The organism is Sphingomonas sp. 2R-10, assembly GCF_030062225.1.
Lineage (GTDB): Bacteria > Pseudomonadota > Alphaproteobacteria > Sphingomonadales > Sphingomonadaceae > Sphingomonas.
The window spans coordinates 1-114,361 of sequence record NZ_JASCXF010000003.1 but is presented as its reverse complement, the minus strand read 5'-3'; the positions used below and the strand labels follow the sequence as shown (position 1 = coordinate 114,361).

The 114,361-nt window shown below is 68.2% G+C and carries 99 protein-coding genes and 2 pseudogenes (1 of these 101 cut by a window edge); 56 read left to right on the top strand and 45 right to left on the bottom strand.

Annotation, left to right across the window (positions count from 1 at the left end):
* Together QLH51_RS02390 and QLH51_RS02385 are read left to right on the top strand one after the other, a co-directional pair.
* Positions 1–1,176: the 3' portion of a tryptophan halogenase family protein gene (locus QLH51_RS02390; protein WP_125655205.1), read on the top strand. The gene continues 339 nt to the left of window position 1, outside the view; the window shows 1,176 of its 1,515 coding nt (coding positions 340–1,515); its start codon lies beyond the left edge, outside the window; it ends in the stop codon at positions 1,174–1,176.
* A 35-nt stretch (positions 1,177–1,211) separates the two neighbouring features.
* Entirely contained in the window at positions 1,212–2,687 is a 1,476-nt protein-coding gene (locus tag QLH51_RS02385; protein ID WP_125655207.1) for a glycoside hydrolase family 125 protein, read from the top strand.
* 35 nt (positions 2,688–2,722) lie between these two features.
* Here the strand turns inward: QLH51_RS02385 and QLH51_RS02380 are convergent, their stop codons facing one another.
* Positions 2,723–3,532 (bottom strand): glycoside hydrolase, encoded by an 810-nt coding sequence (locus QLH51_RS02380; protein ID WP_125655209.1) that lies wholly within the window; start codon positions 3,530–3,532, stop codon positions 2,723–2,725.
* A gap of 83 nt (positions 3,533–3,615) precedes the next feature.
* On the bottom strand, positions 3,616–6,339 hold the full coding sequence (locus QLH51_RS02375) for a DUF5695 domain-containing protein (RefSeq protein WP_125655211.1): 2,724 nt from the start codon (positions 6,337–6,339) through the stop codon (positions 3,616–3,618).
* Positions 6,340–6,811: 472 nt separating this feature from the next.
* Between QLH51_RS02375 and QLH51_RS02370 the strand changes: the two genes are divergently transcribed.
* Genes QLH51_RS02370 through QLH51_RS02360 form a run of 3 tightly spaced genes read left to right on the top strand, consistent with a single transcriptional unit; the run spans position 6,812 to position 11,918 of the window.
* Positions 6,812–9,175, top strand: a complete 2,364-nt coding sequence (locus QLH51_RS02370) for a glycoside hydrolase family 127 protein (RefSeq protein WP_125655214.1) — start codon at positions 6,812–6,814, stop codon at positions 9,173–9,175.
* Positions 9,172–10,185: an Ldh family oxidoreductase gene (locus QLH51_RS02365; protein WP_125655216.1), complete on the top strand. Its 1,014-nt coding sequence runs from the start codon at positions 9,172–9,174 to the stop codon at positions 10,183–10,185. The genes QLH51_RS02370 and QLH51_RS02365 overlap by 4 nt, the downstream gene beginning before the upstream one ends.
* Complete coding sequence (locus QLH51_RS02360) at positions 10,182–11,918, top strand: DUF885 domain-containing protein (protein WP_125655219.1); 1,737 nt, start codon at positions 10,182–10,184, stop codon at positions 11,916–11,918. The genes QLH51_RS02365 and QLH51_RS02360 overlap by 4 nt, the downstream gene beginning before the upstream one ends.
* A 239-nt stretch (positions 11,919–12,157) precedes the next feature.
* Here the strand turns inward: QLH51_RS02360 and QLH51_RS02355 are convergent, their stop codons facing one another.
* Entirely contained in the window at positions 12,158–13,354 is a 1,197-nt protein-coding gene (locus QLH51_RS02355) for an NAD(P)/FAD-dependent oxidoreductase (RefSeq protein ID WP_125655221.1), read from the bottom strand.
* Positions 13,355–13,423: 69 nt separating this feature from the next.
* On the opposite strand from QLH51_RS02355, the gene QLH51_RS02350 reads away from it, so the two are divergent.
* From QLH51_RS02350 to QLH51_RS02330, 5 genes are all read left to right on the top strand, one after another.
* Positions 13,424–14,344, top strand: coding sequence for a dihydrodipicolinate synthase family protein (locus QLH51_RS02350; protein WP_125655223.1), 921 nt, complete (start codon positions 13,424–13,426; stop codon positions 14,342–14,344).
* An 11-nt stretch (positions 14,345–14,355) separates the two neighbouring features.
* Complete coding sequence (locus tag QLH51_RS02345) at positions 14,356–15,354, top strand: 4-hydroxyproline epimerase (RefSeq protein WP_125655225.1); 999 nt, start codon at positions 14,356–14,358, stop codon at positions 15,352–15,354.
* A 31-nt stretch (positions 15,355–15,385) separates the two neighbouring features.
* Positions 15,386–16,042: a GntR family transcriptional regulator gene (locus QLH51_RS02340; protein WP_125655227.1), complete on the top strand. Its 657-nt coding sequence runs from the start codon at positions 15,386–15,388 to the stop codon at positions 16,040–16,042.
* 198 nt (positions 16,043–16,240) lie between these two features.
* Positions 16,241–18,124: a putative bifunctional diguanylate cyclase/phosphodiesterase gene (locus QLH51_RS02335; RefSeq protein ID WP_125655229.1), complete on the top strand. Its 1,884-nt coding sequence runs from the start codon at positions 16,241–16,243 to the stop codon at positions 18,122–18,124.
* 145 nt (positions 18,125–18,269) lie between these two features.
* Complete coding sequence (locus tag QLH51_RS02330; RefSeq protein ID WP_125655231.1) at positions 18,270–19,403, top strand: sensor histidine kinase; 1,134 nt, start codon at positions 18,270–18,272, stop codon at positions 19,401–19,403.
* A gap of 133 nt (positions 19,404–19,536) precedes the next feature.
* Here QLH51_RS02330 and QLH51_RS02325 read toward each other — a convergent pair whose 3' ends face one another.
* The 3 genes from QLH51_RS02325 to cysD form a co-directional block, all read right to left on the bottom strand.
* The gene (locus QLH51_RS02325; RefSeq protein WP_241217864.1) at positions 19,537–20,259 is read right to left on the bottom strand and encodes a 3'(2'),5'-bisphosphate nucleotidase CysQ; all 723 of its coding nucleotides are present in this window, start codon (positions 20,257–20,259) and stop codon (positions 19,537–19,539) included.
* Complete coding sequence (cysN, locus tag QLH51_RS02320; protein ID WP_125655235.1) at positions 20,256–22,175, bottom strand: sulfate adenylyltransferase subunit CysN; 1,920 nt, start codon at positions 22,173–22,175, stop codon at positions 20,256–20,258. The genes QLH51_RS02325 and cysN overlap by 4 nt, the downstream gene beginning before the upstream one ends.
* Before the next feature lie 118 nt (positions 22,176–22,293).
* Positions 22,294–23,211, bottom strand: a complete 918-nt coding sequence (gene cysD / locus QLH51_RS02315; RefSeq protein ID WP_241217865.1) for a sulfate adenylyltransferase subunit CysD — start codon at positions 23,209–23,211, stop codon at positions 22,294–22,296.
* Between the two features lie 455 nt (positions 23,212–23,666).
* Between cysD and QLH51_RS02310 the strand changes: the two genes are divergently transcribed.
* The 7 genes from QLH51_RS02310 (at position 23,667) to QLH51_RS02280 (ending at position 30,513) form a co-directional block, all read left to right on the top strand.
* A complete protein-coding gene (locus QLH51_RS02310) occupies positions 23,667–24,941 on the top strand; it encodes an EAL domain-containing protein (RefSeq protein ID WP_164516068.1) in 1,275 nt (424 codons plus the stop codon).
* A 347-nt stretch (positions 24,942–25,288) separates the two neighbouring features.
* The gene (locus QLH51_RS02305; protein WP_164516069.1) at positions 25,289–27,415 is read left to right on the top strand and encodes an ATP-binding protein; all 2,127 of its coding nucleotides are present in this window, start codon (positions 25,289–25,291) and stop codon (positions 27,413–27,415) included.
* A gap of 62 nt (positions 27,416–27,477) precedes the next feature.
* A complete protein-coding gene (locus QLH51_RS02300) occupies positions 27,478–27,867 on the top strand; it encodes a response regulator (RefSeq protein WP_125655246.1) in 390 nt (129 codons plus the stop codon).
* A gap of 122 nt (positions 27,868–27,989) precedes the next feature.
* The gene (gene rpsU, locus QLH51_RS02295; RefSeq protein ID WP_125655248.1) at positions 27,990–28,196 is read left to right on the top strand and encodes a 30S ribosomal protein S21; all 207 of its coding nucleotides are present in this window, start codon (positions 27,990–27,992) and stop codon (positions 28,194–28,196) included.
* 94 nt (positions 28,197–28,290) lie between these two features.
* A complete protein-coding gene (locus QLH51_RS02290; protein WP_125655250.1) occupies positions 28,291–28,914 on the top strand; it encodes an FKBP-type peptidyl-prolyl cis-trans isomerase in 624 nt (207 codons plus the stop codon).
* Between the two features lie 105 nt (positions 28,915–29,019).
* Complete coding sequence (locus QLH51_RS02285; RefSeq protein WP_125655252.1) at positions 29,020–30,057, top strand: M48 family metallopeptidase; 1,038 nt, start codon at positions 29,020–29,022, stop codon at positions 30,055–30,057.
* Positions 30,058–30,276: 219 nt separating this feature from the next.
* Positions 30,277–30,513 carry a hypothetical protein gene (locus QLH51_RS02280; protein WP_206428854.1) on the top strand — a complete coding sequence of 79 codons (237 nt, stop codon included), beginning with the start codon at positions 30,277–30,279 and terminating at the stop codon, positions 30,511–30,513.
* Between the two features lie 279 nt (positions 30,514–30,792).
* On the opposite strand, the gene QLH51_RS02275 is transcribed toward QLH51_RS02280, so the two are convergent.
* Entirely contained in the window at positions 30,793–31,575 is a 783-nt protein-coding gene (locus QLH51_RS02275; RefSeq protein ID WP_125655254.1) for a metallophosphoesterase, read from the bottom strand.
* Positions 31,576–31,738: 163 nt separating this feature from the next.
* On the opposite strand from QLH51_RS02275, the gene galU reads away from it, so the two are divergent.
* Positions 31,739–32,605: a UTP--glucose-1-phosphate uridylyltransferase GalU gene (gene galU / locus QLH51_RS02270; protein WP_125655256.1), complete on the top strand. Its 867-nt coding sequence runs from the start codon at positions 31,739–31,741 to the stop codon at positions 32,603–32,605.
* Positions 32,606–32,638: 33 nt separating this feature from the next.
* Here the strand turns inward: galU and QLH51_RS02265 are convergent, their stop codons facing one another.
* The 9 genes and pseudogenes from QLH51_RS02265 to QLH51_RS02225 all read right to left on the bottom strand — a co-directional run bounded on the left by QLH51_RS02265 (position 32,639) and on the right by QLH51_RS02225 (position 39,923).
* Positions 32,639–32,983: a DsrE family protein gene (locus QLH51_RS02265; RefSeq protein WP_125655258.1), complete on the bottom strand. Its 345-nt coding sequence runs from the start codon at positions 32,981–32,983 to the stop codon at positions 32,639–32,641.
* Entirely contained in the window at positions 32,965–33,714 is a 750-nt protein-coding gene (locus QLH51_RS02260; RefSeq protein WP_125655260.1) for a HesA/MoeB/ThiF family protein, read from the bottom strand. Before QLH51_RS02260 ends, QLH51_RS02265 begins: the two co-directional genes overlap by 19 nt.
* Positions 33,711–34,145 (bottom strand): hypothetical protein, encoded by a 435-nt coding sequence (locus QLH51_RS02255; protein ID WP_206428855.1) that lies wholly within the window; start codon positions 34,143–34,145, stop codon positions 33,711–33,713. The genes QLH51_RS02260 and QLH51_RS02255 overlap by 4 nt, the downstream gene beginning before the upstream one ends.
* Entirely contained in the window at positions 34,142–34,579 is a 438-nt protein-coding gene (gene dut, locus QLH51_RS02250) for a dUTP diphosphatase (protein WP_125655262.1), read from the bottom strand. Before dut ends, QLH51_RS02255 begins: the two co-directional genes overlap by 4 nt.
* The gene (locus tag QLH51_RS02245) at positions 34,576–35,382 is read right to left on the bottom strand and encodes an alpha/beta hydrolase (RefSeq protein ID WP_125655264.1); all 807 of its coding nucleotides are present in this window, start codon (positions 35,380–35,382) and stop codon (positions 34,576–34,578) included. The genes dut and QLH51_RS02245 overlap by 4 nt, the downstream gene beginning before the upstream one ends.
* Positions 35,369–36,547, bottom strand: a complete 1,179-nt coding sequence (coaBC, locus tag QLH51_RS02240; RefSeq protein WP_125655266.1) for a bifunctional phosphopantothenoylcysteine decarboxylase/phosphopantothenate--cysteine ligase CoaBC — start codon at positions 36,545–36,547, stop codon at positions 35,369–35,371. The genes QLH51_RS02245 and coaBC overlap by 14 nt, the downstream gene beginning before the upstream one ends.
* Entirely contained in the window at positions 36,544–37,638 is a 1,095-nt protein-coding gene (locus QLH51_RS02235; protein ID WP_125655268.1) for a hypothetical protein, read from the bottom strand. The genes coaBC and QLH51_RS02235 overlap by 4 nt, the downstream gene beginning before the upstream one ends.
* Positions 37,635–39,166 (bottom strand): annotated as a pseudogene (gene ubiB / locus QLH51_RS02230) (2-polyprenylphenol 6-hydroxylase). The gene QLH51_RS02235 and the pseudogene ubiB overlap by 4 nt, the downstream one beginning before the upstream one ends.
* A 25-nt stretch (positions 39,167–39,191) precedes the next feature.
* The gene (locus QLH51_RS02225; RefSeq protein WP_125655272.1) at positions 39,192–39,923 is read right to left on the bottom strand and encodes a class I SAM-dependent methyltransferase; all 732 of its coding nucleotides are present in this window, start codon (positions 39,921–39,923) and stop codon (positions 39,192–39,194) included.
* Between the two features lie 101 nt (positions 39,924–40,024).
* Between QLH51_RS02225 and mutM the strand changes: the two genes are divergently transcribed.
* The 3 genes from mutM to dnaA all read left to right on the top strand — a co-directional run bounded on the left by mutM (position 40,025) and on the right by dnaA (position 43,072).
* Positions 40,025–40,837, top strand: coding sequence for a bifunctional DNA-formamidopyrimidine glycosylase/DNA-(apurinic or apyrimidinic site) lyase (mutM, locus tag QLH51_RS02220; RefSeq protein WP_125655274.1), 813 nt, complete (start codon positions 40,025–40,027; stop codon positions 40,835–40,837).
* Between the two features lie 93 nt (positions 40,838–40,930).
* Positions 40,931–41,194 carry a 30S ribosomal protein S20 gene (rpsT, locus tag QLH51_RS02215; protein WP_125655276.1) on the top strand — a complete coding sequence of 88 codons (264 nt, stop codon included), beginning with the start codon at positions 40,931–40,933 and terminating at the stop codon, positions 41,192–41,194.
* 477 nt (positions 41,195–41,671) lie between these two features.
* The gene (gene dnaA, locus QLH51_RS02210) at positions 41,672–43,072 is read left to right on the top strand and encodes a chromosomal replication initiator protein DnaA (protein WP_125655420.1); all 1,401 of its coding nucleotides are present in this window, start codon (positions 41,672–41,674) and stop codon (positions 43,070–43,072) included.
* Positions 43,073–43,410: 338 nt separating this feature from the next.
* Here the strand turns inward: dnaA and QLH51_RS02205 are convergent, their stop codons facing one another.
* The 4 genes from QLH51_RS02205 to secB form a co-directional block, all read right to left on the bottom strand.
* Positions 43,411–45,042, bottom strand: coding sequence for an alpha-D-glucose phosphate-specific phosphoglucomutase (locus QLH51_RS02205; RefSeq protein ID WP_125655278.1), 1,632 nt, complete (start codon positions 45,040–45,042; stop codon positions 43,411–43,413).
* Positions 45,043–45,146: 104 nt separating this feature from the next.
* Positions 45,147–46,151, bottom strand: a complete 1,005-nt coding sequence (gene trpS, locus QLH51_RS02200; protein WP_125655280.1) for a tryptophan--tRNA ligase — start codon at positions 46,149–46,151, stop codon at positions 45,147–45,149.
* 14 nt (positions 46,152–46,165) lie between these two features.
* A complete protein-coding gene (murJ, locus tag QLH51_RS02195; RefSeq protein WP_125655282.1) occupies positions 46,166–47,746 on the bottom strand; it encodes a murein biosynthesis integral membrane protein MurJ in 1,581 nt (526 codons plus the stop codon).
* Positions 47,747–47,777: 31 nt separating this feature from the next.
* Positions 47,778–48,278, bottom strand: a complete 501-nt coding sequence (gene secB / locus QLH51_RS02190; protein WP_125655284.1) for a protein-export chaperone SecB — start codon at positions 48,276–48,278, stop codon at positions 47,778–47,780.
* Between the two features lie 179 nt (positions 48,279–48,457).
* Between secB and QLH51_RS02185 the strand changes: the two genes are divergently transcribed.
* From QLH51_RS02185 to QLH51_RS02170, 4 genes are all read left to right on the top strand, one after another.
* Positions 48,458–49,102: a Tim44/TimA family putative adaptor protein gene (locus tag QLH51_RS02185; protein WP_206428858.1), complete on the top strand. Its 645-nt coding sequence runs from the start codon at positions 48,458–48,460 to the stop codon at positions 49,100–49,102.
* 20 nt (positions 49,103–49,122) lie between these two features.
* Positions 49,123–50,394: a murein transglycosylase A gene (gene mltA / locus QLH51_RS02180; RefSeq protein WP_206428859.1), complete on the top strand. Its 1,272-nt coding sequence runs from the start codon at positions 49,123–49,125 to the stop codon at positions 50,392–50,394.
* On the top strand, positions 50,375–50,917 hold the full coding sequence (locus tag QLH51_RS02175) for a Smr/MutS family protein (protein ID WP_125655288.1): 543 nt from the start codon (positions 50,375–50,377) through the stop codon (positions 50,915–50,917). Before mltA ends, QLH51_RS02175 begins: the two co-directional genes overlap by 20 nt.
* Before the next feature lie 111 nt (positions 50,918–51,028).
* Positions 51,029–52,009: an SDR family NAD(P)-dependent oxidoreductase gene (locus QLH51_RS02170; RefSeq protein WP_125655290.1), complete on the top strand. Its 981-nt coding sequence runs from the start codon at positions 51,029–51,031 to the stop codon at positions 52,007–52,009.
* Here QLH51_RS02170 and QLH51_RS02165 read toward each other — a convergent pair.
* From QLH51_RS02165 to xrt, 3 genes are read right to left on the bottom strand one after another with little or no spacing between them, the layout of a single operon-like run.
* Entirely contained in the window at positions 51,997–52,785 is a 789-nt protein-coding gene (locus tag QLH51_RS02165) for a hypothetical protein (RefSeq protein WP_125655292.1), read from the bottom strand. The genes QLH51_RS02170 and QLH51_RS02165 overlap by 13 nt on opposite strands.
* Positions 52,782–53,462 carry an exosortase C-terminal domain/associated protein EpsI gene (locus tag QLH51_RS02160; protein ID WP_125655294.1) on the bottom strand — a complete coding sequence of 227 codons (681 nt, stop codon included), beginning with the start codon at positions 53,460–53,462 and terminating at the stop codon, positions 52,782–52,784. Before QLH51_RS02160 ends, QLH51_RS02165 begins: the two co-directional genes overlap by 4 nt.
* The gene (gene xrt, locus QLH51_RS02155; RefSeq protein ID WP_125655296.1) at positions 53,459–54,376 is read right to left on the bottom strand and encodes an exosortase; all 918 of its coding nucleotides are present in this window, start codon (positions 54,374–54,376) and stop codon (positions 53,459–53,461) included. Before xrt ends, QLH51_RS02160 begins: the two co-directional genes overlap by 4 nt.
* A gap of 96 nt (positions 54,377–54,472) precedes the next feature.
* Here xrt and QLH51_RS02150 point away from each other — a divergent pair, with 96 nt between their 5' ends.
* Positions 54,473–55,390 carry a hypothetical protein gene (locus tag QLH51_RS02150; RefSeq protein ID WP_125655299.1) on the top strand — a complete coding sequence of 306 codons (918 nt, stop codon included), beginning with the start codon at positions 54,473–54,475 and terminating at the stop codon, positions 55,388–55,390.
* A gap of 211 nt (positions 55,391–55,601) precedes the next feature.
* The gene (locus tag QLH51_RS02145) at positions 55,602–56,150 is read left to right on the top strand and encodes a retropepsin-like aspartic protease family protein (protein WP_125655301.1); all 549 of its coding nucleotides are present in this window, start codon (positions 55,602–55,604) and stop codon (positions 56,148–56,150) included.
* Positions 56,151–56,167: 17 nt separating this feature from the next.
* Here the strand turns inward: QLH51_RS02145 and QLH51_RS02140 are convergent, their stop codons facing one another.
* The gene (locus tag QLH51_RS02140) at positions 56,168–56,818 is read right to left on the bottom strand and encodes a PEPxxWA-CTERM sorting domain-containing protein (RefSeq protein ID WP_125655303.1); all 651 of its coding nucleotides are present in this window, start codon (positions 56,816–56,818) and stop codon (positions 56,168–56,170) included.
* 141 nt (positions 56,819–56,959) lie between these two features.
* Here QLH51_RS02140 and QLH51_RS02135 point away from each other — a divergent pair, with 141 nt between their 5' ends.
* Positions 56,960–57,592, top strand: a complete 633-nt coding sequence (locus QLH51_RS02135) for a hypothetical protein (RefSeq protein WP_125655305.1) — start codon at positions 56,960–56,962, stop codon at positions 57,590–57,592.
* Between the two features lie 27 nt (positions 57,593–57,619).
* On the opposite strand, the gene QLH51_RS02130 is transcribed toward QLH51_RS02135, so the two are convergent.
* Together QLH51_RS02130 and QLH51_RS02125 are read right to left on the bottom strand one after the other, a co-directional pair.
* The gene (locus QLH51_RS02130; RefSeq protein WP_125655306.1) at positions 57,620–57,859 is read right to left on the bottom strand and encodes an XrtV sorting system accessory protein; all 240 of its coding nucleotides are present in this window, start codon (positions 57,857–57,859) and stop codon (positions 57,620–57,622) included.
* A gap of 39 nt (positions 57,860–57,898) precedes the next feature.
* A complete protein-coding gene (locus QLH51_RS02125) occupies positions 57,899–59,362 on the bottom strand; it encodes an outer membrane beta-barrel protein (RefSeq protein ID WP_164516070.1) in 1,464 nt (487 codons plus the stop codon).
* Between the two features lie 200 nt (positions 59,363–59,562).
* Here QLH51_RS02125 and QLH51_RS02120 point away from each other — a divergent pair, with 200 nt between their 5' ends.
* On the top strand, positions 59,563–60,693 hold the full coding sequence (locus QLH51_RS02120; RefSeq protein ID WP_125655310.1) for a glycosyltransferase: 1,131 nt from the start codon (positions 59,563–59,565) through the stop codon (positions 60,691–60,693).
* Positions 60,694–60,731: 38 nt separating this feature from the next.
* On the opposite strand, the gene QLH51_RS02115 is transcribed toward QLH51_RS02120, so the two are convergent.
* Positions 60,732–61,019 (bottom strand): hypothetical protein, encoded by a 288-nt coding sequence (locus QLH51_RS02115; protein WP_125655312.1) that lies wholly within the window; start codon positions 61,017–61,019, stop codon positions 60,732–60,734.
* A 178-nt stretch (positions 61,020–61,197) separates the two neighbouring features.
* Here QLH51_RS02115 and QLH51_RS02110 point away from each other — a divergent pair, with 178 nt between their 5' ends.
* Positions 61,198–62,553 (top strand): O-antigen ligase family protein, encoded by a 1,356-nt coding sequence (locus QLH51_RS02110; RefSeq protein WP_125655314.1) that lies wholly within the window; start codon positions 61,198–61,200, stop codon positions 62,551–62,553.
* A gap of 67 nt (positions 62,554–62,620) precedes the next feature.
* Here QLH51_RS02110 and QLH51_RS02105 read toward each other — a convergent pair whose 3' ends face one another.
* Positions 62,621–63,754, bottom strand: a complete 1,134-nt coding sequence (locus tag QLH51_RS02105; RefSeq protein WP_125655316.1) for a glycosyltransferase family 4 protein — start codon at positions 63,752–63,754, stop codon at positions 62,621–62,623.
* Positions 63,755–63,982: 228 nt separating this feature from the next.
* On the opposite strand from QLH51_RS02105, the gene QLH51_RS02100 reads away from it, so the two are divergent.
* From QLH51_RS02100 to QLH51_RS02085, 4 genes are all read left to right on the top strand, one after another.
* Complete coding sequence (locus QLH51_RS02100; protein ID WP_164516071.1) at positions 63,983–65,098, top strand: glycosyltransferase family 4 protein; 1,116 nt, start codon at positions 63,983–63,985, stop codon at positions 65,096–65,098.
* On the top strand, positions 65,095–66,975 hold the full coding sequence (locus QLH51_RS02095; protein WP_125655320.1) for an acyltransferase family protein: 1,881 nt from the start codon (positions 65,095–65,097) through the stop codon (positions 66,973–66,975). Before QLH51_RS02100 ends, QLH51_RS02095 begins: the two co-directional genes overlap by 4 nt.
* A 236-nt stretch (positions 66,976–67,211) precedes the next feature.
* The gene (locus tag QLH51_RS02090) at positions 67,212–67,991 is read left to right on the top strand and encodes a metallophosphoesterase family protein (RefSeq protein ID WP_125655322.1); all 780 of its coding nucleotides are present in this window, start codon (positions 67,212–67,214) and stop codon (positions 67,989–67,991) included.
* Between the two features lie 334 nt (positions 67,992–68,325).
* Entirely contained in the window at positions 68,326–69,042 is a 717-nt protein-coding gene (locus QLH51_RS02085) for a class I SAM-dependent methyltransferase (protein WP_125655324.1), read from the top strand.
* A 264-nt stretch (positions 69,043–69,306) separates the two neighbouring features.
* Here the strand turns inward: QLH51_RS02085 and QLH51_RS02080 are convergent, their stop codons facing one another.
* Positions 69,307–70,782, bottom strand: coding sequence for a lipopolysaccharide biosynthesis protein (locus QLH51_RS02080; protein WP_283514209.1), 1,476 nt, complete (start codon positions 70,780–70,782; stop codon positions 69,307–69,309).
* Between the two features lie 109 nt (positions 70,783–70,891).
* Positions 70,892–71,851 (bottom strand): endonuclease/exonuclease/phosphatase family protein, encoded by a 960-nt coding sequence (locus tag QLH51_RS02075; protein ID WP_125655327.1) that lies wholly within the window; start codon positions 71,849–71,851, stop codon positions 70,892–70,894.
* Between the two features lie 210 nt (positions 71,852–72,061).
* Here QLH51_RS02075 and QLH51_RS02070 point away from each other — a divergent pair, with 210 nt between their 5' ends.
* Entirely contained in the window at positions 72,062–74,269 is a 2,208-nt protein-coding gene (locus tag QLH51_RS02070; protein WP_125655330.1) for a hypothetical protein, read from the top strand.
* A gap of 43 nt (positions 74,270–74,312) precedes the next feature.
* On the opposite strand, the gene QLH51_RS02065 is transcribed toward QLH51_RS02070, so the two are convergent.
* The 4 genes from QLH51_RS02065 to QLH51_RS02050 all read right to left on the bottom strand — a co-directional run bounded on the left by QLH51_RS02065 (position 74,313) and on the right by QLH51_RS02050 (position 77,319).
* Positions 74,313–74,657 carry a hypothetical protein gene (locus tag QLH51_RS02065; protein ID WP_125655332.1) on the bottom strand — a complete coding sequence of 115 codons (345 nt, stop codon included), beginning with the start codon at positions 74,655–74,657 and terminating at the stop codon, positions 74,313–74,315.
* Positions 74,658–74,773: 116 nt separating this feature from the next.
* Positions 74,774–75,994, bottom strand: coding sequence for an SGNH/GDSL hydrolase family protein (locus QLH51_RS02060; protein WP_164516072.1), 1,221 nt, complete (start codon positions 75,992–75,994; stop codon positions 74,774–74,776).
* A gap of 80 nt (positions 75,995–76,074) precedes the next feature.
* Entirely contained in the window at positions 76,075–76,341 is a 267-nt protein-coding gene (locus QLH51_RS02055) for a spike base protein, RCAP_Rcc01079 family (protein WP_125655336.1), read from the bottom strand.
* A 78-nt stretch (positions 76,342–76,419) separates the two neighbouring features.
* Positions 76,420–77,319 carry a right-handed parallel beta-helix repeat-containing protein gene (locus QLH51_RS02050; RefSeq protein ID WP_164516073.1) on the bottom strand — a complete coding sequence of 300 codons (900 nt, stop codon included), beginning with the start codon at positions 77,317–77,319 and terminating at the stop codon, positions 76,420–76,422.
* A 362-nt stretch (positions 77,320–77,681) separates the two neighbouring features.
* Between QLH51_RS02050 and QLH51_RS02045 the strand changes: the two genes are divergently transcribed.
* Together QLH51_RS02045 and QLH51_RS02040 are read left to right on the top strand one after the other, a co-directional pair.
* Positions 77,682–84,281, top strand: coding sequence for an Ig-like domain-containing protein (locus QLH51_RS02045; RefSeq protein ID WP_125655340.1), 6,600 nt, complete (start codon positions 77,682–77,684; stop codon positions 84,279–84,281).
* A gap of 84 nt (positions 84,282–84,365) precedes the next feature.
* Entirely contained in the window at positions 84,366–84,974 is a 609-nt protein-coding gene (locus tag QLH51_RS02040) for a polysaccharide biosynthesis/export family protein (protein ID WP_125655342.1), read from the top strand.
* A 55-nt stretch (positions 84,975–85,029) separates the two neighbouring features.
* Here the strand turns inward: QLH51_RS02040 and QLH51_RS02035 are convergent, their stop codons facing one another.
* Positions 85,030–85,200 (bottom strand): hypothetical protein, encoded by a 171-nt coding sequence (locus tag QLH51_RS02035; protein ID WP_164516074.1) that lies wholly within the window; start codon positions 85,198–85,200, stop codon positions 85,030–85,032.
* Between the two features lie 153 nt (positions 85,201–85,353).
* On the opposite strand from QLH51_RS02035, the gene QLH51_RS02030 reads away from it, so the two are divergent.
* The 5 genes from QLH51_RS02030 to QLH51_RS02010 all read left to right on the top strand — a co-directional run bounded on the left by QLH51_RS02030 (position 85,354) and on the right by QLH51_RS02010 (position 93,748).
* On the top strand, positions 85,354–87,243 hold the full coding sequence (locus tag QLH51_RS02030; protein WP_125655344.1) for a type I secretion system permease/ATPase: 1,890 nt from the start codon (positions 85,354–85,356) through the stop codon (positions 87,241–87,243).
* A complete protein-coding gene (locus QLH51_RS02025) occupies positions 87,243–88,616 on the top strand; it encodes an HlyD family type I secretion periplasmic adaptor subunit (RefSeq protein ID WP_125655346.1) in 1,374 nt (457 codons plus the stop codon). The genes QLH51_RS02030 and QLH51_RS02025 overlap by 1 nt, the downstream gene beginning before the upstream one ends.
* Before the next feature lie 99 nt (positions 88,617–88,715).
* Positions 88,716–90,851, top strand: coding sequence for a GumC family protein (locus QLH51_RS02020; protein WP_125655348.1), 2,136 nt, complete (start codon positions 88,716–88,718; stop codon positions 90,849–90,851).
* Complete coding sequence (locus tag QLH51_RS02015) at positions 90,844–91,986, top strand: glycosyltransferase family 4 protein (RefSeq protein WP_164516075.1); 1,143 nt, start codon at positions 90,844–90,846, stop codon at positions 91,984–91,986. Before QLH51_RS02020 ends, QLH51_RS02015 begins: the two co-directional genes overlap by 8 nt.
* Before the next feature lie 373 nt (positions 91,987–92,359).
* Positions 92,360–93,748 carry an exopolysaccharide biosynthesis polyprenyl glycosylphosphotransferase gene (locus QLH51_RS02010; RefSeq protein WP_164516076.1) on the top strand — a complete coding sequence of 463 codons (1,389 nt, stop codon included), beginning with the start codon at positions 92,360–92,362 and terminating at the stop codon, positions 93,746–93,748.
* A 43-nt stretch (positions 93,749–93,791) separates the two neighbouring features.
* Here the strand turns inward: QLH51_RS02010 and QLH51_RS02005 are convergent, their stop codons facing one another.
* Entirely contained in the window at positions 93,792–94,259 is a 468-nt protein-coding gene (locus QLH51_RS02005) for a PilZ domain-containing protein (RefSeq protein WP_125655354.1), read from the bottom strand.
* Positions 94,260–94,373: 114 nt separating this feature from the next.
* Positions 94,374–95,516, bottom strand: a complete 1,143-nt coding sequence (gene dapE / locus QLH51_RS02000) for a succinyl-diaminopimelate desuccinylase (protein ID WP_125655356.1) — start codon at positions 95,514–95,516, stop codon at positions 94,374–94,376.
* Positions 95,517–95,597: 81 nt separating this feature from the next.
* Here dapE and QLH51_RS01995 point away from each other — a divergent pair, with 81 nt between their 5' ends.
* Together QLH51_RS01995 and QLH51_RS01990 are read left to right on the top strand one after the other, a co-directional pair.
* On the top strand, positions 95,598–96,569 hold the full coding sequence (locus QLH51_RS01995; protein WP_125655358.1) for an esterase-like activity of phytase family protein: 972 nt from the start codon (positions 95,598–95,600) through the stop codon (positions 96,567–96,569).
* A 133-nt stretch (positions 96,570–96,702) separates the two neighbouring features.
* Positions 96,703–97,869, top strand: coding sequence for a nucleotide sugar dehydrogenase (locus QLH51_RS01990; protein WP_125655360.1), 1,167 nt, complete (start codon positions 96,703–96,705; stop codon positions 97,867–97,869).
* Between the two features lie 587 nt (positions 97,870–98,456).
* Here the strand turns inward: QLH51_RS01990 and rpmB are convergent.
* Positions 98,457–98,759 (bottom strand): 50S ribosomal protein L28, encoded by a 303-nt coding sequence (gene rpmB / locus QLH51_RS01985; protein ID WP_125655362.1) that lies wholly within the window; start codon positions 98,757–98,759, stop codon positions 98,457–98,459.
* A 165-nt stretch (positions 98,760–98,924) separates the two neighbouring features.
* On the opposite strand from rpmB, the gene QLH51_RS01980 reads away from it, so the two are divergent.
* From QLH51_RS01980 to map, 4 genes are read left to right on the top strand one after another with little or no spacing between them, the layout of a single operon-like run.
* On the top strand, positions 98,925–99,155 hold the full coding sequence (locus QLH51_RS01980) for a hypothetical protein (RefSeq protein ID WP_125655364.1): 231 nt from the start codon (positions 98,925–98,927) through the stop codon (positions 99,153–99,155).
* 58 nt (positions 99,156–99,213) lie between these two features.
* Positions 99,214–99,648 carry a nucleoside deaminase gene (locus QLH51_RS01975; RefSeq protein WP_125655424.1) on the top strand — a complete coding sequence of 145 codons (435 nt, stop codon included), beginning with the start codon at positions 99,214–99,216 and terminating at the stop codon, positions 99,646–99,648.
* Between the two features lie 49 nt (positions 99,649–99,697).
* Positions 99,698–99,904 (top strand): ParD-like family protein, encoded by a 207-nt coding sequence (locus QLH51_RS01970; protein WP_125655366.1) that lies wholly within the window; start codon positions 99,698–99,700, stop codon positions 99,902–99,904.
* A 1-nt stretch (position 99,905) separates the two neighbouring features.
* A complete protein-coding gene (gene map / locus QLH51_RS01965) occupies positions 99,906–100,676 on the top strand; it encodes a type I methionyl aminopeptidase (protein WP_125655426.1) in 771 nt (256 codons plus the stop codon).
* Between the two features lie 95 nt (positions 100,677–100,771).
* Here map and QLH51_RS01960 read toward each other — a convergent pair whose 3' ends face one another.
* Positions 100,772–101,446, bottom strand: a complete 675-nt coding sequence (locus QLH51_RS01960; protein WP_125655368.1) for an OmpA family protein — start codon at positions 101,444–101,446, stop codon at positions 100,772–100,774.
* Between the two features lie 178 nt (positions 101,447–101,624).
* On the opposite strand from QLH51_RS01960, the gene QLH51_RS01955 reads away from it, so the two are divergent.
* Positions 101,625–102,929 carry a hemolysin family protein gene (locus QLH51_RS01955; protein ID WP_125655370.1) on the top strand — a complete coding sequence of 435 codons (1,305 nt, stop codon included), beginning with the start codon at positions 101,625–101,627 and terminating at the stop codon, positions 102,927–102,929.
* Between the two features lie 14 nt (positions 102,930–102,943).
* On the opposite strand, the gene QLH51_RS01950 is transcribed toward QLH51_RS01955, so the two are convergent.
* The 3 genes from QLH51_RS01950 to purD are packed head-to-tail and all read right to left on the bottom strand — an operon-like array spanning position 102,944 to position 105,725.
* A complete protein-coding gene (locus tag QLH51_RS01950; RefSeq protein WP_125655372.1) occupies positions 102,944–103,771 on the bottom strand; it encodes an alpha/beta hydrolase in 828 nt (275 codons plus the stop codon).
* A 57-nt stretch (positions 103,772–103,828) separates the two neighbouring features.
* Positions 103,829–104,449: a hypothetical protein gene (locus QLH51_RS01945; RefSeq protein WP_125655374.1), complete on the bottom strand. Its 621-nt coding sequence runs from the start codon at positions 104,447–104,449 to the stop codon at positions 103,829–103,831.
* Positions 104,442–105,725 (bottom strand): phosphoribosylamine--glycine ligase, encoded by a 1,284-nt coding sequence (gene purD / locus QLH51_RS01940; protein ID WP_125655376.1) that lies wholly within the window; start codon positions 105,723–105,725, stop codon positions 104,442–104,444. The genes QLH51_RS01945 and purD overlap by 8 nt, the downstream gene beginning before the upstream one ends.
* Between purD and xseA the strand changes: the two genes are divergently transcribed.
* From xseA to QLH51_RS01915, 5 genes are read left to right on the top strand one after another with little or no spacing between them, the layout of a single operon-like run.
* Positions 105,724–107,211, top strand: coding sequence for an exodeoxyribonuclease VII large subunit (xseA, locus tag QLH51_RS01935; protein WP_125655378.1), 1,488 nt, complete (start codon positions 105,724–105,726; stop codon positions 107,209–107,211). The two genes, purD and xseA, sit on opposite strands and share 2 nt — an antisense overlap.
* Positions 107,212–107,223: 12 nt before the next feature.
* The gene (locus QLH51_RS01930) at positions 107,224–107,421 is read left to right on the top strand and encodes a DUF2093 domain-containing protein (RefSeq protein ID WP_125655380.1); all 198 of its coding nucleotides are present in this window, start codon (positions 107,224–107,226) and stop codon (positions 107,419–107,421) included.
* Entirely contained in the window at positions 107,418–108,209 is a 792-nt protein-coding gene (locus tag QLH51_RS01925) for a M23 family metallopeptidase (RefSeq protein WP_125655382.1), read from the top strand. Before QLH51_RS01930 ends, QLH51_RS01925 begins: the two co-directional genes overlap by 4 nt.
* 55 nt (positions 108,210–108,264) lie before the next feature.
* Positions 108,265–108,789: a superoxide dismutase family protein gene (locus tag QLH51_RS01920; RefSeq protein ID WP_125655384.1), complete on the top strand. Its 525-nt coding sequence runs from the start codon at positions 108,265–108,267 to the stop codon at positions 108,787–108,789.
* Between the two features lie 35 nt (positions 108,790–108,824).
* Complete coding sequence (locus tag QLH51_RS01915; RefSeq protein ID WP_125655386.1) at positions 108,825–109,898, top strand: lactonase family protein; 1,074 nt, start codon at positions 108,825–108,827, stop codon at positions 109,896–109,898.
* 9 nt (positions 109,899–109,907) lie between these two features.
* Here the strand turns inward: QLH51_RS01915 and QLH51_RS01910 are convergent, their stop codons facing one another.
* Both QLH51_RS01910 and QLH51_RS01905 read right to left on the bottom strand, forming a co-directional pair.
* Positions 109,908–110,456, bottom strand: a complete 549-nt coding sequence (locus tag QLH51_RS01910) for a 5'-methylthioadenosine/S-adenosylhomocysteine nucleosidase (protein WP_241217869.1) — start codon at positions 110,454–110,456, stop codon at positions 109,908–109,910.
* Positions 110,419–110,865, bottom strand: coding sequence for a hypothetical protein (locus tag QLH51_RS01905; protein ID WP_125655390.1), 447 nt, complete (start codon positions 110,863–110,865; stop codon positions 110,419–110,421). Before QLH51_RS01905 ends, QLH51_RS01910 begins: the two co-directional genes overlap by 38 nt.
* A 220-nt stretch (positions 110,866–111,085) precedes the next feature.
* Between QLH51_RS01905 and QLH51_RS01900 the strand changes: the two genes are divergently transcribed.
* The gene (locus QLH51_RS01900) at positions 111,086–111,388 is read left to right on the top strand and encodes a hypothetical protein (protein ID WP_125655392.1); all 303 of its coding nucleotides are present in this window, start codon (positions 111,086–111,088) and stop codon (positions 111,386–111,388) included.
* An 80-nt stretch (positions 111,389–111,468) separates the two neighbouring features.
* Entirely contained in the window at positions 111,469–114,144 is a 2,676-nt protein-coding gene (gene acnA / locus QLH51_RS01895; protein WP_125655395.1) for an aconitate hydratase AcnA, read from the top strand.
* 100 nt (positions 114,145–114,244) lie between these two features.
* Here acnA and QLH51_RS01890 read toward each other — a convergent pair.
* A pseudogene (locus QLH51_RS01890) lies at positions 114,245–114,361 on the bottom strand (IS5/IS1182 family transposase); the annotation flags it as partial.

The window sequence follows — 114,361 nt, the reverse complement described above, 5'->3', positions numbered from 1 at the left end:
CACCAGCTGTGGCTGAAACGCTTCCTCGCCGGACAGGCGGGGCCGCTCTGCGACTATTCGTTGCAGACGGTCGCGGCGCCGGCAGGGAAATTCCAGTGGAGCGGGCCGGCCGACACGCCGCTGGGCGACATCGCCTATGCCTATCACCTCGACGCGGTGCTCTATGCCCGGTTCCTGCGCGAACTGGCCGAACGGCGCGGGGTCGAGCGGATCGAGGGCAAGGTCGTCCGCGTCGAACAGGACGGCGAGAACGGTCATGTCCAGTCCATCGTTCTGGAGGACGGGCGGAGCGTCGCGGGCGAGTTCTTCATCGACTGTTCGGGGTTCCGGGGCGTGCTGATCGAACAGACGCTCGAGACCGGCTATCTCGACTGGCGCCACTGGCTGCCGTGCGACCGGGCGTTCGCGGTGCCCTCCGCATCGGTCGGGCCGCCCATGCCCTGTACCGAAGCGGCGGCGCGGGGCGCGGGGTGGCAGTGGCGCATCCCGCTCCAGCACCGGGTCGGCAACGGCCATGTCTATTCGAGCGCGCATATGGGCGACGACGAGGCGGCCGCGACGCTGCTGGCGACGCTCGACGGACCGGCGCTCGACACCCCGCGCCAGCTGCGCTTCACCGCCGGGCGGCGGGCAAAGGCGTGGAACGGCAATGTCGTCGCGCTGGGGCTGGCCGCCGGGTTCCTCGAACCGCTGGAATCGACCGGCATCTATCTGGCGCAGGCGGGCATCCGGCGGTTGCTGGGGCTGTTTCCGGGGCGCGATCTCGACCCGGCGCTGGCCGAGCGGTTCAACAGCGAGACGGCGTTCGAATATGAGCGCACGCGCGATTTCCTCGTGCTGCACTACCATGCCACCGCCCGCGACGACACGCCGTTCTGGAACGATTGCCGGACGATGGACGTGCCCGAACCGCTGAAGGAAGCCATGGCGCTGTTCCGCGCCGATGGCCGCTATTTCCGCAACGGCGAGGATTTCTTCGCGCTGCCCAGCTGGGTGCAGGTGATGATCGGGCAGGGGATCGTGCCCCGCGACTATCATCCGGTCGTCGATGCGATGCCCGACGGGCATCTCGACCAGTATCTGGATCGTATCCGGGGCGAGATCGCCACGGCGGTCGCCACGATGCCGCCGCATCACGCCTTCATCGACCGCCATTGCAAGGCGATGACCACCTGACCTACCCGAGCCCGAGATTATTGGAGACTGTCCCGATGCTTACCGACCGACGCAATCTGATGACGCAGGGCGCGCTGCTGGGTGCGGGCCTCGCGACGGGTGCGCTGGCGCCGATCGCCGTGGCGCAGACCCGGACCGCACCGGCCGGTGGCTATGTCAGCAAGCGTCCCGCCCCCGCCGACCGCCGCTTCGTCAGCCCCGCGGTCGAACGCGAGATCGCGCGCGTCAGCCGGATGATCGCCGACCCGGAGGTCGCGTGTCTGTTCGCCAACGCCTATCCCAACACGCTCGACACCACGGTCAAGATGGGGCGGGTCGACGGCAAGCCCGACAGCTTCGTCATCACCGGCGACATTCCCTGCCTGTGGCTGCGCGATTCGGCGGCGCAGGTGAAGTCGTATCTGCATCTGGCGAAACAGGACGCGAAGCTGCGCGAGCTGTTCCGGGGCCTGATCGCGCGCCATGCGCGCAGCGTGCTGATCGATCCGTACGCCAACGCCTTCATGGAGGATCCGACCGCCAAGACCAATCTCGAATGGTCGCAGGTCGACGAGACCGAGATGAAGCCGGGGGTCGCCGAGCGGAAGTGGGAGATCGATTCGCTGTGCTATTCGATGCGGCTGTCGCACGGCTACTGGGCCGCGACGCGCGATGCGACGCCGTTCGATGCGCAGTGGGCGGACGCGATGCGCGCGATCGTGCGCACCTTCCGCGAACAGCAGCGGAAAGATGGGCCCGGGCCGTACAAGTTCCAGCGCGCCAGCCGCCAGCCGACCGAGACGCTGCTGGCGGGCTATGGCGCGCCGACGCGCAAGGTCGGGATGATCCATTCGGGCTTCCGCCCGTCGGACGATGCCTGCCAGTATCCGCTGTTCGTGCCGGCCAACATGTTCGCGGTCACGACGCTGCGCGAAATGGCGCAGGTCGCGAACGAGGCGCGCAAGGACTCAGGCCTGGCGAACGACGCGACGGCGCTGGCGAACGAGGTCGCCGCGGCGGTCGCGCAGTACGGCACGATGAAGCTGCCCGACGGACGCGACGTATGGGCCTATGAGGTCGACGGGTTCGGCAATGCGATCTTCATGGACGATGCCAACGTGCCGTCGCTCTCCAGCCTCGCGTGGCTCGGCTGCGTGCCCGCCGGCGATGCGCGGTGGCAGCGGACGGCGGCGGCGGCGTGGAGCGACGCGAACCCGTGGTTCTTCAAGGGGACGGCGGGCGAGGGCATCGGCGGCCCGCATCAGGGCATGGACTATATCTGGCCGATGTCGCTGATCGTGCGCGGGCTGACCGCGACCGACGACGCGACGATCCTCAAATGCCTCGCGACGTTGAAGCGCACCCATGCCGGCACCGGCTTCATGCACGAGGCGTTCGAAAAGGACGATGCGAGCAAGTTCACCCGCAGCTGGTTCGCGTGGGCCAACGGGCTGTTCGGCGAATTCATCCTGCATCTGGCCGCGACGAAGCCGCAGCTGCTGAAGGCGCCGCTGGACGCGATCCGCGTCTGACGGGGCCGGGCGCCGCCGGACCCATGCCGGCGGCGTCAGCAGACTTCGGCGGTCGCCCGTGGCGGCCCGCCGGGCGGCACCCGCGCAGCGTGGCGATAAAAGGCATCGCCCGGCAGGCGGTGGCGCGTGCCATAGACCTGCGCCAGCGCGTTGTAGAGCGCGAGGTCGTAGCGGGCGAGGTCGTCGTCGTTCAGGATCGTCTGTCCGTCGACCACCGCGACCTTGTTCGAATTGAACCAGGTCTGCGTTCCCTCCGCCCAATATTCGTCGATGGTCACCGCGGCATATTCGCCCTTCCACATGCCGCGCGCCATCGCGGCGGCATAGGCGCGCTCGACCGCGGCCAGCAGCGCCGGGTCCTGATGGCGGATCGCGTCGAGGATGCCGTGCGAGAATTCGTGGACGAAGATGTTCTCGCCATAATAGCGCGTGTCCGGCACGCCGAGCAGGTTCTCGGTCGCGGCGCTGGTCAGCTGGCCGCCCATGCCGCGGGCGCGGCCGTTCCAGTATTCGCGGTCGCTCAGCCGCCCGATGCGGTCGGCATAATGCTTGCGCTCGCAGATCGTCAGCCGTCGGTCGTCGATCGCCGGCTTCTTCCAGTCGCGCTGTTCGGGCAGGTCGGTCGTCCCCTCGTCCGGGGCCATGATCGCGACGCGGAACCCCGACGCCGCCATCCACCGGCGCAGGTCGCCGCGTTCGGCCAGCATCGCCAGCGCGATGTCGCGGGCGAACAGCAGCGCGTCGTCGGGAACCCTGGCCGACGACACGATCGGGATGCCCCCGGCATCGATATGGCGCGCATAGAAGGGATCGAGCTTCAATGCGGGCGGCGGCGGCCCGATCATCGCCGCGACTTAGCGGTCGGGTGCCCCGGCGACTGCGGGGGCGGCCACCGCGACCGCCGCGGCCAGCGCCAGCAGACGCCGCCTCACCGGACCAGCCGCAGCGTCGTCGCCGCGCCGGTCAGCGCGACGCGATAGGCACCGCGTTCGATCGCCGCACCGGCGATCCGCAGCGGTTTCGTTCCCGGCGTCGTCGCCTCCACCCGGACCCGCGCTGCCGGGGTCGCGGGCGTCGCGGGATCGAGCGTCAGCGTGATGGCGCCGCTCGCGGGGGCATAGGTCGCCGCCGCGATCTTGCCGGCGTCCAGCGTGATCCACTGTCCGGCCGGCGCCACGAACAACCGGCTGCGCGCGCCGTCCCTCGGCACGATCCGCACGCCCTCGCCATCCTTCGTCACGTCGCCGCCGAACCCGACCCAGCCGAAGGTCGGATGATCGACCAGATAGGTCGCCGCCGTAAGGGCATGGCCGTAATATCCCATGCCGTAATCGCCGGTATAGGGGTCCCAGCGGACCATGTCGGGTTCGGAATGGAACGCGGCCGACGCGAACCCCTCGCGGTCGATATTGGTGATCCCGCCCATCATCCCGCCATAGGCGACGCGCAGCAGGTGCAGGTCGGCGGGATCGCGGCGATAGGCGTCGAACAGCGGCACCGCGTTCAGCGCCGATCCGTAATGGTGCAACTGCCGCTCGATCCGCGCAGTCTTGCCGCCATACAGGAAATCCCAATAGCGCCGGGCATTGCCGTTATAGCCCCAGTGCGGCACGGTCGGATCATAGCCCAGGATCACCTCGCGCGTGACGTCGGCCTGCGGCTGATAGCCGAAATGGCGCATCCACGCATGGACTTCGGGCTGGCCGGTCGAATCCCACGCCATTTCCGATCCGAACGGATAGGCGAGCGTGCGCCAGTGATCGGCGCGTTCCTTCATCAGCCGCTCCATCTCCGCTGCCTGCGCGGTCATCCCCTCGCGTTGCAGGTCGAGCAGGATGTCGAGGAACACGTCGCCCTCCATCTGCCCGAACTGCGCATAATGCGGCGCGTGGCGCATCATCGCCACGCTCGTGCGGTATGCCCAGTCGAGATAGAAGCGCCAGTCGTGCGTTTTCACCAGCCCCTGATGATTGCGGGCGAGGCGATAGAGCACCCAGTGGCCGACCGCGACGTGCGGATAGTTGTACGACCGGCCGAGATCGTCGGCCCCCTTCCTGTCCCACGACGTCCAGCTCTTCCACTGGTCGGCGGGCGGGGCGTAGTAACCGGGGAAGCGAGCCGGATCGTACCAGAACAGGCTCTTCTTCACCGCGCCCGCGCTCGGGCCGGTTTCGACCTGCAAATTGCCGAGCACGGTTTCGTCGACCACCCGTTCCAGTTTGGCGACCTCCGCCGGATCGGGATGGTCGAGCTGCTTCATCATCGCCGCGACCCATGCGCCGGCACCGCCCTCGTCGCTCATCCCCGCGATCCACACGCGCGGTTCCTGCGTCAGCAGCCGGTTCGCCTCGCGGTCGTAGCTCAGGATGGCGGGCGCGCGGGCGAACGGGTCGGCCCTGTCGTCATACCATTGCTTCGTCGTCGAGAAACGGCCGAGATCGGCCGCGACCTGTTCCAGCGGCTTGGTCAGGTAATAATGCACCGTCTGCACGCTGCCGTCGGCATAGGTGATCGACACCCGCGACCGGCCCCAGCCGCTGGCCTTCACGTCGTATCTCGCCCAGCCCCTGACCGATGCCGCCGGGGTCAGCGTCATCGATCCCGCCGGATGCACGTCGATCGACCGGACGGGCTGCGGCGCGTTCAGGAACAGCGCGGCGGTCTGGTCGGTCGGTACGACATAGCCCGGAATACCGACCGCGACCGGCCGCTTCGCCGCGACCAGCGTCGGTTCGATCGCGCGGATCGAGGGCACGGGGGCGAAGCGTACGCCGATGGTGCGGCTCTCGCCCGGCGCCAGCACGAAGCTGGTCGGCTGGTTCCACTGTTCCGCGCCCGCCCATTCCCTGTCGGCCATCGCCTTGCTGGCGACCATCCAGTCGTAGAAGCCCTCCGACGTCTGGCCGCGGTCCGACCGGTCGGTGAAGATGTCGCCCTTCGCCGCCCAGCGATCCTGTTTGATGATGCGATAGACTTCGAGCGGGGTCGCCGCTTCCGGCGTAACCAGCAGCGCCGGCCCCTTGCCGTTCAGCCGGGTGACCTGGAGATAGCCGGCGTCGCGGCCGATATAGGGGTCGACGAAGCTCGCCTGCGCATGCGCCTGTTCGAGGCTGCGGTCGGTGATGATGTTGTCGAACACCATTGGCATGCCCAGCGCGCCGACCTCGACCGCTCGCGCGGTGCGATTGGCCAGCGTGTAGCGCAGCGACAGCACGCCGGCATCGTTCACCCATTGCCGGGTGATGGTCAGCGGCACGCCATCGCCCATCGTCGCGGTGATGTCGGCGGCGGCGATCGTGCCGCCGGCGGCGGGCAGGATGCGCACCGGCTTGCGGTCGCGCGACGAGGCGAAGTCCGCCCATGGCCCGCCGCCGGAGCGGACGCGCAGGTGCAGGTCGCCGATATGGACATAGCCGTCGCCGGCGCGCTCCGCCTCCCGCGCGCCGGGCACGAAGTCGAACGCCGGTTCGGCGACAGGCGACAGCCGCGCCAGCGTCTGCGTATCACGGCGCAGTTCGACCACCATGTCGCCGACGCGGAAGCTGTCCTTCGCGATCGGGGGATGGGCCTTCTTCGCCGGTTCCTGCGGCGGCGGTGCGGCCGACAGGCTGGTCGCGGCGAGCAGCAGGACGAGGGACAGGCGACGGATCATGGCTGGTCTCGCTTCATGGAAAGGGCGGGGCCGGGGGGCGGGGGAACTTCGTCGGGTCGGTGCGATCCAGATGTCTGATCCATCGGCATGGAAACGTCACCCCGGCGAAGGCTGGGGTCTCGATCGGCTCCTGCTGCGCGCTACCACCGGGAGATCCCGGCCTTCGCCGGGATGACGCCCGTTTCAACAGGGATGGATCAAGCTCTGGCGGCCGGTTCTGTCGATCGCGAACAGGTTGGAAGCGCGCGCGATCACCCGGAAGCGGCGTCGCGGTCATCCGCCGCTGTCCAGCGCCAATCGAACAAGCCCTTCAAGCGCCATCCCATCCTGTAAGTATATCGTATATCTCGCACAGGGTATCGTTCGGTCGTTCGGCGAGTCAATACTCCCACAAATATCCGTCCGTAACCTGCCGCAAGATTGACACCGGGCTCTTGGAGATATCTTATACGATAATACATAGGAGAGCAGGATGAGGATCGCGCGCCGGGAATTGCTGATGGGCTCGGCCCTGCTGCCGCTGGTCGCGGTGCCGGGCTTCGCCGCCACCGCGCGTACGCTGCCCGCCACGGCGCGGCCGTTCCCGCTGGCGGCGGTGCGGCTGCGCCCGTCGGACTTCGCCCGCGCGGTCGAGGTCAACCGCGCCTATCTCAAGACGCTGAGCGCCGACCGCCTGCTCCACAATTACCGCAAGTTCGCCGGACTGGCGCCGAAGGCCGCGGTCTATGGCGGGTGGGAAAGCGATACGATCGCGGGCCATACGCTCGGCCATTATCTCTCCGCGCTGGCGCTGACCCATGGCCAGACCGGCGACGCCGAATGCGTCACCCGCGCCCGCTACATCCTCGGCGAACTGGCCGAATGCCAGGCGAAGAACGGCGACGGCTACGTCGCCGGCTTCAGCCGCAAGCGCAAGGACGGCAGCGTCGTCGACGGCAGAGAGATCTTCCCCGAGATCATGGCCGGCGACATCCGCTCGCAGGGTTTCGACCTCAACGGCTGCTGGGTGCCGTTCTACAACTGGCACAAGCTCTACACCGGGCTGTTCGACGTCGCCGATCATATCGGCGATCCCCGCGTCCTGCCGATCGCGACGGCGCTGGGCGGCTATATCGACACGGTGTTCGCCGCGCTGGACGACGAACAGGTGCAGCGGATGCTGGCCTGCGAATATGGCGGACTGAACGAGAGTTTCGCCGAACTCCATGCCCGGACGAAGGACCCGCGCTGGCTGCGGCTGGCGGAGCGGATCTACGACCGCCGCGTGCTCGATCCGCTGACGCAGCGCGTCGACAAGCTCGCCAACTTCCACGCCAATACCCAGGTGCCGAAACTGATCGGCCTCGCCCGCCTGCACGACCTGACCGGCAAGGAAGCGCAGGGCGTGGCACCGCGCTTCTTCTGGGAACGGGTGACGCGGCACCACAGCTACGTCATCGGTGGCAACGCCGACCGCGAATATTTCTCGGCACCCGACACCATTTCGCAGCATATAACCGAACAGACCTGCGAACACTGCAACACCTACAACATGCTGAAGCTGACGCGACAGCTGTTCGCGTGGGCGCCGCAGGGCGACCTGTTCGACTATTACGAACGCGCGCACCTGAACCACGTCATGGCGCAGCAGGAGCCGGTCAATGGCGGCTTCACCTACATGACCCCGCTGATGAGCGGGGCGAAGCGCGCCTATTCGCAACCGGGCGAGGACGGCTTCTGGTGCTGTGTCGGGACCGGCATGGAAAGCCATGCCAAGCACGGCGAATCGATCTTCTGGGAGGGCGGAGACACGCTGTTCGTCAACCTCTACATCCCCGCCGATGCGCGCTGGGCGGCGCGCGGCGCCACGCTGACGCTCGACACGCGCTATCCCTTCGAAGGGGAATCGCGGCTGACCTTCGCCACGCTGGCCCGCGGCGGGCGCTTCGCGGTGGCGTTGCGCGTGCCGGGTTGGGCCAAAAGCGCGGCGGTTTCTGTGAACGGCAAGCCGGTCGAGCCGCTGCGCGAGGGCGGCTATGCGATCGTCGAGCGCCGGTGGAAGGCGGGCGACACGGTGGCGATCGCGCTGCCGCTCGACCTGCGGATCGAGGCGACGCCGGGCGATGACAAGACGATCGCCATCGTGCGCGGGCCGATGGTGCTCGCCGCCGACCTCGGCCGGGCCGATGGCGAATGGGAAGGGCCCGATCCGGCGCTGGTCGGCAGCGACCTGCTCGGCCGGTTCACGCCGGTCGTGGCGGACGCCGGGCAATATGCGACGCACGGCATCGTCCGCCCCGCCGACCTGACCTTCGTCCCGTTCTACAGCCAGTATGACCGGCGGAGCGCAGTCTATTTCAAACGCTTCACCGACGCCGAATGGAAGGTCGCGGAAACCGCCTTCCTCGCCGAACAGGCAAGGGCGAAGGACATCGCCGCGCGGTCGGTCGACGTCATGCACCTGGGGCAGATGCAGGCGGAGCGCGATCACGACCTGACGTCGGACCAGTCCCATCCGCTCGAATATCGCGGGCGCAACGGGCGCGACGTGCGTTCGGGCGGGTTCATGGAATTCGCGATGAAGACCCGCGCCGGTCCGCTGGTGCTGCAGGCGACCTATTGGGGCGACGAACGCAACCGGACGTTCGACATTCTGGTCGACAATGTGAAGGTCGCCACGCAAAAGCTCGACGCCGACCGGCCCGGCAAGTTCTTCGACGTTGAATATCCGCTTCCGCTCGCCCTCACGAACGGCAAGGACCGCATCAAAGTCCGCATCGTGCCGGCCGACGGCAAAACCGCCGGGCCGGTGTTCGGCGTCCGCCTGTTCACCGCCGCCCCCGCCGCGACCGCATGAGCGACACGCGCACCCTGACGCTGGACGAGGTGCGCGATCTGGCGCGGGCCACGCTGCGCAAGGTGGGCTTGGGCGAGGAGCATGTCGTCGCGGTGGCCGAGACGATGGTGGCGGGCGAGCGCGACGGCTGCGCCAGCCACGGGCTGTACCGCCTGCTGGTCGCGGCGCGCAGCGTTTCGAGCGGGGTGGTGGTGCCTGATGCGGTGCCGGTGATGTCCGAACCGGCGCGCGCGCTGGTGCGGGTCGATGGCGGCGGCGGCTTCGTGCAGCTGGCGTTCGATCGCGGCCGGCCGGTGCTGGCGGACAAGGCGCGCGCGTTCGGCATCGCCGCGCTGGCGCTGACCGACGTCGTCCATTTCGCCGCGCTGTGGCCCGAGGTGGAGGCGCTGGCGAACGACGGCCTCGTGGCGCTGGCGATGACGCCCAGCCACGCGTGGGTCGCGCCGGCGGGCGGCACGAAGCCGGTGTTCGGCACCAATCCGATCGCGTTCGGCTGGCCGCGTCCCGGCGGGCACCCGTTCGTGTTCGATTTCGCGACCAGCGCGGTCGCGCGCGGCGAGATCGAACTGCACCGCCGCGCCGGACAGCCCGTTCCCGACGATTGGGGCTATGACGCCGAAGGCAACCCGTCGACCGATGCGCAGGCGGTGCTGGCCGGCGCAATGCGGACGTTCGGCGGGCACAAGGGGTCGGCACTGGCGGCGATGGTCGAACTGCTCGCCGGGCCGCTGATCGGCGAGCGGACCAGTGCCGCATCGATCGCCGCCGATGCCGGCCGGGGCGGATCGCCGATCGGCGGCGAGTTCATCGTCGCGATCGATCCCGCCGGCTTCCTCGGCGATGCCGTCGCCGACCAGCTTGCCCGCGCCGAAACCTTGTTCGCCGCGATTGAGGGGCAGGGAGCGCGACTCCCTTCTGCCCGCCGCTACGCCGCCCGCGCCATCGCCGGGCGCGACGGGGTGGCGGTGTCGTGCGCGCTGCTCGCCGACATCGCGCAGATCGCGGCATGAGCGTCGGCCTCGCCCTGCTGCTGGCGATCGGCGTCGCGGTGCCGGCGCAAGCCCCGGCTACCGCCGACGACCGGCTGCTCGCGCTGGCGGCGGACGAATATGCGTGGCGCCAGAGCCACTTGCCCGCGTCCGAGGACGTGCCGCAGGACCAGCGGATGCGCCTGCCCGATGTCGGCTCCACGGCACAGGCGGCGAAGCTGGCGCGGTGGGACGCCACGCTGCGCGCGCTGGCGGCGATCGATCCCGCTACGCTGTCGGCGGAGGGGCGTACCAACCTGATCGTCTATCGCGGACAGATCGCGGCGCTTCTGAACGAGCAACGCTATCGCGACTATGAAAAGCCGCTGACGTCGGACACCAGCTTCTGGGGCGACGTCGCCGAGACCGCGCGCGGCAGTTTCCGGACCGAAGGCGACTATCGCGCCTATCTGGCGATGCTGCGCGACCTGCCGCGCTATTACGGGCAACAGATCGCGAACATGCGCGCCGGGCTGCGCCGCGGCTTCACCCCGCCGGCGATCACGCTGAAGGGCCGCGACATCGGCGTGGCGCAGGTGGTCGCCACCGCCCCTACCGACTCGCGCTTCTACCAGCCGTTCCGCACCATGCCGGCGCAGATGCCCGCCGCGGTGCAGGCGGCGCTGCGGGCACAGGCGCAGGCGGTGATCGCCAGCGCGGTCGTGCCCGCGCACGCCACGCTGCTGGCGTTCCTGCGCATCGAATATCTGCCCGGCGCGCGCACGACGATCGCCGCCTACGACCTGCCCGACGGGCGCGCCTATTATGCGTCGAAGGTCGCGGAATTCACCACCCGCGACCTGACCGCCGAACAGGTCCATGCGATCGGCCTCGCCGAAGTCGCGGCGATCCGCGCGCGGATGCTGGACGTGATGCGCGAGGTGACGTTCGCCGGTGACCTGCCGGCCTTCCTCACCTTCCTGCGCACCGATCCGCGCTTCTATGCGAAGACGCCGCAGGAACTGCTCGACCGCGCGGCATGGATCGCCAAGACCTTCGACGGCAAGGCCGGCGACTGGTTCGGGCGGCTGCCGCGGCAGCGGTTCGCGATCCGCCCGGTGCCCGACGACCTCGCGCCCTTCTATACCGGCGGGCGCGGCGGCCCGGGCATCTACCTCGTCAACACCTACAACCTGCCCGCCCGCCCGCTTTATTCGCTTGTCGCCCTGACGTTGCACGAAAGCGCGCCGGGCCATGCGTTCCAGATGCCGCTGGCGGCCGAGCTGACCGGCCTGCCCGCGTTCCGCCGCGACGCCTATCTGTCGGCCTATGGCGAGGGCTGGGCGCTGTATTGCGAGGCGCTGGGCGAGGAGATGGGGATGTACAACACCCCGTACGACCGGTTCGGGATGCTCAGCTACCAGATGTGGCGCGCCGCGCGGCTGGTAGTCGATACCGGTATCCATGCGCAGGGATGGAGCCGCGCGCGGGCGCAGGCCTATCTGCGCGACCATACCGCGCTGTCCGAACACGAGATCGTGACCGAGGTCGATCGCTACATCGCATGGCCGGGACAGGCGCTCAGCTATCATATCGGCCAGATCGCGTTTCGCGACGCGCGGGCGAAGGCCGAACGCGCGCTGGGCGATCGCTTCGACATCCGCGCATTTCACGACGCCGTGCTGGCGCTCGGCTTCGTGCCGTTGCCGGTCATCGACCGGCGCGTCGACCAGTTCATCGCCGAAGGCGGCGAGGGACCCTCCGCCATGGACTGACCCTCGCGACGGCACCCGCAGCCGGCCGTGCCGCTGCCACGGGCGCTGTTCCGAGGGACAGGTCCTTTGACAGGGGGGAGCAGGGACATGCGAACGATCCGGGGGAGGGTTTCCTGACGGCCATGGTCGCCGAGATCCCGGCCGGCGCGCACGGCCCGTCGTGCGGGTTCAACGACGTCCGGTTCGCGGGGAACCCGGTGGCGCTGACCGTGCTGGTGCGGATGCGCGATGCACGACGATCACCGCCGCCGGTCGAACCGGTCGAGCGTGAACGGCGCGAGGTCGATCGCCGGCCGGCTGCCGTTCGCCAGCGCGGCGACCAGCGTGGCGGTGACCGGCGCGAGCGTCAGCCCCAGATACTGGTGGCCGAACGCATAGAGGAGGTTTGCCGCGCGGTCCGACCGGCCGATCGCCGGCAGGTAATCGGGCAGGGTCGGCCGCGATCCCATCCACCGGGTGAACGGCCCGGCGATCGGCAGGCCCAGTTCGGCGACGTGCCGTTCCAGCCGCCGCCACCGGCGCGGATCGGGCGGCGCGTCGGCGTCACCCGGCTCGACGAAGCCCGCCACCTGCACGCGGTCGGCATAGCGGGTGACGATGATCGAGCGGTCTTCGAACACGATCGGCGGCAGGTCGACGGGCCAGCGATCGGCGGCGGCGCGCACATGATAGCCGCGCTCGGCGACGATCGGCACGCGGTGTCCCGCGGCCCGCAGCAGCGCGCCCGACCGGACCCCGGCGGTGACGAGGACGAGGTCGGCATCCTGCCCAACGACGCGGGCGCGCCCGCCCTCGACCACCAGCGCGGCGGGCGCGCGGACGATCGCGACTCCGCCGGCCCGCGCCTCGCGTTCGAGCGCGCGCGCAAGGCGGTCGAGGTCGGACACCTGTGCCGTCCCGGCGAACCGGATCGCGGCGGCCGTCCCGAACGGCGCCTCGGTCGGGGCGAAGCATGTGGTGCCGATGTCCTGCGCCGCCCAGTGCGCCATTCCCCGCGTGGCGCTCTGCGCGCTCTCCCACGCTACGACATGGCCGCGCTCCGCGAGCAGCCCGCCACCCAGCCGGGTATCGAGCGTCCGCCACGTGGGCAGGGCGGCGTGCAGCAATGCCTTCAGCGCGGCCTGTCCGGCGGCGAAGCGACGGGGAGCGGCGGCGGCGATCAGCCCGGCGGCGAACGGCATCCATGCCGCGATCTGGCGCGGCGGCAGGCTGAGCGGACCGCCGAACAGCGACAGCCGCCGCGGCAACGACCGCAGCGACGCGAGCGACGCCAGCGGCGCGGTCTGTTCGGTGGCGATATGCCCGGCATTGCCCCACGACGCCGCCTCGCGTCCCGCCGACGCGTCGTACAGCGTGACGCCATGCCCCCGGTCGGCCAGCGCCACCGCGCAGGACAGGCCGACGACCCCGCCACCGACAATCACGATACGCGCCATGAGACATCCCCGTTGCGGGCAAGATCTAAGCAGGGTATACAGTATATGTAAATAACGCAGGACGATGTGATGACGATCGATTGGCAGGGTGTGTTCCCGGCGGTGACGACGCAGCTTCACGAAGACCTTTCGATCGACCTTGCCGATACGCAGCGCGTTGTCGACGACCTGATCCGCGACGGCGTGACCGGCGTGATCGCACTGGGCACGGTGGGAGAGAACAACTCGCTGACCCATGACGAGAAGGTCATGGTGCTGCGCGCCATCGTCGAGGTCGTCGCCGGCCGGGTTCCGGTCGTGACCGGCGTGTCCGAATACGACACCCGTCGCGCGGTCGGCTATGCGCAGGCGGCGGAGCGCGCCGGCGCCGACGGCCTGATGCTGCTGCCACCGATGGTCTATGTGCCCAAGGCGCACGAACTGGCCGCGCATTTCAAGGGCGTGGCCGCCGCCACCGCGCTGCCGATCATGCTCTACAACAACCCGCCAGCCTATCGCACGCAGATCGACGACGAGGTGCTGGCGATGGTCGCCGATGCCGCGAACATCGTCGCGATCAAGGAATCGGCGCCCGACACCCGCCGCTTCACCGATGTGAAGACCCGGTTCGGCGACCGTTACGTGTTGTTCGCCGGTCTCGACGACGTCGCGCTCGAAGGGCTGTATCTGGGCGCGCAGGGCTGGGTATCGGGGCTGACCAACGCCTTCCCGCGCGAATCGGTCGAGCTGGTCCGCGCGTTCCAGCGTGGCGACCATGCGAAGGCGATGGAGATCTATCGCTGGTTCATGCCGCTGCTCCACCTCGATGCCGAACATGATCTGGTCCAGTCGATCAAGCTGGCCGAACAGGTCATGGGCCGCGGGTCGGAACGCGTCCTGCCGCCGCGCCTGCCGCTGACCGGCGCGCGCCGTGCCGAAGTGATCGCGATGGTCGAACACGCCGCGGCGACGCGGCCGTCGCTCGACCGGTCCGTCGCCGCCGCCGCCTGATCGCAACGGCGATGCGGCACAGCTTCTTCTGCATCGACGGCCATACCGCGGGCAATCCGGTGCGGCTCGTCGTCGGCGGTGCGCCGCTGGTGAAGGGCGCGACCATGTCGGAGCGGCGACAGGATTTCCTGTCCCGCTTCGACTGGATCCGCACCGGGTTGTGCTTCGAACCGCGCGGCCATGCGATGATGTCGGGCGGGTTCCTCTACCCGCCGACGCGCGACGACAGCGACATCGGCATCCTGTTCATCGAAACCTCCGGCTGCCTGCCGATGTGCGGGCACGGCACGATCGGCATCGTCACCTTCGGCCTCGAACACGGCCTCATCCAGCCGGCGATACCGGGTCGGCTGCGGGTCGAGGTGCCGGCCGGCATCCTCGACATCGCCTATACGACGCAGGGCGACCGGGTGACGTCGGTGCGGATCACCAACGTCGCGTCCTATCTGGCGGCGCGGGGCATCGCGATCGAGGTGCCGGGGCTCGGGCCCTTGACGGTCGATGTCGCCTATGGCGGCAACTATTATGCGATCGTCGAGCCGCAGGGCGGCTATGCCGGGCTCGACGCGCTGGGGGCCGAGGCGCTGATCGCGCACAGCCGCGCGGTGCGCGCGGCGGTTCGCGCCGCCTTCGAACCGGTCCATCCGCTCGATCCGACCATCCGCGGCGTCAGCCACGTCCTGTGGGCCGATGCACCGCGCGGCGCCGATGCCGACGGGCGCAACGCGGTCTTCTACGGCGACGGCGCGATCGACCGATCCCCATGCGGCACCGGCACCTCGGCGCGGCTGGCGCAGCTCGCCGCGACCGGCCGTTTGCAGGTCGGCGATCGCTTCGTCCACGAAAGCTACATCGGCAGCCGCTTCATCGGCCAGGTCGAGGCGGCGACGACGCTGGGCGACGGCGCGGCGATCATCCCCTCGATCGAGGGATCGGCGATCGCGACCGGATTCAACACCATCTGGATCGATCGCGTCGATCCGTTCTGGCAGGGATTCGAAGTAAAATGACGACGCCCTGCCGCCACCGGGAGACACCGCGATGAGCATCCTCGTGCGAACCCTGTCCGAACGGGTGTTCGAAATCGTCCGCGACCGGATCATCACCGGCGTCCTGCCGCAGAACGCGCCGATCCGGCAGGACGCGCTGGCCGCCGAGCTGGGGATCAGCAAGATCCCGCTGCGCGAGGCGCTCGGCCGGCTCGAACAGGAAGGGCTGCTCGTCAGCCAGGCCAATCGCGGCTATTCGGTCCATCCGATGTCGCTGGGGCAGGTCGAGGAGATCTTCGCGCTGCGGATGACGATCGAACCGGCCGCCGCCGTGCGCGCGTCGCTCTATGCCGACGATGCCGAGCGGGACGAAGCGCTCGCGGCATTCCACTCCCTCGACGAAGCGGCGCGCTCCAACCTCGGCGAGGTCGCGGTGCGGAACCGCAATTTCCACGTGGCGCTGGTCCGGCCGGGCGGCGGCGCGCTGACGACGCAGCTGGTCGAGCGGCTGGCCTTCCTTGCCGAACGCTATGTCGTGAAGCATCTCGAGCCCGCGGGTCGCGAGGATCGCGCGCATCTCGAACACCGGCTGCTGATCGACGCGTGGTTGCAGCGCGATGAGGCCGAACTGCATCGCCTGCTGCATCGCCACATCGAATCGACACTCATCGACCTGCGGATGCAGCTTGGGTCGGCGAACGACCGCTGACCGGTCGGGCGCCGCGGAAGGCACGGCGCGAACCGGAATGTTCGGACCACGCAAGACGCTGCGACCCTGCCGCGTTCCGGCACCGCCCGACCCGCAAACATGCTTAACGCCTGCCCCCGGCCGGATCGAAACCGCGCGTCGCGCGCTGACCGGGCAATTCTCGCGACCCCCGTCGCAACAAGGCAGCGTGTACGGACCATGGAGACGGACGAAGTATCGGCGCGCATCCTGATCGTGGACGACGATCCGGCCGTCCATGAATCCTATCGCATGTCGTTCCGGCCCGCGCCCGATACCGATGCGCTGGCCGATCTGGCCGCCGAACTGTTCGCCGGGATGGATGGCCGCGACACCGATCGGCCCCATTTGGCGCTGATCCATGTCCATCAGGGCGAGGAGGCGATCGTCGCGGTCGAGCGCGCCGTCGCCGACGACAGGGGCTTCGCCGTCGCCTTCATCGACGTGCGCATGCCGCCGGGGATCGACGGGCGCGAGACCGCGCGGCGGATCCGCGCGGTCGATCCCGATATCCAGATCGTGATCGTCACCGGCTATTCCGACTTCTCGCCGGCGCAGATCGCGCGGGTCGCCGGGCCGCCCGACCGGCTGTTCTACATCGCCAAGCCGTTCGCCGCCGACGAAGTGTTGCAGACCGCGACCGCGCTGTCGCATCGCTGGCATGCCGACCGCGCGCTGGCCACGACCCGGGCCGCGCTCGCCGCCAAGATCGAGGAACTGGAGGAACAGGCGCGCGAACTCGCCGCGAACGAGAGCAAGGCGATCCGCCTCGCCAACCGCGATACGCTGACCGGCGCGCCCAATCGGCTCGCCTTCCTGCGCATCCTGTCCGAACATGCCCGGCGGCAGGGCGGCTTCGCGATGGCGATGATCGATCTCGACCGGTTCAAGCTCATCAACGACACGCTCGGCCATCTGGTCGGCGACGAACTGATCCGCACGATCTGCACGATCCTGACGGAAAAGGTTGGCGAGGACGGGTTCGTCGCGCGGCTGGGCGGCGACGAATTTGGCGTGCTGATCCCCGCCGACAGCGCCGACGATGCCGTGATGCGCTGCGAACGGCTGGTGCGCGCCTGTTCCACCAATCTGCAGGTGTTCGGCCATCCGATCCGCGGCGCGGCATCGTGCGGGGTGATGATGGTCGCCGCCGACGGCGGACGCGAATCGGTCGACATCATGCGCCGCGCCGACCTCGCTCTCAACGAGGCCAAGCGACAGGGGCGCGGCGTCGTGCGGCTGTTCGACGACAGCATGGACGAATCGATCCGGTTCCGCCGTCGCGTCGAACAGGGGCTGACCCACGCCATCGCCAACGACGAACTGGCGCTGCTGTATCAACCGATCGTGTCGCGCGACACGCTGGACGTGGTCGGGTTCGAAGGGTTGCTGCGCTGGCACAGCCCCGATCATGGCCAGATCGGCCCGGCGACCTTCGTGCCTATCGCCGAGGAATCGAACCTCATCCACGATCTCGGCGAATGGGTGCTCGACGAGGCGCTGGCGATGCTGGCGTCGTGGCCGGGGCAATATGTCTCTGTCAATTTCTCGCCGCGCCAGTTCCGCCGGCCGAGCTTCGTCGGGCATCTGATCGAGAAGGTGCAGCGCGCGGGGGTCGCGCCCGACCGGTTGCAGATCGAGATCACCGAGACCGCGATCTTCGACGATGCCGAACGCGCCGCCGATACGCTGTACCGGCTGCGCCAGATGGGGTTCCGCATCGCGCTCGACGATTTCGGCACCGGCTATTCCTCACTCTACAATATCCGCAAGTTCGCGCTCGATTGCCTGAAGATCGACCGCAGCTTCATCGACGGCATGGGCCGCGAGCGCGAAAGCGCGGCGATCGTCCATTCGATCATCCACCTCGCCCGCGCGCTGCGGCTGGAGGTGGTGGCGGAGGGGGTCGAGACCGAACAGCAGGTACAGGCGCTGCGGCTGGCAGGCTGTTCGCATCTGCAGGGCTATTATTTCGCGCGGCCGATCGACGGTACCGCGGCAACGGCGATGGCGTGTCGCGCGCGGGGCGGGGGACCGGCGATCGCACACGACCCGGGCGTATGACGCGACCTTCGCGACGATACGGGCGCCTCGCCCGGCATCGCGCCCCGGCGCAGGCGGGGGGTCGGGGCGACCTGCGCGAGCCATCGTTTCGTGCTGCTCCGGATCGCTATTGGCACGGGGCGACGCTGGCGTCGCGGCGCTTCGCATGACGCGGGTGCGACGCCGGCCGACGCTGGATGGCAGGCTGACGGCGATCGTCGCGGCGGCGGGGGTGGTCGCGTTGCTGGCGACGGCCGTGCCGCTGGTCCTGTTCGGGCTTGCGGACCTGTCGTCGGTCCTGACGGGCGGCGCCGTACTGGCGGTGGTATTGCTCGTGCTGCACGTCTCGGTCGCGCGCCTGTCCGCCCGGCTGCGGCGGATCGCGGGGCAACTGAACGAAGCGACCGGATCGATCGCGCGCGAGCGGCGCGACGACGATATCGGCGCGCTGGTCGTCGCGCTGAATACGGCGCTGTCCAGGCAGCAGGAACGCGCCGGCCAGCGCGAACTGCACGCCTTTCGCCTCGGCCGGTCGGAAAGCCGCGCCGGGCTGGTCCATAATGTCCGCAACGCGCTGTCGCCGATCAGCGCGATCCTGTCGCACGGCCTCGCCCGGCCGCCGATCGCCGAACGCGAGACGATCGAGCGCGCGGTCGGCGAACTGGCGCGGGGCGATGTGCCGCCCGAACGCCGGGCAAAGCTCGCCGCCTATGTCATGGCGGCGATCGATGCGGCGGCGCGGGCACGCCTCGAACGGCTGGCACAGCTGGAAACCGGGCGGACGGCGCTCGCCAACGTGCTGGAGATCGTCGGCCAGCCGCACGACGGCGCGGCCGAGCCGCCGCTGCTCGAACGCTGCGACGTGACCGACCTGATCGCGCGCAACGGGGCGATCGCGCGCTATGGCGACGGACAGTCGATCGCGGTGTCCTTTCCCGCGCAACCCGTCTGGGTCTGCGCCAACCGGGTGATCCTGGGGCAGGTGATCGGCAACCTGTTCTGCAACGCCGGCGAAGCGATCGCCGCGCGCCCGCTCGCGCCCGGACGGATCGACGTAACCGTGACGGCGGAGGCGGGGCGGGGGGTGAGCGTCGTCATCGCCGACGATGGCGATGGCTTCGACCCGGTAGCCGTGCCGATGCTGTTCCAGCGCGGCTATTCGACCAGGCGCGCGAAGTCGGGCGGGCTGGGGCTGCACTGGTCGGCGAACTGGATGGCGGCGATGGGCGGCAGCCTGCGCCTCGAAAGCGACGGCCCCGGCCACGGCGCGCGCGCCATCCTGACGCTTCCCGCGGCCTAGAGTCTGATCCATCGGCATGGATACGTCACCCGAGCGAAGGCTGAGGTCTCCATCGGCTCCTGCTGCGCGCTACCATCGGGCGATCCCGGCCTTCGCCGGGATGACGCCCGGTTCAAACAGGGTGGATCAGACTCTAGATCAGCGACAGGATCCGGTCCGCATCCTCACGCCGACAGATCAGCAGATCCGGCAACCACGTATCATGGCAGTTGTAATAGAGCGGCGTCCCATCGATCCGGGACGCATGCAGGCCGGCGGCGAGCGCGACGGCGACCGGCGCGCAACTGTCCCATTCGTACTGGCCGCCGGCATGCAGGTAGATGTCGGCCTCGCCGCGCACCACCGCCATCGCCTTCGCCCCTGCCGACCCCATCGAGATCAGTTCGGCGTCGATCGCCTGCGCGACCGCCAGCGCCTGGCGGGCGGGGCGGGTGCGGCTGACGACCATCCGCGGGCGCGCCGGGCGCGGCGGCACGACCGGCGCGGGACTGCTCGACAGCACGATGCCGAGCGCCGGTAGCGCCACCGCCCCCGCACTGGCCCGACCGTCGACTGCCAGCGCGATGTGGACTGCCCAGTCGTCCCGCCCCTCGGCATATTCGCGCGTACCGTCCAGCGGGTCGACGATCCAGGTCTGTGCCGCCGCGCAGCGTGCCTTGTCGTCCGCCGACTCCTCCGACAGCACGAACGCTTGCGGCCGCGCGGCACGCAGCCGCTCTAGGATCAGTGCGTTCGCTTCCGCATCCGCCCGGTCGCCCAGCGCCTTGCCGGTTTCGCGTCCCTCGCGCCGGATCGCGAGCAACAGCTTGCCCGCCTCCGCCGCGATCGCGGTCGCCAGCAGCGCGTCGTCGCTCACAGCACCGGCGCCCAGATGCCCAGCACATGCTCGACGATGCGTTCGGCGGCGGCCTCCGGCGTCTCGCGCGTGGTGTCGACATGGATGTCGGGTGCGATCGGGGGTTCGTACGGGCTGTCGATACCGGTGAAGTTGGCCAAGGCCCCGCTGCGCGCCTTGGCATAGAGACCCTTTACGTCACGCGCTTCGGCGACGCTTAGCGGGGTGTCGACGAACACCTCGACGAACTCGCCCGGCGGCAGCATCGATCGCGCCAGATCGCGCTCGGCCCGAAACGGCGAGATGAACGCGGTCAGCACGATCAGACCGGCATCAGCCATCAGCCTCGCGACCTCGCCAACGCGGCGCACATTCTCAACCCGGTCGGCGTCGGTGAAGCCCAGGTCGCGGTTCAGGCCGTGGCGGACATTGTCGCCGTCGAGCAGGAAGCTGTGCTTGCCCAGCGCGTGCAGCTTCTTTTCGACCAGATTGGCGATGGTCGACTTGCCCGATCCCGACAGGCCGGTGAACCACAGCACGCGCGGCGACTGGTTCTTCTGCGCGGCGTGCGCTTCGCGGGTGATGTCGATCGACTGCCAGTGGACGTTCTGGCTGCGGCGCAGGCAATAATCGATCATGCCGGCGGCGACGGTGGCGTTGGTGATCTTGTCGATGAGGATGAACCCGCCGAGGTCGCGATTCTCGGCATAGGGTTCGAAGGCGATGCCGCGATCGGTGAACACGTCGGCCACGCCGATGTCGTTCAGCGACAGCGTCTTGACCGACAGTTCGGCCAGCGTGTTGACGTCGATCGCGTGGCGCGGGCTCTGCACCGTCGCCGATACGGTGCCTGCGCCGGTCTTCAGCCAATAGGCGCGACCGGGCAGCAGCGGTTCGCCGTCCATCCACACGATCGTCGCGCGGAACTGGTCGGCGACCTGCGGCGGCGCATCGGCCGCCGCGATCACGTCGCCGCGCGAACAGTCGATCTCGTCGGTCAGCGTCAGCGTGACCGACTGGCCGGCGACGGCGTGGTCGCGGTCGCCGTCCATCGTGACGATGCGCGCGACCCGCGACGTCTTGCCCGACGGCAGCACCCGCACCGCATCCCCCGGCCGGATGGTGCCGCTGGCGATCAGGCCGGCGAAACCGCGAAAGTCGAGGTCGGGGCGGTTGACCCATTGCACCGGCAGCCGGAACGCCCGCGCCGTCGCCACCTCACCGTCCAGTGCGACGGTTTCAAGATGCTCGATCAGCGCCGGTCCGGCGTACCACGGCGTATTGGCGGACGCGGCGGCGATGTTGTCGCCCCTGAACCCCGACAGGGGGATAGCGGTAAAGCCGGCGATGCCGATCGATTCGGCGAATGCGGCGTAATCGGCGACGATTCGGTCGAACACCGCCCGATCGTAGCCGACCAGATCCATCTTGTTCACCGCCAGCACGATATGGCGAATACCGATCAGATGCGCGAGGTAGCTGTGCCGCCGCGTCTGGGTCAGCACGCCCTTGCGCGCGTCGATCAGGATCACGGCCAGGTCGGCGGTCGACGCACCGGTCACCATGTTGCGGGTATATTGTTCGTGGCCGGGCGTATCGGCGACGATGAACTTGCGCTTTTCGGTCGCGAAGAAGCGATAGGCGACGTCGATGGTGATGCCCTGTTCGCGCTCGGCGGCAAGGCCGTCGACCAGCAGCGCGAAGTCGATCTCCTGCCCCTGCGTGCCGACGCGTTTCGAATCGCTCTCCAGCGCGGCCAGTTGATCCTCGAAGATCATCTTCGAATCATAGAGCAGCCGCCCGATCAGCGTCGACTTGCCGTCGTCGACCGATCCGCAGGTGATGAAGCGCAGCAGCGACTTGGTCTGATGCTGCGCGAGATAGGCGTCGATGTCGCTCGCGATCAGCGCATCGGGCGTATAGGTGGGGGCGTTCATCGTGTCCGTCACCCCAGCGAAGGCTGGGGTCTCCCTGAAATAGAGGGGATGTTTGCGGCGGGGGGGCCCGGCCTGCGCCGGGGTTGACGCCTCGTCACGCTGCGCATGACGTGGCGCGTCAAAAATATCCCTCCTGCTTCTTCTTTTCCATGCTGGCCGATCCGGCGTCGCGATCGATCGCGCGCCCCTGCCGCTCGGACGTGGTGGTCAGCAGCATCTCCTTGATAACGTCCGACAGCGTCGTCGCCTCGCTTTCCACCGCACCGGTCAGCGGGTAGCAGCCGAGCGTGCGGAAGCGGATCGATCGGTCGACCGGCACCTCGCCGGGCAATAGCCGGAACCGGTCGTCGTCGACCATCAGCAACATGCTGTCGCGCTCGACGGTCGGGCGGGGTGCTGCGAAATAGAGCGGCACGATCTCGATCCGCTGCGCCAGGATATATTGCCAGATGTCGAGCTCGGTCCAGTTCGACAGCGGAAAGACGCGGATCGATTCGCCCCTGGCTTTCCGGGCGTTGTAGAGGTGCCACAATTCGGGCCGCTGCGCCTTGGGGTCCCAGCGGTGATTGGCCGAGCGGAACGAGAAGACGCGTTCCTTGGCCCGGCTCTTCTCCTCGTCGCGCCGCGCTCCGCCGAACGCCGCATCGAAGCCATACTGGTCGAGCGCCTGCTTCAGCCCTTCGGTCTTCCACAGATCGGTGTGCAGGCTGCCATGGTCGAACGGGTTGATGCCGCGCGCCATCGCATCGGGATTGCGATGCACAAGCAATTCCATGCCGGCATCGCGCGCCGCCTTGTCGCGCAGGTCGTACATCGCACGGAATTTCCACGTCGTGTCGACATGCAGCAGCGGGAAGGGCGGGGGCGCGGGAAAGAACGCCTTCCTGGCAAGGTGCAGCATCACCGCCGAATCCTTGCCGACCGAATAGAGCATCACCGGCCGTTCGGCCTCGGCCACCACCTCGCGCAGGATGTGGATGCTCTCGGCTTCGAGGCGTTCGAGATGGGTGAGACGATCGGTCGCGATATCGGTCATGTTGCGACCGCAGGTAGTGGTCGCAGGTGCCGCGACAAAACAACTATTCCTGCGGGGAGACGCCAGCTCAGCTTTCGTCGGCCGATGGCGGCGCGCGACGGCGGTCGGCGCGGGGAATGAGAAGTGCCTGGATCAGGCCGGTGCACCGGCGCGACCCAGGCACAGTTCCGTTTCAAACCGGACGAAGATCGTCGCCGTAGCTGTCACGGAACAGAGCGAAAAACGCCTGCATTTTCTTTCTCCCAGGTTGCGCCGGAGCGCGGCATCTTCTTAACGGAAAATTAACCTCAAGCCAAATCGAAATCATGGTTAACGCGCCTTTGCACCGGTCGGTGGCGTTAACCGATGCTTTGGAGTTTTCGCGCTAGTCCGGGCGCGCCATGTCCCGCATCCGATCGGATCACGCCCCGCTAGCGGGGATCGCGAGTCGCCAACGTCCCTTGCGGACGGTTCCGATGGCCGTTGACCGGCGATTGTTGCAGCGGCAATTGCCGTCCTGCCGCTTCATCCTGTTGTGCGAGCTGGAAGAATTCACGTCGCTGCGTCGCGGCGTCGGCGTCGCGCGTGCCCGGCTGTTGATCGACGATGTCGCCACACGGATTACGGCCGCCATTCCGGAACTGCGCGCATCGGCGGCCGGAGCGAACCTGCTCGAGCTGACGTTCGATTGCGCATCGTTCGCCGCCGGCACGGCGATCGTCGATCGCATCCGCGACACGATGACCGTGCCGTTCGACCTCGACGGCGAATCGTATCGGTTGTCGCTGCGAATCGGCGGCATCGGCGTGCCGGTGGCCGAAGCGGACGACGTCCGGATGATCGAGGCCGCCGAACAGGCGCTGGTGGACGCCCGGCACATCCAGGCCGATGTGGTACGCGACCTCGTCGATCCGGCGGCGGGCGACGATCCGATCCAGCTGATGCGCGAACTGCCCGGCGCGATCGCCAGCGGGCAAATCTTCCTGCAATACCAGCCCAAGGTCCGGGTGCGACAGCAACAGGTGGTCAGCGCCGAGGCGCTGGTCCGCTGGCGTCATCCGGAACGGGGGCTGATCCTGCCGGGCGCGTTCATCGAAGCGGCCGAGCGGTCGAACATCATCGGGGCGCTGACGCTGTGGATCATCCGCCGCGGGATCGCCGACCAGCGCATGTTGGCGGCACAAGGGCATGACATCCCGATCTTCATTAACATTTCGGGCATGCTGCTGTCGGATGCCGGCTTCGTCCGCGACGCATGTGCGCTGGTCGCCGCCGGCGGCGCCAGGATCGGGTTCGAGATCACCGAGACCGCGGTCATCCGCGATCCCGAAAGCGCGATCGCCAATCTGCGGACGTTCGCCGAGATCGGCGTGCCGCTGGCGATCGACGATTACGGCGCCGGACTGTCGTCGCTCGCCTATCTCAAGCGGCTGCCGGCCAGCGAACTGAAGATCGACAAGCTGTTCGTCACCCAGCTGACCAGCAGCAACCGCGACCCGTTGATCGTCCGCTCGACGATCGACCTGGCCCATGCGCTCGACATGGAAGTCACCGCCGAAGGGGTCGAAACGCCGGCCGCGCTGGCGCTGCTCGGGGTGATGGGGTGCGACATGGTGCAGGGGTTCCTGATCAGCCGCCCGGTCGAGTTCGCGGCGTTCCAGACCTATCTTGCCGAAGACCGTCATCTGGCGGCGATGGTCAGCCCGCGCATGACGTTTCTGCGCAACGAACGGCAGTGGAAGACGGCTTGACGGTTACAAGCCGTTAACCGTGACGGTCGTATTCCAGGGGCATGACCGCGCGATCCCTTAGCCTCTCCATTGCCGCGCTGCTGCTTGCAATGGCGACTGCGCCGGCTTTTGGTCAGGCAGGGACGCTGGAACAGCGCTTCGATGCCGCGCGAGGAAGGGTTGCGACGCAGCCGCAACTCGTTCTTCAGGAAGGCGTAAACATCGAACGCGAAGCGCGGGCTCAGCGCGGCGGCGAACCGCGACTGCGAGCGTCCGGCCTATGGTTGCAGGGCGAGGCGCACGCACGACTTGGTGATGCCGCAACGGCACGCGGCAAGATTTCTACCGCGTTATCAATCGTTCGGGCCATGCCCGCGCGGATCGCCCTTGAGGGCGACATCTTGCGGACCCGGGGCGATATCGCCTCGGACGACAGTGATGTCGCTTCGGCGCTGGCTGACTATCAGGCGGCGTTTCGGACCTATCAGGCTACCGGCGACCAGCGCGGTCAAGCCATGGCGCTGCTCAGTATCGGCTCCCTGTACCGGCAAGGCGCCGACTTCGCCGGTGCACTACGGTATTACGGACAGGCGATCGATACCTATGCCGCCGACCCGCTACTGCTGGTTTCGATGCTGAATAACCGCGGCAACGTCTTGACGGAGATAGGGCGGTATCGCGACGCGCTGGCCGATCAGAAGCGGGCGCTGGCATTGGCTCCCCGGCTCGACAGCCCTGCGTTCACCGCGCGCATTCTCGGCAATGTCGCACGGGCGCAGAGGGGGGCAGGAGACGAAGACGCCGCATGGCAGTCGATCGTGCAGGGCATGTCCATCGCGCGCCGGGCAAATGTGACGGCGGTCGCCAACCAGCTGGAAACGCTGGCCGGCCGGATCGCTGTTGCCCGCGGCGACCGCGCGCTGGGAATCCGGTTGGTAGACCGGGCATTCGCCGGGGTCGACCTGAAGAAGACACCGCTCGCGGCCCGCGACAACCATCGCAACGCCTATGCCGTATATTCCGCCGCCGGAGAGACGAGGAAGGCGCTCGCGCACCTCGAGGCGCTCGACCGGCTGAACGAGCAGGCGACGCAACTGACGACGTCGACCAAGACCGCGCTCATGTCGGCGCGGTTCGATTTCCAGAACCAGGAATTGCGGATCGCGCGGCTGAAGCAGGAGGAGTTGCGGCGCAACATCGCGTTCGAACGGGCCAGTGCCCGCTTCGAACGCATCCTGTTCGGCAGCATCGCCGCCGCGGTGCTGGTGCTGATCGTGCTGCTGGTCGTCGGGGTCGTGACGCTCCGCCGCAGTCGCGACGCCGTGCGCCGCGCCAACGTCGATCTGGCCGCCACCAATGTCGCGCTCGAAAAGGCGTTGAAGGCGAAGGGCGATTTCCTCGCCACGACCAGCCACGAGATCCGCACGCCGCTCAACGGCATCCTCGGCATGGCGCAGGTGATGCTGCGCGACGACCGGCTGGCGCCGGACATGCGCGACCGGCTGGATATCGTCCATGACGCCGGGATCGCGATGCGGGCGCTGGTCGACGACATTCTCGACGTTGCCAAGATGGAATCGGGGAATCTGTGCGTCGAGCGGGTGCCGACCGATCTGGTCGCGACCGTCGAGGACGTTGCCCGGCCCTGGCGGCGACAGGCGCAGGACCGCGGGATCGGCTTCACCCTCGACATGGCAGAGGTGCCGCGCTGGATCGAGGGGGATCCCGTGCGGTTGCGCCAGATCCTGTTCAACCTGTTGTCGAACGCCCTGAAGTTCACGCAGGACGGTGCGGTCGCGCTGTCGGTCGCGGTCTCGGCCGACCGGCTGCGGATCGCGGTGACGGACACCGGGATCGGCATCGCGCCCGACCGGCTGGAGGACGTGTTCGAATCGTTCCAACAGGCCGATACCAGCACGACCCGGCGCTTCGGCGGAACCGGGCTGGGGCTGACCATCTGCCGCAACCTGGTGCGGGCGATGGGCGGCGACATTACCGTCGTCAGCGACGAGGGGCGCGGTTCGACCTTCACGCTCGACCTGCCGTTGGTCCCGGTGACGGGCGAAGTGGCGGCGCCGGGCGTACCGGCAGGGACCGGGGGACGACTGGTCGTCCTCGAACGCAATCCGATCGCCCGCGGCATGATGCGGACGCTCTTCGCCGCACGGGTTGCCGCGATCGACTTCGTCGACGATCCGGCGACGCTGCACGAACGGCTGCGGCGGGACGACGTGCGCGCGGTGCTGGTCGATATGGCGTTGCTCGCGGGATCGTCGGAATTGCCGCAGCGTGCGCTGGCCGGGCTTGCGGACGCGGTTCGGCCGGGAAGCGTGCCGGTCGTCGTGATGCTGCGCCCGGGCGATCGGATCGATACGGACGCAAAGCCACTGACTTTGCTCACGAAACCTGTTTCGGCTACGCAACTAATATCCGCATTGTTCGTCCATGAGGATGACGGTGCACATGCGGTTCCCCTTGTGTCCAGTGCGGCATAGCGCGATAGCGGATGCAGCATGAGCAGCGTTGAGAACAACCCGGCCATCCAGGCCCATCGGCCATGAGGATCCTGTTCGTCGAGGATGACGCGATGAACCGTCGGGTCGTCCGCGACATGCTCGATGTGGCCGGGGCCACGATGGTCGAGGCCGATCTGGCCGAAGCCGGCTTGCAGCGTATTGACGAAGAGGATTTCGACCTCGTCCTGCTCGACCTGCGCATGCCTGGCATGGACGGGTTCGAGGTGATCCGCCGGGTGCGGGCGCGAGGCGATGCCAAGCGCGACCTGCCGATCATCGTCGTCACCGCCGACACCGCGGTCGACCTGACCGAGCGTTGCATCGCGCTGGGTGCCGACGAAGTGCTGTTTAAGCCGGTGGCGATGGACGCGCTGTTCGATGCGATCGGCCGCATCCTCGCCCGTCGCGCCGGCGGTGACCTGCTGTTCTGACGTCCGGGCGGGCTCGGTTGCGCGGGGGCGGTGCTGCTGATAGGGGGCAGTCGTCACGCCGCGGCCCTGCTCCGGCGAACCCTGTTCCATCGCGGCAAATGTTTTCCGGAGCCTCACGACTCATGCAGATCATCGTCCGCGACAATAATGTCGACCAGGCCTTGCGCGCGCTGAAGAAGAAGCTGCAGCGCGAGGGCGTGTACCGCGAGATGAAGCTGCGCCGCCATTATGAAAAGCCGTCGGAACGGCGCGCGCGCGAGCGCGCCGCCGCCATCGGCCGCGCGCGCAAGCTGGAACGCAAGCGACTGGAGCGCGACGGGGCCCGGTAGGGCGTTCCGCAGGTTGATGCCTTGCCGGTATGCGATCGGCAGGGCGGCTGGTACCAAGCGATGCGGCACGAGCGCCGCGGCATAAGGGGTTTCGATGTCGGTCACTGCTGTTCCGCTGCGTCCCGTCAAAGGGCGCCATATCACCTGGATCTGGGTCGGGATCGTGCTTGCGCTGCTGCTGGCGGTCGGGTTCGCCTGGGCCGGCACGCGCAGCGGCGCCGATTCGTTCCTGTCGGGCAACGCATCGCGCGCGGGCGTGGTGACGACCGCCAGCGGCCTGCAATATGAAGTGCTGGCCAAGGGCAGCGGCCCGACGCCGACCGATGCCGACGTCACGCTGATCAACTATACCGGAAAGCTGACCGACGGCACGACGTTCGACCAGAGCCAGCGTCCGACGCCGATGTCGCCCAAGAGTGTCGTGCCCGGGTTCGGCGAGGCGCTCAAGCTGATGCCGAAGGGCTCGCGCTATCGCTTCTGGCTGAAGCCGGAACTGGGCTATGGCGCACCGCGCCCGGCGGGCTCGCCGCCGATGCCGGCGGAGATGGAAAAGCTGGCGAAGCAGGTGCTGGTGTTCGATGTCGAGATGGTCGACTTCATTCCCGAAACCGTGCTCCAGCAGCTCCAGATGCAGCAGATGATGCAGCAGCAGGGTGGCGGCGGCCTGCCGCCTGGGGCGATGCCGCCGGGCGCGATGCCGCCGCCCGCCGGGCGCTGAACCGACACGGTTCGATCGAGACGACGGCGTCGGGGTTTCCCGGCGCCGTTTTCGTTTGCCCGGCCGGCATCGCGTTGCCTGCGTCGTTCATGCTATTGCGGCGGCATGTCGTTCGTTTTCCGTGCCCCCAATGTCATCGCAGGTCGATGGCGACGCCATCGCACCACGACGATTGTCGGCGCGCTGCTCGCAATCGGCGCGGCCCCGGCCCCGGTGCCACCTCCCCCCGCCGACGTCGCCACGCTCGAAGCGCTGCGCGCGGCCGATCTGCGCCTTGGGGCGATCGGGTATCGTCTGGCGACGGCGAACGCGCCGCTGTGTAGCGAGCAATCGCCGGTGACCGGCATGATCGTTCACGCGATCGATCAATATGCCGTGGACGAACAGCCGACCGCCCGCACCGTCTTCGGCTTCGCGACCGGGGTAGCGGTCGAGGCCGTCGTTCCGGGCAGCGCCGCCGCCCGCGCGGGGGTGCGCGCCGATGATTCGATCGTCAGCGTCAACGGCCGCCCTGTGCCGGTGGCGAAGGGGGGCGGGCATCTTGTCACGCGCGACGCCCTTGTCGCGCTGCTCGATTCGCAGCCGGCCGATCGCCCGCTGCCATTGGTGCTGCGCCGCGCGGGGCGCGATAGTGCGGTGACGATCCCGGCGTCGCCGGGGTGCAGGACGCTGTTCGAGCTGAAGGTCGGCGACGGGCTCGATGCGGTGGCCGATGGGCGGCTGGTCCAGATATCGAGCCGGTTCCTCGATCGTTTCGCCGATCCGCAACTGGCGGTGGTCGTCGCGCACGAACTGTCGCACAACATCCTGCGTCACCATGACCGGCTGGAAGCGGCGAAGGTCAGTCGCGGGCTGCTGCGTGAACTTGGCCGGAATGGACGCATCTTCCGCTCTACCGAGGACGATGCCGATCGCCTCGGCGTACACCTGTTGCGCAATGCGGGCTGGGAGCCGGCGCTGGCGGTGGCATTCTGGAAGGGGCCGGGCGCTCGCATCGACGGCGGGATCTTCCACAGCCGGACGCATTCGTCGGCCGGACGGCGGGCGGAATTGATCGCGGCGGAGATCGCTGCATTGCCACCGAATGCGCCGGTTCCATATCTTCCGCCGGTTCTGGCGACGCGCGATCGGCCGCTGGAATAGCCTCGCCTGTTGATATCCGTTTGCAACAGTCATCGTATACGCTATCGCTCGAGCGTCGGAACTAAGCGAAAGTTAACCGGTTTCCGGCCAAAGACCCGTCCGGTCGCTGCTCGTCCAACCCCCGCAACGGGTGGTCGCGAAGGGTCGGATTGAGCTTGCAGGCCGCCTGCCGCTGTGCAAAAGGCGGCGTGACGTAGAGTTTTACAAGGGAGTGTAGAAATGGGTTTTGCCAAGAAGATGCTGATCGCGGCCTCGGCCGTGTCGATGACCGTTGCTCCGACGATCGCCAACGCTGCGAACGCTTCGAAGCTGTCCGTTGCCCGCGCTTCGGCTTCGGCCGACAAGGGTGAGAAGCTGGCTGGCGGCGGCATCATCGTCGCTATCCTGGCAGCTGCTGCCGTCGTCGCCGGCATCGTCGTCGTCGCCGACTCGGACAGCGACTCGGACAGCAACTGATTGTTCGCGCGAGAAACCGCGCTGCGATTGGTAGAAAGGGCGCTCCTTCGGGGGCGCCCTTTTTCGTTGAGGTGGATGTGATTCGCGGATCATGATGGCGCGCGTGGTGCCGGACTGGCTTCAGCCGTCGCAGGCCCGCTCATGCACGTCGGATCGAACCTCATTTTGCGAACGTCGGCGTCGTCCAGCGACAGCGCGCGGCAAGAGGCGGTTCAGGCCCCAGCCTTCGCCGGAGCGACGTCTCCGCATCACACTATACGCGGCGGCGGGCTGGCCCGATCAGTCGATGCTTGCGCCGGCCTCTTCGGGAAGCGCAGTAGTCAGGAATCGCTGCACGTCCTCGTGCAGGACCAGCGCGGTCAGGCGGCCGCTACGATAGGCGCCGGTGTCGATCCCGATCCGGTTCGAACGGATATCGGGTTCGGCGGTGACGGTGTGGCCATGCACGACGAAGCGTTCGAACCGCCCGCCATGGTCGAGGAATGGCGCGCGGATCCAGCGCAGGTCCGACGCCTTCTGCTCGTCCAGCGCCACGCCCGGACGAATGCCGGCATGGACCAGCGCATAGTCGCCGATCACGACCTGATCGGGGAGCGTGCGCAGGAAGTTGAGATGCGCGGTCGGGACATGGTCACGCGTCAACTGTCCGACGCCCTTCAGGTCGGCATGTTCATAGGTCGCGGCATCGACGCCGTAGCTTAGCAGCGTTTCCCTACCGCCGGCGCGGGCAAAGATGCCGAGCGCCTGTCGCGCGCCCTCGGCAGCATGCAGCAGCAGTTCCTCATGATTGCCGCACAGGCATGTGACGTCCGCGCTGGCTGTGCACAGGGCCATGACCCGTTCCACGACGCCCCGCGAGTCCGGGCCGCGGTCGATCAGGTCGCCGAGAAACACCAGCCTGACCCGACGGTCGCCGCGATCGGGATCAGCGTCGATCTGCGTCAGCAAATCCTCGAGACAGTCCAGCCGCCCGTGCACGTCGCCGATCGCATAGACGATTTCGCCGTCGGGGATGCGCGGAGCGGATATTGCGGGTTTGCGGAAAAGCCGGGAAAAAACCATGGTGCGCGACCGCGTCTAGGCGAAAGGCGCTGCACGTTCAATGAACCGGGTCGGGGGATGCACCCGGCGCGGGTCGGCGGGCGTTTCGCGGCGGCGTAATGTCGGTTTGCCAATCCGCTACCGGCGCTCTATTGCAGCGCAGCAATTTTCAGGGATGCAAGCGATGACGATCAAGAAGGTTCGCAAGGCAGTCTTTCCGGTCGCCGGCCTAGGCACGCGGTTTCTTCCCGCGACCAAGTCGATGCCCAAGGAGATGCTGACCGTTGTTGACAAGCCGCTGATCCAGTATGCGGTCGAAGAGGCGCTGGAAGCGGGGATCGAGCAGATCATCTTCGTCACCGGCCGCGGCAAGGGCGCGCTGGAGGATCATTTCGACGTTTCCTACGAACTGGAAGCGACGATGAAGGCCCGTGGCAAGTCGATGGCCCTGATCGAGGGTATCCGGCAGAAGCCGGGCAGCCCGGTCTATGTCCGCCAGCAAGAGCCGCTGGGCCTCGGCCATGCCGTATGGTGCGCGCGCGAAATCGTGGGTGACGAGCCGTTCGCGGTGCTGCTGCCCGACGAGCTGATGGTTGGCGGATTCCTGAAGCAGATGGTCGAAGCCTATGAAAAGGTCGGCGGCAACGTCATCGGCGCGCTGGAAGTGCCCGACAGCGAGACCGACAAGTACGGCATCATCTCGCCCGGCAAGCAGGACGGCCCGCTGACCGAGGTCACCGCGCTGGTCGAAAAGCCCAAGGGCAAGGCGCCGTCGAATCTGATGATTCCCGGCCGCTACATCCTGCAGCCCGAGGTCATGCAGATCCTCGATTCGCAGGAGCCGGGTGCCGGCGGCGAGATCCAGCTGACCGACGCGATGGCCAAGCTGATCGGCAACCAGCCGTTCCACGGCTTCACCTTCGACGGCAAGCGCTACGACTGCGGTGACAAGGCCGGCTGGGTGCAGGCGAACATCGCGCTGGCGCTGGCACGGGCCGATATCGGTCCGGCAGTGCGTGCGTTCGCGCAGGACGCGCTGGCGCAGGGCTGAACGGGCAGGGCGGGGGCGTTCCGCTCCCGCCCGCTACAGCGTGACCAGCCGGTCGTCGCTGAGCGTAGCCAGCAGGTCGATCATGCCGCCGGCCTCGACCCCGGCGGCATCGGCCGACAGGCCGGCGAGCGCGAGACCGGTCTGGCACGCGATCAATGCGACGCCGCTGTCGATGGCGATGGCGCGCAATTCGCCGAGCATCGGCAGGCCGGCCGGAACCCGCATGTCTTGTGCCGAAAGCAGCGTCACGGCGCCTTCATGCAGATAAACCCGTGTCGGCGCGCCCAACGCGGCGGCGGCGGCGGCCATGGTCAAGGCGGTGCGGAAGCGGTTGGGGTCGGGGTTTGTGATGAGGATCGTCAACCCGCGCATCGGCATCCGGGATCCTTTGGCAGGGCCAGCGTGCGGAAGCGGAAGGCGAGCAGGTCGGCGACCAGCATCCGTCCTGCCGGATCGTCACCGAAACCGACGATGGCGCGCATCGCCTCCAGCGCCGCCATGCTGCCGATGATCCCGGTCAGCGCGCCCAGCACGCCCTGATCGGCGCAGCTGGCATCGGCACGCGCGGGATCGTCGCCGACGAAGCAGCGATAGCAGGGCAGATGCGCCTCCCACCCCCGGAACACGCCCAGCTGCCCCTCGAACTGGCCGACCGCCGCCGACACCAGCGGGACGCGCGCGGCGATCGCGGCATCGGCGACCGCCAGGCGCGTCGCGAAATTGTCGCAGCCGTCGACCACGACATCGGCACCGGCCAGCAGGTCGGCGGCGTTGCCGGCATCGATGCGCAGCGCATGCGGCTCGACGGTGACGAACGGGTTGATCCGCGCCAGCGCCGCTGCTGCTGCCGCGACCTTCGCCGTGCCGATATCGGTATCGGCGAACAAGGTCTGGCGTTGCAGGTTGCTGGCATCGACCCGGTCGTCGTCGATCACGACCAGCGTGCCCACCCCGGCCGCCGCCAGATATTGCAGCGCTGGCGATCCGATGCCGCCCGCGCCGATCACGACGACACGGGCCGCCTTGAGCGCGGCCTGGCCCGCCCCGCCGACCTCGCGCAGGACGAGGTGGCGGGCGTAGCGGTCGAGTTCGGCATCGGAGAAATTCATTCGACCCAGTCGAACAGCAGCACCGCGCGATACCAGTTGCCGGCATTGACGAAGCGCGGGACCAGGTTGCCGCGGGCATAGCTGACGACCAGCCCCGCGGCATATTGTTCGACCGTCGGACACCGGATCGCGCGCGGGATGGTGGCGCGCACGACATGGTCCTCGCCGATCAGCACGGCGACGTCGACGCGCAGCTGGTTGTTGCCGGCGACCGGGATCGGCCGGGGGCATCCCGCGCGCTTCATTTCGGCAAGGACGAACGCGGTCATCTGCGCGGTCGGGCGCGGGGTGCGGCGATAGGGGAGCGGCGGCAACGCGTCCCAGTCGATCGGCGATCGCACGACCGGGGCAGCCTGCGCATCGGCGGGCGGGGCCGGCGGCGTAACCTGCGACACCTGAAGGCCGAGTCCGAGCAGCACGAGCGCGGTCATCGTCCGGTCGACCCGAAGCCGCCCGCGCCGCGCGCGGTGTCGTCCAGCGCCTCGACCTCGTCCAGCGTCGCGCGCAGGACCGGGGCGGGGACGAGCTGCGCGATCCGTTCGCCGCGGACGACGCGGAACGGTTCCTGCCCGAGATTGGCGAGGATCACCTTCACCTCGCCGCGATAGTCGCTGTCGATGGTGCCGGGCGTGTTGAGACAGGTGATGCCGTGTTTGAGCGCCAGTCCCGAACGGGGGCGGACCTGCACCTCGTAGCCTTCGGGAATCGCCATGGCGAAGCCGGTGGCGACGGCGTGTCGTGCGCCGGGCGCCAGTTCGACATCCTCGGCCGCGACGACGTCCATCCCCGCCGCGCCGGGGGTGGCATAGACCGGGAGCGGCAGGCCGGCACCATGTGGCAGGCGGAGGAGGCGGAGCGCGATCACGGCGTCACCTTCGCAGTCTGCCGCGACATGCCTGCCGGATCGGCGGACATGCGTCGCACGGCATCGACGAGGTCGGGATCGCGCAGCAGGTCGTGGCCGCGCCCCGGCAGCACGCGATAGTCGGTGGCGATGCCGCGCAGCGCCAGCGCCTCGGCATAGGCGCGCGAGAAGCGCTGCGGCGTATCGGTATCGTTCGATCCGACCAGCAGCGCGACCCGGGTCGCGGGCGCCACGCCGCCGACCGTCATCAACGGGTCGAAGCTGGCGACCGGGGTCGCGAAGCCGCCATGCCCCTGCTTCGCGCGATATCTGCGCCATTCGGGCAGCATGCACGGGCACCCGGCCAGCACGACGCCGTCGACCAGTCCGGGGCGGAGGCCGGTCAGCGCCGCCGCCATCGCCGCGCCGCCCGACTGCCCGACGAGGATCGTGCGCGCCTGCGGATAGCGGGCGCGCCACCGGGCGATGGTGTCGGCGACCGCAGCGATCCGTTCGGGCGTGTAGCTGTCGCCGCCGATCCCGCCGCGCATTCCCGGCGAACTGTTGCCCGCCACATCGCGATAGCCCGGGCGCAGCAGCGCCACCGCCCGCGCATGGGGAATGGCATCGGCGATGCCGTGCGCCGCATCCGCGAACGCGGCGGGCACGTCGCCATCGCCATCGGCATGCAGCACCAGCACCAGCGTCCGCACGTCGCGTGCCGAATCGGGGCCGAAACTCTGCGCCGACAAGGAAGACGGCGACGATCCGTGCGTCGCGCAGCCGGCCGCGCCGAGGAGGAGCAGGACGCTAAGCCAGCGCATCGGCGATCCGATCGGCAAGGCGGGCGGCGACGTCCCCCTTGGGCGCATCGGCCCACGGTTCGATGCCGTCGGCGGTGACGAGGTGGACGGCGTTGCGATCACCGCCCATGACGTCGCCCGACACGTCGTTGGCGACGATCCAGTCGGCGTTCTTGGCGGTCCGCTTCGCGGTGGCATGGGCCAGCACGTCGTCGGTTTCGGCGGCGAAGCCGACCAGCAGCCGCGGGCGGCGCGGGGATCGGCCGAGCATCGCGAGGATGTCGGGATTGGGTTGCAGCGTCAGCACGGGCGGGCCGTCGCCCTTCTTCAGCTTGGACGCAGCCGCCTCGACATGCCAGTCGGCGACCGCGGCGACCATGATCGCGGCATCGGCCGGCAGCGCCTGCGCGACGGCATTGGCCATGTCGCGCGCCGATTCGACGTCGATGCGCGTGACCCCGGACGGCGTCGGCAGGTTTACCGGCCCGGCGACCAGCGTCACCCGTGCCCCGCGGGCGGCACAGGCCGCCGCGATCGCGAACCCCTGCTTCCCCGACGATCGGTTGGCGAGATAGCGCACCGGGTCGATCGGCTCATGCGTCGGCCCGGCGGTGACGAGGATGCGCCGTCCGGCCAGCGATTGCGGCGCGGCCGGGGCGGTCATCGCGCCGATCGCGGCGACGATCGCCACCGGTTCGGGCAGGCGGCCGGGGCCGAATTCGCCACACGCCATCGCGCCGTCGTCCGGTTCCATCACGGTCACGCCATCGCCGCGCAGCGTCGCCACGTTGCGGGTGGTGGCGGCATGCTGCCACATGCGCACGTTCATCGCCGGCACCGCCAGTACCGGCTTGTCGGTGGCGAGCAGCAGCGTGGTGGCAAGGTCGTCGGCGACACCCGCCGCCATGCGCGCCAGCAGGTCGGCGGTGGCGGGGGCGACGACGACCAGATCGGCCTGACGGCTGAGCTGGATATGGCCCATCTCCGCTTCGTCCTTCAGGTCCCACAGGCTGGTATGAACCGGCTGTTCGGACAGGGCGGCCAGCGTCATCGGCGTCACGAACTGCGCACCGCCATCGGTCAGGACGCAGCGGACGCTGTGCCCGGCCCCGCGCAGCAGGCGGATCAGCTCGCACGCCTTGTACGCGGCGATGCCCCCACCGACGATCAGCAAGATGCGTGTCATCGCGTGATCCTCTGCACCCGAACGCGCCGTCTGTCGAGCAACGTCCGCGTCAGGTCGCGGGCGGCATCGGGCAGGAAGGCGATGCCGACCAGATAGGCAGGGGCGGCGGCCAACACCCAGTAGAAGGTGTCGGTCCGTGCGAACAACGCGATCGCCGCGGCATAGCCGCCGAACACCAGCGCCGCGCGCAGCCCCAGTGGCCCCGGCGCCGCGCTCCAGCCGACCAGTGCCAGCATCGCCAGCGGCGCGCCGAGCCACCATGGCAGCAGCGTCAGCGCGGTCGAGCGCGCCATGGCGGAGGCGAACAGCCCCGGCCCGTGCAGGCCGCTCCATCCCGGCGACACCGCGTCGAGCGGCCCGGCGATCATCCCGACCGCGCGCGCATGGAGCGACAGCAGCGCGACGAACACCAGCAGCGCCGCGACCCATGCCAGCGCCTCGCGCCGCCGCCCCTCGACCAGCGCCATCGCCAGCATCGCCAGCGCAAAGAGCGCTGCGGTCTCGCGGATCAGCATCGCGCACAGTGCGATCGCCACCGCTTCGATCCAGCGGTCGTCGCGCCGGATCGCCAGCGACAGGGCGATCAGCAACCCGGCCCACAGGTCGTGGAAGTGCACCAGCGACGGCTGGACGAACGCGACCATGCCGCCCGCCAGCAGGAACAGCGCGGTGATGCGCGGGGCGCCCCGCGCGAACCATTCGCCGATCCGCCGGGTCCAGGCGAGGCCGGTGGCGATGGCGAGCAGCACCAGCGCGCCGATCGACACGGCGTCGGGCAACGCCGCCTGTACCACCGCCAGCGTCGGCAGGCGGACGGCGGGGAAGGGGCGCAGCGGATAGCCGCCCGCGCGCAACTCCTGTGCGGCAACACTGTAATAGTCGCCACCGGCGCGCAGGCCATCGACCACTGCGCCGTACAGCCCGAGATCGGTCTGCCCGCTGCCGCGCACGCCACTGTCCTCGCCCGGCTGGACCCATGCCGATCCCAGCAGCAGCGCGAACAGGATCGCGAGCGCGATGGCGATCGCCGGACGCAATGTCGCGAACCGGCTGGACGACGACAGCCATATCGGCGGCCGCGCGCGGATCATCCCAGCAGCTGCATCAGCGCGGCCCCGGCCGTTCCGCTCGCCAGCGCGACCAGACCGTAGCGCCAGCCGCCGCCGACCTTGACCACCGCGATATCGGGCAGCGGCGGGGAGGGGGGGCGCCGCCGGGGCCGGGATAGCGCGCCTCGATATTGCGCAGCAGGTCGGGCAGGCGCGCAAAGGTGCGCAGGTCGGTGATGATCCGGTCGGCGACCATCGCCTCCGGCCCCAGCTCGTCGCGGATCCACCCGCGCACGAACGGCGCCGCCGTTTCCCACAGATTGATGTCGGGATCGAGCGCGGTCGCGACCCCCTCCACCATCACCATCGTCTTTTGCAGCAGCAGCAGGTGCGGCTGGGTCTGCATGTCGAAGTCGCGGGTGATGTTGAACAGCGAATCGAGCATCATGCCGACCGACATGTCCTTGACCGCGAGGCCACGCATCGGCTCGCCGACCGCCCGCAGCGCGGTGGCGAATTCGGCGACATTGTGGTGGGCGGGGACATAGCCCGCCTCGAAATGGATCTCCGCCACGCGCTTGTAGTCGCCGGTAATCAGGCCGTAGAGGATTTCGGCCAGCCACACGCGTGCGCGCCGGTCGATCCGGCCCATGATGCCGAAATCGATCGCGGCGATGCGCCCGTCGGGCAGCGCGAACAGATTGCCCTGGTGCATGTCGGCATGGAAGAAGCCGTCGGCGATCGCCTGTCGCAGGAAGGCGCGCACCAGCCGCGTCGCCATCGCGGTCAGATCGTGCCCGGCGGCGATCAGCGCGGGGCGGTTCGACAGCTTGATGCCGTCGATCCACTGCGTCGTCAGCACCTTCGACGTGGTGCGCTGCCAATCGATGTCGGGAATGGTGAAGTCGGGCTCGGCCTCCATGCCGTCGGCCAGTTCCGACGCCGACGCCGCCTCGCGCCGCAGGTCGAGCTCGCGCGCGGTCCAGCGCTTCATCGTCTCGATCACGAGGCGCGGGCGCAGCCGCTTCAGTTCGCCGCCCATCGTCTCCAGCCGGGCGGCGGCCCATTCATAGGTGTCGATCGCGTCGAAGAACTGCGATTCGACGCCGGGGCGCAGCACCTTCACCGCGACCTGCCGGCCGTCGGTGGTGACCGCGCGGTGGACCTGCGCGATAGAGGCGGCGCCGACCGGCGTCTCCTCGATGGAGGCGAACAGCGCGTCGATCGGCTGGCCCAGCCCCGATTCGATCGCCGGGCGCACCACGCTCCACGGCAGCGGCGGCAGCGCGTCCTGTAACGAGAGCAGGTCCTGCGCCACCGCCTCACCCACCAGATCGGGGCGGGTGGCGAGCGTCTGGCCCAGCTTGATCGCTGCCGGGCCGAGCGCGGCGAACGCCTCGGCATAGCGTGGCGTCGCGGGCACGCGCGCGCCGAACCGGGCAAGGCGCACCACCCGGCGCAACCGCGGCGGGGTGCGCGGATTGCGCTCGATATCGATCAGTGCGCCGTGCCGCGCCAGCGTGCGCCCCCATTTCAGGATGCGCCAGCCATGGGTGAGCGTGGAGGTCATCGCGGCCGTCGCGTGGCGTGCGGCGTCAAATCTTCCACCCGCTATGGATCGCGACCAGCCCGCCCATGATCGGCTCGACGCGCGTCCGGATGAACCCGGCATCGGCGATCATCCGCTCGAACGTCGGCATGTCGGGAAAGCGCCGGATCGATTCGATCAGGTAGCGATAGCTGTCCTCGTCATTCGCCAGCAGCTTGCCGAGCTTGGGCACCAGCCTGTGCGAATACTGATCGTAGACGTCGGCGAACCCCGGCCACGTCACGGTCGAGAATTCGAGGCAGAAGAACCGCCCGCCGCGCCTGAGCACCCGATGCGCCTCGCGCAGCGCCTTTGGAATGTCGGTCACGTTGCGGATGCCGAACGCGATCGTATAGGCATCGAAGCTGTGATCGGCAAAATCCAGCGTCTCGGCATTCTGTTCGGACCAGACGAGGCCGTCGATCCCGCGCTTGGCGGCACGTTCCATGCCGACGCCCAGCATCGCCGGGTTGATGTCGGCAACGGTGATCGCCGCCCCCGCCTTCGCCATGCGGAACGCGATGTCGCCGGTGCCCCCGGCCATGTCGAGGATCGCGTCGTCCCTCTGCGGCTTTACCCGCGCGACGAACCGGTCCTTCCACAACCGGTGCATCCCCCCCGACATCGCGTCGTTCATCAGGTCGTAGCGGGCGGCGACGTTCGCAAAGACGTCGCCGACGCGCCGCGTCTTCTCGTCGGGGGCTACGTCTTCATAGCCGAAGGATACCGTGTCGTTCATGGCCACAGCCCTAGCCGCGCCTTGTGGCGGGAGCAAACCGAACCTAGCTTTCTTTGCGTATGGCCCCGGCTTCGGAACGGTCGCGGCGACAGAAGGATGGCATGCCCGAACTGCCCGAAGTCGAAACCACCGTGCGCGGGCTGACCCCGGTGCTGCACGGCCAGCGCCTGACCCGCGTCGTCGCGAATCGCGCCGACCTGCGCCGCGCCATGCCGGTGGACCTCGGGCAGCGGCTGACCGGGGCGACGGTCACCGGCCTGTCGCGGCGCGCGAAATACGGGGTGATCGACACCGATCGCGGCGACAGCTTCGTCTTCCACCTCGGCATGTCGGGGCGCTGGCGGGTCGATCCGGATGCGCCGCTGCCGCACGACCATCTCGTGATCGACACCGCGGGCGGGCGGCAGGTGGTGCTGAACGACCCGCGCCGTTTCGGTTCGGTCGACCTGATGCCGACGCCCGACCTTGCCGCATGGCCGCCGTTCGCCGCGCTCGGTCCCGAGCCGCTGGGACCGGACCTCACTGCAGAGCATCTCGAACGCCGGTTCGCCGGCCGGATCGCACCGGTCAAGCTGCTGCTGCTCGACCAGCGGATCGTGGCGGGGCTGGGCAACATCTATGTCTGCGAGGCGCTCAACGTCGCGCGAATCGCGCCGACGCGGCCGGCGGGGCAGATCGCGGTCGAGCGGCTGGCGTTGCTGGTCGATGCGATTCGCGGCGTGCTGCTCGCCGCGATCGAGGCGGGGGGATCGACGCTGCGCGACTATGCCCGGCCCGATGGCGAACTGGGCTATTTTTCCAAGCAATTCCGGGTGTATGGCCGCGAAGGCGAGGCGTGTCCGTGCGGCGGCGTCGTCGAGCGCCGGGTCGATGGCGGTCGCTCCACCTTCTGGTGCCGGACGTGCCAGCAATAGTTGACCGCACGTCCCCGACGGTTTAAGGGGCGCACCTTCTCCGGTCGGGTTCTGTCCGATCGGCACCAATCATTTGCGAGAGTCGAGGACGGCATGGCGAATACGCCACAGGCGAAGAAGCGTATCCGGCGCAATGCGCGTCGTGCGGAAATCAATGGTGCGCGCGTCGGCCGCATCCGGACCTTCGTGAAGAAGGTCGAGGCAGCGATCGTCGCCGGCGACCGCGAAGCAGCCACCACGGCGCTCGCCGGCGTCCAGCCCGAGCTGGCCCGTGGCGTCGCCAAGGGCGTGCTGCACAAGAACACCGCGAGCCGCAAGTTCGCACGTCTGACGAAGGCGGTCGGCGGGATCGCCTGATCCGCTGACGCAAGCGTTGACGAACAAGCTGCCCCGTCGACCCCAGGTCGGCGGGGTTTCTTGCGTCCGCCGTCATCGCGTTCCGGGGCGTTTCCGGTTTGTCCCGCGGCGGAAAACCGGTTCCGATCGCAAGGGTCGAATCAACGGTTTCGGGAAATGGCGGAAATCCTTGGATTCTGCCCGACCGGCTCCCGATTACGCCGCTAAGATACTGATAAATAACATCAAAAAAGAAATTCGACGCATTTCTGCGGCCCATGGCCTGTCAACCGTCTTTATTTCGGTTTGATGACTTGATCGACGGCGCTTCCCGTTCCTAAACAGCACTCCCCGGCACCGCTGCGGCGATCCGGGGCCCACGCGAATCTTCGTGTGCGATCCCCGTTTCGGCGGGATCGAGGGGGGATTTTTAGACGACGACGAAACGTGGCGGAGAACCCCGATTCTCCGCACGGGAGAGGTGTGCCTGACGTGACGATGCCGGTGGATCATGGACAGGTGGAGGTTGCGGCGGCATGGGCCCGCGTGCGCCAGAACCTGCGTGCGTCCGCCGGACAGCGGCTGTTCGACCGGTGGCTCAAGCCGATGGAACTGGTCGCCCCCGACGGCGACGGCGTCGTCCGCCTGACCCTGCCGTCCGCCTTCATGACCGATTGGGTCCGCAATCACTATGCCGAGCGCCTGACCCACGAATTCCGCGCACAGCTTCCCCAGGTCCGCGACGTCGTGGTCGAAACCGCCACCGCCCTGCAGGCGCGGATCGTGCCGCCAGCGCCGATGCCCGAAGCGTCCGCCGTGCCGGCCCCGCTCACCGCCGCACCGGCGCCGGCCGTGCCGCAGCGCGCGCCTGCCGAACGCCCGACGTTCGATCCGCGCTACCGCTTCGACCGGTTCGTCGTGTCGGCCTCCAATCGCGTGGCGTTCAATGCGGCGAAGGCAGTCGCCGAACCCGGCGTGCCGCGCTTCAGCCCGCTGTTCCTCCACAGCGGCACCGGCCTTGGCAAGACGCACCTGATGCATGCCATCGGCCATGCGTTTCTCGATGCCGATCCGGCGGCGAGCGCGGTGTACCTGCCCGCCGAGCGGTTCATGTTCGAATTCGTGGCCGCCATGCGCGCGCGCGACACGCACGGGTTCAAGGCGAAGCTGCGCGGCGTCGACCTGCTGATGATCGACGACCTCCAGTTCGTCGCCGGCAAGGACGCGACGCAGGAGGAATGCCTTCACACGATCAACGCCTTCATGGACGCGGGCAAGCGGGTGGTGATCGCCTGCGACCGCTCGCCAGCGTTGCTCGACGGGATCGACCCGCGGCTGCTGTCGCGCCTCGGCGGCGGTCTGGTCGCCGACATCAAGACGCCCGAGACCGACCTGCGCCACGCGATCCTCGCCGCCAAGCTGGCCGAGGTGCCCGGCATCGCGGTGCCCGGGGACGTCGTCGACCTGCTGGCCGGGCGGATTCGCGGCAGCGTGCGCGAGCTGGAAGGCGCGCTCAACCGCCTGATCGCCTATGCTTCGCTGACCGGCGACACGATCGACATGGCGTTCGCCCATGCGACGCTGGGCGAGATGCTGGCAGGGCCGGCGAGGCGCGTCACCATCGACGATATCCAGCGGGCGGTATCGGCGCATTTCGAGGTGAAGCAACTCGATCTCGTCTCGGCGCGCCGCGCACAGGTCATCGCCCGCCCGCGGCAGGTGGCGATGTATCTTGCCAAGCGGCTGACGACCCGCTCGCTGCCGGAAATCGGTCGCAAGTTCGGCAACCGCGACCATTCGACCGTGATCCATGCGGTACGCCGGATCGAGGAATTGCGTGGGGTGGACCGCGAGATCGACACCGCCGTCCGCACGCTGCTGCGCTCGCTCGAAGGCTGAGCGCCCTTTTTCAAGTCCCCCCGTTTGCTTCGAGCGCAGGTTCGAGCCTGTCGAGGACCGAAGTCGAGAAGGGCTTGCCCTGAGCAGCGCGTTCTCGACTGCCGCTTCTCGACAAGCTCGAAGCTGCTCGAACCGAACGGGCTGGAAGGTGGCCGAAGAAGAACTGGTTCACGCGAAGGCGCGGAGGCGCGGAGAGTTGCGCCTCGCAGAAGCGTCCTGCCGCGTCAGCGGCCTTCACACTTGCCCAGTCACAAGCGCAGCCGTCTCCCGATCGCGGAAGGGCTGCCAATATCGCAACCCCTCCGCGCCTCCGCGCCTCCGCGTGAACCAACTTCTTCTTACGTAATGACGTCCGGCTCGTTACGCCCGGTATGCTCCCGGATCGATGCCACGCGCTCCGCAGCCGCGACCAGCGGGGCCAGCGCATCGCCGGTTTCCTGCGCCAGATCGCCATCCGTGGGCGCATAGCGTTCGATATAGACGCGCAGCGTCGCGCCCTGCGTGCCGGTGCCCGACAGGCGGAACACGATGCGCGATCCGTCGGCGAACAGGATGCGGATGCCCTGGTTGCGGCTGACCGATCCGTCGGTGCTGTCGTGATAGGCGAAGTCGTCGGCCTCCGATACCGTCAGGTCGCCGATCGTCGTGCCGGGCAGCGTCGCCAGCCGTTCGCGCAGCGACGCCATCAGCGCATCCGCCCCGGCCTGTTCGACGCCCTCGTAATCGTGCCGTGCATAATAGTTGCGGCCATAGCGCGCCCAATGGTCGGCCATGATCTCCGCCACCGGCTGGCGCCGCACGGCGAGGATGTTGAGCCACAGCAGCACCGCCCACAGCCCGTCCTTCTCGCGGACATGGTTCGATCCCGTCCCCGCACTCTCCTCGCCACAGATGGTGACGAGTCCGGCGTCGAGCAGGTTGCCGAAGAACTTCCACCCCGTCGGCGTCTCGTACAGCGGCACGTTCAGCGCCTGCGCCACGCGATCGGCGGCGGCGGAGGTCGGCATCGAGCGCGCGATGCCGGCGATGCCGTCCTTGTAGGCGGGAGCGAGGTGCGCGTTCGCCGCGAGAACGGCGAGCGAATCGGACGGGGTGACGAAGATGCCGCGCCCGATGATGAGGTTGCGGTCGCCGTCGCCGTCCGATGCCGCGCCGAATTCGGGCGCGTCGTCGGCCATCATCCGGTCGTACAGCTCGTGCGCGTGGACGAGGTTGGGGTCGGGGTGGTGGCCGCCGAAGTCGGGCAGGGGAGTGCCGTTGACGACCGTGCCGGGCGCGGCACCGAGGCGGCGTTCGAGGATTTCGGTCGCATAGGGTCCGGTGACCGCGCTCATCGCGTCGAACGACAGGCGGAAGCCGCCGGCGATCAGGTCGCGGATCGCGGCGAAGTCGAACAGCCCCTCCATGCACTCGGCATAGGCGGCGACCGGGTCGATCACCTCGACGGTCAGCCCGTCGACGGACGTCTCGCCGGGCGCGTCGAGGTCGATGTCCGCGACGTCGCTGATGACATAGCGGTCGATCTCCAGCGTGCGGGCATAGAGCGCGTCGGTGAAGCTCTCGGGCGCGGGGCCGCCGTTCGACACGTTGTACTTGATGCCGAAATCCTCGTCGGGGCCGCCGGGATTGTGGCTGGCCGACAGGACGAGGCCGCCGATCGCACCGCGGGTGCGGATGACGTTCGAGGCGGCCGGGGTCGACAGGATGCCGCCCTGTCCGACGATGGCGCGGGCGAAGCCGTTGGCGGCGGCCATGCGGATCGCGGTCTGGATCACCTCGCGGTTCAGGTAGCGGCCGTCGCCACCGATCACCAGCGTCGCGCCGGCCTTGCCCTCGACGACGTCGAACACCGACTGGATGAAGTTTTCGGCATAATGCGGCTGCTGGAACACCCGCACCTTCTTGCGCAGGCCCGACGTGCCGGGCTTCTGGTCGGTGAAGGGCTTGGTCTGGATGGTGGTGCTGGTCACGAACGGCGTCCCCTGTGGTGGGTGTTGCCGAACGCATAAGGTGGCGAAGGTGTCGCGGCCAACATTAAATCGACCACGACACCCGCATTAAACAAAACAAAAGTTCAAACTTGCAGGCCGAGCGCCTGCTGCGCCGCCAGCAGCGTGGGCCGCGCCAATGCGTCGGCCCTTGCCGCCCCCCGGGCCAGCGTTGCGCCGACCGCCGTCCGGTCGTCGAGCAGCGCCACCAGCCGGTCGCGGATCGGCCCCAGCTTCGCCACCGCCAGATCGGCCAGCGCGGGCTTGAACGCGCCGAACCCCTGCCCGCCGAAGCTGGCGAGCACGTCCTGCGACGTCTCCCCCGACAGCGCGGCAAAGATGGTGACGAGGTTGCGTGCTTCCGGCCGTTCGGCCAGCCCGGCAACCTCCGACGGCAGGGGTTCGGGATCGGTCTTCGCCTTGCGGAACTTGGTCGCGATCTGATCGTCCGAATCGATCAGGTTGATGCGGCTCATGTCCGAGGGATCGGATTTCGACATCTTCGCCATGCCGTCGCGCAAGGACATGATCCGCGGTGTGTCTTCCGGGATCATCGGTTCGGGCAGCGGGAACAGCTCGACCCCGAAATCGAGGTTGAACTTGGTGGCGATATCGCGCGCCAGCTCCAGATGCTGCTTCTGGTCCTCGCCGACCGGCACATGGGTCGCCCGGTACGCAAGGATGTCGGCGGCCTGCAGCACCGGATAGGTGAACAGCCCGACGCTGGCGCCTTCGCGGTTCTTGCCCGCCTTGTCCTTCCACTGGGTCATGCGGTTGAGCCAGCCGACGCGCGCCGTGCCGCCCAGGATCCATGCCAGCTCGCTGTGCGCGGGCACGCGCGCCTGGTTGAACAGGATCGAGCGGTCGGGATCGATCCCGGCGGCGAGCAAGGTCGCCGCCATCTCGATCGTGTTCGACGCCATCTCCTTCGGGTCTTGCGTCACCGTCAGCGCATGGAGATCGGCGAGGAAGAACAGGCAGACATCGTCCGCGCCCATCCGGTCCTGCAACCGCACCCAGTTGCGGATCGCGCCCAGATAGTTGCCGAGGTGGAGATTGCCAGTGGTCTGGATGCCGGAGACGACACGCATGTTGGTTTCCTGTGTTACGCGGCCCGCCGCCGCAGCAGCGCGCGAAGATCGGCCAGCCGGAACGCCCCGGTGGCAAGGCAGGCGAGGCCATAGACGATCGCCCCCGCCCCGACGAGGGCGACCATGCCGATGACGCGGGTCACGACCGCGCCGGTCGTCCATGGCGCGACGAGCGTGTCGGCGAAGAACAGCGCCCCCCCCATCAGCAGCGCGGCGACGGCGAAGCGCGGCAGGCGATGGGTCAACTGCCGGTCGAGCGCGAAATGCCCGCGCCGCCGAAGCGTCCAGTACAGCATCGCGACATTGACCCATGCCGCGATGGCGGTCGCCAGCGGCGGGCCGATATGGGCGATGGTCGGGATCAGCATCAGGTTCAGGACGATGTTGATGGCGATCGACCACATCGCGAAGCGCACCGGCGTCCGCGTATCCTGCCGCGCATAGAAGCCGGGCGTCAGCACCTTGATGAGGACATAGGCCGGCAGCCCCAGCGAGAAGGCGGCGAGCGCCTGTGCGCAGCGGATCGTGTCCTCGGCGCCGAACGCGCCATGCTGGAACAGCGCGCGGATGATCGGTTCGGCGACGGTCAGGAAGGCGATGGTCGCGGGCAGCGTCAGCAACAGCGCCAGTTCGATCCCTCGGTTCTGGGTATCCATCGCCCCGGCATCGTCCTTGCGGTTGAGCTGGCGCGAGATGGTGGGGAGCAGGATGGTGCCGAGGCCGATGCCGATGAGGCCCAGCGGCAGCTGGTTCAGCCGGTCGGCGTAATAGATGTACGAGATCGAGCCGGCATCGAGCAGCTTGCCCGACAGCGCGGTCGAGACGACGAGGTTCACCTGCATCGCGCCGGCCCCGGCGGCGGCGGGCACGATCAGCCGCAGCATCCGGCGGACATCGGGGGTCAGGCGCGGCCGGCGGGGCCGCAGCGACACCCCGGCGCGGCGACAGGCGACCATCAGCCAGCCGAGTTGCAACGCGCCGCCGATCGTCACCGTCCACGCCTGCACCCGCGCCGTCGCATACGGGTCGGGCCCGTGGAAGAAGAGCAGCCCCGCGACCATCGCGACGTTCAGCAGGATCGGGGCGGCGGCATTGACCCAGAATTTGTCGAGCGAATTGAGGATCGCGCCGAGCAGCGACACGATCGAGATCAGCAGCAGATAGGGGATGGTGATCCGCGACAGCGTGACCGCATAGGCGAACTGGTCCGGCGTCGGATCGTTGAACCCGCCCGACAGCAGCCACGTCAGCGGCCATGCGGCGATCAGCATGACGATCGTCGCGGCGATCAGCACCGGCAGCAGCACCGACAGCACGTCGCGGGCAAAGGCGATGCCGGTCGGGAGGCCCTGTCCCTCGGTCGCCTCTTCGCCCTCGGCCACCTTCTGGCTGAACAGCGGCACGAACGCGGCGTTGAACGCGCCTTCGGCGAACAGCGCGCGGAACATGTTGGGCAGGCGGAAGGCGACGAGGAACGCGTCCGACGCGAAGCCAGCGCCGACGAACGTCGCCTGCAACGAGTCGCGGACCAGCGCCAGCACCCGGCTGGCCAGCGTCAGCCCGCCGACCGATCCCAGCGATTTCGCCAGCTTCACGGTGCTATTCCGCGACCTGCCCTAAAAATGTTCAGGCGTGGCCGGCGACTTCGCCCAGCGCACCCTGCTGGTCGGCCTGCTGGATATAGAGCTGCGCGAAGTCGATCGGTTCGAGCATCAGCGGTGGGAAGCCGCCGTCGCGCACCGCATCGGCCAGCACGCGGCGGGCGAAGGGGAACAGGATGCGCGGCGCTTCGCCCAGCAGGAACGGCTGGAGATGCTCGGCGGGAATGTTGCGCAGTCCGAACAGGCCGGCGAACGACAGGTCGACGAGGTACATCACCTGATCCTCGATCTCGGCGCGCGCCTCGATCTTCAGCACGACTTCGTGGACGTCGTCGCCGACCTGGTTGGCGCCGATGTTGAACTGCACGTCGAGCTTGGGCGTGCCCGCGACCTGATACACGCCCGGTGCGCCCGGATTCTCGAACGACAGGTCCTTGACGTACTGGGTGATGACGTTGACCGACGGCTGGCTGTCGTCCCCATTGGCAAAGGCGTCGATGCCGGTGGCGTCGTTCTGATCTTCCATGATAATCCCTGTCCGCAGAGCGGAAAGCTTTGGCGCTTGCCGCGTTGAGATGGCGCGGACTAGCAGCGGCACGACCGCGATTCAACGGGTCGACCGGCCCGGTGAACCAGATGGCCGTCGCACCGTTTGTATCCGCACCCGATCGGTCCTATGTCCGGTCGACGGAAGGAAGTTGAGGCATGGTGGTTTTTGTCGTCCTGCTCGCGATGGTCGCAGCGTTTCTGGCCATGCGGCTCTATGCCGTGCTGGGAAAGCGGACCGGCCATGAACCCTTGCCGCGTGCCGCCGAGGAACGCGTCGGTGCGCCGCCGCCGGCCCGCACCATCGAGGTGCCGCCGGAAACGCGCGTGCCGGGCCCGCGTCATGTCGAGAGCGGGGCGGAGAACGGCCTGCGCGCGCTGATCGCCGCCGACCCCGGCTTCGACGTCGCGCAGTTCATCGACGGCGCCAAGTCCGCCTATCGCATGATCCTCGAAGCCTTCTGGAAGGGGGACGAATCGACACTCGAATGGCTGACCGAGCGTGAGGTGCGCGATGCGTTCGTGCAGGCGATCGCCGAGCGCAACGCGGCGGGCCATGTCCTCGACAACCGGCTGGTGACGATCGAGCGTGCGGTCGTGACCGAGGCGTCGGTCGAGGGCGGCGTCGCCCGTATCGCCGTCCGCTTCGATGCCGATATCGCCGCGATCACCCGCGATGCCGATGGCACGATGATCGCCGGGTCGCTGTCGGACGCGGTCGAGACGCATGACGTGTGGACGTTCCTGCGGGTGCTCAAGAGCGGCGACCCGAACTGGAAGCTCGCCGACACCGACGAAGCCTGACGCCGATGCGACAGGGGGGGATGGCGGCCGTCGCCGCGCTGCTGCTGGCCGGCTGTTCGAACGCGATCGTGCCGCGCGGTGCCGAAAGCGCCGCGTCGCTGCCGGCACCCGCGCGGGCACAGCCGGTACGGACCACGCCGACCCGGCCGCTGCCGGTGCGCCAGCCGACCGCCGCCGTTCCGCTGCCGCCGATCACCGGGGTCGGTACTGCCGACGGCGCGACGACCGCGGCGGCGGCCGGCGTGGTTGCCGGACCGACAATATCCTCGCTGCCGATCACCGAGGACGTCGCCGCGCGTGCGCTGGCCGCGTTCCGGATCAGCTGTCCCTCTGTCGTGCGGCGCACCGACCCGACCGGGCTGACCCGCGGTTCCGATTGGCAGCCGGCGTGCGACGCGGCGCGCAGCGTGGCGTCGGGCGGGGCGCGGGCGTTCTTCGCGCGCTGGTTCGAAACCGCGCAGGTCGGCGACGGGAAGGCGTTCGCCACCGGCTATTACGAACCCGAAATCCATGGGTCGCGCACGCGGCGCAGCGGGTATGAAACGCCGATCTACGGCGTGCCCGGCGATCTGGTCGAGGTCGACCTCGGCCTGTTCTCGACCGACCTGAAGGGCAAGCGGATACGCGGCCGGGTGGATGGCACGGCCTTCGTCCCCTATTTCGATCGGACCGCGATCGAGGAAGGTGCATTGGCCGGGCGCGGGCTGGAAATCGCATGGGCGGCCGATCCGGTCGAGATGTTCTTCCTGCAGGTGCAGGGGTCGGGCCGCCTCCGCCTGCCCGATGGCGGAGTGATGCGGATCGGCTATGCCGGGCAGAACGGCCGCGACTATACCGGCATCGGCAAGCTGATGCGCGACCGCGGGCTGGTGCAGCCGGGGCAGGCGTCGATGCAGGGGCTGATGGCGTGGCTGCGCGCCAATCCCGAACAGGGGCGCGCGATCATGCGCGAGAACAAGAGCTTCGTGTTCTTCCGCGAGCTGACCGGGGCGGGGCCGCTGGGCGCGATGGGGCTGCCGGTGACCGGCAATGCCAGCGTCGCCGTCGACGTCCGCTTCGTGCCGCTCGGCGCGCCGGTGTTCCTGTCGATGGACCGGACCGACGCCAGCGGCCTGTGGGTCGCGCAGGATACCGGCGGCGCGATCAAGGGCACCAACCGCTTCGACACCTTCTGGGGCGCGGGCGACGAGGCGCGGGCGATCGCGGGCGGCATGAGCGCGCGCGGCACCGCCTTTCTGTTGCTGCCGATCGGCACCGTCCAGCGGATCGCGGGTGGCCGGGCGACGCCTTGATCCCGGTGAGGCGGCGCTGTGGGCGCGGGTGGTCTCGGCGGTAAGGCCGCTCCACCCCGCCCGTGCCGTTCCGGTCGCCCCGTCCGCGCTGGAGAAGCACGGCGCGCCCGCACCCAAGCCGGTGCGCGCGCGCCCGCATGCTGCACCGCCGGCCCCGGCCAGGGCGCGGACGCCCGGCCCGACGCTCGACGCCAGTTGGGACCGGCGGCTGTCGCGCGGGCTGGTTAGCCCTGAATCGACGATCGACCTTCACGGCCACACGCTGCAATCGGCGCATCTGCTGCTCGACCAGCGGCTGGGGCAGGCGATCCGGCAGGGCGATCGGGTGGTGCTGCTGGTGACCGGCAACCCGCCGCGTCCCGAGTCGGAACGGCCCCATGCCCGCGGCGCGATCCGCGCGGCGGTCGGCGACTGGATCGTGGCGGGGCGTCATGCCGACCGGATCGCCTCGATCCGTCCGGCGCATCCGCGCCATGGCGGGCAGGGGGCGCTGTACCTTATCCTGCGCCGTTCGGGTTCGTAGCGCCCGCGATTGCTGCATAGCAGCAAAATGTCATGGTTTTCAGGCGCTCCTTCCTGTAGGTGCGGCAGATCATCGCCTGTGTCGCGACCGTCGCTACTTGGAGAAACGTCGATGCCTGCTCCCATTCTCGTCACCGGGGTCGCCGGTTTCATCGGCCATGCCACCGCCCACCGCCTGCTGGCGCGGGGCGAGACCGTCATCGGCGTCGATATCGTCAACGACTATTACGACGTGGCGCTGAAGGAAGCGCGGCTGGCGACGTTCGACGGGCAGGCCGGTTTCACCTTCCACCGCGCCGACATCACCGACAGCGAAACGATGGCGCGTCTGGTCCGCGAGAACGGCGTCGACCGGGTCGTGCATCTCGCCGCGCAGGCCGGGGTGCGCTACAGCATCGACAATCCGTTCGCCTATGAACGCTCCAACCTTGCCGGCCATCTTTCGATCATGGAAGCCTGCCGTCACGCGCCGGACGGCTTCGCCCATCTGGTCTATGCGTCGTCCAGCTCGGTCTATGGCGACAAGCCGATCGGCACCGCCGGCTTTTCCGAGGACGAGCCGGCAGCGGCGCCGGTATCGCTCTATGCGGCGACTAAGCGCGCCTGCGAGCTGATGAGCCAGTCCTATGCCAAGCTGTACGGCTTTCCGCAGACCGGGCTGCGCTTCTTCACGGTCTACGGCCCGTGGGGGCGTCCCGACATGGCCTATTTCAGCTTCACGCAGAAGATCATGCGCGGCGATGCGATCGAGGTGTTCGGCGAGGGGCGCATGGCGCGCGACTTCACCTATATCGACGACATCGTCGACGGGATCGTCGGCGCGCTCGACCATCCGCCGGAGCGCGGCGTCAACCGCATCCTGAACATCGGCGACAGCCACCCGGTCGGGCTGATGGAGATGATCGAGACGCTGGAGGAGTCGATCGGGCGCAAGGCCGAGAAGATCATGCGTCCGATGCAGCCCGGCGACGTGACCGCGACCTATGCCGACGTGTCGCGGCTGAACGCGGTGTGCGGCTATCGTCCCAAGGTCATGCTGAAGGAAGGCCTGGGCAAGTTCGCCGACTGGTATCGCGACTTCTACGGCGCGTAGCCCGGCTGATATTCGATCCGCGCCCGCGCGCGGAGCCGGGCGATGCGCCGGGCATCGCTGCGTGCGCGGATCGCCCGTTCCAGTTCGTCGCGGGCGACGGCGGCGCGCCGGGCCGGCGGCACCGGTGCGGGCAGGGTGCCCACCACGTCCTCGAGGATGACTTCGCCCGCCCGGTCCGTGCGCAGCGGCGGGCCATCGACCGTGCGCGCCAGTGCCGCGTGCCGTGCGGCGGACAGGGTCAGGCTGTCTTCGGACACCCGCTCCCGCCGATAGCGGCGACCATCGGCGTCCAGCCGCGCCGCAACCGCATCGATCGAGCCCCGCAGGTCGATCGCGCCGTCGGTGCCGGCAAGGCGCAACCGATCGATCGTCAGCACCTGTCGGCCGGCATAGGCTCCATCGCGGCCGGCGGCGTGGCGGGCGATGGCCGCTGGCGTCGGCGACAGCCGGGCGGCGTCGCGGTTGCCAAGAAACTGCACCAGCCGCTGTTCGCGGTCGCGCCGGATCGCGGCCAGATATTCGGGCGTGGTGTCGATGCCCTCCTGCCGGGCGGCATGGGCCAACAGTTTGCGGGCGACCACCGCTTCGACCAGCGCCTTGCGGTAACGCCCGATATCGACCCCCGGCGGGAGGGCGCTGGATTGCAGTTCGATGAGGAGGTCGCGTCGGGTGATTTCCTCGCCCGCGACGCGGGCCACCACCTGACCGTCCGGCGGGCCGGGATCGCAACCCGCCGCCAGCAGCAGCAGGGCCGCAGCGACGCCGCGCCGGGTCACGCGGCATCCCCGACCAGCCGGGCGCGGGTCATGGGATCGACCGCCACGAGCAGCGTCGCCACGAATCGCCGTAACTGGTCCAGCGCGGTCGCCGGATCGTGATCCTCGACCGACACCCGGACCAGCATGCCATCGGGCCGTTCGCCCGACAGGTTGGCGCGCAGAATGTCCAGTTTCTCCGCCAACGCCGATGTCGGGAAGCGTTCGCCGATCCGGGTCCAGTACAGGACCTGTTCGATCCGGTCCTGCCGCGTGGCGGTCAGCAGCGTCGCCGGGACCGGGGCAACCGCGCCCGGACGCGCATCCACCTGTCGCGTCGCTGCGATATGGTAGCCGGCCGCTGGATAGCAGGCGTCGGGCCGGTGCAGCGCAAGGCCGGCATCCTGCGCCGCGCCATAGGCGACCACCAGCATGACCGCCGGCCGCCCGGCGGCGACATAGCTGCGGGTCAGCACCTGATCGTAGATCCGCTGGCTGGTCTCACCCGCATCGGGCAGGACGAGCGCGATCGCGCTGTCGTAGCGATAGGGGCCGAGCGCCAGCGGGATCGCGCGCAGCAGGTCGATCGTGGCGGCGGGCGCATTGCTCGGGCGCAGGGCGTTGGCGACCCCCGCCGTCGCGAGGAGGGCCGTCCCCAGGATCAGCTGTCGCCGGTCGGGACGCGGCACGACGCTCACGCCGGCGTGCCCCGGCGCTTCGTCAGCGCGGCGGCGGCGAGATCGAGCGCCACGAGGCTGCCGAGCATCGTCGCGAACATCACCATGCCGATCGCATCATGGAACACCCCCTGCGCCACCGCATCGCCCCAGTGGCGGGTGACCAGCATCAGCAGCACGACCCGTAACAGATTGGTGAAGACGGCGACGGGAGCGAGCATCACCGCGAGGAAGATCGCGCGGCGCAGATGGTCGCGGTGACGCAGATAGATATAGAAGCCGCCGATCGCGACGAGGCTGAACAGCGAGTTCATGCCGGCACAGGCATCGGCGATCAGCAGCTCGTACTGGTCGATGTACAGGGTCGTCCCGCCATAGGCGACATCGTATCCCGCCCAGGACAGCAGGTCGACCGCGCTGCCCGACAGCCATAATTTGCGGGCATGGGTCAGCGGACCGACGATCGCATAGGGAATGGGGACGAGGAACAGCAGGTAGAGCAGCGGGAACCACAGGCGGCGCACCGCCGCGCCCCCGGCCACCGCGTAGAGGATGACGGCCAGCGCCCCCAGGCTCCCCGCCCAGTCCACCCACAGATTGCCGGTCACCCGGCCGAAGACGACCGCAAGTGCCGCCGGCAGCAGGGCTGCCGCCACGATACCGGGTCGTCCCGGCATGGTTCGCAGGCCGCGTGCCTCGTGCGCGAGGAGCCACGCCCCGCTCGCCAGGATCAGGGGCCCCTGCGCGCCCTGCTCGGTCGACCAGCTTTCGCGGACCATCGCCACCGCCACCGGCAGCAGGAACAGGACGATGGCGATCGCGAGGAACCAGTATGTCGCGGACACGCGCCAGCCCCGCCATCCGTTGCGCCGGGCCGCGGCGGCGGCATCGTCGGGGATCGCCGGAACGCGAACGGGGAAAAGCGCGTTGGTCATTGTCAGCGTGGTAGACTTTGCGGACGGTAAGCGCAAAGCTCCGTCCCTGCCCGGCGGATCGTCGGGCCGGGATCAGGCGACACAGGGGGGATTGCGATGCGTGGCTGGTTGAAATCGCGGATGCCACGCGTCGATCGTCCCGTCCTCGCCCGGATCATGACGTTGTGGGTCCTGGTGGTACTGCTCTATTTCCTCTGGGAGATGCTGCACTATGCCGGCCTGTATGCCACGCTGGCCGAATGGCAGTTCGACCAGTTCGGCCAGTTCGCGCCGACCCTGACCTTCGTGCTGCCGGTTTTGCTGTTCGGATCACCGGCGTTGCTGTTGCTGCGGGACCGCCACCAGCGCGACGATCCGCGATACGCCGACCGGTCCCCTGTCGCCGCCGCGCGGATCAGCGCGATCCGGTTTCGCCAGTTCCTGTTCGTGTTGGCCAGCGCCTTGCTCAGCGCCGCGCTCGTCATCGCGCTGATCGCCCTGACGCGGACGGCGGATCGTCGGTCGGACCGGGTCGTCACTCCCGATCCGGTGAGCGTGAGCCGGGTCGACAGCGGGGCCGCGACGTTGCGCGGGACGATCCTGTACGACCGAACCGCCGCCTATGCGCAGAACCTGCTGGTAACGCGGCGGGGCGTGCGGTTCGCGCCGATCGTCGCGGCCGGAACGGACCCCGCGACGCCGCAGATCGCCTATTTCGTCGAGTTGGAGCCGCGCGACCAGGCGCGCATGTTGCCGAACGCGCAGGTGGAGGACCGGACCGGCACGCTGGTCCGCAACAACCTGCCGGGATCGATCGAGCGGCTGTATCGCTATGCCGGGTTGCAGGTCACGCGACCCTATTATGTCCTGTACAACTCGACCCGGACGATGCGCGCACCCTATTGGGTGGTCGCGGTACAATTGACGCTCGCCGGGCTGGTGATCCTGATCGCCGGATTGTTGCAGACCGTGCACCTGCGTCGCACCTTCGGTTCCGCCGCTCCGGTCGGAAGCACGGCACCGGCGAGTTCCTGATCCGACAGGGCCGACCGGCATCAAGCCACTAACGGAGATGGCGCAGGCCATCGCCTCTGCCATCCCGGACTACGGACACTGTCGATCGACGCTCGAACCGCATCGATTGGCCTTGGCATCGTGGCCGATGCCGCCAGCGCGAAGCTGGTTAACCGGTCCTGCACCAGTTCCGCAAACGGTCGCGTAAGCCGTAGCTGCGATACCGGTCGGCATGTTCGCCAATGCCATCCTTCGTGCAGCGGTGCTTTCCGGCATCGCCACCGCCAGCATCGCCACCCTCGGCGAATCGGACCGGCTGGGCTTCGTCCCGGCAGCCGAGGGGATCGCCGCCGCGGCGGTTCCGATCATCGCGACCCAGCCGTCGTCGCCATCGCCGCCGCTGCCGATGACCGAACCGGCCAGCCTGCGGACCGATCGGCATAGCGACGGATTATTCTATGTTCAGGCGAAGGTGAACGGAAAGCCGATCCGCTTTCTGGTCGATACCGGCGCGTCCTATATGGTCCTGACCGATGCCGATGCGCGATCCGCCGGCATCGTGATGGATCGTGACAAGTTCGTCGGGCGGGTCAGCACCGTCGGCGGCGATGCGGCGATGGCATGGACCAGACTGGAGCGGATCGAGCTGGCCGGGCATGACGTCCGGGGGTTGAGCGCGGTGGTCGTCCGCGACGGGCTGGGCGTATCGCTGCTTGGCCAGAACATGCTGGCCAAGCTGGATTCCGTCACGCTCACCGCAGGCAAGCTGCACCTGCGGTAAGCGGGACGCGCGCCGGATCAAGCCGTCGCGGTACGCCCGGTCACAGCGCGCGACGACCCGTTGCGCTGTCGCCGCAGGATACCGCCGATAAAGGCGAAACCGAGAATCATCATGGCCCAGCTGGCCGGTTCGGGAACGGCGCTGACCGGCGGCGTTACCGGACCGCCCGGCGTGGTGCCGCCCGGGGTGGCGCCGCCACCGCCCGGCAACGATCCGCCCGGGCCGGGCAGGGTGCCGCCCGGTCCGGCGCCGGCCCCGCCGGGGGCGCCCGCGCCGCCGGGGATCGAGTCGCTGGGAAGATTGCCGACACCCTGCGGCGCCGGGCCAGCGCCGGTCGCGCCATCGGGAATGCCGCCCGGCGCGCCGCCGGTCGCCGCCGGATCACCGGGCTGCGGGATCGCACCGAACGCCTGCGGAAACGGATCATTCCCGCCGGTGCGGCGCAATCCGCCCTGGCCACCGGGACCGCCAGGGCCGCCGGTCGGCGTCAGCATCGCATAGGCGGTCGGCGCGAATCCGGCAAAGGCGGGATCGTCGGCGAGGGGGCTGAACAGCGCGCGTTCGGAAATGACGGTGCCGCTCGACAGGGTCAGCACGCTGACGACCCCGACCATCATCCAGCGGCGCCACCGATCCTCGGTGCGCAGGGTTACAATTTGTTCGCTCACGGCAAATTCCTTTACAAACCACTAATCGCACAAGGCCGAAACGTTTCCAACGGGTAACGCGCGCGAATTCGGCGGCGTCCCGTTCCGGGGCATGTCGTTGTGCCGTTTACTTTCCGGCGAGGGTCGCCGATGGTCGCGGTGATGGAGCCACGCCACATCCCGTCCCCACGCCCGCGGCGTTTCATCGCCGGGATCGTCGCGCTCCTGCTCGCCGGATGCGCCGGTGGCGGCGGCGATGGACGAATCGACGACGATGAAGCGATGGTGCGGTCCGTGCTGATGCTGATGGTCGCCCGCAACGGCCCGGTCTGTACCGACCGGACCACCGATGGCGACTCGCTGAGCGTGTTTCGCGAGATGGCGCGCGCGCCGCGTGGCTCGCGCGCCGATCTGCGCTGGTTTCCGCCGACCGGGCTGAAGGTGCCGATCGGCGAACCGACCCCGCCGGCCGTGCGAAACCGGTCGGACGCCTTGCCGCCGATGGTGCAGCAGACGCTGAACGGCGCGGCGACCCGGATGGCGCGGCCATGGGCGGATATCCGTCGCCGGCTGACGCTGACCGCAGACGCGCTGCCGCCGGGCGTCACCGCGCGTTGGTGGGTCATCAACCGCCTGCGCCGCTGTACGCCGCGTTTCGGCGTGCGCGATCCGGTTCGCTATGGCGATATCGGATTCGTGACGGTCGAGGCGAATCACCACGGCGCGCTATATGCGCTGCAACGGCGGCAGGGCCGGTGGACTCCGGTCGCCGAATGGTCGAACTGGCTGTATTAGCAGCGCGGGACCGGTCGCCGGATCGCGTCAGTCCCGGCCGAACGGGCGCAGGACGATCGCCACATAGGCGATCACGGCCCCCACAAGCAGCGTCGCCCATCCGGGCTGGTCGTGGTTGCCCAGATAGTTGGCCAGCGCGCAGCCAAGCGCGGGCGGCAGATAGTGCAGCATCGTATCGCGTGCCACCGGTGCCCCCGAGCGTTGCAGGAACAGGATCACGATCGCCGCGAAGACGGCCATCGTGATCCAGTCGAACGGGGTCGTCATCCGCGTTCCGGTCCCGGTGTGCGCCGGACCGTCACCGCGTCAGAAGGCGTAGGATGCACCGACCGTCGCCACGAAATCGTTGAAGTTCGGCCGGATCGAACCGCTGCTGGTCCGTTTCGACGCGGTCAGCCGCAACGTGCTGCGGATGTTGCGGCTGATGAAATAATCGGCCCCGCTGCCGATCGAATAGAGTTCGTCGACCCGCGTCGACGAGCGATAGTCGGCGGTGGCGTAGCGCGCCTGTGCCAGGAGCAGCAGGTTGCGCAGCAGTTCGTGATCGACGCGCAGGTCGAAGCTGGTGATGATGTAGTTGAGGTCGTCGCGCAGGGCGCTGGTCTGGAGCGAACGCTCGCCCGACACCGTGACGGTCGTCAGTTCGGTCGGCAGCCATTCCACCCGGCTGCTGAGCGCGAGGCCGGTCACGTCGCGGACCAGCGGGCTGCGGAAATTCTGGTGCAGCACGCCGGCGGCCAGTTGTCCGCGAATGAGCGGCGACAATTCGCCGCGCACGCCGACCAGGATCTGCGCGCCGTCGCTGTCGACGGTCGGCAGGCCCGCGACCGGCGCGCTGCCGCGCCGCCGGTCGAGGGTGACCGACGAGAACACGGTCTGCGCCGCCCGCAGCTGATAGCCGACATCGGCACGCAGTTCCCAGCGATCGGCATCGCGGAACCCCAGCGCCAGCGGGGTGCCGTCGATCAGCGCATTGTCTTCATAGCTGCGCCGGGTGTAGGTCGCGCCGACCCGGCCGAGCAGCCGTCCTTCGCCGACGATGCCGGTCAGCGACCCGATCGTCTCGTCATAGCGCAGCGGACGTTCGGTGTTCGGAATTTCGCCGATATTGGCGCGGTCGACGATCACCCGCTGGCGTACCGCCACCGCTTCGAGCGCGTTGCGCCCGACGATGTCGAGCCGTCCGGACCCGGCGAGGCGATATTCGGTGCCGCCCTCGGTGCCGTAGGTCGCATATTCGCTCTGCGACAGGCGCGCATCGAGGCCGAGCTGGTGCCGGTTCCAGTCCGACCGGGCACGCACGGTCCCGGTGACGGTGCCGAACGCATCGCCGAGCGCATTGCTGGTCGCGAACACATTGGCATCATAGCCAAGGTCCAGCCCGACCGTCGGATAGATGCGGAAGCTCCCCGCGCGCAGCCCCGGCGCGGTGAATTCGGGACGCGACCGGCCGCGTACGGTGGTGCCGAGGAACCGCGTCGAGTCGATCGGGATCAGGCCGGTCTGGATCGGTTCGGCCTCGCGCTGTTCGGCCAGCGCGCGATTGACGTCGTTCAGGCCGGGCGCGGTCCCGTCGGCGGTCGTTTCGGTGCTGACGCCGGCCTGCCCCTCCTGCGCGGTCGGTGGCGCGGGTTCGGGGGTGCGGCCCGGCACCACTACTTGCGGATCGGACGGCGGCGTCTGCGTCGTCTGCGCGTCGGCGACGCCGGCCATCAGCCCTGCGGCCACGACCGACAATCCGGCCCATCGCGTCTGCCCGAACTTACCCATGGTTCCCCCGATACGCTGATTCATATTCTTTTCCCTGTCGATGCTCTGCCCGCATCGTCGCGACAACGCAACGCGCGAAGCGGCATTGGGTGGCCACGCTCCGGTCGGGAGGATGCAGGACCGGCGTGGACATCGCGCGCGCCTTGGGCGAATAGGCGGTCGCCGTGTCGATCGGGGCTGGTGCCTCGCGGGGGAAAGCCATGCGTCCAAAAATCTCGTTCGTCATCAATTCCCTTGCCGGCGGCGGGGCGGAACGCGTCATGACGACGCTGCTCACCCATTCGCGATCGCGGATGGCGACGCACGACATCGAACTGGTCCTGCTCGACGACGAGGCGGAGGCCTATGCCCTGCCGGACTGGTTGCCGGTGGTGCGGCTGCGCGGCGGGGGCGGGCTGGCGGCGAGCCTGAACGGGCTGACCCGGCATCTGCTGCGCCGGCGGCCCGACGTCACGCTCAGCTTCCTTACCCGCGCCAATATCTGCAACGCCGTGGCGATGGGCATCCTGCGCCGCCCGTTCCTCGTCAGCGAGCGGGTCCATACCTCCGCCCATCTGAGCGACGGTGGCGGCGCGCGGGTCATCAAGGCGATGGTCCGCCTCGCCTATGGCCGCGCTTCGCGGGTGATAGCGGTGTCGCAGGGTGTCGGCGACCATCTGGTCGAGGCATATGGCGTCCGCGCGGACCGGGTCCTGGCGATCGACAATCCGTTCGACCTGTCGCGGATCGCGCGGATGGCGGCGGAGCCACCGGCGTGGCGGCCCGATGCGCCCTATCTGCTGGGCGTCGGGCGTCTCGCGCCCAACAAGAATTTCGCGTTGCTGATCCGGGCCTATGCCGCGGCGCGCCCGCAACAGGATCTGGTGATCGCCGGTGAAGGCGGCGAGCGTGACTCGCTGCTGGCGCTGGCAGCCGAACTGGGCGTGGCCGACCGGGTGCACCTGCCCGGCTTCACCGCCAATCCCTATGCGCTGATGGCGGGGGCCGATTTCTATGTCCTGCCGTCGAACGCGGAGGGATTTCCGAACGGCCTGGTCGAGGCGATGGCGGTCGGCCTGCCGGTCCTGTCGACCGATTGTCCGTCGGGTCCCTCGCACATCCTGCGCGCGCAGGCGACCGACGGCCTGGTGGTCGCGCCGCACGGGCTGCTGGTGCCGTGCAACGACGTGGCGGCGATGGTCGCGGGCATCCGCCATATGGGCGATGCGGCGGAGCGTACGCGGCTGGGCACGCTGGCATCGGCGCGCGCTGCCGATTTCGACGTCGCGGCCGTCGCGGATCGTTACTGGGCGATCATCGACGAAACCCTGCCGGATGCGCGCGGGCGCTGATCGGCGGTTTCGTCCGGCAGATTGCGTGGCCGGCCGGTTCAGAATTCCAGAAACTGCGACGCCGCGGCGATGAACGCGCCACCCGCACCGGCGGCGGCGATCGTGATGAGCGACGCGCGCGTCCAGCCCCGCATCCCATAGGCCGGGGTCGGCGCGACGGTATCGGCGAAGAAGCTGCGAATCACGTCCTCATCCTGCCGGAACGGCAGGATCTGGGCAGAGCGGCCGCGCCGTCGCTTCGACGGTTCGGCAGCGACTGGCGCGACGGGGGTGTCGACCGCCGGCGGTGCGGACGGGGGCACCTCCATTTCGGGCAGTGCGGACATGGCGACTAAACTCCTGATACATGGCCCGGCGGTCGGCCTTCGATTTCGCGAGCGACTATATCGCAATCGCGCGTAAATAATATGTTGCGTATCGTAAGGGCGGCGACGAAACGCGAAGCGAATTTCGTGGCCGGCATGTGCCTGCCGGCGGTAATGAGGGAATCGCATGGACCCGTCGATGCTTAAGCCGGAACGGGCGATTCCGCTCTACGGCCTGATACCCACGACCCTGTTGCTGCTGGTGCCGCTCGTCATCGCGCTCGTCCGCGTCCGCTCGACGCCCGGGCGGTTCGTGATCGGCGCGGTATGGCTGCGGCTGGTGATGGACGCCTATGCGCCCTACACCACGCCGAAGATCGCCGCGGGGCTGAGCATCAATGCCGTGGTGTCGATCCTGGTGGTCGTGGTCGGGCTGTTCATGGTCGGGGTCCGCTATCTGCGGCTGGTGTGGATGGTGCCGATCTACGCCCTGGTCGCGATCATCGCCCTCAGCGCCTTCGTCAATCGCGTGCCGATGGAGATGGTCGAGCAGGTAACGAAGTTCGCCTATCTGGTGCTCATCATCCTCGGCACGATGCGCGGTGCGCAGGACATCACCCCGCCACGCATGGCGGGGGCGCTGATGGTGGCCTATCTGCCGCCGCTGTTCTTCCTCGTCACCTCGATCGCGCTCGGCATCACCAAGCAGGGGGAAAGCGACGGGTCGGTGTCCTATGTCGGCGGCTATACCCACGAATCGGTCTTTTCGATCGCCCTTGCCGGCGGGCTGATCGCGATCGCGCTGGCGACGACGGTACGCGGGTGGATCCGCGTGGCGATGACGGTGGCGATCATCGTCGGTATCGGCCTTGCCAATTACCGCACGACCGCGGTCGCGATGCTGCCGCTGATCCTGTGGCTGGCGCTGGTGGCGCCGCTGCGCACGCTCAGCCCACGCAGCCGCCCGCTGGCGGTGACGGCCGGCGGTCTCGCCGCGCTGCTGGCCATCATGTCGGTGAACGTCGATCTGGGCGCGCGCGTGCAGTCCGTGGTCGATTTCGCGTCCAACCCGACCGACTTCATGCGCCCGGTATCGACCTTCACCCGGCAGGAACGCAGTACCAATTCGGGACGCGCCTATGTCTGGGCGCAATATGCCGAGGCGTATGCCGAAAGCTCGCCGGTGGCCAAGACGATCGGCCACGGGCCGGACAGCTGGGAACTGGTGTTCAGCGTCTATGCGCAGAATACCATATTGTCCTACCTCTTCGAATTCGGTGCGCTGGGCGCGATCGCGGTCTGCATCCTGTGGCTGACGATGATGCTGCCGCTGCTGTCCGTGCCCCGGTCGGTACGCATGCCGCTGATCGCCATGCATGGCGGCTTCCTGATCCTGAACCTGAGCACGATGCCGCTCTGGCAGATCGAGGGCGTGCTGATGTACGGGGTGATCTGTGGCCTGACGCTGGCCTATGCCTATCAGCAGCAGGCCGTGCGCCGCCTGCCCCGGCCACTGCGCGGCGAACCGGATCGATCCGCCGCGCTCGCGAGTTGAACCCGCCCGATCGCAGTCCACCGTCGTTACCCCGGACCTGTCGGGCCCGGGTGACGACAGGGCGAGCCTAGCGCCGCATGGAGCGATAGACGTTCATGACGTCGATGCCATGGCGGTCGGGGCTGAGTTCCGCGTGGATTTCGCGGCGACGCTCCGGCGGCAGCCGGACGGCATCGGGGTTGGCGAGCACGTCGCGACAGACGGCGGCATAGGCATCGGCATCGGCGGGGATCGGCAGCACGCGCCCGCCGCCCCACCGGGCGTGGATTTCGGAATGGCCGGCGTCGTCGGCGGCGACATAGGGAATGCCGAGCAGCAGCGCTTCCACCGGGGTTCGCCCGAACGGTTCGTCGAGCGCGGGCATCAGCAACAGGTCGAGCGCGGCCAGATTGGCCTCGGGCGGCAGGCGGAACCCGGCAAGGAGGAAGCGGTCGGAAAGTCCGGCGGCGGCGATCTTCGCGCGCATCGTGTCGCTGGTCACATCGCCGTCCCGGCCGAACAGGACGAACCGCAGGTCGGGATCGGTCGCTGCCAGTCGTTGCGCGATGTCTACGAACATCTCAGGCCGCTTGCGCTTCCACATATTGCCGACGAAGCCGACGATCCGTGCCTCCGCTACACCGAGATCGTCGAGCAGGCGTCGCCGGGCCGCCGCCGAATCGACCGACAAGGGGGTCGAGAACGGGTTGACCAGTACCGAACGCCGCTCGGCCGGAAGGAAGGACAGCGACGCATCGACACCGCGCGCGATCGAGATGACATGATCGGCCGAACGGATCACCAGCCGGTTGAACCAGCGGTCGCGATCGAACGCGCGGCAATGATAGACGAGCGGAATGCCCAGCAGGCGCGCCGCCGGAGCCCATGCCTGCAATGCGCCAAGGTCGTTGCAATGCACCAGCCGCCGGCCGGGCAGGGCGCGCAACATAGCGACCCGCGCCGGCGTCCGCAGCAGGTCGCGGTCCGGCCGGTGCCGCCAGCGCGCGGGATCGCCGCTGACCTGTCCCTCCATGCCGAGACCGCGGGCGAGGTCGAGCACCTCCGCCCCCTCCGGTGCGACGACGATCGACCGTACCCCATAGACCCGCTGCAGGCTCGCCCCCAGCGTGGTGCCGGATACGTGGCTGCCGCCGACCTGCGCCGTGGTGAAGGGCATGACCACGGTATCGACCACGCGGTCGTCGTCGGGATGGGCGCTCATCAAATCTCACCTTCCTGCGTAAACCGGCGGTATCTAGGCACGCTGCACCGCAAAAGCCATTGCCGAACCCGGTGCCCGCGCTACGCCCAGCCACCATGTGGCGGCGCATACCAGTCTTGCCAGAAATAATTCTATGCTGCACTGCGATATGAAAGTGCAGGGCGTGCCGCATCGATCCGCTCCACCGGATCGACGGCCGCGGGCACGGTGATGGAACAGGGGGTATCCTTGGCGAAACCGATCGGTCCGATCCTATTCCCTTTCACGGGATATGGCGTCGGTGGAAGTCATATCTCGACCTTTCTGCTGGCAGGGGCGCTGGCGCGCGACCATGGCGTGCGGACCGTCATCCTGGCAGTGGAGGGATCGACCGTCGAACAGGAAGCCCGCGCGCGCGGGCTGGAGGTCGTGACGACGCCCGGACCGCCGGCACGACGCCGCGAAACGCTGCGCGACATCCGGCGCTTTCCGGCTCGCCGGCGGCTGCTGCGGTCGTTCGGGCCGGACGCGATCGTCCATTGCTGCGACCTGTGGTCGATGCAGTCGTGGGGAATCGCCGCCCGTTCGATCGGGCTGCCGCTGGTCTATCACCAGCGCGCCTTCATCACCGCAAAGCCGCAGGACCGGCTGCTCGTCCGTCTGGCGCAACGGGTCATCAGCATCTCGCAGGCGTGCACCCGCAATCTCGAAGCGGCGGGCATTCCCGGCGCCATCGCCATCCTCAATCCGTTCGAAATGATCCCCGATCCGGCGGCGTTCACCGATGCGCGCGACGAATTCACCGCGCGCTGGCCCGGTGACGACCTGCGGCTGATCGGCTTTTCCGCCAATTTCCAGCGGCGCAAGCGCGCGCGGTGGTTCGTCGAGGTGGCGGCCAGGCTGGCGCAGCGCGATCCGCGCACGCGCTTCGTGATGTTCGGCCGCGACCGCGACGAAACCGCCGCCGACCTCGCGGTCTATGCCGACACCCTCGGCATCGGCGACCGGATCGCGTTCGCCGGCTTCCGGTCTCCGCCCGAACGCAACATCGCCGCGCTGGACGTGCTGGCGATCCCCGCGCTGGCCGAACCGTTCGGGCGGACGCTGGTCGAAAGCCTGTTGCTGGGCGTGCCGTGCGTCGCCACCGACGATGCCGGCCATGGCGAGATCCTGCGCCGCTGGGGCGGCGGGCGGCTGGTGCCGCGCGATGCCGATTCGGCGGCGTTCGCCGATGCGATCGCGGCGGTGCTCGCCGATACGGCCACCGCGCTCGACGCCGAAGCGCGGGCGGCGGTCGCCACCGAATTGCTGCCGCGCACCCATGCCGGCCATGTTCTCGAGGTCTATCGGAGCATCAACGCATGACGGGAAAATACCGGGCCGACATCGATGGTCTGCGGACCGTCGCGATCCTTCCGGTCCTGCTGTTCCATGCCGGGGTTCCCGGGCTGCTCGGCGGGTTCGTGGGCGTCGACGTGTTCTTCGTCATTTCCGGCTTCCTGATCACCGGCATCATCGCGCGTGAGGTCGACGAAGCGCGGTTTTCGCTGGTGCGTTTCTACGAACGGCGGATACGGCGCATCCTGCCCGCGCTGATCGTGGTGATGGCGTTCACGCTGGCCGGGGCGGCGTGGCTGTTCCTGCCGTCCGACTTCACCCCGGTCCCGCGGTCGATCGTTGCCGCGTTGCTTTCGGTATCGAACCTGCTCTTCTGGTCGGAGGCCAGCTATTTCGGTGCCTCGGCGCATCTCAAGCCGATGCTCCACACCTGGTCGCTGGCGGTCGAGGAACAGTTCTACATCTTCTTCCCGCTGCTGCTGATCGCAATCCGCAACTGGGCGGTGAACCGACGCAAGCTGCTGGTACTGGCGATCTTCGTCGGGTCGCTCGCGCTCAGCATCGTGCTGGTGCCCCGCAAGCCCGACTTCAGCTTCTACATGCTGCCGACCCGCGCATGGGAATTGATGGCCGGCGCGCTGCTGGCGATCGGCGCGGTGCCGGCGGTGCGGAACCGAATCGCGCGCGAAGCGGTTTCGTGGATCGGCCTTGCCGCGATCCTCGGCGCGGTCGTGCTGTATGACGAGACGACGCCGTTCCCCGGCCTTGCCGCACTGCCGCCGGTACTGGGCGCGGCGGCGCTGATCCACTGCGCGCCGGGCACGCTGGTCGGTCGGCTGCTTGGCTGGCGTCCGGTCGTGTTCATCGGGCTGATCTCCTATTCGCTCTATCTGTGGCACTGGCCGATCATCGTCTTCACCGAATATGCGACCGATGCGCCGCTGGCCGGATGGCGCACCGTGGCGGTGGTCGTGGCGTCGCTCGTGATGGCGACCCTGTCGTGGCGGTTCGTCGAACGCCCCTTCCGGTCCACCCAGCGGGTTCCGGCGCCGCGACTGTTCCGCATGGCGGGCGCGACGGCAGCGGTCGTCGCAGCGGTGTGTGCCGTGGCGATGGTCGGCAATGGCTGGCCGGCCCGGTTCAGCCCCGCGGCGCTGGCGATGGATGCCGCACGGAACGATTCCAGCCCGCGCCGCAAGCAATGCCACTGGGAACAGGGGGCCGGTCCCGACACCCGTGCGCCCTGCACGCTGGGGGCCAATGTCGAACCCGATGTCGCGCTATGGGGCGACAGCCATGGCGTGGAGCTTGCCTATGCGCTGGGCGAACTGGCCGGCCAGCGGCAGCGGTCGGTCGCGCAGCTGACCGCATCGAGCTGTCCGCCGGTACAGGGCATCGAGGTTCCCGGCCGCACCGGATGCGCCGCCGCCAACCGCAAGGCGCTGGCGTGGTTGCAGGCGCATCCCGGCATTCGCACGGTGGTGCTTGCCGGCTATTGGGCCAACGACGCGATCGCATCGAACCCCGGTGTTCCCGCCGGGCTGACCGCCACGGTCGAGGCGTTGCAGGCGGCCGGCAAGCGGGTCGTGCTGGTCGGGGCGGTCCCGCCCAATCCGGTATCGGTACGCATCCGCTTGGCGCATCTGGCGGAGCGCGGGGCGCTGGCCGAGGCGAAGGGCATCCGCCCGGCGGCGCTGGCCGAACGGATGACCTATCTGACACCGACCATCGCCAGGTTGCGGGACCGTGGCGTCACGGTCGTCGATCCGGCAGCGACGATGTGCACGCCGTCCTTCTGCGCCATCCAGCAGGACGGGAAGGCGCTGTACTTCGACGCCCACCATCTGAGCCTGACCGGCGCGCGCCGGCTGGCGCCGCAACTGGCGGCGGCGGTATATCGCTGACGGTCGCCGTCCGCCCGGCGCGTCCTCCGATCCTGCGGCATCGTGGGGCGGGGCATCGTCCTGACGCATCCGCCGGCGCGGCCTGCGGTCGCTGCCGTTTCGATCGCTCTTCGGTCCGTCGAAGCAGGCGTGACCGCCCTGCGGTAAGCCGTGGCAAACGGCAACGCGTGCCGGCCGCCGATGGCGGATCGAGGGGGCATCTGCATAGTTGCCGAGGTCTGTGCTAAGGCAACGCCGTGAGCCGGTATAAGCATGCCTCCGAGTCGAAGCAGACGGTCCGACGGGCCATACCCGCCGGGCGACGGGTATATGCGATCGGTGACATTCACGGCCAGGCCAGCCTGCTCGCACGACTCCTGCGCCTCGTCGAACGCGATACCGACGAGCGCCCGGTGGCGGAAACGGAGATCGTCTTTCTCGGCGACCTGATCGACCGCGGAGCGCAGTCGGCGCAGGTCGTGTTCCTGCTCATGCAACTGGCGGGCGATCCCCGGGTGACCGTGCTGCTCGGCAACCACGAAGCGACCATGATCGACGTTTACGACGGGGATCGCGAAAGTGCCTGCGACTGGTTCGCGCATTATGGCGGTGCCGCCACGCTCGCCAGCTTCGGTTCGGACATTGCCGCCATCGACCCCTCAGACGCCGCCGGGATTATCGCGGCTGTCCGCCAGAGCGTCCCGCGCCAGGTCATCGACTGGCTGCGCGAGCGCCCGATCTTCTATCGCGTCGGGGACTATTATTTCGTCCACGCCGGCATCCGGCCCGGCGTACCCCTCGCGCGGCAGCAACGGGCGGACCTGTTGTGGATCAGGGAGCCGTTCCTCGGCAGCACGCGGGAGTACGAAGCGCTTGTCGTGCATGGTCACAGCATCGAGGGGCCGGAGCCGACGATCCGGGAAAACCGGATCGGCATCGATACCGGAGCGTATTCGACCGGTCGCCTGACCGCGCTGGGCCTGGAAGGCGAGGCGATATGGCATCTCCAGACCGATGCGCCTTCGGAAATTTCCTAGACAATCTCCTGACGATCTTTTCGCGGGCGGGCGAACTGCCGCTGGCTGCTCGCCAGCCTGACGACTCGCGCGAAAGCGGCGGTTCGTCGAGTCGCGTTCGTGATTCCGCGTGGGGAAGAGTTTCGCCGTGAAAGCGGGTCGGGATGGTTCATGCCGTGCCGCACGCGTTCGCCGCCGTCGTTGTCCCGTATCGCGGCTGCCCATTACCCCGAACTGCGTATGTCCACGCCTCGATCGTTCATCAACGTAGCGGATTTAACCCGGAAGCTACGACTTCATGCCAAACTGAAAGGATCGGGCAACTGGCGGCCCTGTCTAGCGAATGGAATAAGCCTTGGCCGAAACTCCGACGAGCGAATATCTGGAATTCTTGCAGGATGCCATTTCTTCGAATGGCACCGTCGAAATTCTCGAGGTCGGCGGCGGACCGCAGACGTTCGTGCGCCATCCGGATGCGGTCTATACCGTACTGGAATTCGAAGAGGATACATTGGCGACCTGCAAATACGCCCATCGCAAGATGATCGGCGATGCCCAGACGTTCGACTTCGGAAGCATGAGATTCGATGTCATCGTGTTCTGGAACGTGCTGGAGCATATTCCGGACCCGTCCCTGGCAATATCGAACGTGATGCACAGCCTGCGGGACGGAGGCCTGATGGTTATCAGGGGGCCTGCCCTGAAATCGCTGAAAGCAGTTGTCACGCGATTGACCCCGCATCGCTTTCACGTCGCATATTACCGGCATATATTGGGGCATAAGCACGCCGGCAGTCCGGGCCATGCGCCCTATGTCGTGGCCCATTCCCCGCAAGCGGATGCCGCCGAACTGGACGGATTTCTCGCCGCTGCCGGGTTCCGGAAGATATTCGGCCAGGAATATGACGGCGATCAGGTCGAGCTACTGAAAAAATACTCCTACGCCCTGTTCCAGGGGTATCAGATCGCGTCGAGATTGATCGGACGGCTATCGTTCGGCGCGGTCGGCGGCAGAAAATCCGACTTCGTGTCGGTCTATCGCAAACTGCCGGGTACGACCGCGCCGGGTTAGCGGCCTGCTCCCCCGACCGCGAACCGTACCACTATTCCGGCGACGGCCGGGGGCTTGTCGCCATGGAGTGCAGCGGGAACCGCCAGAGGCCCGGCCTTCGCCGGGGCGACGCTTTGCGACGGGAGCCTGTTGTGCCGCCCGCGCGCTCGCGCTCCTTTCGAACCGGCGGGTGGGCGGTGGCGCACGACGCCGGACCCCCGGGATGTGCCGGTCTGCCGTACCTGTCCGATGGGCCGAACCCGCTGGCGGCGGGCGTTCCTTGCCTCAGTCGCGCGGTGCAGGCCGAAGAAACTTGCGCAACGGCCTGGGCGCCAGCGGTGCCAGTTCTTCCCGCGCGGTGCGGATGAACTTGCGGCCAAAGAGCAGCAACAGTCCCAGATACAGGATCCCGCCGAGCGGCAGGCAGATCGCGAGACGCAGCAGCGGCGTCGCCTCGGGCAGTACCAGCCAGCGAAGCGCCGTCACGCCGATCGCCATTCCCATCGCCGCCAGATAGGGGGGCAGGATGCCCAGGATCGCCTGCACGGGACGCACCCCGATCGCACGTTCCACCAGCCGCAGCGAAAACGGCGTGGTCAGATGCGCGCGCAGCGTCATCGCCGCCGCGACCGCCACCGGACCGAAGGTGACGGCGGCGGCGGCGGCGGCGATGTTGCCGATGCTGGCGAACAGCGATGCGTAGAAGGTGAGGTCGGACCGCCCCGACGCCGCGATCGATGATCCTTCGAAATAGCCGAGCGTGGTCGGCCCGACGATCAGCGACAGGGCGACCAGAACCCAGCTCGCTTCGGTCCATTGCGGCCCGAACAGCACCGGCACGAAATCGGGCGCGACCGCCGCCAGCCCGAAAAAGGCGGGGCACGACACCAGCGCGCAGGTCCGCGTGACGCGCAGATAGCCGCCGGCCAGCGCCGCCCGGTCGTGCGACAGCCGCGAGAAGGCCGACACCGCCGCCGTCTGGATCGGCAGGATCACCACGCTGATGATGAGGTTGAGCGACCGCCAGCCGACGCGATACTGCGCGATCGCTGCCGGTCCCAGAAAGCCACCGACGAGCATCGCCGGGACCTGGGCACCGGCCTGGATCATCAACTGGCTGCCGAGGATATGGCTGGAGAATCGCGCGAAACTGCGTAGATGGTCCATGGAGTATTGCAGCCGGGGGCGGAAATCGGTCGCGCGCCACAGGATGATGCTCGACCCGGTGACGCCGATCAACCGGCTGACCACCAGCGCCCACACGCCCCAGCCCATATAGGCGAACGCCACGCCCAGCACGCCGCTGACGATGTTCGTCGTCATGCTGCGCTTGGCGATCATCTTGTGCCGGAATTCGCGCCGCAGCTTGGCGACATGGACCGCCGATGCGCCCTCGATGATAAGGACCAGCGACAGGGCCGCCAGCACGAGGGCGAAGGTGCGGCCATAGCCGTTTCCGACCAGCGGCGCGGCGATCGCCGCCAGGGCGACCGACAACAGCACGCCCAGCCCCAGATTGGTCCAGAACGCCGTCGTCGCGACATCGTCGTCCCATTCCTCGCGCTGGATCAGCGCATCGGGAATGCCGCCCAGCACGACGATGCGGCTGATGTCGATGAACACCGTCGCGAAGGCCACGATGCCGAACTCGGTCGGGTTGAGCAGCCGGGCGAGCGCGATGAAGACGACCATGGTCGACAGGTTGTTGAACAGCGCGGCCGATATCGACCAGAGGCTGCTGCTTGCCAGGTTTTTCTTCATCGACATGTCTGGAAACGCCCCCCGGAGCGTCAAGTATCGCAACGTCCCGACAGGGGATCAGCGCCCCTTTATAGTAAACGTCGCCATCGGCAATGCCCGGTCGGCCCTGTCAGCGGGTTCGTGCCACCAGCCGGACGCGCACCGGGTAATGGTCGCTGCCGGTTCGCTCCAGCCGGTCGACGCCGGCAACGCTCCACGCCGGTCCGGCGAACACCTGATCGATGGGCAATAGCGGCATGGGCAGGGCGATGCCCGACCCGATCCGAGCGGGATACGACCATGTCGCCCGCGTGACGCGGGTCAGCGGCGCAAGGTCGGTATCGCTCCGGCGCATCGCCCACGACCACGGCGTCAGGTTGAAATCGCCGGTCAGCACCAGCCGCCCGAGGTCGAGATTGCCGATCGAGCGGGCAAGCTCTTCCCGCTGGCGCTGCTGCGCCGGACCGGGCCAGTCGAGATGCACCGTGGCGACGTCGAACCGGCGACGGCCGGGCGGGGCGATCGTCGCCCAGACGAGGCGCGGGCCGACCTGTTTCCCGGTCGTGGCGTCGCGGATGCGATAGCGCGATGCGACGATCGGCCAGCGCGACAGGATCAGGAGCGAACAGCCTGCGGCGCGGCACGCGCTGCGATAGGGATAGCGCGCCCTGCTGAACTGCGCAGCCCAGCCGCGTCGATCCGTTTCCTGCAACACGATGACGTCGGGCGCGGCTGCCTCCAGGATCGCCGCGGTCGCGCGTGGGTGCGCGTTGTCGAATCGTACGTTGTGGGTGACGATCGTCACGCCATCTTCACCGGCGGCTGCGGCGGGAATGGGCCGGGTGGCTTCGTGCAGGATCGGGATCGCACCAAGCGCGACGGCGATGAGCGCCGGAACCGCCATGCCCGGCCGCCGTCGCCACAGCGCGTACGCAAGGGTCGCGGCCGCCGCGGCGAAGCTGATCGGGGCGATGCTGTTGAGCAGATCGAGCGCGGGAATCCAGCGGCCGGCCATGGCCGCCAGCGCGACCGCCGCCAGCAACCACGCGACACCGTGGCCAATTGGCCACAAACGCGGGTGTCTAGTCATGATAAATTGGTGAATGGAACATTTCCCACTCTCGTCCGAACCGACTTAATTGTTCGCGCTCCAAAGTGGCCATGCCCGTCAATCCTTGTTGATTGTCGATCATGTGCAAGGAGAAGAGCAATTCCCAACGTCTTTGTGTCCCCGACCGGGTCGGGAAACTTTTCCGGATCGGACTGGGCGAACGCCGCCCCGATCTCGTCACTGGACAAGATGGTAAAGGCCGCCGGCCCCGGTGGCAACGTCCTGCTGCTGGCCGATGCCGGACCGTACGACCTGACCGGATCCATCACCATCAGCAGCGGAGGTGCCGCCGGCGCGCCGGTCACGATCAAGGGTGTCGCGCTTGACGGGACCGAGAAGGACGTCGTCATCAACGGTACGCGCCCGACGGGCTGGGACCCGCTGAACCCGGCGGGCAACGAGATTTTCCGCATCAGCGGAAACGCCAGCAACCTGACTTTCGAGAACATGGCGTTCAACAACGTCAAGAACGCCTTCCACGTCATCAGCGATGTATCGAACATCACGATCAAGGACATGTCGGCGAACAATGTCGAACGGTTCTTCGACGATCTGGCCGGCGGCAAATACAAGACCGCGACGATCAACGGCCTGACCATCGAGAATGTCGATGTCACCAATTTCTCGAAGGGCGTGGTGCGGCTGCAATACGACACGAACAACGTCGTCATCCGCGATGTCCATGGCAATTCGGGCAATCTCGATGGCGCCAACTTCGCGATCGGCGTCCATCTCGACGGTACGGTCCACGGGGTCCTGATAAAGGACAGCTCTATGGGCAATATCACCGATACCACCAGCTATTACTGGAACGGGGACGGCTTCGCGACCGAAGGCGGCGTCTACAACGTCCGGTTCGAGGATACCCGTGCATATGGCAATACCGATGCGGGCTACGACCTGAAGTCGGCGACGACGGTTCTGGTCAACGCGGTCGCCGAAGACAACAAGAAGAACTTCCGCCTGTGGGGCGACGAGACGCTCATCAACCCGATCAGCAAGAATCCCAACATGCGCGGGGGCAGCGGTGAGCAGCTGCACGTCCAGGTCATGAATTCGGGGGCGGCCAAGATCATCGGTGGCACCTTCACCGACGCATCGAACGCCACGACCGTCATCAAGATCGAAGGCGGCACGCTGGACATCCGGGGCACGGCGATCGTGCACGCCGCGGGCGCGCAGGTCATCAACGTCGCCAACCCGGCATCGGTCGTCGAGTCCGCCGCGCTGAAGGTCGCCAACGTCGCCGGGGTCATCGGGGCGTCGATCGGGTGGCAGCCCGGCACCGTGGTCTATGGAACCATGGACGCGAACGTCTTCGTCAAGGCGAGCGCAGGCAACGAGGTCCTGTACGGCGGCAAGACCGTCGACACCTTCTTCTTCGATACGTCGAAGGGTGCGGTGTTGGGCGCCGATACCATCCGCAACTTCGGAGCGGAGGACCGTATCGTCACGACCTCGAAGCTGGTCGACCGCGATGCCGGACCGCAGCTGATCGCCAATCGCAGCGACCAGTTCATGAGCACCGACGGCGGCACCAACGTCAAGGTGTTCGGCGCCAACGGAAAGGTGATCTCGAAGATCGAACTGGTCGACACGATCAACATCGATGGCGTCCTGAAATATGTCTATGCCACCGTGAATCCGACGGGCGGCAAGTCCATCGTCGAATCGCTGTTGAAGGACGGCGTGGACATTGTCGACGTGCGCGCCGCAAAGCTGCTGCCGTCGATCGATCCCTTGCACGGCATCGAGGGTGGCCCGGTGACCGTGCCCCTCCCGGAAACGGGCGCCGACCATGTCGTGCCGACGCCGCCGATCGACCCGGTCGTCAAGGTGCCGGTCGTCGAGACGCCGCCGGTCGAGACGCCGCCGGTGTTGTCGCCCCCCGTCGTAGTCGAGGACCCCGCACCCGCACCGGTTCCGGTTCCGACCACTCCGGCACCCGATCCCGTCCTTGTGTTCGACGTGGCGCCACGCGGGGCGATCGTTTCGTCGGCCGGGGATGACCGGATGACGGGAACCGCAGGAAAGGACGTGTTCTTCTTCGACACGGCCAGCGGTCGTTCGTTCGGAAACGACTCGATCCGCGACTTTTCCAGCGGCGACCGCATCGTGACGACCAGCAAGATCTTCGACAGCAACAATGACGGGCGGATCAAGGCGAACTCCAGCGACCGCCTGTTCCTGCCGACCGCCGATCCGAGCGAAACCGGCAGCAGCGGTACGTTGAAGATCTTCAATCAGAACAGCAAGGCCGTCTCGACGATCGCGCTGCTCGACACCTATGTCGAACATGGCCACACCTATTATGTGTATGGTCAGCTTGGCGATCAGGTTGCCGGTGCGTCGCTGACGTTCGACAGCCACCTGGTCGATACCGGGCTGTTCGCCTGAACGGGCGCGGGTGCCGGCGCTTCGCGTCGGCACCCGTCGCGGTTTAGCGTATCCGGCTGCGGCCGAGCATGTCGGTTGCGATCGACTGAAGCTCGGCCGTGACCGATTTCCAGTCGCCGCTCTCGAAACGCTGTTGCGCGGAGCGGATCTTGAGGCTGGCGATCCGGTCGAGCGCCTGCGTCTGTTCGCGCTGGATCGCGATGCTGACGGTCAGTTGCGCGGCCAGCGACCCGATCAGGTCGTTCAGCTGGCGCAGCGTCCCGACGGTGGTGCCGGCCGATGCCTCGACCTCCTTGCCGTGCGTCGCCTCGGTAAGCGCTTGCATCGCCCGTGCGGCGGTTTCCATCACCGCGTCGGTGTCCGGGCGTCGGGTTTCGGTCAGTTCCACGGCAGGTCCTCCAGATGTCGACCCCGCCTAGCGCACAGTAGTTAGCGGAAGGTTGACCATTTCGATGCGCTGCTGGCGGCATGCGCAGGAGCGCCCCCGCCAGCAGCGTTTTTTCATCAGACCCGCATCGCGTCCAGCATCGGGCGCACAATCGCCGCCATCTCGACCGCGCACACCTGGCTGGGGTGGGTGCCGTCGCTGGTGTACCAGTTGGCGGTTCCGTTCACCTTCCACCGATCCGGCTGCTCGGCCGCCGCCATCGCCGGGTTCAGGTCGAACACGCCGTCCAGATCGGTCCCGACGGCCTGACGCAGTCCTTCGTTCGCGGCGCCACGTTCGCTGTCCGTCAGGGAATAGCCCGGAGTCGGGCGCTGCCCGGCCAGGGTAGTGTAGCCATCGATACTGGCGCTGACCCGCAGCGGCACCTGGGCGGCGTGCAGGACGAGGCCGGGATTGGCCGCCTTCAGCCGGCCGCGCAGCGCGCCATGGGCGGCCAGCAGCGCCGCGCTCTGGTCGTCATTGTCGGCGAGGTCGTTGGTGCCGAGCGCAATCAAGGCATGCGTGTGGAAAGTCGCCGCCGCGGCGATCCGGCGGCTGGCGGACGTCGCGGTCCAGAAGGTCGCGCGATCGCCCGGCTTGGCCAGCTTGCTGTGCGGTCGCCCGGCGGCATAGGCGGCCATGGCGAACCAGCCGCCATTGGTGGCGTTGCTGCCGTCGCCTGCCGGATTGGCCGCTCCCTTGCCGAAGGTGATGCTGTCGCCGATGCCAGCGACGGCGACTTCGCGATGCTCCCCAAGGACGAGGAACGGGCGGAGCAGTCGGTTCAGGCGCGCGCTGCCGCCCTGTGCCGCGAGGCTGCCCGGCACGTCGACCGACCCCGTACCGCCGTAAAAGCAGCCTTCGCCGGTGACGCCGGTCGAGCCGCCGCTGGAATCGGTGATCGGCAACGTCGCCGCGCCCGCCGGAAAGCGCCATTCCTGCTTGATCCAGACGACGTCGCCCGGTCCGACGCGATCGATATCGCCGCCAAAGGCCGTGGCGATGTCGACCGGATCGGTTTCCGCCAAGTCTCCGGCCGGGGATGCCAGCATCGCCTGCCCCCCGAACGTGGCGCGGGCGAGCGTTCGGCCCGGTGCCCCCTGCGCGGCGGAAAGTTCGAACGACACGGCAAGCGTCGTCCCGGCCGGGATCGGCGTCGTGACCTCCATCCCCTCGTCGCTCACGTGGAACAGCGCGAAGACCGCCCGCAGCCGGCGGGTGGGGGCCAGGATGGCGTGCCGGGTGCGGATGCGCACCAGCGTCGTCTGCGCATCGAGCTGCTGGACGCCCGTCGGCACGGCACTGCCGGCCGAAACGGCGCGCCATGGCGGTCTGCGACGGGCAGTGCGCGCGCAGGCGGGGAGCGATAGACCGAGCATCAGCAGAACGCCACGATCTGGGCAGCGGTGGTGCCGGTCGCGCGGACGAAGGCCGCCCGTACCGGCAGGATCGATCCCGCCGCCACGTTCTGGAACACCACGTCCTGCTGATCGTCGGCGCAGCGCACGGCGATGTTTCCGGCCGAACCGACATAGAGCGCCTTCGGCAGGCGCGGCAGCGCCACGGTGTCGCTGGGCACGACCGGCGCGGCCGAACGTGCCGGGCTGATCGTCGTATCGCTGCTGTCACGGAACATATCCTGCATGTCACACCCTCCGGTTAGAAGGGCGTCATAAAACAAAACAGGAACAAAAAGTCAATCTGGGTAAACCAGATGGGTTCGTCAGCGGTTGCACCCCGGACCCAGCGATACCTTGTTGTTCGACCCCTCGGACTTGACGATCTGCGCCCCGGCCGGCCGGGAGAGGGTGCAGCGGACGATCGTGACGTCGGTCCCGCCGGCCACGATCAGCAGCGGTGCCAGCGTCGTGTTGGTGGCGATCAGGTGTTCGATCCGCACGCGCGCGCCCTTGCCGGCCCAGACGGCGGCACTGCTCCAGCCATTCGCGGTCAGCGTGCCGGCGGAGATCGTGTTCCAGAACCGATAGTCGCGGCCGTTCCGTTCGGCGACCAGATCGTCCAGCCGCCAGTCGCCCTTGATGTCGAACCCGCCGTCACTGTTGTTCCCGGAGGACACGTTCAGGATTCGTCCCTGCGTCTCGCCCTCGGTCGCGATGCCGTCGCCATTGGTGTACCCCTTGCCGTCGACCATGCGAAACCCGCGCACCCGGCCGTCGCGGATGACGATGTTGCGTCCGGCAGTAATCGCGATTCCTTCGGGCAGATGCTTGCCGCGTTGCGGCTGGGCGCGCATCGTCAGGTCGAAATCGCGAATGGTGACGTCGTTCGCCGTCCGCAGGCGAATGCCGTCGCGTTGCAGGTCGGTGGCCACGATCCCGGCAATCGTCGATTTTTCCAGAACCGAGTCGGGACGGCTCTCGATGGCGCGATAGGCGCGTCGAACGACTGCCGGTCCGATCGTCGCCGCCGCGACCTGCCCTTCGATCAGCGCGGCGCCGTTCTGGCCGGGGGTATCGACCGTGCCCGCCGGGCGCCAGCGTTGTGCCGAGGCGATCCTGGTCGGTTGCGCCTCCGACGGGGGTAGGGTCTGTGCAGGCGCGCAGGTCGAGATCGCGGCACCGACGATCAGCGAGATCGGCGACAGGGTCGTGCGGATGTTCATGCGATGCTCCATCGATCATGTGTCGGGAAAAAGTTAACGCCGACAATATCGGCGTTAACGTTTCGTCTGGAACCAAGGGTAGGCGTTAACTGGTTAATGTCCCAGATGGACATTTCTACAGCGATTTATCAGGTAGTTGCGGCCGTTCATTTTTGATAAATCAGCCTTGTCACAAACGGCCGGGTGTCGTTGCGACGGTTAAATGGCGGGCTGGTCCCGTATTCCATTTCCGGTTCTGCCGTCCACCGGAACGGCACAGATAGGCTGTCGCGTTGAGCAAGATTTATATTTCCCCCAAAGGATCCGGTCTCGGCGATGGAAGCAGCGTGGACAACGCTGCGCCTTTCAGCGTCATCGGGTCGATGATCAGCAATGCAGCGCCCGATGACGAGGTGCTGCTGCTGGCCGACAAGGGGAATTACGATCTTACCGGTGCGGCAATCATCATCGTCGGCGGTGGTGGCGAGGACGGGCGTCCCGTCGTCATCCGCGGTATCGACAGTGACGGTAATTCGATGCGTGCCAGCATCGTCGGCTCTCGCCCCGATCCGTTCGATCCCGACGGTTTCGTCGGGGAGCAGGTGTTTCGTCTGGTCAACGGTGCAGACAATCTGACGTTTCGCGACCTGAGCTTCACCAATATCGGCTATGGTGCGTTTCGCGTTGGCGGCGACATCCGCAATCTGGTGATCGAGGACATCGACGCCACCAACGTCCAGCGTTTCTTCGAGAATTTCATTACCGCGCCGAATGCGACCGCGACGATCACCGGGCTGACGATCCGGAACGTGCAGGTCGATGGATTCTCGCGCGGGGTCATCCGGCTTGGCTACGACACGTCCGACGTGCTGATCGAAAACGTGCATGGCGACAGCCAGCGGCAGGACGAAACCGGCTCGTCCTTCGCGATCGGCGTCCATATCGAGGGTACGGCCCACGACATCGTCATCCGTGATTCCAGTATGCGCAACGCCGAGGACCGGCTGTCGGGCAGCTTCTGGAACGGCGACGGGTTCGCGACGGAGGGCGGCGCGTACAACGTCCATTTCGAAAGCACGCTGGCGGGCGGCAATGTCGATGCGGGGTTCGACATCAAGTCGACCACGACGACGTTCGACCACACGGTCGCGCTTGACAATGGTCGCGGGTATCGCATGTGGGCGACCGATACGGTCCTGACCGATATCACCAGCATCGATCCCTATCTGCGGGGCGGCAACAGCAGCCAGAACCACATCTGGTTCAATCGCGGTGCCGCCGCGACGATCATCCGCCCGGCGCTCAGCGACGATGTATCGACGACGGCGATCAGCCTGACCGAAGGGTCGGCGACGGCGAACATCTCTGGCCTGATCGCGATGATCGGGGCGAACGCCACCCTGTACCGGGTGCTCAGCAAGTCGGTGTTCAACGCCGACGGGGTATCGACCGGCACGGCGGTCGCGAGCGGCGTGTCGTTCGCCGAGTCGGAAATCGGAGTCGCGGCCTTTGCCGACGACAACGGTCCGCACCTGATCGTCGGGAGCAGGCATGACGACGTGATCCGCGGCGGCGCGGGCAGCGACGTGCTCATGGGTGGCGACGGGTTCGACCGGCTGTTCGGCGGCGCCGGCAACGACCTGCTGGTCGGTGGTGCCGGGCGCGACGTCCTGCTGGGTGGCGACGGGTTCGACATCATCGACTATTCGGGCAGTTCGGCCGGCATCCGGATCGACTTGCGCGAGACGGTCGGGTCGGGTGGCGACGCCGAAGGGGATCTGTTCGATTCGATCGAGAGCGTGATCGGATCGGCATTTGCCGACGTGCTGGTCGGCGATCGTGGCGCCAACGTGCTGAACGGCGGCGCGGGCGCCGACGTGATCGATGGCGGTGCCGGCGACGACGTGCTGAACGGCGGCAGCGGCGCGGACATCCTGCGCGGCGGTACGGGGTTCGACGTCGCCGATTACAGCGGTGGAAGCTCGGGCGTGACCGTCGACCTGCAGGCCGGAACCGGCAGCGGCGGCGATGCCGAAGGCGACACGCTGAGCGGGATCGAAGGTGTCATCGGCACGGCGTTCGACGATACGCTGATCGCGGCGGCCAGCGGATCGCTGCTCGTCGGCGGCGCGGGCGCGGACCGGCTCTACGGATCGACCGGGGTCGATACCGCCGATTATTCGGCCAGTGCGACCGGGGTTTCAATCGACCTGTCCACGGGAATCGGCACCGGCGGCGATGCCGAAGGCGATATCCTGTCCGATATCGAACGGGTGATCGGATCGGCGCAGGCGGATGTGCTGACGGGCGGCGCGGGCAACGACGTGCTGGCGGGCGGCGGTGGTGCGGATCGGCTGGACGGCGGCGCGGGTAGCGATACTGCGGATTATTCGGCCAGCCGGGGAGCGGTGCGGATCGACCTTGCCGCCGGGACCGGCAGCGGCGGCGATGCCGAAGGCGATACGCTGGTGTCGATCGAATCGGTCAGGGGATCGGCTCTCGCCGATGTCCTGGCGGGCAGCGCCGGTGCCGACATCCTTACGGGCGGCGCGGGCGACGACGTGCTGATCGGGCGGGGCGGCGGCGACCTGCTGGTCGGCGGCGCCGGGTTCGACACGGTCAGCTATGCCGATGCGGCGGAGGGGGTAACGCTCGACGTGGCGAACGGCACGGGGTCCGGCGATGCCGCGGGCGATGTGCTGGTCGAGGTCGAGGCGCTGCTCGGCTCGGCCTATGCCGACCGGCTCTTCGCCGGCGGTGCGATCCGGCAGCTGGACGGTGGCGCGGGTGACGACCTGCTCGTCGGCAGCGCGGGCGACGACCGGCTGATCGGTGGCCGGGGCGCCGACCAGATCGATGGCGGCGACGGGTTCGACACGGCCGACTATTCCGGTTCGGCGGAGGGCGTGGCGGTCTATCTGGCCACCGGCATCGGGACTGCCGGCGATGCGCTGGGCGACCGGCTGACCAGCATCGAACGGCTGGTGGGCAGCAATTTCGCCGACGTGCTGGAAGGCGATGGCCGTGGCACGTCGCTGGTCGGCGGGGCCGGTGCGGACATGCTGATCGGCGCGTCCGTGCTCGACCGTGCCGATTATTCGGCCAGCGCGTCGGGGGTGGTCGTGGACCTTGCCGCCGGGACCGGATCGGGTGGCGATGCCGAGGGCGACCGCCTGACCGGCATCGGAGCGATCCGTGGTACGGCGTTCGCCGACCGCCTGACCGGCGACAGTCGCGACAACCATATCATGGGCGGTGCGGGTGCCGATGTCCTGGCGGGCGGTGCCGGGTTCGATACGGCGGATTACTCGGACTATGTCAGCACGACGACGACCGGACTGGTCATCAATCTGGCTGCCGGCACGGCGTCCGACGGTGATACGCTGTCGGGGTTCGAGGCCGTGATCGGCACGGCCTATGCTGACACGCTGACCGGTGACGCGAATGCCAACCGGCTGGAGGGCGGGGACGGCAACGACACGCTGAACGGCGGTGCCGGGGCCGATACGATGATCGGCGGCAACGGCGACGATACCTACACCGTCGACAATGTCGGCGACGTCGTGATCGAGACTGCGGATGGCGGACAGGATCGCGTCAACACCTCGATCGGCAACTATACGCTCGGGCTCGGCGTCGAATCGCTCGGCTATACCGGCAGCGGCACCTTTGTCGGTACCGGCAACGAACTCGACAACGTGTTCTACGGCAGTTCCGGCAGCGAGACGTGGTACGGGCTGGACGGCAACGACAAGTTCCAGGGAACGCTGGGTGCCGACACCTTCCATGGCGGTGCCGGGATCAACAGCGCCGACTATTCGAAGTCGAAGGTCGCCATCACGCTGAACCTGGTGACCAACGTCAACCTGGGCGGCGATGCGGCGGGGGACCGGCTGTACGACGTGCAGACGATCATCGGGTCGAACTACGACGACGTTATGACCGGGGACGACAAGGACAACCTGATCTACGGTCGTAGCGGCGTGGATACGCTGTATGGCGGTGGTGGTGCCGACCGGATGGACGGCGGCGTGGGTGCCGATCTACTGTATGGCGGGTCGGGCGACGATCTGTACATCGTCGACGATCAGGGCGACCGGGTGATCGAAGTGCTCGGCGAAGGCTTCGATCGCGTCCTCACCACCTTGTCCAACTATGTCCTGCCCGACAATGTAGAGGCGCTGACGGGCAATGCGACCATCCGGTTCACCGGCACGGGCAATACGTTGAACAACGTCATCACGGGCAACACGAACATCGACACGCTGTCCGGCATGGACGGCGACGACATCCTGATCGGTCTGGGCGGCGGCGACATCCTTGATGGTGGCGAAGGCAGCGACACGGTCAGCTATGCCGACAATGTCGTGGGCGTCCGCATCAACCTGCTGACGGGTGAGGCCGCGGGCGGCGACGCGCAGGGCGACGTGTTCCGCAGCATCGAGAACGTGATCGGCACGTCCTTTGCCGACACGCTGACCGGAGATGCCGGCGCGAACCGCCTGTCCGGCGGCGGGGGCAAGGACGTCCTGACCGGCGGCGAGGGCAACGACTATCTTGACGGCGGTTCTGGCGCGGACGTGATGGACGGTGGCGAAGGCGACGACACCTATGTCGTCGACAATGGCGGCGACCAGATCGTCGACAGCGCCGGCAACGACACGGTTCGCACCAGCATGTCGGCCTATACGCTGGCGGCGGGGCTGGAAAATCTGGCGGCGACGGGCGTGCTGTCGTTCACCGGGGTGGGCAACGCCGCCGCGAACGTCATCACCGGCGGCATCGCGAACGACAGCCTCAGCGGGCTGGAGGGCGATGACACGCTTCAGGGCGGGGCGGGTGCCGACCTGATCGATGGCGGCAGCGGGTTCGACATCGCCAGCTACGCCGGCAGCGCCGCCGGCGTCACCGTCGATCTGGGGCAGGGCATCGCGCGCGGCGGCGACGCCGAAGGCGACGTGCTGACCGGTATCGAAGGGCTGACCGGGTCGGCCTTGGCCGACATGCTGACCGGCGATGCCGGGGCCAACCGCCTGTCGGGCGGTGGCGGCAACGACCGGATCGACGGCGGTGCCGGACTGGACACGATGGTGATGTCCGGCGCGCGGAGCGACTATGCGTTCCGGTCGGTCGATGGCGTCCTACACGTCATCGACCTGCGGGCCGGATCGCCCGATGGCAACGACAGCTTCGTCAACATCGAACGGATCGAGTTCGCGAGCGGCAGCGGCATACCCACCGGCGCGGTGACCGGCACGATCGCCAACGACACGCTGAACGGGACCAGCGCGGTCGACACCTTCTTCTTCGACACCGCGACCGGCATTGCCGGCGGCAGCGACCAGATCCGTAACTTCGGTGCCGGCGACCGCGTGGTGACGACCACTGCCCTGGCCGGTGCCAATGCCAGCGGCGTGATCCGCGTCAATGCGAGCGACCGGTTCGTCCTGTCGGCGACGGAGGATGCGCCGACTGGTTCCACCGGCACGCTGAAGCTGTTCGCGACCGGGACCGGCAAGCTGATCCCGTCGATCAAGCTGATCGGCAGCGAGACGCGCGACGGCGTGACCTATTACGTCTATGCCGCGGCGACCGACGACAAGGCCGATGCCAGGCTGGACCTGGGGCGGAGCGCCGCGCCGACCGTGACGATGACGCAATCGGCAGGGACGCTCAGCACCGTCGCGGCGACCGCCGCCGTCACGCTGACCTTCGACCGTGCGCCGTCCGGGCTGACGATCGACGATCTGGTGGCCAATCACGGCACCGTATCGAACCTGCAGGTGTCGGCCACCAATCCGCTGGTGTACACCGTCATGTTCACGGCGGCCAACGGCTATGCCGGCACCGGCGGCATCGCGATCGCGGCAGGGCGCTTTACCGGCGATGATGGCGTCGCCAACACGGCCGGGGCGGCGATCGGACTGTCGATCGACACGGTGGCACCGACGGTCGAGATCACCAGCAACACGACCCAGCTGGGCCATGGTCAGCAGGCGAAGCTGACCCTGACCTTCTCCGAAGCGCCGGTCGGCCTGACGACGGCCGATATCGCGGTCGGCAGCGGGACCGTCACCGATCTGGTCGGTACGACCGATGCCCGTGTCTATCACGTGACGTACACGCCCGGGGACGGCGTCCTCGATCCGGCGATGCAGGTCACGATTGCGGCGCAGAGCTATACCGACTCGGTCGGCAACGCCGGTGCGGGGAACGGCGTGACGCTGGCGGTCGATACCGCCAGTGCGATCTACAGCGGCACGGCCGGCAGCGACCGCTTCACCGCGATGTCGGATGCGAACTGGACGATCGACGGCAATGGCGGCGCGGACGTCCTGTCCGGGCGGGGCGGGGCCGACCTGATCCGTGGCGGGGAAGGCGACGACCGCCTGCATGGCGGCGGTGGCAGCGATGTTCTGAACGGCGGCAACGGCATCGACGCGGCGATGTTCGACGGCGCGCGGAGCGACTATGCCTTCGCCTTCAACAACGGCGTGCTGGAAATCCGCGACCTGCGCGTGGGCGCACCGGAGGGTAACGACCGATTGATCGATATCGAGCAACTGTCCTTTGCCGGCAGCAACGGCGCCCCGACCGGTTCGGTCGTCGGCACCTATGCCAATGATACGATGGTCGGGACGGCCGGCGCGGACACGTTCTTCTTCGACACGGCGACCGGGCTTGTCGGCGGGAGCGATCAGATCCGCAACTTCGGTGCGGGCGACCGGGTGGTGATGACGTCGCAATTGTACGACGACAATGCCGATGGACGAATCCGGGCAGGTGCCAGCGACCGGTTCAACCTGCCGGGCGTCGCCGGGGACGCGATGGGTTCGACCGGGACGCTCAAGATTACCGGTGCTTCGGGCGGCGTGTTGTCGAACCTGCAACTGATCGAGCAGGTCGTGCACGACGGCATCCATTACTACGTGTACGGCCTTGTCGGGGATGCCACGGTGCACGGCGACCTGCTGTTCGGATAGGCCCGGCGCCGCATCCGGGTTGCCGCAATCACCGGTTTGGCGCACACTGGCGGTATCGCACTGCATCATCGAAGGACGCGTACGTTGGATAACGGGTTAGGGAAGCGAAAGACCGCAACGCTGTTCACGGGGCTGGGCGTCACGGCGCTGCTGCTGTCGGCGTGCGGCGGGGCGACACCACCGGTGCAGCAGGCCCCGGTCGCGTCGACCCCTCTCCAGAACGGCACCGGCGGGGACGTATATACGCTGGGTATCGGCGATCGCGTGCGGATCAGCACCTTCAACGAACCGTCGCTCAGCGGCGAGTTCCAGGTCGGCGGCAAGGGCACGATCAGCTTCCCGCTGATCGGCGACGTTCCTGCGCAGGACAAGACCGGCAAGCAACTGGAGGCGGTGCTGGTCGAGCGGCTGGGCGCGGGCTATATCCGCAACCCGCGCGTCACCGTCGAAGTCCTCAGCTATCGGCCGTTCTTCATCCTTGGCGAAGTGAGCCGTCCGGGCCAGTATCCGACGTTCGACGGCATGACGCTCAGCCGGGCGATCGCGCTGGCCGGGGGATATACCTATCGCGCCAATCGCAAGCAGGCGCTGATCCGGCATCCGGGGGCCACGCAGGAACAGCGCGTTACGATCGATTCCGACGTCCGTATCCAGCCGGGCGACGTGGTACGCATCGGCGAACGTTACTTCTGATCGGTTTTGGGCCGGCCGGCGGGCGGATCGTCCGTCGCCGGCCTTCCGGTTCGCCTCAGCGCAGGATCGCGTCGGTCAGCGCGCCGAAGAGGCGGGACATCGGTTCGCGGAACGTCAATGCGAGCAGCAGCATCGTGACCGGCCAGCGCAGCGAATCGATCAGCGCGGCGGACCATTGTTTCCAGCTCATCGCCGGCACGGCGGTCTTGTCTTCTATACCATTCATGGCGACAGCATATGCGCCCGTGCCGGGGCGGTCCAGCCGTCATGACGCCGGGCGCCGGGCGGCCCGGGACATCGGGATGATTCGGTAACGACCCGTATTTGGTAACTTTTCCGGAATAGCGTATCGGTGAACCGCGATTAGGGCGCGAACGATATGATGTGGCGTAAAGTTTCTGCGAACGACGCGGTCCCCGGTGCGACTGTCGCCGGTCCGTCCGGCGCCAACCCGCTGCGCATGGCGGTGGCGGCCTGCCGCCCCCATTTCATGTTCGCCGGACTGTTCAGCGGGTTGATCAACCTGTTGTACCTGGCCCCGTCGATCTACATGCTGCAGGTGTACGACCGGGTCGTGTCGACGCGCGGGACGGCGACGCTCGTCACGCTGACGGCGATCCTCGCGCTGGCGTTGATCTGTTCGGCCCTGCTCGATTCGGCCCGGATGCGGCTGTTGCAGCGGGCCAGCGTGCGGCTGGAAAAGCTGGCGGCGCAATCCGTCCTCGCGCGTGCCCTGTCGCCGGGGGCCGGCGACCTTGCCGCGCGGCAATCGGCGGCGCGCGATTTCGACACGCTGCGCCAGACGATGACCGGCCCCGCGATCCTTGCGCTGTTCGATGCGCCATGGGCACCGATCTACATCGCGGTGTGCTTCCTGATGCATCCGTGGATCGGCGTGCTGGCGCTGGTGTCGTCGATCCTGCTGGCCGGGATCGCATGGGGAACCGAGCGGGTCACTGCGGGGCTGGTGCAGGCTGCGGGGGCGCAGTCCAACCAGACCTATTCGATGCAGGACTTCTCGATCCGCTCGGCGGAGACAGTCGGCGCGCTCGGCATGCAGGGGGCGCTGGTCCAGCGCCACCTGGGGCAGCGGCTGGGCACGGTGGCGTTGCAGGTGGAAGCGACGCGGGTATCGGGCCGGCTGCTGGCCTTCACCAAGTTCCTGCGCATGTTCATCCAGTCGCTGGCGCTGGGCCTGGGGGCGCTGCTGGCGATCGAGGGGATGATTTCGGGGGGCGCGATCTTTGCCGCCTCGCTGCTGATCTCGCGCGGGTTGCAGCCGATCGAACAGTTCATGGGCGCGCTGCGCAACGTGCTGTCGGCCCGCTCCGCCTATCGCAATCTCCAGGCGCTGTGCGATATGGGGGAGGTGGTCGAGCCGATGCCGTTGCCTGTCCCGACCGGTCGCCTGTCGATCGAGGGGGTGACGGTCGCGACGGATCAGCGCGATACGCCGATCTTGTCCGACATCGTGTTCGACGCGCAGCCGGGCGAACTGATCGCGTTGGTCGGGCCGAGTGGGTCGGGCAAGAGTACGCTGATGCGGGTCCTGTCGGGCGGGCTGGCACCGACCGAGGGCATGGTCCGGCTCGACGGGGCCAATTATGCCGACTGGAACCGCGAGCAGCTCGGCCGGCATATCGGCTATATGTCGCAGGACACGGTCCTGTTCCCCGGCACCGTCCGCGAAAATATCGCCCGTTTCCAGGTCGCGGTCGACGATCAGGGGCATCAGGCGGTGCTCGACGCGGCGACGGCGGCCGGCGCGCACGAACTGATCCTGCAACTGCCGAAGGGATATGATACCCCGCTCGGCCCCGGCGGCGTGACGCTGTCGGCGGGGCAGGCGCAGCGGATCGCCTTTGCCAGGGCGCTCTATGGCCGCCCCGTGCTGTTGCTGCTCGACGAACCGAACGCGCATCTCGACGGCGAGGGCGACCTGTTGCTGATGCGCAAGCTCGTCGCGCTCAAGCAGGCGAATGCGACGCTGATCGTGTCGACCCATCGCACCGGTATCCTGCAGGTCGCCGACCGCATCCTCATGCTGAACGGCGGGGCCGTTCAGGCGTTCGGCCCGCGCGACGAGATCATCAAGCCGCGTCCCGCGGTGCCGCCGCCGCCGCCGCCGGGACCGGGACCCGCCGGGGGCGCGCCGTCCACCGGGGGCGGGGTGACGCTGCATGGCGGTCGCCGCTGGATCGAGGAACCGCCCCAGACCGACAATCCCGTGCTGCGCGATCCCGCCAGCCACGGAAGGAAGCACGCGTAATGACCACCAACGTCGTTCTGCCGCCGCGCGGCATCGTGCCGAACGCGGTCGCCGCGCATGCGCTGCTCGACGATTCGCCCCGGCGTCCGGCGATGGTGGGCGTGGCGGTTGGCCTGGTGTTCTTCGTCGGTTTCCTCGGATGGGCCGGGTTCGCGCGCCTTGACGCTGCGGCGGTCGGCACCGGGCAGGTCGCGGTAATGGGCAACCGCCAGACCGTCCAGCATCGCGACGGCGGAACCGTCGGGCAGGTGCTGGTGCGCGAGGGGCAGCACGTCGCCGCCGGTCAGTTGCTGGTGTCGCTGGCCGCGCCCGAGGTCGACGCGCAGGAACGGGCGCTTGCGGAGAGCGTGATCGGCCTCGAGGCGCAGCAGGCCAGGCTGGAGGCGGAGGTGACCGGCGGTCCGATCCGCTGGCCCGAGGCGTTCGCCGGCTATGCCGGGCGCGACGCCCGGATCGCGGAACGCGCGCGCGCCGTCCAGTCGGGGCAGTCGTCGGCGCGCGGCGGGATGCTCGCGGCCAGCGGGAACGTCAATGTCCAGCGCCGTCGCGAAACCGAGGAACAGATTCGCGGCTATGTCGCGCAGGCCCGCTCCACCCGCGAACAGCGGGAATCGTTGCAGGCGCAGCTGGCCAGTGCGCGGACGCTGCAGGACAAGGGCTTCGTCTCGCTGAATGCGATCCGCCAGCTCGAACGCAGCGTGTCGCAGATGGACGCCGCCATCGCCGACCTGAACGCGCGGGTCGCGGCGTCGCGGGCCAGCAACAGCGGCGTCGCGAGCGAGGACGTCCAGAACCGGCGGCGGATGCAGACCGAAAGCTCGGCCGCGCTGCGCGACACGCTGTTCCAGTTGAACGAGATGCGCCCGAAGTGGCTCGCCGCGCGCGACCAGTTGCGGCGTACGGCGGTGCGCGCACCGGTCGCCGGGCGAATCGTCGGGCTCAGCGTGTTCTCGCAGGGCGCGGTACTGGCCCCGGGCCAACGCGTCCTCGACATCGTTCCCGACGCCGCACCGCTGATCGTGCGAACACAGTTCGCGCCGGGCGATATCGACGGGGTGGAGGAAGGCCGCGAGGCGGAGGTGCGCTTCCTCTCGCTGCACCAGCGCGACCTGCCGATCATCCTGGGATCGGTGCGATCGGTATCGGCCGACGCGCTGACCGACGAGCGCACCGGCGCCAGCCACTACGAGGTCGATGTTGCCGTCCCGCCGAGCCAGTATGCTGCGTTGCAACAGTCGCGTGGCGGCAAGTCGGCAGGAATTCGACCGGGAATTCCAGTGCAGGTGTTCATTCGGCTTCGCAAACGCACCGCGCTGCAATATATGTTCGACCCGTTGGTGGAGGCGTTCTCCCGTTCTTTCCGGGAACGGTAATCGACGTTTCGCCGAATGTTCTCTAAGCGGGGACAGCCGACCGCCCGTTGGGCGCCCGTCAGGGCGGCGGACCGGCTTGTCTGATCGAGGAATGGGTAAATGACGAGCGACACGACCGAGCAGCAGGCCGCCGGACGCAGTGGGGTACTCGATCGCAAGGGGCTGATCGATTTCGTGAGGCTGGGCGCCCTGCTGCGCCGCCGCTGGCTGGTGATCGTCGCGGTGTCGCTGGCGGTGGCGGCGATGGCGTTCCTTGCCTATCGCCTGCAACGGCCGCTGTATGAAGCGACCGCGCAGGTCGCGCTGGACCGGCGCGAGGCGCAGCTAGGCGAACAGAACAACACCGACCTCCCGACCGATTCGCCCGCGGTGGATACCGAGGTGCAGGTCCTCGGTTCGCCGGCCGTCGCCGCGCGCGTGGTCGACAAGCTTGGTCTCGCCCGCGATCCGGCCTTTGCCGGCGACGCGACGACGCCTGCGGCGGCGCGCGAAAACGCGATCGCGGCATTGCAGGCCAAGGTCGATATCAAGCGGACCGGCCTGTCCTACGCGATCGGGGTAACGACCCGTTCCTTCTCCGCTACGAAGGCGGCGAACATCGCCAACGGCGTGGTCGACGAATATGTCGCCGCGCGGCTCGGCAACAAGGAGGCGGATCGCCAGCGGCAGATCCAGCTCCTGCGCCAGCGCATCCAGCAGTTGCGCAGCGAAGTGATCTCGGCCGAATCGGCCATTTCCAGTTATCGGGCGCGCAACGGCCTGGTCGATGTGACGCCGGGCGGAACGAACAGTTCGCAGGCGACCGTCGCGCTGAACGGGCAATTGGCGCAGGCGCAGGCGGAACAGGCGGCGGCGCAGGCGCGGCTGGCGACGGCACGCGGGCAGCTCGCCCGCGGCAGCAGCGGCGAGGCGCTGGGCGCCGCGCTCAATTCCGAAGTGGTTCAGGGGCTGCGCGCGCAGCAGGCGCAGCTGAGCACGCAGCGCGCGGACCTGGTCGGCCGCTACGGTCCGCTCCATCCCGATCTCGCCCGCGTCGACCGGCAGCTGGCCGAGGTGGACGCCCGGATCAAGGCGGAGGTCAATCGGGTCATTTCCAACCTCGAATCGGAATCGCGCGTCGCCAGTGGCCGGGCAAGCTCGCTGCAGTCGTCGATCGGCCGCAACGAAGGATCGTTGCGTGCCGAGAACGCCGCCTCGGTTCGCCTGAACGACCTGCAGCGCAGCGCCGATGCCGCGCGCAACCTGTATCAGACGTTCCTCGACCAGTATCGCGCCGCCGTCGCGCGACAGGGCACGGACCAGACGCTGGCGCACGTCATCGCGCACGCCATGCCGCCGGCCGCCCCGGTTTCGCCCAATCCGATCGTCTATGCGCTGCTCGGCATCGTCGGCGCGCTGCTGGCCGCCGGCCTCGCGGTGACGGTGCTCGAGATGCTGGAAAGCGGCGTCAAGACGAGCGAGGATGTCGAGGAAGAGCTGGGCGTTCCCTCGATCGGCCTGATCCCCGACCTGTCCACCATACCGGGCGTGAAGGTATCGCGTCGCGACCCGATCGGTCCGTCGCAATATCTGATCGGCAATCCCTCGTCGGTCTTCGCCGAATCGTTCCGGGCGGTGCGGACCAACCTGAAGCGATCGGGTGCCAAGGTCGTTGCCATCACCTCGGCGTTGCCGGCGGAAGGCAAGACGACGCTGTCGATCTGCCTTGCGCGCTCGGCCGCGCTGGCCGGGCAGCGGGTGTTGCTGATCGACAGCGATCTTCGCCAGCGCGCCACCACCCGGCGGATGAACGTCGATACGCAGACCGGTTTCGCCGAAGTGCTGGCGGGCAGCTGCACGCTGGAACAGGCGATGGTCGTCGATGAAGCCAGCGGCGCGTTCCTGCTGCCGCAGGCGGGCGCGGTGAGTGATTTCGAACTGTTGGGGTCGGAGGCGATGCGCCGGCTGATGGCGCAGGTCCGCGACCAGTTCGACCTCGTCCTGCTCGATTGCGCGCCGGTGCTGCCGGTGGTCGAGGCGCGACAGGCAGCGGCGCTTGCCGACCGCGTCGTGCTGGCCGTGCGCTGGGGATCCACCCCGCGCAAGGCGATCGGACATGCGATGCGCCTGCTCGATCAGGTGGGCGCGGTGACCGCCGGGGTGGTGCTGACCCGCGCCGACCTGCGCGCGATGGCCAAGAGCGGCTATGGCGACCCGGCCTTCTACTACAACAAGTACAAGACCTATTATGCGTGATCCCATCGCCGCCGCGCGTCGGCCTGTCCGGGTCGGCGTCACGGGACTGCGCGGTATTCCAGGCGTGATGGGCGGGATCGAAAGCCATTGCGAGGAGCTCTATCCTCGCATCGTGGCGATCGATCCCGCGACGGACGTCACCCTTGCCGCCCGGCGTCCCTATGTCCGGCAGGGCACGCCCTACACCGTCGGGTCTCTTCGGGTCGTGCCGCTGCCCTCGACGCGGGTTTCGTCGATCGAGGCGACGCTGAACACCCTGCTGGCGACCCTCTATTTCGGCATCGTCCGCCGGGTCGATCTGTTGCATATCCATGCGATCGGCCCTGCGCTGCTCACCCCTCTGGCCCGTCTGCTCGGCTTGCGGGTCGTGGTGACGCACCATGGTCGCGATTATCGGCGGGCCAAATGGGGCGGCTTTGCGAAGTGGATGCTGGTGACCGGCGAAAAGCTGGCGATCCGGTACGCGCATCAGGTGATCGTGGTGTCGGAAACGCTGGCGGAGCAACTGCGCCGCGAATTTCCCGATCGCGCCGGGCGGGTCCATTACATCCCCAACGGGGTGCCTGCCGTCATCACGGAGGGCCAGGAGGATCCGCGCGTTCTCGAACGGTTCGGGCTGCAACGCGGCGGGTTCATCCTGTCGGTCGGGCGACTGGTGCCGGAAAAGGGATTCGCCGATCTGGTCGCCGCCCATCAGCAATCGGGCAGCCCGATGCCGCTGGTCATCGCCGGTGGTGCCGATCACCAGACCCCGTTCGTACGCGATCTTCTGGCGCAGCAGTCGGACCGGGTGATCTTCACGGGAATGTTGCCCCGGGACGAACTGCGGACCCTGTATCGCAGCGCCGGGCTGTTCGTGCTGGCGTCGCATCACGAAGGTCTGCCGATCGCCGGGCTGGAGGCAACGGCGGTCAGTGCGCCGTCGCTGCTGAGCGATATCGATGCCAATCTCGACGTCGGGTTGCCCCGCGACCGCTATTTCCCGATGGGTGACGTCGCGGCGCTCGCCCGCCGCCTGGTCGATCCGGCCCTGCTGACCCCGGTGGATGGCGCTGCGATCCGTGCGCGGTTCGACTGGAGCCGGATCGCCGAACAGACCCTCGACCGGTATCGGGACATATCGGGACGGCGTTGAAGCGCACCGGTGCGGTCCGAACCGGTGGTTGCGGTTGTGGGTATCGGGCGGCCGTTGCGGCATGGCACGCTGCACCATCGACGATGTGGAGTGGATTGCGTGCCTTGTGCGAAATCGTGCAGGGATTTTATCGAGGACGATGGCCGGATCGCCCATCGTCGGGCGGATGGCGACAGGGCGACCGCGGCGACATTCGGTCACCGGCGCCGTGTCATCGCCTGCTCGCGTCCCGCCGGATGGTCCGCTATGGCACCGGACGGAGGGATCGGAATCGGGGACGGCCTGAACGGCCGCGTCGGATCGCGATCGGATATATGGGGAGCGTCGCCGGGTTCGGACGCGCGCGACAGGGAAGAACAATGGGGAACGCCGGGTGAAAAAGACACCTTTTCCAGCTGACGGGGCCAGCACGTTCGACGGGGCGAACCTGCGTCTCTGGCAAACGCCCCATGCGGCACGGGTGCGGCTGTACGTCTCGTTGCTGGCGCTGGATCTTCTGGCGATCACGGTCGGGCTGCTGTTTCCCGCCGCGTTCCTGAACGTGAAGGGCAGCGTATCGGCGGTCCTCGTCGTCGCCTGCTTCATCTACAGCGTCATCGCATTCAATTCTGGTGCCTTTTCGTTGCGGTCCGGTGCGCAGACGATGATCGACACGGGCGCGGCGGTGCGTTCGCTGTTCCTGACCTACGGCGCGCTGTTCCTGATTTCCTATTTCCTCCGGCTGGACCGCGACATGTCGCGCCTGCTGCTGGCGGTGGCGATGGCCGGGGATCTGGTCCTGGTCGTTCTGTTCCGGCAGCTCGTGTCGCTGCTGGTCGAGACGCGCCTGCGCAACAAGCTGCTGCTGCAGGTGCTGATCTGCGACGGAGCGAGCGTGGACGTGCCGCGGGAATTCCGGGTGATCGACGCCGGGGAACAGGGCATCCGGCCCGACATGCGCGATCCCGCGATGCTCGATCGCTTCGCCCAGTTCATCCAGGGCTATGACCGCGTCATCGTCGCCTGCCAGCCCGAAGCGCGCGCGAACTGGGCGATGATGCTGAAGGGCGCCGACGTCCGGGGCGAGATCGTGGTGGGCGAGATCGACATGTTCGGCGCACTGCGCCTGTCCAAGGTGTCGAAGGTCCCGACGCTGGTGGTGGCGGTGGGGCCGCTGTCCCTGCGCAAGGCGATGGCCAAGCGCGCGTTCGACATCGCCTGCTGCATCCCGGCGCTGATCCTGCTGCTGCCGGCGCTCGGCATCATCTCGCTGGCCATCAAGCTCGACAGTACCGGGCCGGTCCTGTTCCGGCAGCGTCGCGTCGGACGCGGCAACAAGTTCTTCCACATCCTCAAGTTCCGCAGCATGCGTGTCGAACAGAGCGATGCCAGCGGGTCCAAGTCGGCCAGCCGCGACGACGATCGGATCACGCGCGTCGGCTACATCCTGCGGCGGACCAGTATCGACGAGCTGCCGCAGCTTTTCAACGTGCTGCTCGGCCATATGAGCATTGTCGGCCCCCGCCCGCATGCGCTGGGCTCCCTTGCGGGCGAACAGCTGTTCTGGGATGTCGATGAACGGTACTGGCACCGCCATACGCTGAAGCCGGGCATCACCGGGCTGGCCCAGGTTCGCGGCTATCGTGGCGCGACGGTCCATACCGAGGACCTGACCAACCGGTTGCAGGCCGATCTGGAATACATCGCCAACTGGTCGTTCTGGCGCGACCTCGCCATCGTCTTCATGACGCTGCGGGTCATCGTCCACCGCAATACCTATTGACGAAACGTCGCCGCCCGCCGGTGGTGCCGGCGGGCGGACGGGATCAGCCGAGCAGGACAGCGACGCCGAGGATCGCCGCCCAGGGCAGCGTCACGATGGCGACTGCCGCCAGCAGGCGCTGCCGCGGCGAGAACTTGCCGACGCGAGCGACATCGGCCCCGGGCGCCGTCGTCAGGTCGGTATCGAGCTTCACGACGTTGCCGCGGCTGGCGCTGGTGATCGAGCCCGACGGCAGCGTCTCGACGAATTCGCAGCCATAGCCGATCGATCCCGACCGCACCACGCGTGCGCCGACGGTGCCGATGCCGGCGACACCCAGCTCGATCAGCTGTTCCGCCGCCAGCAGGGCATCGGTTTCGATCAGGCAGCCGTCACGGGTCAGGTCGACCAGCGTGACCGGAATCGGCGGGTGCCCCGCAACGCGGAGCACCGCCGTCCGCTGGATGCCGATACGCTGCTGTGCGCGGCGGTTTCCCGCCAGGCCGGTAGTAATCTGGGCGGGCTGCGACACGACATTCCCCAACTGGCTGAACACCGACGAAGCTAGCGGCGACTGTTTACGAAAGCGTTGTGGCGACTGCTTACGAAATGGTTACCGGCCGCTTGAGCCTGCCCCGCACCGCCCTCACGCCAGCGCGGTTCGGGCGATGTCGGCATAGATCGCGGTCAGGGCGTGCAGGTCGTCGATGGCCACCGCCTCGTCCACCTTGTGCATCGTCGCATTCAGCAGGCCGAACTCGACCGTCGGGCACAGGCGCGACAGGAACCGCGCATCCGACGTTCCGCCGGTCGTCGACAGGTCCGGGGTGATCCCGGTGTGGCGTTCGATCGCCGCCGTCACCATGGCGGAGAAATCGGCCGGCGGGGTCAGGAACGCCTCGCCCGATATCCGCCCCTCCACCCGCGCGTCGGGCGCATGGGTACGGACGATGGCGGCGATACGCTCGACCAGCGCCGCGCCCGAATGTTCGTCGTTGAACCGGATCGACAGTCGTGCCGCCGCATGTCCCGGAATGACGTTGGTGGCCGGGTTGCCGACGGTGATGTCGGTGATCTCGATGTTCGACGGCTGGAACCAGGCGTTGCCGTCGTCCAGCACCACCGCTTCGATAGCGGCCAGCGCGGCGACGAGCCTGGGGATCGGATTGTCGGCGAGGTGCGGATAGGCGACATGCCCCTGCCGTCCGGGTACGTCGATCCAGATATTGACCGATCCCCGCCGGCCGATCTTGACCATGTCGCCCAGCCGCCGGGCAGAGGTCGGTTCGCCGACCAGGCACAGGTCGGGGCAGAGGCCGCGCGCCGCCATCCGCTCGATCAGCGCACGCGTGCCGAAGATCGCAGGCCCTTCCTCGTCGCCGGTCACGATCAGGCTGATCGTGCCCGCATCCGCCGGCACCCGCGCGGCAGCGGCGACGAACGCGGCGACCGCACCCTTCATGTCCACCGCACCGCGCCCGTACAGCAGCCCGTCGCGTGCCTCGGGCGCGAAGGGCGGGCTGGTCCAGCCCGGCCCCGGGGCCACGACGTCGACATGGCCGGCAAAGGCGAAGTGCCGTTCGCCGGTGCCGCGCACCGCCAGCAGGTTTTCGACCGGCCCGTCGGGGGCCTCGCCGGTCACGAACCGGTCGACCTCGAACCCCAGCGGTAGCAGCGCCGCTTCCAGCACGTCGAATACCGCCCCCCCTGCGGGGGTCACGCTGTCGCAGGCGATCAGCCCCGCGGCCAGTTCGACGACATCCACCACCTCATATCTCCTTCGCTGCATCCGGCATCCGCAGGCGCGCTCTATCCTAATCGCGGCAAATCGCCACTGGTGGCGTCGATGCGATCGGCTAAGGCGGGTCCGATGCGTATGTTGTTGGTCTGTCTTGCGGTGCTGCTCCTCGTCCCGTCATGGGCCGGTACGGAGCGGCTGCCGCTCTATGCCGGGCCGCCACGGGTATCGGCGACGCCGGTCGATCTCTATCCCGGCGATCCGGCGCGACGCCGCAACGGCGTATTGACCTATCTGGGCGGGGTGTCGCTGACCGCGTCCGACCCCGCCTTTGGTGGCTTCTCCGCGGTGCGGGTCGCGGGCGACCGGTTCACGCTGCTGTCGGACGGCGGCGCGGTGCTGCGCTTTCGCATGGGGGGCGACGGGCAGGTGCGCGATACCCGCGTCACCGAACTGGCGGGGCCGGGTACCGGCTGGGAAAAGCGCGACCGTGATACCGAATCGCTGGCGACGCTGCCGGACGGCGACGTCCTGATCGGCTATGAGCGTCACAACGAGATCTGGCGCTTCGATCCCGCCTTTCGCCCCGTCCGCCATGCCGCCCCGCGCGCGATGCGCCGCTGGTCGGAAAACGGCGGTCCCGAAGCGATGGCGACGATGCCCGACGGTGCCGTCCTCGTCCTCAGCGAGGCGCATGGGAAGAAAGGGCGGCCGGGCTATTCGGCGCTGCGCTTTCCCGGCGATCCGACCACGCCCGGCATCCGGCCGATGCCGTTCCGGTACAAGGCACCGGACGGGTTCCGCGTCACGGATGCCGCAGCGCTGCCCGACGGGCGGCTGCTGGTGCTGACCCGCCGCATCTCGATCGGCGAGTATTTCACCGCGAGGCTGCAGATCGCCGACGTCCGCGCGCTTCGCCCCGGCGCGCTGGTGACGGGACGGACCATCGCCCGGTTCGAACCGCCCGCGCTCCACGACAATTTCGAAGGGCTGGCGGTCGTGCGCGACGGCGACCTGCTGGCGCTGTGGATCGTGTCCGACGACAACCAGTCGGTCACCCAGCGGACGCTGCTGCTGAAGTTCGCCCTGCCGCTGCGTCCCTGATCCGCGACGCCCGGCGATGGTGCCGGCACGATACCGTCGTCCATGCTGTACCGCAGCGAAGGGCTTGTCGCGATACCCCTCCGGGGGCTAGAGGCGGAGCCGTATAGTACCGGGTTCTGTGGGGGTTGGTCGAATGAAGATCGCGGTTTTTGGTCTGGGCTATGTCGGCATGTCGAACGCCGTGCTGCTGGCACAGCATAACGAAGTCGTCGCGGTCGACATTTCGGAAGAGCGGGTCGCGCTGGTCAATGACCGCAAGTCGCCGATCATCGACACCGAACTGGAACAGTTCCTTGCCGAACGCGAACTGAACCTGTCGGCCACCACCGATGCGGCGGCGGCGCTGGCCGGGGCCGATTACGTCATCGTCGCCACCCCGACCAACTACGATGTCGAAACCGACAAGTTCAACACCGGCTCGGTCGAAGCGGTCATCAAGCTGGCGGTCGAACACGCGCCGCAGTCGACCGTCGTCATCAAGTCGACCATCCCGGTCGGTTTCGTTGAGGATGTCCGCCAGCGGCTGAACGCGCCGCAGGTGATCTTCAGCCCCGAATTCCTGCGCGAAGGCCGCGCGCTGTACGACAATCTGCACCCGTCGCGGATCATCGTCGGCGAACGCTCGGATCGCGCGAGCGTCTTCGCCGACCTGCTGCTGGGCGGCGCGGAGAAGAAGGACGTGGCCGTCCTGTTCACCGATTCGCGGGAAGCGGAGGCGATCAAGCTGTTCGCCAACACCTATCTCGCGATGCGCGTCGCCTTCTTCAACGAACTCGACAGCTATGCCATCGCCGGCGGCATGAACACCCGCCAGATCATCGAGGGCGTCGGCCTCGATCCGCGCGTGGGGATGCAGTACAACAACCCCAGCTTCGGCTATGGCGGCTATTGCCTGCCCAAGGACACCAAGCAGCTGCTGGCGAACTATTCCGAAGTGCCGCAGAACCTGATCCGCGCGATCGTCGACGCGAACCGCACGCGCAAGGACTTCCTCGCCGACCAGATCATCGCCCGCAGGCCGACGAAGGTCGGCGTGTACCGCCTGACGATGAAGGCCGGTTCGGACAATTTCCGCCAGTCGTCGATCCAGGGGATCATGAAGCGGGTGAAGGCGAAGGGCATCGAGGTCGTCGTGTACGAACCCGCGCTCGACGACGACCTGTTCTTCGGGTCGCGGGTCGTCAAGGACCTCGACACGTTCAAGGCCGAGTGCGACGTAATCATCGCCAACCGCGCCCCGCCCGAACTGGCCGACATCGGCGACAAGCTGTTCACGCGCGACATCTTCGGGTCGGACTGACAACAGGCGCTGCAAGTTCCTCCCCGGCGCGGGGAGGGGCCACGCTCCCCCCGCCGTTACCGCCGACTTGCTGGATGCAATTGCGAAAGTATTCCCGCGCAGGCCGGGATCCAGAGCCGCACACGCAAGCCGTGGTTTTGCTTGGTTCTGGCCCCCCGCCTGCGCGGGGGTACTGCCGGGCTACGGGGCTAAGTCACGGACTTCCCCATGCCTCCCCGGCTGTCGCGCCGGGCCTAGGGCGCGTGTGCGTCCGACATGAACCGTCGCCCCAGCGAAGGCTGAGGCCTCAAGCGGCTCCTGTCCCGCACCATTCCGGGCAATCCCGGCCTTCGCCGGGATGACGCTTGGTCCGGCGTGGCCTTTGGGCGCGGCGGCGAAGTGGGGCAGCGGCAGGGCGTACATCGTCATGGGCTGGCCGGGGCATATTCCCTGTCCCGCGGCGGTCTGTCCGCAACGTGCCGCCCGTTTCCCCTATATCAGCAAGCCGACCGCCGACCGATGTCCCCCGCCGCTCCCGCCCACGACAAAACCCGCCGGGTCGCTGTGCAGCGCCCCGGCGGGTCTGTTCGTAAACCGGCGTGACCGGATCAGGCGGCTGCGGCGGCTGCCGCGACGGCCTTCTTCTTCACGTCGCGCTTCAGGCGACGGGCACGCAGCGACAGGTCGTCGTCGCTGGTCTTCAGCAGCCAGTTGTCGAGGCCGCCGACATGCTCGACCGAACGCAGGCCGTGGGTCGACACGCGCAGGCGGATCGAGCGCTCCAGCGCTTCCGACATCAGCGTGACGTTCTGCAGGTTCGGCAGGAACGTGCGCTTGGTCTTGTTGTTGGCGTGGGAAACATTGTGACCCACCTGCCGGCCCTTGCCGGTCAGCTCGCAGATGCGCGACATGATCGTTGATCCTGATTCTGTGTCGGGACACATGTCCCGGAAAGACGGCGCGGATAGCGTCGAACGGTCCTCGCGTCAACCGTTCGCGAGCCACTGCAACCCTCGCCGCCGCGGCTGCGTTGTTACGGCATCGATTCGGATCGTACATGAACAGGGAGCAGGTGGATGCGCGCATTTCTGGGGTTGCTGGGGCTGGTCGTCCTGATCGTCGCCGGCCTGATGGCATTCAATTTCATCAACATCGACCAGACGCAGCGCGCCGCCCTGCCGCAGGTAAAGGTCGAAGGGGGCCAGGCACCGAAGTTCGATGTCGAGGTCGGCAAGGTCGAGGTCGGCACTGTGAACCGTTCGGTCGAGGTGCCGGCGATCAAGGTCGAGCGCCCCGCCGGCCAGTAACGGCTGGCCGTCGCCGCCCCCGGCTGGCAAGGGGAGGGGCATGTTCGACGCCGCTCCCATGCACCGCGCGCTCGCCGCCGCCCGTGCCGCCGCGCAGGCAGGCGAGGTTCCGGTCGGCGCAGTGGTATTGCGCGGCGGAGCGGTGATCGCGGTCGCCGCCAATGCGCCGCGCGCACTGGCCGATCCGACCGCGCACGCCGAAATCCTCGCGATCCGCGCCGCGGCACGGGCGCTGGGGCGCGACCGGCTGGAGGATTGCGATCTGTGGGTGACGCTGGAGCCATGCGCGATGTGCGCCGGGGCCATCGCCCATGCCCGCATCGCCCGGCTTTACTACGGGGCATCCGATCCCAAAGGCGGGGCGGTCGAGCACGGCCCGCGCTTCTTTGCCCAGCCGACCTGCCACCACCGCCCCGACATCTATCCGGGCATCGCCGAGGGCGAGGCCGCCGCCTTGCTCCGCAGCTTCTTCGCCGACCGCCGCGACGTTTGACGCGACGATATACGGATCATATATGGTTCGTATATCGAAAGGGAAGCGAATGGGTATCGTGAAGATCGACGATGCGCTGCACGAGGAAGTGCGCCGGGCAAGTGGCGTGCTGTGCCGCTCGATCAATGCGCAGGCGGAATTCTGGATGACCATCGGCATGATCGCCGAGGCCAATCCCGATCTGTCGTTCAACGACATCGTCCGCACCCGCCTTGCCGCCGCACAGGTCCGCGCGGTCGATGCGGTCGCCGTCTGACATGGTCAAGACGCCTGCCGAACTCGCCCTGATGCGCGTGTCGGGCCGCCTGCTCGCTTCGGTGTTCGAGATGCTCGACCGGCAGGCGCTGGCCGGCATGTCGACACTGGCGATCAACGATCTGGTCGAACGGTACATCGTGGACGACTGCGCGGCGCGCCCGGCGAGCAAGGGGCAATATGGCTTCGGCTTCGTGCTCAACAGTTCGATCAACGACGTCGTGTGCCACGGCGTGCCCGATGCCACGGCGGTCGTGCGCGACGGCGATATCGTCAACCTCGACATCACGCTGGAAAAGGACGGCTTCATCGCCGATTCGTCGAAGACCTATCTGGTCGGCAGCGTCAGCCCGCAGGCGCGGCGGCTGGTACAGGCGGCGCAGGGCGCGATGTGGGCGGGCATCGCCCAGGTCCGCCCCGGCGCGCGGCTGGGCGATGTCGGCCACGCAATCGAACGCCATGCCAAGAAGCTCGGCTATTCGGTGGTCCGCGAATATTGCGGGCACGGCATCGGCCGCGAGATGCACGAGGAACCCTCGGTCCTGAATTTCGGCCGGCCCGGCACCGGCGCGGTGCTGCGCGAGGGGATGACCTTCACCGTCGAGCCGATGGTCAATCAGGGATCGCGCAAGGTCGTGAGCGAGGACGACGACTGGACCGTCGTCACCGCCGACGGCAAGCTGTCGGCGCAGTTCGAACACACCGTCGCGGTGACCGCGACCGGGGTCGAGGTGCTGACGCTGCGATCGGATGAGGTGCCGCCGCGGCGGTAACCCTGACCGTATCCCGCGCAGGCGGGGATACGGCCACGATCGTCATGCTCCGTAACCCTGGACCCCCGCCTGCGCGGGGGTACGCAAGCTGTGGCTTACCGAAGCTTGTCCTGCTCGATCGGCACGATCTTGATTTCGACCCGGCGGTTCTCGGCGCGGCCTTCCTCGGTCTCGTTCGACGCGATCGGCTGGGTTTCGCCGAAGCCGCGGGTGCCGACGCGCGCCGACTGTACGCCGCGCGACGTCAGATAGCTGGCGACCGCCGACGCGCGGCGTTCCGACAGTGTCTGGTTGTACGCGTCCGACCCCGTCGAATCGGTATGGCCGTACACGTCGATATAGGTCTGGTTATAGTCGCGCAGCACGTCGGCGACCTGGTCCAGCGTCGAGCGGAACTGCGGCTGCACGTTGGCGCTGTCATAGGCGAAGGTGATGCCCGAGGGCATGTTGAGCACCAGGTCGTCGCCGCGCCGCGTCACCTCGACATCGGTGCCGGCGGTGCGGGCGCGCAGGTCGCGCTCCTGCTTGTCCATATAGGCGCCGATCCCGGCTCCGGCGAGGCCGCCGATGCCCGCGCCGAGGATCTTCTCGGTCCGGTCACGCCGTCCGCCGACCAGGTCGCCCAGCAGATAGCCGCCCACCGCGCCGCCGAGCCCGCCGATCGCCGCGCGCGAGATGCTGCGCTCGCCGGTTTCCGGGTCGGTCACGCACCCGCCGGTCAGCAGCGCCGCCGACAGCGCACCCGCGATCCAGATCTTGCCCGTCGCCATGTTCGATTCCTTTCGTCGTATCCGATCCTGTTCTCGCCCGGATGAACCGGGCAACGCCGGTCTTGTTCCGCATCCGTTTTGAACGGTTGCTGACCGAACGCCGCGCAACAATCCGCGTGGCGGCTGCGACTCGCCGGTTGTGCGCCGGGCGGCATTGCGGCATGGGTGGGCCAGTTCAATGGAACCTCTCACACCCTTCCCCTGGTTCGACGTCGTCATCATCCTCGCGCTGGTGGCGTTGAACGGCGTGTTCGCCATGTCCGAACTCGCCATCGTGTCCGCGCGCAAGGCAAGGCTGGAGGGGCTGGCGAAAGCCGGCGGCAGGGGGGCGCAGACCGCGATGCGCCTCGCCGACGATCCCGGCAAGTTCCTGTCGACCGTCCAGATCGGCATCACGCTGATCGGCATCCTGTCGGGCGCCTATTCGGGCGCCAGCCTCGGCGGACCGGTGGGCGAGCGGCTGGTGCTGCTGGGCGTGCCCGAATCGCTGGGCGACAATGTCGGCTTCGGCGTGGTGATCGCGATCACCACCTTCGCCAGCCTCGTGATCGGCGAGCTGGTGCCCAAGCAATTCGCGCTGCGCAGTCCAGAGCCGATCGCGGTGCTGGTCGCGCTGCCGATGCTGTGGCTGTCGCGGATCACCGCGCCGTTCGTGTGGTTGCTCGACACCACCTCGTCGCTGATCTTCAAGCTGCTGCGCATGAACCGCGAATCCGAAAACCGGGTAACGGCGGAGGAACTGCACCTGCTGGTCGCCGAAGCCAGCCGGTCGGGCGTGATCGAGGAGCATGAACGCTCGATCATCTCGGGTGTCGTCCGCCTCGCCGACCGTCCGGTGCGCGAGGTGATGACGCCGCGGACCGACGTCGAATGGCTCGACGTCACGCTCGACGAAGCCGGCGTCCGCGCGGCGATGGCGACGACGCCGCACACCCGCCTGCCGGTCGCCGAAGGATCGGTCGACGCGGTGATCGGCGTGGTGCAGGCGCGCGACATCGTGGCGGCGATCTGTCGCGGCGAGCCGCTAAACCTGCGCGCGCTGCTCCATGAAGCACCGGTGCTGCCCGATCAGGTCGACGCGATGGACGCGTTGCAGGCGATCCGCCGCGCGGCGGTGCCGATGGGCCTCGTCCACGACGAATATGGTCATTTCGAAGGGATCGTGACCCCCGCCGACCTGCTGCGCGCGATCGCCGGCGATTTCGCATCGGACGCCGACGAGGGCGATTCGCCGCACATCATCCGCCGCGAGGACGGATCGCTGCTGGTGTCGGGACAGACCCCCGCCGACCAGCTGGCCGAACGCATCGGCATCGACCTGCCCGAGGACCGCGACTATGCGACCGTCGCCGGCCTCGCGCTCGCCATCCTCAAGCACCTGCCGACCGAGGGCGAGCATTTCTCCGAACAGGGCTGGCGCTTCGAGATCGTCGACATGGACGGCCGCAAGATCGACAAGCTGCTGGTCGAGCACGTCGGATAGGGGTGACCCGCGGCTCAGCGGCGGGTCCATGTCTCCACCGCATCGTCGCGCTTCGCCCGCAACGCCCGGCGGGCGCGGGCATCGTTCAGGCCATAGGCTTGCAGGAACGTGACGCTGTTGGCGATCGCCGCGGCGTGGCCCGGCCCCTCGGCCTTCCCGATCAGGTCATGCGTGCCGCCGCGATAGGTGACGGCGAATTTGTCGCCGGCCGGCGCGCTCTGTACCGGGAACAGATGATCGTGCCAGTCGCTGACGAACCCCGGCACGACGTCGGCATCGCCCGTGACGATCATCATCGGCAACGCGTCGGCGGCATAGGCGGTCGGCGTCACCAGCCCCGGTATGCGGCCGGGTGACGAAAACCCCAGCACCGCCTTCACGCTCGGGTCGCGAAATGGGGCGATGTGGTTCAACCCGCCGCCCAGGCACAGGGCGATCAGCGTTCCGAAACTATGGCCGGCAGCGACCACCGGCTTGCCCGGCCAGGTCCGCGCGGCATAGCCGCTGGCGGCCCGCTGGTCGGCGATCCGTTCCATGAAGCTCGCCTGCATCGTGAAGTTCGCGCGGTCGGGATAGTGCATCGAATCGACATGGACGGGCGCGATCACCGCGAACCCGGCGTCGCGCCATGCCGATGCCGCCGCGTCGTAGCGTTCGGGCCATGCTCCATGGCCGGTCGACAGCAGCACCACCCCGCGTACCTTGTCGGGAACCCACGTCACCATCGTCGTCGACCGGGTCGGCGATATGACCAGCGGCAGCGTTGCGGTCGGTGCGGCCAATGCCGGCACGGCCGCCGTGACGGTCGCAAGGGCGATCAGGACGTGTCGGATTGCTGGCATGGATGTTCCCCCGGATGATTCGCCGACGCTATCGGTCGGTCGGGGGGAACGCCAGCGCTACAGCTTCCCGAACGTCGCCTCGAACCCGGCGATATCGCCGGCTGCCAGCAAGCGCGCCTGTTCGACCCAGCGGTCCTTCGCCATGCGCGGCGCGAACATGCCGAGCCCGGCGGCGACGGCATCGGCGCGGGCGGCGTCAAGCGTCGCGAGCGTCGCGATGTCGGGAACGCCCTGTTCGACCAGCATCGCCGCGACCTTCGGCCCCAGTCCTTTCAGGCGGGTCAGGTCGGTCTCGCTCGCCGCGGCGGCCGGCGCGGTCGGGGCGGGTGCAGGTGTCGCAACAGGTGCGGCCACGGGCGGTACGATCGGCTCGGGAATCGCGACCGGCGCTGCCACCGGGCTTGCAACCGGCTCGGGCGCCACGACCGGCGCAGGCGCCGCAACCGGTGCCGTCTCCCGCTCGACCGTCACGGTTTCCGCCGGCGCCTCGCCGCTGCGTTCCAGATGCCCCGCATCCTCCAGCTCGCGCACGCCCTGCCGCCGACGACGCGACAGCTTCATGCCGTACGCGATGCCGATGATCGTCAGCACCGCCAGCACCGCGATCAGTACGAAATGCACGGAGGTCAGCGTGGCGAGGAAACCGGGCGATTGCAGGGGAGTGGTGCCGCTATCCATCTTGTCCGTTCCTTGACGTTGCTTCGCGTGCGACTTCGCGCCAGCCGATGTCGCGGCGGCAGAAGCCGGGGAAATCGAGCGCGTCGACCGCGCGATACGCCGCCTGCTGCGCGGCGGTGACGTTCGCCCCCCGCGCGGTAACGGCCAGCACCCGACCTCCGGCGGTCACAACGCCCGTGTCGCCCGAACGGGTTCCCGCGTGGAACACGGTCGCGCCGGTTGCCTCCGCCGCGGCGATCCCGCCGATCGGCTGCCCGGTCTCCGGTGTGCCGGGATAGCCGGTAGCGGCCATCACCACCGTCAGCGCGGTGTCGTCGCTGAACACCGGCGGCGCCACCTGATCGAGCGTGCCCTGCGCCACCGCCAGCAGCACCGGCAACAGGTCGCTGTCCAGCCGCGCCATCAGCACCTGGGCTTCGGGATCGCCGAAGCGCGCATTATATTCGATCAGCTTCGGCCCCCGCTCGGTCAGCATCAGCCCGGCATAGAGCACCCCCGAATAGGGCGTGCCGCGCTGCGCCATCGCCGCCACGGTCGGCGCGACGATCGTGTCAATCGCCAGTTTCTCCAGCGCAGGGCCAAGCACCGGCGCGGGCGAATAGGCGCCCATGCCGCCGGTATTCGGTCCGACGTCGCCGTCGCCGACGCGCTTGTGGTCCTGCGCCGATCCGAACGACAGCAGCGACACGCCGTCGGTCAGCACGAACAGGCTGGCTTCCTCGCCGGCCAGGAATTCCTCGATCACCGCCTCGCCGCCGGGCTGTTCGAAGATCGCGGCCAGCGCGCCCTCCGCCTCGGCACGGTCCATCGCCACCGTCACGCCCTTGCCCGCCGCAAGGCCGTCGGCCTTGATGACCACCGGCAGCGAGAAGGGGGAAAGCGCCGCGACGCCCTCCTCCAGCGAGTTGACTCGGACATAGCCGGCGGTCGGGATATCGGCCTCGCGGCACAGATCCTTGGTATAGCCCTTCGATCCTTCCAGCTGCGCTGCCGCCGCCGACGGCCCGAAGACCGCGATCCCGGCGCTGCGCAGATCGTCGGCAAGGCCGGCGACCAGCGGCGCTTCGGGTCCCACCACGACCAGTTCCACTGACCGCTCATCGCAGAAGCGCACCACCGCGGCGTGATCGGTCACGTCCAGCGGGACCAGCGTCGCCGACCGGGCGATGCCGGGGTTGCCGGGCGCGGCATAAAGCGTATCGAGGAGCGGCGACTGCGCCAGCTTCCATGCCAGCGCATGTTCGCGCCCACCCGATCCGATCAACAGGACATTCATGGACGATCGTTTCCCCGATTTTTCCTCGAGCCGGCTCGTAGCCGAGCCGCGAGCGAACGACAACGCCGCCCCCGAAAGCGTCAGCGAACTCGCCGGCCGGCTGAAGCGCATGGTCGAGGGCGAATTCGGCCGCGTCCGCCTGCGCGGCGAAATCTCGGGCTACAAGCGCGCGTCGTCGGGCCATGTCTATCTGGCGCTGAAGGACGATGCCGCGTTGATCGACGGGGTGATGTGGCGCGGATCGGCCGGCCGCCTCGCCTTCACCCCGCAGGACGGCGTGGAGGTGATCGCGACCGGCAAGCTCACCACCTATCCCGGTCGCTCGCGCTACCAGATCGTCATCGACCATCTGGAGCTGGCGGGCGAGGGCGCGCTGATGGCGCTGCTGGAAAAGCTGAAGGCGAAGCTGGCGGGCGAGGGGCTGTTCGACGTGGGCAGAAAGCGCCCGCTGCCGTTCCTGCCGCGCACCATCGGCATCGTCACCTCGCCGACCGGCGCGGTGATCCGCGACATCCTCCACCGGCTATCGGATCGCTGCCCGACGCATGTGCTGGTGTGGCCGGTGAAGGTGCAGGGCGAGGGCGCCGCGGCGGAAATCGCGGCGGCGGTCCAAGGGTTCGCGTCCCTTCCACCCCGTCCTCAACCGTACCCCGGCGAAGGCCGGGATCCAGTTACGGACCATTTGCAAGGAGTCGCAGACGTCACCCAACTGGACCCCGGCCTCCGCCGGGGTACGGAAGGTGATGGGGGTAACCAGATCTACCGCCCCGACCTCCTGATCGTCGCGCGCGGCGGCGGCTCCATCGAGGACCTGTGGTGCTTCAACGAGGAAGTCGTCGTCCGCGCGGTCGCCGCTTCGCCGATCCCGGTCATTTCCGCGGTCGGGCACGAGACCGACACGACGCTGTGCGACCACGCCGCCGACCTGCGCGCGCCGACGCCGACCGCCGCTGCCGAGATCGCGGTGCCGGTCCGCGCCGACCTCACCCACACCATCGCCAGCCTGTCGCTGCGTACCCAGCGATGCGCGCGCCGCTATCACGATCGAGGGCGCGAGCAGTTGGCCGGGCTGGTCCGCGTCATGCCCCGCCGCGACGCGCTGCTGGGACCCCAGCGGCAGCGGCTGGACGATGTCGCCGGCCGGCTGTCGCTGGCGCTCGAACGCCGCGTCGCCACCGCGCGGCGCAGCCTCGACCGCCACGGCCATGCGCTCCGGCCCGCAATGCTGGCCCAGCGGCTGGCGCAGGCCCGCGCCCGGTTCGACGGTAGCGCGCGGATGCTGGAACAGGTGAACCCCGATAACCTGCTGCAAAAGGGCTATGTCCGCGTCGTCGCCCGCGCCAGCGGCAAGACGGTGGCGTCGGCCGCCGACGCCCGCGCGGCGGGTGCGGTGCAGCTGCACTTCCGCGACGGCGTGCTCGATGCGAAGGTTGAGCGTCCCGGAGGGCGCGCCTATGTCGAACCGACCCAACCCACCCTGCTCTGATCCGGAAGCCCCATGCTGAAACCCGAAAGCCGCCCCGCCAGGCTGCAATATCTGACCAACAATTTCCGGGTGCTGGTCGACGGCGACTATGTGACCTGCGCCGGCACCGGTGCGCGCATCCCGCTGGAGGAACTGCGCTACTGGAGCGCGGCGCGGCAGGAAGCCTATGCCACCGCCGAGGCCGCGACCGCCGCGCTCGCCCCGCAATGATCCTTGCCGCGGTCGTGGCCGTGGCGGCGCAGGGCGCGATCGCGCTCGACGGCACGCCGGGACAGGGCGCGGTCGTGATGGGCAGCGTGCCCGCGGGCGCCACGCTGCAACTCGACGGCACCCCGGTCACGGTCGCGCCGGACGGGCGATTCCTGATCGCGTTCGACCGCGATGCCGGACCGTCGGCGACGTTGGTCGCGACTCTTTCCGACGGGCCGCGCCTCGTCCGCCCGATCGCCGTTCCCCCGCGTGCGTGGCGGATCGAGCGGCTGCCGACGCTGCCGCGCGTGTCGCAGCCCTCGGCCGAATTCCGGCGCCGCCGCGCGCCCGAACTGGCGCAGATCGCCGCCGCCCGCGACATCGCGACCGATGCGGCAGGGTGGCGGCGGCGCTTCGTCTGGCCGGTCACCGGTCGCATCTCCGGCCTGTTCGGGTCGCAGCGCGTCTATGCCGGCGAACCCGGCGCCTATCATTCGGGCGTCGACGTCGCCCGCCCGACCGGAACCCCCGTCGCCGCGCCCGCCGACGGCGTCGTGATCCTCGCCGCCGCGTCGCCCTTCACGCTGGAGGGCAATCTGTTGATGATCGACCACGGCATGGGGCTGAACAGCGCGTTCCTGCACCTGTCGCGCATCGACGTGAAGGTCGGCGACCGGATACGGCAGGGGCAGGTCGTCGGTGCGATCGGCGCGACCGGGCGTGCGACCGGCCCGCACCTGCATTGGGGCATGAAGTGGCACGATGCGCGGATCGATCCGCTGCTGCTCGCCGGACCGATGGCACCCTGACGGAACCGTGCGTGCCGGCAAACATTTCGGTTCTGTATCAAACGGGGAACCTGCCATGCTGCGTGCCACCATCCTGACCGCCCTTGCCGCCACCGCCCTTGCCGGCTGCACCACGACCACCGCCACCGGTGGAATCGCCGGCCGCAGCGCCACCGCGCCGCTGCGCACCGCCGCCGGTGCCGATGTCGGCACCGTCACCGCGACCGAAATGGCCGGCGGTATCCAGGTCAGGATCGACGCGCGGGGCATGCCTGCCGGCACCCACGGCGCGCATGTCCACACCACCGGCCGCTGCGACGCGCCCGACTTCACGACCGCCGGCGGCCACTGGAATCCGACCGCGAAGCAGCACGGCACCAGCAACCCCGCCGGTCCCCATGCGGGCGACGCACCCAATCTGACGATCGGTGCCGACGGCAGCGGGTCGGTCACGATCATGCTGCCCGCGGGCACGATGGCCGGGCTGCTCGATGCCGATGGCTCGGCGTTCGTGATCCATGCCGCCGCCGACGACTACAGGACCGATCCGTCGGGCAATTCGGGTGGGCGCATCGCCTGCGGCGTGTTCGCCGCCGCCTGATTGCAAGGGACGGCCGGGCGGCGCATAGCGCGGGGATGACCACGCGACGCACCGTCCTGGCTGGCATCGCCGCCACTACCACCCTGTCCGCTCTCCCCGTTCGGGCGCAGGGCTGGCGGCCCGCGCTGGTCGCGGGCACCTATGCCGGCAAAGGCGGGGCAGGGCTCTACCGCCTGCCGGCCAGCGGCCGCGGCTGGCGCGTCGGCACCGCCGATCCGGTGCTGAAGGACGCCTCGTTCGGCATATCGCGCGGCTCGATGCGCTACCTCGTGCGCGAATCCGCCGCCGGCCGGATGATCGCGACGCAGGATGGCCGGATCGTCGCCGACCTGCCCAGCGGCGGCGACGATCCCTGCCACATCGCCATCGACGGCAACGGCCGGCTGCTCGCCGTCGCCAACTATTCCTCGGGCACCGTCGCGCTGTATCCGCTCGCCGCCGGCATCCCCCAGCCGCCGGTCGTCCGCCAGCATCGCGGCACCGGGCCGCGCGCCGATCGCCAGAGCGGCCCGCACGCGCACTGGGTCGGCTTCACCCCCGACAACCGCTTCCTCCATTCGGTCGACCTCGGCGCCGACGCGATCTTCGCCTATGCGCTTTCGACCGGAGAGGTCGGCGAGCCCGCCATCGCATGGCGCGCACCGCCCGGCGCCGGCCCGCGCCACCTTGCCTATCACCCAGAACTGCCCGTCGCCTATGTCGTGACCGAGCTTGCCAATACGCTGGTGACGCTCGACGCGCTGCCCGACGGCACGCTGACCACCCGCGCCACCACGTCGCTGCTGCCCGCCGGCTGGCAGGGCAGTTCGCAGGCGGCGCATGTCGCGATCGACCGCGCCGGCCGCCGCCTCTACGCCTCGAACCGGGGGCACAACAGCATCGCGGTGTTCGACCTCGCCGAGGACGGCAGCGCGACGCTGGCCCGGCACATGCCCTGCGGCGGCGACTGGCCGCGCTTCTTCCTGCTGCTGGAGGATACCGGACAGCTGCTGGTCGCCAACGAACGCAGCGGCGAGGTCGCGGTCTTCGCGCTCACCTATGACGGCCGCCTGCGCCCGACACCGGCGCGGCTCGTGGTCCCCGGCGTGGTGTTCCTCGACCGGGCATAGGCGCCGCGCCTACCCCAGCCGGTCCACCACGTCCGCCAGCGCCGCGTCCAGCACCCCCAGCATCCCGGTCCACCCGCCGATCGCATCCAGCTCGCCCGGCCCGTCGGAAATGCCGCGCAGCCCCATGACCGGCACGCCGAAACGCTGGCCGACCCGCACCACCGCGAACGTCTCCATGTCGACCATGTCGGCATCGATCGCGTCGTAATCGCTGCCGCCGACGATATCGCCGCCGGTCGACAGCCGCGCCACCGGCCAGTCGATCGGCGTCGTCAGCGCCAGCTCGGCCCCGAAATCGGCGAAGGGCACCACCCCCCTCGCGAAACCGATCCGCGACGCATCCATGTCGCGCCATGTGACGCTTGCGACCTGCCACACCGACCCCAGCGGCAGCGTGCGCGACCCCGCCGATCCGATCGACACGATCAGGTCGGGCAGGGCGGCCATCCCCGCCAGCGCCATCGCCGTCCCCGCCGCCGCCTCGATCGGTCCGACGCCGGTGATGAGCGGTATGAAGCGTTCAGCGAGACGGCGTCCATATTCGTGGTCCGTCGCCATCACGAACAACACCCGCCGCGCCCCGATCCGCGTCCCCTGCATCGCCATTCTCCCATCGTGTCGCCGCCGTCGTGGGCGCGGGATCGGGTGCGGGCAAGGCCTTGCGCGCCGCCTCGGCCTCGTGCCGCGTCTTCAGCGCGCGGAGGTTGGCCAGCAGCAACGCGTCGGTTTCCGCCTGCGTCGCCCGGTCCGCCGGTGCAAATTGGCGATCCCGATCGTCCCCGCCATCGCACCCGCCGCGCGACAGCAACGGCCGCACGAAGCTGTCCGAATAGCGTCGGCGACGCCCGACGATCGTGCCGCCATGCCAAACCGGCTCGTCCCACCCCAATACGGCGCGCTCGAACGCCGCCTGTTCGATCGTCGGCGCGACCTTGGCGAGCGCCCGGTCCCATGCGCGCGCAAACACTTCGCCGCCGCCTGATCCACCCAGTGGTGGTCAAGCTCCCGGCATGATCCGCGTCCGCATCGTCCCGCGGCTCCTTGTCGTCGCGGTGCTGGCGGCATCGGGCGCCTGCCTGCTCGGCGGCGCGGCGCTGTAGGAACGCATCGCGGCACCCGATGGGCGGGGCGTTGTCGAACGCCATACCCCGGCCCGATGGCAGGCGTGGCGGACGTGCGACTTCGACATGCCGGTCCTTGCGCGCTATATCGAACCCGACGGCACGGTGATCGCATCGAATACGCCCATCGAGCTTTCCGGCGATGGTCGGCTTTATCGGGACGCCGACGGAGTGTCGATCGGCAGCACCGGCGTCTATGACCGCCGGACCCGCACCATGGTCGGTGCAGGACTGACACCGGCATTATCGCTATTGCAAAGCGAAAGCATTTGTGGTGGGATAAAGATCGGTTTTGCCGTCCCGAACGCGGATTCACCCACTTCCCCCGGCCGAACCCGGTTGCTAAGGGCCACGGGTACAGCTCGATAACCTCCCGCGGCGGTCCTCCGTCGACGGCCGTTCGATCCGGCCCGTCGAATCCCGCCCGCGACCAACTGGGAAGGATCCGCATGACCGCAATCGGCCAGGACACGCTCGGCACCCGCGACACGCTCGATGTCGGCGGCAAGACCTATTCTTACTATTCGCTGGCGAAGGCCGCGGCAAAGCTCGGCGACGTGTCGCGGCTGCCCTTCTCGATGAAGGTGCTGCTGGAGAACATGCTGCGCTTCGAGGACGGCGTGACCGTCACTCCCGAGGACGCGCAGGCACTGGTCGACTGGCAGAAGGACGCCCGCTCGGACCGCGAGATCCAGTATCGCCCGGCGCGCGTGCTGATGCAGGACTTCACCGGCGTTCCCTGCGTCGTCGATCTGGCGGCGATGCGCGACGCGATCACCACGCTCGGCGGCGACGCGGGCAAGATCAATCCGCAGGTTCCTGTCCACCTCGTGATCGATCACTCGGTGATGGTCGACGAATTCGGCACGCCGACCGCGGCCGAAGAGAATGTCGAACTGGAATATCAGCGCAACATCGAACGCTACGAATTTCTCAAATGGGGTTCGAAGGCGCTCGACAATTTCTCGGTCGTGCCGCCGGGCACCGGCATCTGCCACCAGGTGAACCTCGAATATGTCGCGCAGGCGGTGTGGTCGTCGGAATCGACCGACGGCAGCGGCACCATCGCCTATCCCGACACGCTGGTCGGCACCGACAGCCACACGACGATGGTCAATGGTCTGGGCGTGCTCGGCTGGGGCGTCGGCGGGATCGAGGCGGAGGCCGCGATGCTCGGCCAGCCGGTGTCGATGCTGATCCCCGAGGTCGTCGGCTTCAAGCTGACCGGCAAGCTGGGCGAGGGCATCACCGCCACCGACCTCGTGCTGACCGTCACGCAGATGCTGCGCGCCAGGGGCGTGGTCGGCCGCTTCGTCGAATTCTACGGTCCGGGCCTGTCGTCGATGACGCTGGCCGATCGGGCGACGATCGCCAACATGGCGCCCGAATATGGCGCGACCTGCGGCTTCTTCCCGATCGATGACAAGACCATCGATTACATGCGCCTGACCGCGCGTCCGGCCGAAGTCATCGCGCTGACCGAAGCCTATGCCAAGGCCAACGGTTTCTGGCGCGACGAGAATGCGGTCGATCCGATCTTCACCGACACGCTCGAACTCGACATGTCGTCGGTCGTGCCGTCGCTCGCCGGGCCGAAGCGTCCGCAGGACCGCGTCGAGCTGCCGATGGTCGACGACGTCTTCAACGGCGACCTGACCAAGGTCTACAAGAAGGACGCCGCCGTCCGTGCCCCGGTCGAGGGTGCGACCCACGACATCGGCGACGGCGACGTCGTGATCGCCGCCATCACCAGCTGCACCAACACGTCGAACCCGTCGGTGCTGGTCGCCGCCGGCCTCGTCGCGCGCAAGGCCAATGCGCTGGGCCTCAAGCCCAAGCCCTGGGTCAAGACCTCGCTGGCACCGGGTTCGCAGGTCGTGACCGACTATCTCGACAAGGCCGGGCTGACCGCCGATCTGAACGCGGTCGGCTTCAACCTCGTCGGCTATGGCTGCACCACCTGCATCGGCAATTCGGGGCCGCTCAGCCCGCCGATCTCGGCGGCGATCAACGGCAACGACATCGTCGCCGCCTCGGTCCTGTCGGGCAACCGCAACTTCGAAGGCCGCGTGTCGGCCGATGTGCGTGCCAACTTCCTCGCCTCGCCGCCGCTGGTCGTCGCCTATGCGCTGAAGGGCACGGTGACGCAGGACATGGTCTCGACCCCGATCGGGCAGGGCTCGGACGGGCAGGACGTCTATCTCAAGGACATCTGGCCGACCAACGAAGAGGTCGCCGACCTGATGGCCGCCAACATCGACGACGGCATGTTCCGCTCGCGCTACGGCAACGTCTATGCCGGCGACAAGCATTGGGCCGGCATTTCGGTCGAGGGGTCGGACACCTACAAATGGCCGACGTCGAGCACCTACATCGCCAATCCGCCCTATTTCGATGGGCTGACGATGACCCCGAACCCGATCTCGGACATCATCGAGGCAAAGCCGCTCGCCATCCTCGGCGACTCGATCACCACCGACCACATTTCGCCGGCAGGGTCGATCAAGGCGGACAGCCCGGCCGGAACTTTCCTGCAAGAACATCAGGTTAGCCGCCGCGACTTCAATTCCTACGGCGCCCGCCGCGGCAACCACGACGTCATGATGCGCGGCACCTTCGCCAATATCCGCATCAAGAACGAAATGGTCCCCGGCGTCGAGGGCGGCATGAGCCGCTATGACGGCGAGGTCATGCCGATCTACGACGCCGCCATGCGCCACAAGGCCGACGGCACCCCGCTGGTCGTGATCGCCGGCAAGGAATATGGCACCGGCTCGTCGCGCGACTGGGCGGCAAAGGGCACCAACCTGCTCGGCGTCCGCGCCGTCATCACCGAAAGCTTCGAGCGCATCCACCGCTCGAACCTCGTCGGCATGGGCGTGCTGCCGCTCCAGTTCGCCGAAGGCGTGACGCGTCAGTCGCTGGGCCTGACCGGCGACGAGACCTTCACGATCCAGGGCGTGGCCGGCCTGCGCCCGCGCCAGGACGTCGAGGTCATCATGGTCCGCGCCGACGGCACGACCGAGACGTTCCAGACCAGGTGCCGGATCGATACCGTCAACGAGCTGGAATATTTCCTGAACGGCGGCATCCTGCAGTACGTGCTGCGCAAGCTGGCCGCGTAAGGGGAAGCGCCCGACGGCAAAAGGGCCGCGCCTCCCGACCGGGAGGCGCGGCCCTTTTTGTTGGCGTTCTCGCACGTTCATCTTCATCTAAGAGCCCGACTCATAATTCGAGCTTTGCGATACGGCGGGTCATTCGCCTGATGGATGCGATGATGAGCCATGCTTCTGACGAGGCGATGGAAGCCTCCCAGTCCTTGGCGAGGCGTCGGCATCGGTT

Excerpts from the sequence above, each read along its gene's own strand:
- QLH51_RS02385 (WP_125655207.1), top strand. The coding sequence starts at position 1,212 with ATGCTTACCGACCGACGCAATCTGATGACGCAGGGCGCGCTGCTGGGT.
- QLH51_RS02380 (WP_125655209.1), bottom strand. The coding sequence starts at position 3,532 with ATGATCGGGCCGCCGCCGCCCGCATTGAAGCTCGATCCCTTCTATGCG.
- QLH51_RS02375 (WP_125655211.1), bottom strand. The coding sequence starts at position 6,339 with ATGATCCGTCGCCTGTCCCTCGTCCTGCTGCTCGCCGCGACCAGCCTG.
- QLH51_RS02370 (WP_125655214.1), top strand. The coding sequence starts at position 6,812 with ATGAGGATCGCGCGCCGGGAATTGCTGATGGGCTCGGCCCTGCTGCCG.
- QLH51_RS02365 (WP_125655216.1), top strand. The coding sequence starts at position 9,172 with ATGAGCGACACGCGCACCCTGACGCTGGACGAGGTGCGCGATCTGGCG.
- QLH51_RS02360 (WP_125655219.1), top strand. The coding sequence starts at position 10,182 with ATGAGCGTCGGCCTCGCCCTGCTGCTGGCGATCGGCGTCGCGGTGCCG.
- QLH51_RS02355 (WP_125655221.1), bottom strand. The coding sequence starts at position 13,354 with ATGGCGCGTATCGTGATTGTCGGTGGCGGGGTCGTCGGCCTGTCCTGC.
- QLH51_RS02350 (WP_125655223.1), top strand. The coding sequence starts at position 13,424 with ATGACGATCGATTGGCAGGGTGTGTTCCCGGCGGTGACGACGCAGCTT.
- QLH51_RS02345 (WP_125655225.1), top strand. The coding sequence starts at position 14,356 with ATGCGGCACAGCTTCTTCTGCATCGACGGCCATACCGCGGGCAATCCG.
- QLH51_RS02340 (WP_125655227.1), top strand. The coding sequence starts at position 15,386 with ATGAGCATCCTCGTGCGAACCCTGTCCGAACGGGTGTTCGAAATCGTC.
- QLH51_RS02335 (WP_125655229.1), top strand. The coding sequence starts at position 16,241 with ATGGAGACGGACGAAGTATCGGCGCGCATCCTGATCGTGGACGACGAT.
- QLH51_RS02330 (WP_125655231.1), top strand. The coding sequence starts at position 18,270 with ATGACGCGGGTGCGACGCCGGCCGACGCTGGATGGCAGGCTGACGGCG.
- cysN (WP_125655235.1), bottom strand. The coding sequence starts at position 22,175 with ATGAACGCCCCCACCTATACGCCCGATGCGCTGATCGCGAGCGACATC.
- cysD (WP_241217865.1), bottom strand. The coding sequence starts at position 23,211 with ATGACCGATATCGCGACCGATCGTCTCACCCATCTCGAACGCCTCGAA.
- QLH51_RS02310 (WP_164516068.1), top strand. The coding sequence starts at position 23,667 with ATGGCCGTTGACCGGCGATTGTTGCAGCGGCAATTGCCGTCCTGCCGC.
- QLH51_RS02305 (WP_164516069.1), top strand. The coding sequence starts at position 25,289 with ATGCCCGCGCGGATCGCCCTTGAGGGCGACATCTTGCGGACCCGGGGC.
- QLH51_RS02300 (WP_125655246.1), top strand. The coding sequence starts at position 27,478 with ATGAGGATCCTGTTCGTCGAGGATGACGCGATGAACCGTCGGGTCGTC.
- rpsU (WP_125655248.1), top strand. The coding sequence starts at position 27,990 with ATGCAGATCATCGTCCGCGACAATAATGTCGACCAGGCCTTGCGCGCG.
- QLH51_RS02290 (WP_125655250.1), top strand. The coding sequence starts at position 28,291 with ATGTCGGTCACTGCTGTTCCGCTGCGTCCCGTCAAAGGGCGCCATATC.
- QLH51_RS02285 (WP_125655252.1), top strand. The coding sequence starts at position 29,020 with ATGTCGTTCGTTTTCCGTGCCCCCAATGTCATCGCAGGTCGATGGCGA.
- QLH51_RS02280 (WP_206428854.1), top strand. The coding sequence starts at position 30,277 with ATGGGTTTTGCCAAGAAGATGCTGATCGCGGCCTCGGCCGTGTCGATG.
- QLH51_RS02275 (WP_125655254.1), bottom strand. The coding sequence starts at position 31,575 with ATGGTTTTTTCCCGGCTTTTCCGCAAACCCGCAATATCCGCTCCGCGC.
- galU (WP_125655256.1), top strand. The coding sequence starts at position 31,739 with ATGACGATCAAGAAGGTTCGCAAGGCAGTCTTTCCGGTCGCCGGCCTA.
- QLH51_RS02265 (WP_125655258.1), bottom strand. The coding sequence starts at position 32,983 with ATGCCGATGCGCGGGTTGACGATCCTCATCACAAACCCCGACCCCAAC.
- QLH51_RS02260 (WP_125655260.1), bottom strand. The coding sequence starts at position 33,714 with ATGAATTTCTCCGATGCCGAACTCGACCGCTACGCCCGCCACCTCGTC.
- QLH51_RS02255 (WP_206428855.1), bottom strand. The coding sequence starts at position 34,145 with ATGACCGCGCTCGTGCTGCTCGGACTCGGCCTTCAGGTGTCGCAGGTT.
- QLH51_RS02245 (WP_125655264.1), bottom strand. The coding sequence starts at position 35,382 with ATGCGCTGGCTTAGCGTCCTGCTCCTCCTCGGCGCGGCCGGCTGCGCG.
- coaBC (WP_125655266.1), bottom strand. The coding sequence starts at position 36,547 with ATGACACGCATCTTGCTGATCGTCGGTGGGGGCATCGCCGCGTACAAG.
- QLH51_RS02235 (WP_125655268.1), bottom strand. The coding sequence starts at position 37,638 with ATGATCCGCGCGCGGCCGCCGATATGGCTGTCGTCGTCCAGCCGGTTC.
- QLH51_RS02225 (WP_125655272.1), bottom strand. The coding sequence starts at position 39,923 with ATGAACGACACGGTATCCTTCGGCTATGAAGACGTAGCCCCCGACGAG.
- mutM (WP_125655274.1), top strand. The coding sequence starts at position 40,025 with ATGCCCGAACTGCCCGAAGTCGAAACCACCGTGCGCGGGCTGACCCCG.
- rpsT (WP_125655276.1), top strand. The coding sequence starts at position 40,931 with ATGGCGAATACGCCACAGGCGAAGAAGCGTATCCGGCGCAATGCGCGT.
- dnaA (WP_125655420.1), top strand. The coding sequence starts at position 41,672 with ATGCCGGTGGATCATGGACAGGTGGAGGTTGCGGCGGCATGGGCCCGC.
- trpS (WP_125655280.1), bottom strand. The coding sequence starts at position 46,151 with ATGCGTGTCGTCTCCGGCATCCAGACCACTGGCAATCTCCACCTCGGC.
- secB (WP_125655284.1), bottom strand. The coding sequence starts at position 48,278 with ATGGAAGATCAGAACGACGCCACCGGCATCGACGCCTTTGCCAATGGG.
- QLH51_RS02185 (WP_206428858.1), top strand. The coding sequence starts at position 48,458 with ATGGTGGTTTTTGTCGTCCTGCTCGCGATGGTCGCAGCGTTTCTGGCC.
- mltA (WP_206428859.1), top strand. The coding sequence starts at position 49,123 with ATGGCGGCCGTCGCCGCGCTGCTGCTGGCCGGCTGTTCGAACGCGATC.
- QLH51_RS02170 (WP_125655290.1), top strand. The coding sequence starts at position 51,029 with ATGCCTGCTCCCATTCTCGTCACCGGGGTCGCCGGTTTCATCGGCCAT.
- xrt (WP_125655296.1), bottom strand. The coding sequence starts at position 54,376 with ATGACCAACGCGCTTTTCCCCGTTCGCGTTCCGGCGATCCCCGACGAT.
- QLH51_RS02150 (WP_125655299.1), top strand. The coding sequence starts at position 54,473 with ATGCGTGGCTGGTTGAAATCGCGGATGCCACGCGTCGATCGTCCCGTC.
- QLH51_RS02145 (WP_125655301.1), top strand. The coding sequence starts at position 55,602 with ATGTTCGCCAATGCCATCCTTCGTGCAGCGGTGCTTTCCGGCATCGCC.
- QLH51_RS02135 (WP_125655305.1), top strand. The coding sequence starts at position 56,960 with ATGGAGCCACGCCACATCCCGTCCCCACGCCCGCGGCGTTTCATCGCC.
- QLH51_RS02130 (WP_125655306.1), bottom strand. The coding sequence starts at position 57,859 with ATGACGACCCCGTTCGACTGGATCACGATGGCCGTCTTCGCGGCGATC.
- QLH51_RS02125 (WP_164516070.1), bottom strand. The coding sequence starts at position 59,362 with ATGGGTAAGTTCGGGCAGACGCGATGGGCCGGATTGTCGGTCGTGGCC.
- QLH51_RS02120 (WP_125655310.1), top strand. The coding sequence starts at position 59,563 with ATGCGTCCAAAAATCTCGTTCGTCATCAATTCCCTTGCCGGCGGCGGG.
- QLH51_RS02115 (WP_125655312.1), bottom strand. The coding sequence starts at position 61,019 with ATGTCCGCACTGCCCGAAATGGAGGTGCCCCCGTCCGCACCGCCGGCG.
- QLH51_RS02110 (WP_125655314.1), top strand. The coding sequence starts at position 61,198 with ATGCTTAAGCCGGAACGGGCGATTCCGCTCTACGGCCTGATACCCACG.
- QLH51_RS02105 (WP_125655316.1), bottom strand. The coding sequence starts at position 63,754 with ATGAGCGCCCATCCCGACGACGACCGCGTGGTCGATACCGTGGTCATG.
- QLH51_RS02095 (WP_125655320.1), top strand. The coding sequence starts at position 65,095 with ATGACGGGAAAATACCGGGCCGACATCGATGGTCTGCGGACCGTCGCG.
- QLH51_RS02080 (WP_283514209.1), bottom strand. The coding sequence starts at position 70,782 with ATGAAGAAAAACCTGGCAAGCAGCAGCCTCTGGTCGATATCGGCCGCG.
- QLH51_RS02075 (WP_125655327.1), bottom strand. The coding sequence starts at position 71,851 with ATGACTAGACACCCGCGTTTGTGGCCAATTGGCCACGGTGTCGCGTGG.
- QLH51_RS02070 (WP_125655330.1), top strand. The coding sequence starts at position 72,062 with ATGGTAAAGGCCGCCGGCCCCGGTGGCAACGTCCTGCTGCTGGCCGAT.
- QLH51_RS02055 (WP_125655336.1), bottom strand. The coding sequence starts at position 76,341 with ATGCAGGATATGTTCCGTGACAGCAGCGATACGACGATCAGCCCGGCA.
- QLH51_RS02050 (WP_164516073.1), bottom strand. The coding sequence starts at position 77,319 with ATGAACATCCGCACGACCCTGTCGCCGATCTCGCTGATCGTCGGTGCC.
- QLH51_RS02045 (WP_125655340.1), top strand. The coding sequence starts at position 77,682 with ATGATCAGCAATGCAGCGCCCGATGACGAGGTGCTGCTGCTGGCCGAC.
- QLH51_RS02035 (WP_164516074.1), bottom strand. The coding sequence starts at position 85,200 with ATGAATGGTATAGAAGACAAGACCGCCGTGCCGGCGATGAGCTGGAAA.
- QLH51_RS02030 (WP_125655344.1), top strand. The coding sequence starts at position 85,354 with ATGATGTGGCGTAAAGTTTCTGCGAACGACGCGGTCCCCGGTGCGACT.
- QLH51_RS02025 (WP_125655346.1), top strand. The coding sequence starts at position 87,243 with ATGACCACCAACGTCGTTCTGCCGCCGCGCGGCATCGTGCCGAACGCG.
- QLH51_RS02020 (WP_125655348.1), top strand. The coding sequence starts at position 88,716 with ATGACGAGCGACACGACCGAGCAGCAGGCCGCCGGACGCAGTGGGGTA.
- QLH51_RS02015 (WP_164516075.1), top strand. The coding sequence starts at position 90,844 with ATGCGTGATCCCATCGCCGCCGCGCGTCGGCCTGTCCGGGTCGGCGTC.
- dapE (WP_125655356.1), bottom strand. The coding sequence starts at position 95,516 with ATGCAGCGAAGGAGATATGAGGTGGTGGATGTCGTCGAACTGGCCGCG.
- QLH51_RS01995 (WP_125655358.1), top strand. The coding sequence starts at position 95,598 with ATGCGTATGTTGTTGGTCTGTCTTGCGGTGCTGCTCCTCGTCCCGTCA.
- QLH51_RS01990 (WP_125655360.1), top strand. The coding sequence starts at position 96,703 with ATGAAGATCGCGGTTTTTGGTCTGGGCTATGTCGGCATGTCGAACGCC.
- rpmB (WP_125655362.1), bottom strand. The coding sequence starts at position 98,759 with ATGTCGCGCATCTGCGAGCTGACCGGCAAGGGCCGGCAGGTGGGTCAC.
- QLH51_RS01980 (WP_125655364.1), top strand. The coding sequence starts at position 98,925 with ATGCGCGCATTTCTGGGGTTGCTGGGGCTGGTCGTCCTGATCGTCGCC.
- QLH51_RS01975 (WP_125655424.1), top strand. The coding sequence starts at position 99,214 with ATGCACCGCGCGCTCGCCGCCGCCCGTGCCGCCGCGCAGGCAGGCGAG.
- QLH51_RS01970 (WP_125655366.1), top strand. The coding sequence starts at position 99,698 with ATGGGTATCGTGAAGATCGACGATGCGCTGCACGAGGAAGTGCGCCGG.
- map (WP_125655426.1), top strand. The coding sequence starts at position 99,906 with ATGGTCAAGACGCCTGCCGAACTCGCCCTGATGCGCGTGTCGGGCCGC.
- QLH51_RS01960 (WP_125655368.1), bottom strand. The coding sequence starts at position 101,446 with ATGGCGACGGGCAAGATCTGGATCGCGGGTGCGCTGTCGGCGGCGCTG.
- QLH51_RS01955 (WP_125655370.1), top strand. The coding sequence starts at position 101,625 with ATGGAACCTCTCACACCCTTCCCCTGGTTCGACGTCGTCATCATCCTC.
- QLH51_RS01950 (WP_125655372.1), bottom strand. The coding sequence starts at position 103,771 with ATGCCAGCAATCCGACACGTCCTGATCGCCCTTGCGACCGTCACGGCG.
- QLH51_RS01945 (WP_125655374.1), bottom strand. The coding sequence starts at position 104,449 with ATGGATAGCGGCACCACTCCCCTGCAATCGCCCGGTTTCCTCGCCACG.
- xseA (WP_125655378.1), top strand. The coding sequence starts at position 105,724 with ATGGACGATCGTTTCCCCGATTTTTCCTCGAGCCGGCTCGTAGCCGAG.
- purD (WP_125655376.1), bottom strand. The coding sequence starts at position 105,725 with ATGAATGTCCTGTTGATCGGATCGGGTGGGCGCGAACATGCGCTGGCA.
- QLH51_RS01930 (WP_125655380.1), top strand. The coding sequence starts at position 107,224 with ATGCTGAAACCCGAAAGCCGCCCCGCCAGGCTGCAATATCTGACCAAC.
- QLH51_RS01925 (WP_125655382.1), top strand. The coding sequence starts at position 107,418 with ATGATCCTTGCCGCGGTCGTGGCCGTGGCGGCGCAGGGCGCGATCGCG.
- QLH51_RS01920 (WP_125655384.1), top strand. The coding sequence starts at position 108,265 with ATGCTGCGTGCCACCATCCTGACCGCCCTTGCCGCCACCGCCCTTGCC.
- QLH51_RS01915 (WP_125655386.1), top strand. The coding sequence starts at position 108,825 with ATGACCACGCGACGCACCGTCCTGGCTGGCATCGCCGCCACTACCACC.
- QLH51_RS01910 (WP_241217869.1), bottom strand. The coding sequence starts at position 110,456 with ATGGCGACGGACCACGAATATGGACGCCGTCTCGCTGAACGCTTCATA.
- QLH51_RS01900 (WP_125655392.1), top strand. The coding sequence starts at position 111,086 with ATGCCGGTCCTTGCGCGCTATATCGAACCCGACGGCACGGTGATCGCA.
- acnA (WP_125655395.1), top strand. The coding sequence starts at position 111,469 with ATGACCGCAATCGGCCAGGACACGCTCGGCACCCGCGACACGCTCGAT.